General features: G+C 65.6%; 107 protein-coding genes (1 of these 107 only partly in view). 45 read left to right on the forward strand and 62 right to left on the reverse strand.

Translation table 11 applies throughout. The annotated features are described in order from the left end of the window. The first annotated feature begins 38 nt into the window (after positions 1-38). Positions 39-1034 (forward strand): MarR family winged helix-turn-helix transcriptional regulator, encoded by a 996-nt coding sequence (locus M2337_RS09515; protein ID WP_264570031.1) that lies wholly within the window; start codon positions 39-41, stop codon positions 1032-1034. A gap of 8 nt (positions 1035-1042) precedes the next feature. Here M2337_RS09515 and M2337_RS09520 read toward each other — a convergent pair whose 3' ends face one another. From M2337_RS09520 to M2337_RS09585, 14 genes are all read right to left on the reverse strand, one after another. Further along, positions 1043-2398: a VOC family protein gene (locus tag M2337_RS09520; RefSeq protein ID WP_264570032.1), complete on the reverse strand. Its 1356-nt coding sequence runs from the start codon at positions 2396-2398 to the stop codon at positions 1043-1045. Then, on the reverse strand, positions 2395-3687 hold the full coding sequence (locus tag M2337_RS09525) for an N-succinylarginine dihydrolase (protein ID WP_264570033.1): 1293 nt from the start codon (positions 3685-3687) through the stop codon (positions 2395-2397). The genes M2337_RS09520 and M2337_RS09525 overlap by 4 nt, the downstream gene beginning before the upstream one ends. Then, on the reverse strand, positions 3684-5102 hold the full coding sequence (astD, locus tag M2337_RS09530; RefSeq protein ID WP_264570034.1) for a succinylglutamate-semialdehyde dehydrogenase: 1419 nt from the start codon (positions 5100-5102) through the stop codon (positions 3684-3686). Before astD ends, M2337_RS09525 begins: the two co-directional genes overlap by 4 nt. A 35-nt stretch (positions 5103-5137) precedes the next feature. Further along, the gene (locus M2337_RS09535; protein ID WP_264570035.1) at positions 5138-6187 is read right to left on the reverse strand and encodes an arginine N-succinyltransferase; all 1050 of its coding nucleotides are present in this window, start codon (positions 6185-6187) and stop codon (positions 5138-5140) included. Next, complete coding sequence (locus tag M2337_RS09540; RefSeq protein ID WP_264570036.1) at positions 6180-7448, reverse strand: hydrolase; 1269 nt, start codon at positions 7446-7448, stop codon at positions 6180-6182. Before M2337_RS09540 ends, M2337_RS09535 begins: the two co-directional genes overlap by 8 nt. Positions 7449-7503: 55 nt before the next feature. Beyond that, a complete protein-coding gene (locus M2337_RS09545) occupies positions 7504-7635 on the reverse strand; it encodes a hypothetical protein (RefSeq protein WP_264570037.1) in 132 nt (43 codons plus the stop codon). Between the two features lie 17 nt (positions 7636-7652). Continuing rightward, positions 7653-8051, reverse strand: coding sequence for a Na+/H+ antiporter subunit G (locus M2337_RS09550; RefSeq protein WP_264570038.1), 399 nt, complete (start codon positions 8049-8051; stop codon positions 7653-7655). 3 nt (positions 8052-8054) lie between these two features. Beyond that, entirely contained in the window at positions 8055-8324 is a 270-nt protein-coding gene (locus M2337_RS09555) for a K+/H+ antiporter subunit F (RefSeq protein WP_264570039.1), read from the reverse strand. Next, complete coding sequence (locus M2337_RS09560) at positions 8321-8812, reverse strand: Na+/H+ antiporter subunit E (protein WP_264570040.1); 492 nt, start codon at positions 8810-8812, stop codon at positions 8321-8323. Before M2337_RS09560 ends, M2337_RS09555 begins: the two co-directional genes overlap by 4 nt. A 4-nt stretch (positions 8813-8816) precedes the next feature. Beyond that, positions 8817-10352, reverse strand: a complete 1536-nt coding sequence (locus tag M2337_RS09565) for a monovalent cation/H+ antiporter subunit D (protein ID WP_264570041.1) — start codon at positions 10350-10352, stop codon at positions 8817-8819. Continuing rightward, positions 10349-10699, reverse strand: coding sequence for a Na+/H+ antiporter subunit C (locus tag M2337_RS09570; RefSeq protein ID WP_181561385.1), 351 nt, complete (start codon positions 10697-10699; stop codon positions 10349-10351). Before M2337_RS09570 ends, M2337_RS09565 begins: the two co-directional genes overlap by 4 nt. A gap of 5 nt (positions 10700-10704) precedes the next feature. Further along, positions 10705-13557, reverse strand: coding sequence for a monovalent cation/H+ antiporter subunit A (locus M2337_RS09575; protein WP_264570042.1), 2853 nt, complete (start codon positions 13555-13557; stop codon positions 10705-10707). Positions 13558-13828: 271 nt separating this feature from the next. Continuing rightward, positions 13829-15001, reverse strand: coding sequence for an acetyl-CoA C-acetyltransferase (locus tag M2337_RS09580; protein ID WP_264570043.1), 1173 nt, complete (start codon positions 14999-15001; stop codon positions 13829-13831). Positions 15002-15068: 67 nt separating this feature from the next. After that, complete coding sequence (locus tag M2337_RS09585; RefSeq protein WP_264570044.1) at positions 15069-16073, reverse strand: alpha/beta fold hydrolase; 1005 nt, start codon at positions 16071-16073, stop codon at positions 15069-15071. A 124-nt stretch (positions 16074-16197) separates the two neighbouring features. Between M2337_RS09585 and phaR the strand changes: the two genes are divergently transcribed. Further along, on the forward strand, positions 16198-16752 hold the full coding sequence (gene phaR / locus M2337_RS09590; protein ID WP_181559362.1) for a polyhydroxyalkanoate synthesis repressor PhaR: 555 nt from the start codon (positions 16198-16200) through the stop codon (positions 16750-16752). Between the two features lie 30 nt (positions 16753-16782). Here the strand turns inward: phaR and M2337_RS09595 are convergent, their stop codons facing one another. After that, positions 16783-18645 (reverse strand): AsmA family protein, encoded by a 1863-nt coding sequence (locus tag M2337_RS09595; RefSeq protein WP_264570045.1) that lies wholly within the window; start codon positions 18643-18645, stop codon positions 16783-16785. Positions 18646-18831: 186 nt separating this feature from the next. On the opposite strand from M2337_RS09595, the gene M2337_RS09600 reads away from it, so the two are divergent. After that, positions 18832-20355, forward strand: coding sequence for a proline--tRNA ligase (locus M2337_RS09600; protein ID WP_264572226.1), 1524 nt, complete (start codon positions 18832-18834; stop codon positions 20353-20355). A 182-nt stretch (positions 20356-20537) separates the two neighbouring features. On the opposite strand, the gene moaB is transcribed toward M2337_RS09600, so the two are convergent. From moaB to M2337_RS09615, 3 genes are read right to left on the reverse strand one after another with little or no spacing between them, the layout of a single operon-like run. Further along, positions 20538-21065, reverse strand: a complete 528-nt coding sequence (moaB, locus tag M2337_RS09605; protein WP_264570046.1) for a molybdenum cofactor biosynthesis protein B — start codon at positions 21063-21065, stop codon at positions 20538-20540. Next, positions 21055-22830 (reverse strand): lytic transglycosylase domain-containing protein, encoded by a 1776-nt coding sequence (locus tag M2337_RS09610; RefSeq protein WP_264570047.1) that lies wholly within the window; start codon positions 22828-22830, stop codon positions 21055-21057. The genes moaB and M2337_RS09610 overlap by 11 nt, the downstream gene beginning before the upstream one ends. Beyond that, positions 22827-23639, reverse strand: coding sequence for a hypothetical protein (locus tag M2337_RS09615; RefSeq protein ID WP_264570048.1), 813 nt, complete (start codon positions 23637-23639; stop codon positions 22827-22829). Before M2337_RS09615 ends, M2337_RS09610 begins: the two co-directional genes overlap by 4 nt. 139 nt (positions 23640-23778) lie before the next feature. Between M2337_RS09615 and M2337_RS09620 the strand changes: the two genes are divergently transcribed. Continuing rightward, positions 23779-25431 (forward strand): electron transfer flavoprotein-ubiquinone oxidoreductase, encoded by a 1653-nt coding sequence (locus M2337_RS09620; RefSeq protein WP_264570049.1) that lies wholly within the window; start codon positions 23779-23781, stop codon positions 25429-25431. Between the two features lie 77 nt (positions 25432-25508). Here the strand turns inward: M2337_RS09620 and M2337_RS09625 are convergent, their stop codons facing one another. Beyond that, positions 25509-25655, reverse strand: a complete 147-nt coding sequence (locus M2337_RS09625) for a lmo0937 family membrane protein (protein WP_181559368.1) — start codon at positions 25653-25655, stop codon at positions 25509-25511. A gap of 152 nt (positions 25656-25807) precedes the next feature. On the opposite strand from M2337_RS09625, the gene M2337_RS09630 reads away from it, so the two are divergent. From M2337_RS09630 to M2337_RS09650, 5 genes are all read left to right on the forward strand, one after another. Continuing rightward, positions 25808-26632 (forward strand): 4-(cytidine 5'-diphospho)-2-C-methyl-D-erythritol kinase, encoded by an 825-nt coding sequence (locus tag M2337_RS09630; protein WP_264570050.1) that lies wholly within the window; start codon positions 25808-25810, stop codon positions 26630-26632. Between the two features lie 46 nt (positions 26633-26678). Next, entirely contained in the window at positions 26679-27395 is a 717-nt protein-coding gene (locus M2337_RS09635) for an N-formylglutamate amidohydrolase (protein ID WP_264570051.1), read from the forward strand. Between the two features lie 92 nt (positions 27396-27487). Continuing rightward, on the forward strand, positions 27488-29212 hold the full coding sequence (ilvD, locus tag M2337_RS09640) for a dihydroxy-acid dehydratase (RefSeq protein WP_264570052.1): 1725 nt from the start codon (positions 27488-27490) through the stop codon (positions 29210-29212). A 210-nt stretch (positions 29213-29422) separates the two neighbouring features. Then, a complete protein-coding gene (locus tag M2337_RS09645; RefSeq protein ID WP_264570053.1) occupies positions 29423-30793 on the forward strand; it encodes an NAD(P)H-hydrate dehydratase in 1371 nt (456 codons plus the stop codon). Beyond that, entirely contained in the window at positions 30790-32004 is a 1215-nt protein-coding gene (locus tag M2337_RS09650) for a class I SAM-dependent RNA methyltransferase (protein WP_264570054.1), read from the forward strand. The genes M2337_RS09645 and M2337_RS09650 overlap by 4 nt, the downstream gene beginning before the upstream one ends. Here the strand turns inward: M2337_RS09650 and M2337_RS09655 are convergent. The 6 genes from M2337_RS09655 to M2337_RS09680 all read right to left on the reverse strand — a co-directional run bounded on the left by M2337_RS09655 (position 31994) and on the right by M2337_RS09680 (position 38252). Continuing rightward, positions 31994-32431 carry an MAPEG family protein gene (locus M2337_RS09655; RefSeq protein ID WP_264570055.1) on the reverse strand — a complete coding sequence of 146 codons (438 nt, stop codon included), beginning with the start codon at positions 32429-32431 and terminating at the stop codon, positions 31994-31996. The two genes, M2337_RS09650 and M2337_RS09655, sit on opposite strands and share 11 nt — an antisense overlap. A gap of 64 nt (positions 32432-32495) precedes the next feature. Beyond that, a complete protein-coding gene (locus tag M2337_RS09660; protein WP_264570056.1) occupies positions 32496-33689 on the reverse strand; it encodes a type III PLP-dependent enzyme in 1194 nt (397 codons plus the stop codon). 280 nt (positions 33690-33969) lie between these two features. Next, complete coding sequence (locus M2337_RS09665; protein WP_264570057.1) at positions 33970-35310, reverse strand: methyl-accepting chemotaxis protein; 1341 nt, start codon at positions 35308-35310, stop codon at positions 33970-33972. Positions 35311-35411: 101 nt separating this feature from the next. Further along, complete coding sequence (locus M2337_RS09670) at positions 35412-36599, reverse strand: carboxynorspermidine decarboxylase (protein ID WP_264570058.1); 1188 nt, start codon at positions 36597-36599, stop codon at positions 35412-35414. Positions 36600-36666: 67 nt separating this feature from the next. Further along, on the reverse strand, positions 36667-37044 hold the full coding sequence (locus M2337_RS09675; RefSeq protein ID WP_264570059.1) for a hypothetical protein: 378 nt from the start codon (positions 37042-37044) through the stop codon (positions 36667-36669). Beyond that, the gene (locus tag M2337_RS09680) at positions 37044-38252 is read right to left on the reverse strand and encodes a saccharopine dehydrogenase family protein (protein WP_264570060.1); all 1209 of its coding nucleotides are present in this window, start codon (positions 38250-38252) and stop codon (positions 37044-37046) included. Before M2337_RS09680 ends, M2337_RS09675 begins: the two co-directional genes overlap by 1 nt. Before the next feature lie 53 nt (positions 38253-38305). Here M2337_RS09680 and M2337_RS09685 point away from each other — a divergent pair, with 53 nt between their 5' ends. After that, positions 38306-39301 carry a threonine/serine dehydratase gene (locus M2337_RS09685; protein WP_264570061.1) on the forward strand — a complete coding sequence of 332 codons (996 nt, stop codon included), beginning with the start codon at positions 38306-38308 and terminating at the stop codon, positions 39299-39301. A gap of 3 nt (positions 39302-39304) precedes the next feature. Here the strand turns inward: M2337_RS09685 and cls are convergent, their stop codons facing one another. Continuing rightward, positions 39305-40714, reverse strand: a complete 1410-nt coding sequence (gene cls, locus M2337_RS09690) for a cardiolipin synthase (protein WP_264570062.1) — start codon at positions 40712-40714, stop codon at positions 39305-39307. Positions 40715-40853: 139 nt separating this feature from the next. Between cls and M2337_RS09695 the strand changes: the two genes are divergently transcribed. The 3 genes from M2337_RS09695 to M2337_RS09705 are packed head-to-tail and all read left to right on the forward strand — an operon-like array spanning position 40854 to position 43059. After that, positions 40854-42059 carry a DUF3419 family protein gene (locus M2337_RS09695; RefSeq protein ID WP_264570063.1) on the forward strand — a complete coding sequence of 402 codons (1206 nt, stop codon included), beginning with the start codon at positions 40854-40856 and terminating at the stop codon, positions 42057-42059. A gap of 12 nt (positions 42060-42071) precedes the next feature. After that, entirely contained in the window at positions 42072-42734 is a 663-nt protein-coding gene (locus tag M2337_RS09700; protein ID WP_413716232.1) for a class I SAM-dependent methyltransferase, read from the forward strand. A gap of 52 nt (positions 42735-42786) precedes the next feature. Then, positions 42787-43059 carry a hypothetical protein gene (locus M2337_RS09705; protein WP_264572228.1) on the forward strand — a complete coding sequence of 91 codons (273 nt, stop codon included), beginning with the start codon at positions 42787-42789 and terminating at the stop codon, positions 43057-43059. Between the two features lie 4 nt (positions 43060-43063). Here the strand turns inward: M2337_RS09705 and recQ are convergent, their stop codons facing one another. The 15 genes from recQ to M2337_RS09780 all read right to left on the reverse strand — a co-directional run bounded on the left by recQ (position 43064) and on the right by M2337_RS09780 (position 56525). Then, a complete protein-coding gene (recQ, locus tag M2337_RS09710) occupies positions 43064-44827 on the reverse strand; it encodes a DNA helicase RecQ (protein WP_264570064.1) in 1764 nt (587 codons plus the stop codon). Positions 44828-44960: 133 nt separating this feature from the next. After that, positions 44961-45200 carry a sulfurtransferase TusA family protein gene (locus M2337_RS09715; protein ID WP_264570065.1) on the reverse strand — a complete coding sequence of 80 codons (240 nt, stop codon included), beginning with the start codon at positions 45198-45200 and terminating at the stop codon, positions 44961-44963. Continuing rightward, the gene (gene der / locus M2337_RS09720; protein ID WP_264570066.1) at positions 45184-46617 is read right to left on the reverse strand and encodes a ribosome biogenesis GTPase Der; all 1434 of its coding nucleotides are present in this window, start codon (positions 46615-46617) and stop codon (positions 45184-45186) included. Before der ends, M2337_RS09715 begins: the two co-directional genes overlap by 17 nt. Beyond that, positions 46617-47945: a PQQ-binding-like beta-propeller repeat protein gene (locus M2337_RS09725; RefSeq protein ID WP_264570067.1), complete on the reverse strand. Its 1329-nt coding sequence runs from the start codon at positions 47943-47945 to the stop codon at positions 46617-46619. The genes der and M2337_RS09725 overlap by 1 nt, the downstream gene beginning before the upstream one ends. A gap of 26 nt (positions 47946-47971) precedes the next feature. Then, positions 47972-48679: a tetratricopeptide repeat protein gene (locus M2337_RS09730; RefSeq protein WP_264570068.1), complete on the reverse strand. Its 708-nt coding sequence runs from the start codon at positions 48677-48679 to the stop codon at positions 47972-47974. 90 nt (positions 48680-48769) lie between these two features. After that, positions 48770-49642: a 3-methyl-2-oxobutanoate hydroxymethyltransferase gene (gene panB / locus M2337_RS09735; RefSeq protein WP_264570069.1), complete on the reverse strand. Its 873-nt coding sequence runs from the start codon at positions 49640-49642 to the stop codon at positions 48770-48772. A 219-nt stretch (positions 49643-49861) separates the two neighbouring features. Further along, complete coding sequence (locus M2337_RS09740) at positions 49862-50083, reverse strand: hypothetical protein (RefSeq protein WP_264570070.1); 222 nt, start codon at positions 50081-50083, stop codon at positions 49862-49864. A 56-nt stretch (positions 50084-50139) separates the two neighbouring features. Then, a complete protein-coding gene (locus tag M2337_RS09745) occupies positions 50140-50868 on the reverse strand; it encodes a FliA/WhiG family RNA polymerase sigma factor (protein ID WP_264570071.1) in 729 nt (242 codons plus the stop codon). An 81-nt stretch (positions 50869-50949) separates the two neighbouring features. Continuing rightward, entirely contained in the window at positions 50950-53055 is a 2106-nt protein-coding gene (flhA, locus tag M2337_RS09750) for a flagellar biosynthesis protein FlhA (RefSeq protein ID WP_264570072.1), read from the reverse strand. Between the two features lie 9 nt (positions 53056-53064). Continuing rightward, positions 53065-53892 carry a transglycosylase SLT domain-containing protein gene (locus tag M2337_RS09755; protein WP_413714898.1) on the reverse strand — a complete coding sequence of 276 codons (828 nt, stop codon included), beginning with the start codon at positions 53890-53892 and terminating at the stop codon, positions 53065-53067. A 172-nt stretch (positions 53893-54064) separates the two neighbouring features. After that, complete coding sequence (locus M2337_RS09760) at positions 54065-54373, reverse strand: hypothetical protein (protein WP_181559394.1); 309 nt, start codon at positions 54371-54373, stop codon at positions 54065-54067. A gap of 11 nt (positions 54374-54384) precedes the next feature. Next, complete coding sequence (gene flgM / locus M2337_RS09765; RefSeq protein ID WP_264570074.1) at positions 54385-54672, reverse strand: flagellar biosynthesis anti-sigma factor FlgM; 288 nt, start codon at positions 54670-54672, stop codon at positions 54385-54387. Between the two features lie 53 nt (positions 54673-54725). Further along, positions 54726-55283: a flagella basal body P-ring formation protein FlgA gene (locus tag M2337_RS09770; RefSeq protein WP_413716233.1), complete on the reverse strand. Its 558-nt coding sequence runs from the start codon at positions 55281-55283 to the stop codon at positions 54726-54728. Positions 55284-55347: 64 nt separating this feature from the next. Continuing rightward, positions 55348-55842, reverse strand: coding sequence for a flagellar motor protein MotB (locus M2337_RS09775; protein WP_264570075.1), 495 nt, complete (start codon positions 55840-55842; stop codon positions 55348-55350). Beyond that, a complete protein-coding gene (locus M2337_RS09780) occupies positions 55842-56525 on the reverse strand; it encodes a motility protein A (RefSeq protein ID WP_264570076.1) in 684 nt (227 codons plus the stop codon). The genes M2337_RS09775 and M2337_RS09780 overlap by 1 nt, the downstream gene beginning before the upstream one ends. Positions 56526-56789: 264 nt before the next feature. Here M2337_RS09780 and flgB point away from each other — a divergent pair, with 264 nt between their 5' ends. The 13 genes from flgB (at position 56790) to M2337_RS09845 (ending at position 67268) form a co-directional block, all read left to right on the forward strand. Next, entirely contained in the window at positions 56790-57146 is a 357-nt protein-coding gene (gene flgB, locus M2337_RS09785; RefSeq protein WP_264570077.1) for a flagellar basal body rod protein FlgB, read from the forward strand. Between the two features lie 14 nt (positions 57147-57160). Then, positions 57161-57553: a flagellar basal body rod protein FlgC gene (gene flgC / locus M2337_RS09790; RefSeq protein ID WP_264570078.1), complete on the forward strand. Its 393-nt coding sequence runs from the start codon at positions 57161-57163 to the stop codon at positions 57551-57553. Then, positions 57550-58227 (forward strand): flagellar hook assembly protein FlgD, encoded by a 678-nt coding sequence (locus M2337_RS09795; RefSeq protein WP_264570079.1) that lies wholly within the window; start codon positions 57550-57552, stop codon positions 58225-58227. The genes flgC and M2337_RS09795 overlap by 4 nt, the downstream gene beginning before the upstream one ends. A 28-nt stretch (positions 58228-58255) precedes the next feature. Further along, complete coding sequence (locus M2337_RS09800; protein WP_264570080.1) at positions 58256-59080, forward strand: flagellar hook basal-body protein; 825 nt, start codon at positions 58256-58258, stop codon at positions 59078-59080. A 32-nt stretch (positions 59081-59112) separates the two neighbouring features. Next, positions 59113-59853: a flagellar basal-body rod protein FlgF gene (flgF, locus tag M2337_RS09805; protein WP_181559406.1), complete on the forward strand. Its 741-nt coding sequence runs from the start codon at positions 59113-59115 to the stop codon at positions 59851-59853. A 23-nt stretch (positions 59854-59876) separates the two neighbouring features. Continuing rightward, entirely contained in the window at positions 59877-60665 is a 789-nt protein-coding gene (gene flgG, locus M2337_RS09810) for a flagellar basal-body rod protein FlgG (RefSeq protein ID WP_181559407.1), read from the forward strand. A gap of 2 nt (positions 60666-60667) precedes the next feature. After that, complete coding sequence (locus tag M2337_RS09815; protein ID WP_264570081.1) at positions 60668-61375, forward strand: flagellar basal body L-ring protein FlgH; 708 nt, start codon at positions 60668-60670, stop codon at positions 61373-61375. Between the two features lie 89 nt (positions 61376-61464). Beyond that, positions 61465-62523, forward strand: a complete 1059-nt coding sequence (locus tag M2337_RS09820; protein ID WP_264572230.1) for a flagellar basal body P-ring protein FlgI — start codon at positions 61465-61467, stop codon at positions 62521-62523. After that, positions 62520-62843: a rod-binding protein gene (locus tag M2337_RS09825; RefSeq protein ID WP_264570082.1), complete on the forward strand. Its 324-nt coding sequence runs from the start codon at positions 62520-62522 to the stop codon at positions 62841-62843. Before M2337_RS09820 ends, M2337_RS09825 begins: the two co-directional genes overlap by 4 nt. After that, a complete protein-coding gene (gene flgK / locus M2337_RS09830; RefSeq protein WP_264570083.1) occupies positions 62840-64177 on the forward strand; it encodes a flagellar hook-associated protein FlgK in 1338 nt (445 codons plus the stop codon). Before M2337_RS09825 ends, flgK begins: the two co-directional genes overlap by 4 nt. 20 nt (positions 64178-64197) lie before the next feature. Beyond that, positions 64198-65031, forward strand: coding sequence for a flagellin (locus M2337_RS09835; protein ID WP_264570084.1), 834 nt, complete (start codon positions 64198-64200; stop codon positions 65029-65031). 214 nt (positions 65032-65245) lie between these two features. Continuing rightward, on the forward strand, positions 65246-66109 hold the full coding sequence (motA, locus tag M2337_RS09840; protein ID WP_181559413.1) for a flagellar motor stator protein MotA: 864 nt from the start codon (positions 65246-65248) through the stop codon (positions 66107-66109). A gap of 10 nt (positions 66110-66119) precedes the next feature. Continuing rightward, a complete protein-coding gene (locus tag M2337_RS09845; protein ID WP_264570085.1) occupies positions 66120-67268 on the forward strand; it encodes a flagellar motor protein MotB in 1149 nt (382 codons plus the stop codon). A 171-nt stretch (positions 67269-67439) separates the two neighbouring features. Here M2337_RS09845 and M2337_RS09850 read toward each other — a convergent pair whose 3' ends face one another. The 6 genes from M2337_RS09850 to M2337_RS09875 form a co-directional block, all read right to left on the reverse strand. After that, positions 67440-68060 carry a PEPxxWA-CTERM sorting domain-containing protein gene (locus M2337_RS09850; protein ID WP_264570086.1) on the reverse strand — a complete coding sequence of 207 codons (621 nt, stop codon included), beginning with the start codon at positions 68058-68060 and terminating at the stop codon, positions 67440-67442. 264 nt (positions 68061-68324) lie between these two features. Continuing rightward, a complete protein-coding gene (locus tag M2337_RS09855; protein ID WP_264570087.1) occupies positions 68325-69698 on the reverse strand; it encodes an ATP-binding protein in 1374 nt (457 codons plus the stop codon). After that, positions 69695-70414, reverse strand: a complete 720-nt coding sequence (locus tag M2337_RS09860) for a response regulator (protein ID WP_264570088.1) — start codon at positions 70412-70414, stop codon at positions 69695-69697. The genes M2337_RS09855 and M2337_RS09860 overlap by 4 nt, the downstream gene beginning before the upstream one ends. 157 nt (positions 70415-70571) lie before the next feature. Continuing rightward, complete coding sequence (locus tag M2337_RS09865) at positions 70572-71171, reverse strand: EF-hand domain-containing protein (RefSeq protein WP_264570089.1); 600 nt, start codon at positions 71169-71171, stop codon at positions 70572-70574. 134 nt (positions 71172-71305) lie between these two features. Continuing rightward, positions 71306-73087, reverse strand: a complete 1782-nt coding sequence (locus M2337_RS09870; RefSeq protein WP_264570090.1) for a diguanylate cyclase — start codon at positions 73085-73087, stop codon at positions 71306-71308. 77 nt (positions 73088-73164) lie between these two features. Further along, positions 73165-73464, reverse strand: coding sequence for a chorismate mutase (locus M2337_RS09875; RefSeq protein ID WP_264570091.1), 300 nt, complete (start codon positions 73462-73464; stop codon positions 73165-73167). Between the two features lie 177 nt (positions 73465-73641). Here M2337_RS09875 and M2337_RS09880 point away from each other — a divergent pair, with 177 nt between their 5' ends. Continuing rightward, a complete protein-coding gene (locus tag M2337_RS09880; protein WP_264570092.1) occupies positions 73642-74655 on the forward strand; it encodes a polyprenyl synthetase family protein in 1014 nt (337 codons plus the stop codon). Positions 74656-75168: 513 nt separating this feature from the next. Then, positions 75169-75759, forward strand: coding sequence for an FxDxF family PEP-CTERM protein (locus M2337_RS09885; RefSeq protein WP_264570093.1), 591 nt, complete (start codon positions 75169-75171; stop codon positions 75757-75759). Between the two features lie 102 nt (positions 75760-75861). Here M2337_RS09885 and M2337_RS09890 read toward each other — a convergent pair whose 3' ends face one another. Then, on the reverse strand, positions 75862-76659 hold the full coding sequence (locus M2337_RS09890) for an N-acyl amino acid synthase FeeM domain-containing protein (protein WP_264570094.1): 798 nt from the start codon (positions 76657-76659) through the stop codon (positions 75862-75864). Between the two features lie 374 nt (positions 76660-77033). Between M2337_RS09890 and hrpB the strand changes: the two genes are divergently transcribed. Both hrpB and M2337_RS09900 read left to right on the forward strand, forming a co-directional pair. Further along, positions 77034-79505 (forward strand): ATP-dependent helicase HrpB, encoded by a 2472-nt coding sequence (gene hrpB / locus M2337_RS09895; protein WP_264570095.1) that lies wholly within the window; start codon positions 77034-77036, stop codon positions 79503-79505. Between the two features lie 190 nt (positions 79506-79695). Continuing rightward, positions 79696-79974, forward strand: coding sequence for an ETC complex I subunit (locus M2337_RS09900; RefSeq protein WP_181559425.1), 279 nt, complete (start codon positions 79696-79698; stop codon positions 79972-79974). A gap of 31 nt (positions 79975-80005) precedes the next feature. Here M2337_RS09900 and dmeF read toward each other — a convergent pair whose 3' ends face one another. From dmeF to purM, 5 genes are all read right to left on the reverse strand, one after another. Then, positions 80006-80977 carry a CDF family Co(II)/Ni(II) efflux transporter DmeF gene (gene dmeF / locus M2337_RS09905; RefSeq protein WP_264570096.1) on the reverse strand — a complete coding sequence of 324 codons (972 nt, stop codon included), beginning with the start codon at positions 80975-80977 and terminating at the stop codon, positions 80006-80008. 9 nt (positions 80978-80986) lie between these two features. Next, on the reverse strand, positions 80987-81262 hold the full coding sequence (locus tag M2337_RS09910) for a metal/formaldehyde-sensitive transcriptional repressor (protein ID WP_264570097.1): 276 nt from the start codon (positions 81260-81262) through the stop codon (positions 80987-80989). A 126-nt stretch (positions 81263-81388) separates the two neighbouring features. Then, positions 81389-82078, reverse strand: coding sequence for a lamin tail domain-containing protein (locus M2337_RS09915; RefSeq protein ID WP_264570098.1), 690 nt, complete (start codon positions 82076-82078; stop codon positions 81389-81391). A 205-nt stretch (positions 82079-82283) separates the two neighbouring features. Next, complete coding sequence (gene purN, locus M2337_RS09920) at positions 82284-83246, reverse strand: phosphoribosylglycinamide formyltransferase (protein WP_264570099.1); 963 nt, start codon at positions 83244-83246, stop codon at positions 82284-82286. A gap of 28 nt (positions 83247-83274) precedes the next feature. Continuing rightward, positions 83275-84381 (reverse strand): phosphoribosylformylglycinamidine cyclo-ligase, encoded by a 1107-nt coding sequence (purM, locus tag M2337_RS09925; RefSeq protein ID WP_264570100.1) that lies wholly within the window; start codon positions 84379-84381, stop codon positions 83275-83277. Between purM and M2337_RS09930 the strand changes: the two genes are divergently transcribed. From M2337_RS09930 to M2337_RS09945, 4 genes are read left to right on the forward strand one after another with little or no spacing between them, the layout of a single operon-like run. Continuing rightward, entirely contained in the window at positions 84380-85684 is a 1305-nt protein-coding gene (locus M2337_RS09930) for a heavy-metal-associated domain-containing protein (RefSeq protein ID WP_264570101.1), read from the forward strand. The two genes, purM and M2337_RS09930, sit on opposite strands and share 2 nt — an antisense overlap. Beyond that, positions 85681-86328, forward strand: coding sequence for a DnaA/Hda family protein (locus tag M2337_RS09935; RefSeq protein WP_264570102.1), 648 nt, complete (start codon positions 85681-85683; stop codon positions 86326-86328). Before M2337_RS09930 ends, M2337_RS09935 begins: the two co-directional genes overlap by 4 nt. Then, positions 86321-88471: an RNA degradosome polyphosphate kinase gene (locus tag M2337_RS09940; protein ID WP_264572231.1), complete on the forward strand. Its 2151-nt coding sequence runs from the start codon at positions 86321-86323 to the stop codon at positions 88469-88471. The genes M2337_RS09935 and M2337_RS09940 overlap by 8 nt, the downstream gene beginning before the upstream one ends. Before the next feature lie 49 nt (positions 88472-88520). After that, complete coding sequence (locus M2337_RS09945) at positions 88521-89996, forward strand: Ppx/GppA family phosphatase (protein ID WP_264572232.1); 1476 nt, start codon at positions 88521-88523, stop codon at positions 89994-89996. Positions 89997-90294: 298 nt separating this feature from the next. Here the strand turns inward: M2337_RS09945 and M2337_RS09950 are convergent, their stop codons facing one another. After that, complete coding sequence (locus tag M2337_RS09950; protein WP_264570103.1) at positions 90295-90591, reverse strand: I78 family peptidase inhibitor; 297 nt, start codon at positions 90589-90591, stop codon at positions 90295-90297. Positions 90592-90656: 65 nt separating this feature from the next. Then, on the reverse strand, positions 90657-91844 hold the full coding sequence (gene rnd, locus M2337_RS09955) for a ribonuclease D (protein ID WP_264570104.1): 1188 nt from the start codon (positions 91842-91844) through the stop codon (positions 90657-90659). A gap of 146 nt (positions 91845-91990) precedes the next feature. On the opposite strand from rnd, the gene aspS reads away from it, so the two are divergent. Then, positions 91991-93772: an aspartate--tRNA ligase gene (gene aspS, locus M2337_RS09960; protein ID WP_264570105.1), complete on the forward strand. Its 1782-nt coding sequence runs from the start codon at positions 91991-91993 to the stop codon at positions 93770-93772. 38 nt (positions 93773-93810) lie between these two features. After that, the gene (locus M2337_RS09965; protein ID WP_264570106.1) at positions 93811-94596 is read left to right on the forward strand and encodes a polyphosphate kinase 2 family protein; all 786 of its coding nucleotides are present in this window, start codon (positions 93811-93813) and stop codon (positions 94594-94596) included. A gap of 5 nt (positions 94597-94601) precedes the next feature. Here M2337_RS09965 and M2337_RS09970 read toward each other — a convergent pair whose 3' ends face one another. The 5 genes from M2337_RS09970 to M2337_RS09990 are packed head-to-tail and all read right to left on the reverse strand — an operon-like array spanning position 94602 to position 98427. Beyond that, positions 94602-95099 carry an N-acetyltransferase gene (locus M2337_RS09970; protein WP_319799431.1) on the reverse strand — a complete coding sequence of 166 codons (498 nt, stop codon included), beginning with the start codon at positions 95097-95099 and terminating at the stop codon, positions 94602-94604. A 9-nt stretch (positions 95100-95108) separates the two neighbouring features. After that, positions 95109-95756 (reverse strand): hypothetical protein, encoded by a 648-nt coding sequence (locus tag M2337_RS09975; protein WP_264570107.1) that lies wholly within the window; start codon positions 95754-95756, stop codon positions 95109-95111. Then, the gene (gene greB / locus M2337_RS09980) at positions 95753-96241 is read right to left on the reverse strand and encodes a transcription elongation factor GreB (protein WP_181559438.1); all 489 of its coding nucleotides are present in this window, start codon (positions 96239-96241) and stop codon (positions 95753-95755) included. Before greB ends, M2337_RS09975 begins: the two co-directional genes overlap by 4 nt. Beyond that, a complete protein-coding gene (locus M2337_RS09985; RefSeq protein ID WP_264570108.1) occupies positions 96238-96420 on the reverse strand; it encodes a hypothetical protein in 183 nt (60 codons plus the stop codon). The genes greB and M2337_RS09985 overlap by 4 nt, the downstream gene beginning before the upstream one ends. Before the next feature lie 54 nt (positions 96421-96474). After that, the gene (locus M2337_RS09990) at positions 96475-98427 is read right to left on the reverse strand and encodes a lytic transglycosylase domain-containing protein (RefSeq protein ID WP_264570109.1); all 1953 of its coding nucleotides are present in this window, start codon (positions 98425-98427) and stop codon (positions 96475-96477) included. A 147-nt stretch (positions 98428-98574) separates the two neighbouring features. Between M2337_RS09990 and dapA the strand changes: the two genes are divergently transcribed. From dapA to M2337_RS10035, 9 genes are all read left to right on the forward strand, one after another. Then, positions 98575-99453 carry a 4-hydroxy-tetrahydrodipicolinate synthase gene (gene dapA, locus M2337_RS09995; RefSeq protein ID WP_264570110.1) on the forward strand — a complete coding sequence of 293 codons (879 nt, stop codon included), beginning with the start codon at positions 98575-98577 and terminating at the stop codon, positions 99451-99453. A gap of 46 nt (positions 99454-99499) precedes the next feature. Then, a complete protein-coding gene (smpB, locus tag M2337_RS10000) occupies positions 99500-99982 on the forward strand; it encodes an SsrA-binding protein SmpB (RefSeq protein ID WP_264570111.1) in 483 nt (160 codons plus the stop codon). Continuing rightward, positions 99982-100590: a DUF2062 domain-containing protein gene (locus M2337_RS10005; protein WP_181559443.1), complete on the forward strand. Its 609-nt coding sequence runs from the start codon at positions 99982-99984 to the stop codon at positions 100588-100590. The genes smpB and M2337_RS10005 overlap by 1 nt, the downstream gene beginning before the upstream one ends. Then, entirely contained in the window at positions 100587-103028 is a 2442-nt protein-coding gene (locus M2337_RS10010; RefSeq protein ID WP_413716194.1) for a response regulator, read from the forward strand. Before M2337_RS10005 ends, M2337_RS10010 begins: the two co-directional genes overlap by 4 nt. A 108-nt stretch (positions 103029-103136) precedes the next feature. Further along, positions 103137-104318, forward strand: coding sequence for an HlyD family efflux transporter periplasmic adaptor subunit (locus M2337_RS10015; protein ID WP_181559444.1), 1182 nt, complete (start codon positions 103137-103139; stop codon positions 104316-104318). Positions 104319-104323: 5 nt separating this feature from the next. Further along, positions 104324-106498: a glycosyltransferase gene (locus M2337_RS10020; protein WP_264570112.1), complete on the forward strand. Its 2175-nt coding sequence runs from the start codon at positions 104324-104326 to the stop codon at positions 106496-106498. Positions 106499-106606: 108 nt separating this feature from the next. Next, entirely contained in the window at positions 106607-107686 is a 1080-nt protein-coding gene (recA, locus tag M2337_RS10025; protein WP_181559446.1) for a recombinase RecA, read from the forward strand. A gap of 188 nt (positions 107687-107874) precedes the next feature. Further along, positions 107875-110529: an alanine--tRNA ligase gene (gene alaS, locus M2337_RS10030; protein ID WP_264570113.1), complete on the forward strand. Its 2655-nt coding sequence runs from the start codon at positions 107875-107877 to the stop codon at positions 110527-110529. A gap of 64 nt (positions 110530-110593) precedes the next feature. Beyond that, on the forward strand, positions 110594-110992 hold the full coding sequence (locus M2337_RS10035; RefSeq protein ID WP_264570114.1) for a cupin domain-containing protein: 399 nt from the start codon (positions 110594-110596) through the stop codon (positions 110990-110992). 13 nt (positions 110993-111005) lie between these two features. Here the strand turns inward: M2337_RS10035 and M2337_RS10040 are convergent, their stop codons facing one another. Together M2337_RS10040 and M2337_RS10045 are read right to left on the reverse strand one after the other, a co-directional pair. Continuing rightward, on the reverse strand, positions 111006-112790 hold the full coding sequence (locus tag M2337_RS10040; protein ID WP_264570115.1) for a cation:proton antiporter: 1785 nt from the start codon (positions 112788-112790) through the stop codon (positions 111006-111008). A 113-nt stretch (positions 112791-112903) separates the two neighbouring features. After that, a protein-coding gene (locus M2337_RS10045; RefSeq protein WP_264570116.1) for an NADP-dependent isocitrate dehydrogenase crosses the window boundary here: on the reverse strand, positions 112904-113816 show its 3' portion. It continues 308 nt past the right edge of the window; 913 of the gene's 1221 nt are visible here — the last part of the coding sequence; its start codon lies off the right edge, out of view — the gene reads right to left on this strand; it ends in the stop codon at positions 112904-112906.

A 113816-nucleotide genomic window follows, 5' to 3' on the forward strand; every position in this document is an offset into this window, starting at 1 on the left:
CAGATGACAGCATGCCAGGGGCGAGGAGCAAAAATATCGTGACGCAAGAGGCGGATATCGGTCCCGCCCAGCTCGATGCCGGGCTTCTGGGGATGCGCCTCATGCTGCTCATGCGCGCGATCCGCGAGGGCGGCCTGCCGCTGTTCGAGGCGGAGGTGGGCTATAAGGAAATCCATCGCCATTTGCTGCTGCTGCTCGGGCTCTCCGGCGGCATGACCTCTCAGGACATCGTCGGCTTTGCCGGCTACGAGAAGGCGCAGGTCAGCCGCGCGATCAAGCCCTTGGAGCGGGACGGGCTGATCGTGCGCGAGAAGCTGCGCGCCAAGCTCACCCTCTCCCCGGCGGGGCGGGTGCTGTTCGAAAAGATTCGCGCCATCGTCCGCGCCCGTGACGGCCAGTTGGTAAGCGGTCTGGGGCGGGATGAGCTCGAACGCTTCGGCCTGCTCACCGACCAGTTGGCGCAAAAGGCCGCCCGTATCTACAATCAGGAGCGCTGCCTGAGTGTCGAGGCCGGGATCATCGGCGCGTCACCGGGCGGGGCCGGCACGCCCTCATGGCCTGTGGGACCGGAGGGCAAGAAGATCGAGCCGCCGCCGGATCTGATCGCGCCCAAGCTGGTCGGACTGGTCGCTTATCTCAAGCGCAGCGCCATGCTCTCCTGCCAGCGGATGCACGGCCTGTCGAACTTTCAGGGCCAGGTTCTCGCGCTCATCGGCTTGTACGCGCCGCTGCCGATGGCCCAGCTGATCAAGGCGATGGGGCGGGACAAGAGCCAGATCGGGCGGACGGTCTCGGCGCTGGAAGAGAGCGGGCTGATCGAGCGATTCAGGCCCACCCGTCGCCGCGATATCGTCTTGCAACCGACCGAGGCCGGTGCCGTGGTGTACAAGGCGCTCCACCACGAGGCCTCCGTGCGCGATGCCAGCCTCTGGAGCGAGGCGAGCGCCGAGGATCGAGCATTTTATCAGGCCATTGTGAGCCGTCTCATGCTCCGCGCCCGGGCCTTGAGCGGCGAGAGTTCGGCTGCGGCGTGAACGCCCTGCTATCCCAGTATCTCGAGCGAGGCCTGTTCCAGATCGAGATATAATCCGAACGGGTCGAGGCACGGGACGCCGAGCGCGGCCTCAAACTCATCCTGCGATGAGGCGCCTGCGCGGGATCCAGTCTCTGCATCGGCGAGATTGGAACGAAAGATGCCGGCGGCACTGACCGGCAGGAAGTCCTCATAGGTGATCGGGCTCGCTTCCAGCCAACCATCGGCGACCAGCTCGTCTGGTGCGCCGGATGGCAGCTGGCGTCCCGCAGGAAGCATAGCGGCCTTGGGCGTCGGTGCGTAAGTGAAATAGGCCAGCCCCTGTTCGCGGATCGCATCCAGATCGTCGGGAAAGCGCTGGAAGATCTCCGCCAGGCGCGCTTCATAGCCTTTGCCGCCCAGGCTGCGGGCCTGCTCGGCTTCTGCGAGGATTGCATCGTACAGCGCGCGGCCATGTGGCGTCAGCGCGATGCCGCGCTGCTCGATCTCGCCGAAGCGCGCGGTGTGGACGCCGGCCACGCTCTCGTCGCCATCGCGGAACAGGATGGCCTCCTCCAGCGCCTGAAAGCTCGTCTGGCGCAGCAGGATCGGGACATACCGGCGCGGCGGGCCTTCGATCACGGCCTTGGCCTTGATGCCGCGCGCGATCATCTCGGCCTGAACCGCATCGATGTCGAGCGCGCGGGGCGTCAGGTGATTGATGTGGGGGCCGCGGAAGCACACAATGTCGGCGATCAGCCGGTGCGCGCGACTGAAGGCTTCATAGGTTGCGTGGTCCACCAGCGCTTCGCCATGCCAGCGGAAGGTTTCCAACGCCTCCAGCACGAAGGCTTCTGCCTCTTCGGTCCCCAGACCGCCCTCCCGCTCGAAGCGGTCGATCAGCGCCAGCGCGCCGTCGGTGACGATGCTGCGTCGGGCGAGCAGCGCCTGGGCCTGCTTGCGCAACGCAACATCCTCGATCAGCTCAAGCCGCAGCAGCGAGCAGAAGATACGGAAGGCGCAGCGGTTCAGCGATGCCGTGTCGATCGGCCGAAACGCTGTCGAATGCACCGGCAGGCCGGCTACGCCCAGATCATAATGGCCCACCGGCACCATGCCCATCACGGCGAACAATCGCCGCATGAGGTGCAGTTCTTCTGGCGTGCCGACCCGGATGGCGCCGTGGCGCTCGGCACTGAGCCGGTCGAGTTCGCCCTGCGCTGCGAGCCGTTCGTTCAGCGCGGGATTATCCTGCAGCACGCGGGCATTGCTCGTGGCGACGATCTCCAGCAGCGTGCCGTAGAGCGGCACCTCGGCCCGGTACATCGCGGACATCGCCTCCGAAAAGGCAAGGCGAATGTCAGCAGGATCGACGAAGCGGGTCATGGGAAGGCTTGCTCCAATGCATGGCGCAAGGCCGTCCGCGCCGCCTGTGCCTGCGCCCAGAGGTCGGGCAGGCCGAGATCGGACGGGGCGAGGCGCTCGGGCCAGTGATTGCCGACGATCGTCTCCAGGCGGTCCAGTCCGCGCTCGTCGAGCAGATGGGCAGGGTGAACCGCCAGTTCCGCCTCACGCGAGAGCAGCACGCGCAGGCGCAGGCAGGCAGGGCCACCGCCATTGTGCATGGATTCGCGTACATCGACGAAATGAGCGGTGTGGATCGGGCCGTTGGCGCCGACATTGCTGTCCAGCCAGGCTTTGACGGCGGGGGTTTCCCGGCACTCCATCGGGAGAATTAGCGCTCGCTGCCCGTCCGGCAGTGTCACCAATTGGGAATTGAACAAATAGGAGGCGATGGCGGCTTCCAGCGAGACCTGGCTGGCCGGCACCTCCAGGATGATCAGATCCGGGCAGCGCTGCGCCAGCGCGGCATAGAAGGCCGCCTTGTCCGCAAAGGCTTGTTCATGCGCAAGGAGGATGTTCTCGTGCGCGACGGCCACGACATCATTGTGGAACGCGCCGGCCGCGAGGGCCTCGGCGGATTGCTGTACGGTCAGGCCGTCCTCAATGCCGTGCCGACGGAAGATCGCGCGGCAGGCTTCGGCCGATTGGCGGGCAGGAAAGCGCCCGCCCGGTTCGCCATAGACCATGACCTCGACGCCGGGGCCGTTCATAGGGGAGGCCAGCCGCATGAAGTTCGCGGCACCCTCATCGCCGAAGCGGGCGGGGACCGGATCATGGACCGCGAAATAGCGTTCATCCGCGAAGATGTGCCGCAACTGCCGCAGCGTTTCGGGCCATTCATGGCTGCGGTGCGCCATGGTCGCGAGATTGGCGACGGTGAAGTGCGTCCGCCCGTCCGCCGTGTCCGGGGCGGGGGAGACGGTCGCCGCATTGGCCGCCCACATCGCGGATGCGCTGGCGGCTTGGGCGAACAGCAGCGGTTCTTCCGTCCAGGCACGGGCACAAACCTGCGCGCCCGATCCATCGAAGCCGAATTGGCGCAACCAGCCCGCGTTCGGGCGATCATGGGGCAGGAAAAAGCCCTGTCCCAGCCCCAGCCCGTGCAGCGTGCGCATCTTGGCGATGCCTTGCAAGGCCGCTTTGCGGGGCTGGGAGACCTCGCCGGCATGGAGCGTGGCGGCCAGATTGCCGAGGCTGAGGCCTGCATAATTGTGGGTCGGGCCGATCAGCCCATCGAAATTGACCTCGCGAAAGGCGGGCGCGGTGCTCATGCGCGCAGTCCGGTGGAAAGCGCGCCCTCCAGCGCCGGGGCCTCCATGCCCGCGACGGGGAAGGCGCAATAATCCGCCGCATAATAAGCGCTGGGGCGCAGGTTGCCGCTGTCGCCGATGCCGCCAAAGGGCATGGCAGAGCTGGCGCCGTTGGTGGGCCGGTTCCAGTTGACGACGCCGGCGCGAGTGGCGGCGCGAAACTGCTCGAACTGTGCCCGGCTCCCACCCAGCATAGCGGCGGACAGGCCAAAGCGCGTGGCGTTGGCGCGGGCGATGGCCCGGTCGAAATGCGTCTCGCGCCAGAGCTGGACCACCGGGCCGAAAATCTCCCCGTCAGGAGCGGTCTCGATACCGGTCATGTCGATCAGCGCCGGGGAGAGGAAGGGCAAGCCGGGATCTCGTCGGACCAGCGGACGGATCGGGCGTCCGCCGAGCGCAAGCAGATCCGCGACGCGCGCCTCGACCAGATCGGCGGCGCGATTATCTACCACCGGTCCCATGAAGGGCTGCGGATCGTCAAAGGGCGCGCCGACGATCAGCCTGTCCAGTGTCGCCGCGACCCGCTCGATGAGCGCATCCGCGATCTCGTCCTGCACGATCAGTTGGCGCGCGCAGGTGCAGCGTTGCCCGGCGGAAAGCCAGCCGGACTGGACGATGAGCGCAACGGCAGCGTCCATGTCGGCCTCAGCTATCTCCCAGGCGAGCAGCGGATTGTTGCCGCCCATCTCCAGCGCGAGAATGCGCCCCGGCGTATGGGCGAAGGCGCGGGCGAGGAGCTTGCCGGTGGTCGAACTGCCGGTGAACAGCAGGCCATCCGTGCCGGGATGCGCAGCCACTGCCTTGCCGGTTTCGCCACCGCCCTGCACGATCTGCAGCACGCCGTCGGGCAGGCCAGCTTCCCGCCACAGCTGGCCCATCAATTCCGCCGTGGCAGGCGCCAGTTCGCTGGGCTTGAAGACGACGGCATTGCCCGCCAGCAGCGCCGGAACGATGTGCCCGTTGGGCAGATGCGCCGGGAAATTATAAGGCCCGAGCACCGCCAGCACGCCATGGGGCCGGTGACGCAACGCCAGCGCGAACCCGTCCCCATCTCGCAGCGTCTCGCCCGCCCGGTCCGCCTGTGCAGCGATGGAAATCTCCACCTTGGCAGCGACGCTCGACGCCTCGGTCCTGGTTTCCCAGAAAGGCTTTCCCGTCTCGCGCGAGATCACCCGCGCGACGTCATCTGCATGGGCCTTCACCGCGCTGGCATAGGCGCGCAGAATGGCGATGCGCTCTTCCAGCGCCGTGCCTTCCCAGCCGGGCTGGGCGGCGCGGGCCTGCGCGACGGCGGCATCGACGGCCGCGGCATCCGCAGCAACGCCCCGCCAGACGACGTCTCCCGTGCACGGGTCGGTGGAAATCAGGTCGGTCATGGCTCTTCCGCTCGTTTCGTCTCTGGTCTGTTCGGTCAGTCGGTCGTCAGATAACGGGCCGTTGCGCCCTCGCTCAGCCTGCCGAGCGCCATCGCATCCGCTGGCAGGGTCAGGCGCTCTCCTTCGGCGTCGATCTGCCCGGCGGCGCGCCAGGCGCGGAAATCGAGCAAATCTCCGGCGGCCAGCAACATCGGGCGGGCCTGGGTCTGAGATGCAGGTGCATCGCTGAAGGCAGCCGCCTCGCGGCTTTCCTTCACCGCCCGCAAATCATCGACGTCGGCTTGCATGGTTGGCCCGGCGTCGAACAGATCGACATAGCCATCATAGCGGAAGCCCTCTGCCGCGAGCAGCTTCATGGCTGCAGCGCCGCTGGCGTGCGGCTTGCCGATAGCTGCCTGCGCCTCGGGTGGCAGCAGGGTGGTGTAGATCGGGTGCTTGGGCATCAGATCGGCGATGAATTGGTTGCCGTTGAGGGCGTGGAAGCGGTCGGCATCGGCGAACTCCAGGTCGAAGAAGCGCCGGGTCAGCCCTTCCCAAAATGGCGAGACGCCTTCGGGCTCCTGCCAGCCCCGCAATTCGGTGAGCACCTGCTGGCCAAAACGGGCACGGTGCATCGCCATGAACAGATAGCGGCTGCGCGCGAGCAGCACGCCAAGCCCGCTGCGCCGCAGTTCGGGCACCAGAAACAGGCCGCCGACCTCGCTCGCGCCGGCAAAGTCGTTGACCAGATTGAGTACGCTCGTCGTGACGATGCGGTCGAGCTGACGCGAGTGCTGCGAGAGGCGGGTGAGCTTGTAGGAATAAAAGGGCTTCTTGGTGCCGACGCTGGAGAAGATGAGCGCCGTCCCGCCGATCCGCCCGGTGCCGGCTTCTTCCAGCGCGAACATGTAAAGCTCGTCATCGGGCTGGCTCAACTGAGCCTCAAAGCTGCGCTGGGATCGTTCGAGCCGCGCGAACAGGGCCTCGCGATCATGGGGCAGATTGGTGAAGCCCGGCCCGGTCTGGCCGGCCAGCGTGTAGATGGCGTCGATATCCGCCGTTGTCGCAGGGCGGACGAACCAGTCGTTGAAAGAGCCGTCAGTCATGGGCGACCCCTGCCATATCCGGCGCGGAATTGAGGGCGTGGTCGAGCCGTCCTTGTGCGATCCGCAGCATGGTGATGGCAGCCAGCGCGGCGCGTTCGCTCAGTGAACTCAGAATCATGAACTCCTCATCGGTATGGATGGCGCCCCCGCGCGCGCCCATCGTGTCCACCACCGCGACATTCTGGGCGGCGATGTTGTTGCCATCGCAAACGCCGCCGCTTGGCTGCCAGTCGATGGCGAGGCCGAGGTCCGCGCCGGTCTCCCGGACCAAGCCGAACAGCGCCTGATGCTTCGTGTTGAAGGGCTTGGGCGGTCGCGCAAAGCTGCCTGCGAGCGCGATCGTCACGCCATGATCCGCACTGACCTGTGCAATGATCCGGGTGATGGCCTGCTCGGCCGCCTGCTGGCCGGCGAGGTCCACGGGCCGCATGTTCCAGCTCAGCAGCGCCCGATCAGGCACAACATTGTTGGCGCCGCCGCCGGACAGGCGCGCGACATTGACGGAAAGCCCCTCGATGTCGTGCTTGAGCGCATCCAGTCGTACCGCGAGATCGGCTGCGGCCACCACGGCATTGCGGCCATCCAGCGGATTGCGGCCGGCATGGGCGGATCGGCCAGTCACAGCGACGGTGAAATTACCGCTGCCCCGCCGGGCGCTCGCCAGCGTGCCATCCACCGTGACGGAAGGTTCGAAGGTCATGCCCGTCTGGCAGCGCCGCGCCGTCTCGCGCAGCAGCGTTGCCGACCCCAGCGAGGACACTTCCTCATCGGCATTGACCACCACATCCCAGCCGAAATCGGGAATGGCATTCGCCGCCTCCAGCGCAGCCAGCGCCTCGATCATCACGAGGAGCCCGCCTTTCATATCGGCGGTGCCGGGGCCGTTGAGGCGGTCGTCATCGATCAGGCGGCAGGTCTGGAAGGGGTGATCGGGCGGGAAGACCGTATCCATATGCCCGGTGAGGATCATGCGGCGGGCGGAGGCGACACGCTTGCGGGCGAGCAGATTGGCGCCATGGGCGAGCGCAACGGTGCGGCCTGCCTCATCCAGCGTTTCAGCGGGTTCTGGAGGAACGGTCGCGACGGTATCGGCGATCTGCGTCAGCCGGGCCGCGATGCGCTGGCGCATCTGCTCCAACCCGGCGAGATTGCGGCTGCCTGAGTTGACCTGCGCCCAGTCGACGACTTGCGTCGCCATGTCCGCCTGTCGTCTCCTAAGATGCTCCACGATCCCGATTTCGGTCGGTGAGAGTCCTGTCATGGCCTAATGCTAGACCAACTGGCCGCCCGGGGCTAGGGGCGCGCCGGATCGATGGTCAAAGGACGTCGCCGAACATCAACCAAAGCATGACCAGCCAGGCGATCAGGCCGCCCGTGCCGATGACGATATGCAGCCGCTCGCGCAGCCAGTGGAGAAGGCCGCTGGGTGTCTCGTCATCAGGGTTCATGCAGCGAAACCCATAGCTCAGCGCCCCTCCGGCCGATCGACGCCGAACGTCGCCCATTCGGTGTCGCCGCCCGGCTCAGGCAAGGCATCCCGTACACCGTCCATTTGCTCCACGTCGGTATTGGTCCGCTGCCGGTGCATATGCGCCTTGGCAATGAGGTTGGCGGACACCGGCGCCGTGATGAACAGGAACAGAGTGATGAGCAGTTCGTGGGCCGACCAGGTGCCGTCCCGGAACGGAAAGTAGACCATGGATGCGACGAGGCAGCTTCCGACGCCGAGGGTGGTTGCCTTGGTCGGGCCGTGCAGCCGCGTCATCAGGCTGGGCAGCCGGGCAAGGCCCCAACTGCCGATCAGCGCGAAGGCGCCACCGAGGACGATGAGAGCGGCGATCAGGATTTCTGCGATCACTGCCATGGCCTACTCCACAATGTCGCCGCGCAGGAGGAACTTGCAATAAGCCACCGTGCCGACGAAGCCGACCATCGCGAGCAGCAGCGCCGCCTCGAAATAGGTGGTGCTGGTTTCGTAGATGCCGAACAGCACGATCAGCGCGATGGCGTTGATGACCATGGTATCCAGCGCCAATATCCGGTCGCACCGCGTCGGGCCGCGCAGCAGCCGGTAGAGGTTGAGCAGCACGGCCAGCGCGATGCAGGCGAAAGCGAAGGTCAGCGCGAGCGCGATCATCGGAAAATCCTCTGCAGCCGGGTCTCATAGCGCGCCTTGATATGGGCAATCTCGTGCGCGACATCGCCCGTGTCGAGCGTGTGGACGAGAAGATAGCGTCCGTCCGCCGAGACGTCGGCAGAGACGGTGCCGGGCGTGAGGCTGATGGTGCCGGCCAGCACGGTGATGGCTTCGGCCGAATGCAGGTCGAGCGGGATGCTCATCCAGCGGGACTTCAGATCGCGGTTGCGCCGGAACAGGATGAGCTTGGCGACATGGAAGTTCGCCACGACTATATCGTAGAGCACGATCCCGAGATAATCGAGCATCGCCCAGCCAAAGCGCAGGCGTGGGCGATTGGGCCAGAATGGCGCGGTAAAGACCGGAATGACGGTGGCCAGAAGGAGACCGAGAAGGAAGCCGCCGGCCGTCAGGCTGTTCTGGATCAGGATCCAGACGATGAGCAGCATCACCGTTAGGCCGGGATGGGGGAAGAGCTTGGTCAGCATTGCCTCACCCTCCCGTCGCCGGGCCGAGAACAGCCTCGATCGTGTGCGTCGGCGCGAAAAGCTGCTGGGCCGTTGCGTCCATGTAGCGCGTGACCGGCCCCGCCGCGGCGGTGAGCACGACCAGCGTCGCGAGCAAGGCAGTGGCAGGCAACATCTCCATCAGACGGGCATCGGGCTTTGCCGTCGCGGCATCTTCCTGGGGATTGTCGGGGTGCGCTGCGCTCTTCCAGAAGATGGCGCTGCCGGCGCGGGCGAGGCCGAGAATGGCGAGGAGTGTGGTGCCGAGAATGACTGCCCAGATCCACGCAGCCCAAGGGTCCGCCAATGTCGCCTGCAGGATCAGCAATTTGCCGATGAAGCCCGAAAGCGGCGGGAGGCCGGCCAGGGCCATGGCCGCCAGCACATAGAGCGCGGATAGTGGCTCGATGCCGGCAAAGCGTGGGGAGGGGACGATCATGTCGCCGTAGCGACCGCGCCGCCGCCGGATGAGATCGACGACCAGAAACAGCAAGGCGGCGGCCAACGTCGTGTGCGCGAGATAATAGAGTCCCGCCGCCAGCGCCGTGCGGTCGAACGCCGCAATGGCGACCAGCAATGTGGCGGTGGAGCCGAGCAGGCCGAATGCGGCAAGATCGCGTAGGGAGCGCGCTGCCAGCAGGCCCGCAAAACCGATCACCATCGTCGCCAGTGCGGCCGGCATCATCCACACCTCCGGCGCCCATGCCGCCGCGCCGGCCTGATCGCCGAAGATCAGCGAGGATGTGCGGATGATCGCATAGGCGCCGACCTTGGTCATGATTGCGAACAAAGCCGCCACGGGCGCGGAGGTGCCCGCATAGGTGCGCGGCAGCCAGAGTTGCAGCGGCAGCAGGGCGGCCTTGAGCGCAAAGACCAGCGTCAGCAGATGCGCGCCGGCCCGCAGCAGGCCCTGATCGGCCGCCGGCAGGGCCGGAATGCGCGCGGCCATGTCCGCCATGTTGAGCGTGCCGGTAATCCCGTAGAGCAGCCCGATGGCGAAGAGGAACAGGGTCGAGCCGATGAGGTTGACGATCACATATTGCACGCCGGCTTTCAGCCGTTCCGGGCCTTGGCCGTGCAGCATCAGGCCGTAAGAGGCGATCAGCAGCACTTCGAAGAAGACGAAGAGGTTGAACAGGTCGCCGGTGAGAAACGCACCGTTGATGCCGAGCAACTGGAACTGGAACAGCGGGTGGAAATGCCAGCCCTTGCGGTCCAGCCCGGTCAGCACCGCGTGGCACAGCACGGGCAGGGCGAGCAGGGCGGTAATCAGCAGCATCATCGCCGAGAGCCGATCCAGCACCAGCACGATGCCGAAGGGCGCGGCCCAGTCACCCAGCGCGTAGACGGAGATTGTGCCGCTGCTGGCGACGCTCAGCAGATACACAGCGAGGGCCAGAAGGCCGGTCGCGCCGGCAATGGAAATAGCGGCGCCGATCCAGCGGTGGCGGCGCATAAAGATCAGCGTGGCTGCGGCCATGAGCGCGGGCAACAGTAAGGGGGCGGCGATCAGCGCGGTCATGGCACGATGTCCTCCGGCTCGTCATCCGGTTTGCCGTCGACCTGGTCCGTGCCCGTCTCGAGGAAGCTGCGCAGGGAAAGGACCACCACCAGCGCCGTCATGCCAAAGGCGATGACGATGGCGGTGAGGACCAGCGCCTGCGGCAGCGGGTCCGTATAATCCGTAATGCCTTTCTCATAGATCGGCGGGCGGTCCACGACCAGCCGCCCCATCGCGAATAGAAACACGTTGATGGCGTAGGACAGCATGGCGAGGCCGAGCACCACCGGAAAAGTGCGGCCGCGCAGGCACAGGTAGATGCCGGCCGCCGTGAGGATGCCGATGGCGCTGGCGACGAGCATTTCCATGCTGATCATGCCTTCGCCTCCCGGTTGCGCGCGGGGTCGACATCCATGGGCGCGTCGTCGCTATGATCTTCCTTGTCGGCGCGCTGGGCGATGTGGCTGAGTTCGGCCAGCGCGAGCATGACCGCGCCGATCACGGTCATCGCCACGCCGATGTCGAACAGCATGGCGGTCGCCAGCTCGAAGGTGCCGATGACGGGCAGGGTGACATAGCCAAAGGCACTGGTGAACAACGGCGCGCCGAAGACGAGCGAGCCAATGCCCGTGAGCGCGGCGATGATCACGCCAAGGCCGATCATCAGATGCTCGTCGAACTTGCGGCGCTGTTCGGCCCATTCGAAGCCCGACGCCATATATTGCATCAGCACGGCAATGGAGATGATCAGCCCAGCGATGAAACCGCCGCCCGGCAGATTATGCCCGCGCAGGAAGATGTAGATGCCGACCATCATCGCAAGCGGCAGCAGGAGGCGCGTGGCGACGACGAACATCATCGGGTGCCGTTCGGGCGAGCGAATGAGGTCCGGGAGCCAGGCCCGCAACCGCGCGCCGGCCGCGCCGCGCGTCGCGGGCTGCAGCAGGGCGAAGATGGTCAGCGCGGCAATGCCGAGCACGATGATCTCGCCGAAGGTGTCGAAGGCGCGGAAATCCACCAGCGTCACGTTCACGACATTGGTGCCGCCACCGCCCGAATAGCTGTTCTCCCAGTGGAAGGTCGAGATGGGCTGATTGGGCTCGCGGGTGAGCACGGCCCACGCCCCGAGCCCGGCCACGGTGCCCCCCACCAGGCCGAGCAAGCCGTCCCGCAGCCGCAGTCCATTGCTGGAGAGCCGGGCGGGCTTTTTGGGCAGCAGGTTGAGCGCCAGCAGCAGCAGCAGAATCGTGACCGTCTCGACGGAAATCTGCGTCAGGGCCAGGTCGGGCGCGGAGAGATAGACAAAGCCCAGCGAGACGATGAGGCCGATGACGCTGATAAAGACAAGCGTGAGGTAACGCTCGCGCTGGGAGATGACGACCGCCACCGTCGCGCCGACCAGCAGCAGCCAGCCGATGATAGCGAGCGGCGAGGCCGGCAGCGTTGCGCGCGGACCGGTGCCGCTGCCGCCACCGACCAGCACGCCCTCGACCGCCAGCGCAATGGCAAGCACGAAGATCAGCGCGAGCTGCCGCTGCAGTGAGCCGTTATGCACGGCATGGATGAAGCCGCGGGCGACTTCCACCAGCGTCGCGATCCCGCTGTCGAACAGGCGCTTGGCTTCTGGCAGGGGGAGCGCTTGCCAGGTGCGCTCGGCGAGGCCGAACCGCCAGAGCATCAGCGCGCCGCCCGCCACGGCGAACAGGCTCATGAGCAGCGCGGCATTCACACCATGCCAAAGTGCAGGCGCAAATGTCTCCGCGCGGCCTGCGGTGACGGTATCGGCGACCGGCTGCACCAGCCAAGTCGTCAGCGTGGCGGGGAACAGGCCGACAAGGATGACCAGAAGGACAAGCAGCCCAGAGGGCGCCCAAAGGCCGAACGGGGGATCATGCGGTGCGTGGGGATAGTCATCGCGCTGGCGGCCCAGATAGACATGGAAAGCGTAACGCAGCGCATAAGCGACCGAGAGCGTCGCGGCGATCACCGCGATGGCCGGCACCAGCCAGCCCGTCCCCAGCCAGGCGGTATGCGCCGCCTCGTCGAGCATCATTTCCTTGGATAGGAAGCCGTTGAAGGGAGGCAGGCCGGCCATCGATCCCGCAGCGATCATGCCCAGCGTCGCGGTGATCGGCATCAGCGTGGCGAGGCCGCCCAGCCGGCGGATATCCCGCGTGCCAGCCTCATGGTCGACAATGCCGGCATTCATGAACAGCGCCGCCTTGAAGATCGCGTGGTTAAGGATGTGGAAAACGCCGACCATCGCCGCCGTGCCGGTGCCAAAGCCGAAGAGCATGGTCAGCAGCCCGAGATGGCTGACGGTCGAATAAGCGAGGATGGCCTTGAGGTCGGTCTTGAACAGCGCGATGGCGGCGCCGATCAGCATGGTAACAAGGCCGGTCGTCGCGACGAGATAGAACCACAGATCCGTACCCGCCAGCGCCGGCCACAGGCGCGCGATCAGGAAGATGCCGGCCTTCACCATCGTCGCGGAATGGAGATAGGCGCTGACCGGTGTCGGTGCCGCCATGGCGTGCGGCAGCCAGAAGTGGAAAGGGAATTGCGCCGACTTGGTGAAGCAACCGAGCAGGATGAGCACCAGCGCGACCGGATAGAGCGGCGAGGCCTGAATCAGGTCACTGCTGGCCAGTATGGTGCGGATATCGGTGGAGCCGGCAATGCTGCCCAGCAGCAATAGCCCGGCGATGAGCGCGAGCCCGCCGCCGCCCGTCACCACCAGCGCCATGCGGGCGCCCTGCCGGGCCTCGGCTCTATCGCGCCAGAAGCCGATCAGCAGGAAGGAGGAAAGGCTGGTCATCTCCCAAAAGACGAGCAGTAGCAGCACATTGTCCGAGAGCGCGATCCCCAGCATGGCGCCCTGAAACAGCAGCAGAAAGGCCAGAAAGCGCCCCATGGGATCTTCCGCTGCCAGATAGAAACGGGCGTAGACGATGACGAGCAGGCCGATGCCCAGGATCAGCCCCGCGAACATCGCGCCCAACGGATCGAGGAAGAACCCCAAGGACAGGCCGAGGGCCGGCACCCAGTCGATCTGCATCGTCGGCGTCTGCCCGGCGAGAGCGGCCGGCATGAGCGCGATGAGGATCGCGAGCGCCGCGCCGGTCGTGCCGGCGGCGATCCAGGCCTGAAGGTTTCGGCTAGTGCCGCTGAGTATCGCCAACAGCAACGCGCCAACAAATGGCAGCAAGGCGAGTATCAGCAACAAAAATCCGCGGCTCCCGTGATGCGTCGGCAGGTGATTGACGATCCGATGGCGATCAGGATCTGGCGATCCTCAAAAGGTCTGCCCACCTTATCCAGACAATGCGGCATGAGGACAACCCGAAAGCGCCGAATTTTCGGCCTTCGCTGACGATTTATAGCTGTCGGGGCGCGGCGCTGACCGTCGGTTGGAGCATCTTCAGTCAGGCGCCGTGGCCATTAAAAAGGCGCCAGCCCGTGCGAGAGGTGGCGCCTGTAATGAGGATATGTATGGCTTAGCGTTCGACGCACATGGCGATGCCCATGCCGCCACCGATGCAGAGCGTTGCGAGCCCCTTCTTGCCGTCGCGGCGGGCGAGTTCGTAGAGCAGCGTGGTGAGCACGCGCGCGCCCGAGGCGCCGATGGGGTGACCAAGCGCGATCGCGCCGCCGTTCACGTTCACGATGTCCGGGTTCCAGCCCAGTTCCTTGCCGACCGAGAGCGCCTGCGCCGCGAAGGCCTCGTTCGCCTCGATCAGGTCGAGGTCGGCGAGCGACCAGCCGGCCTTGTCCAGTGCGATGCGGCTGGCCGGGGCCGGGCCGATCCCCATGATCGAGGGGTCGACCCCGCAGGTCGCCCAGCTGGCGATGCGCGCCAGCACCGGCGCGCCGCGACGGGCGGCCTCTTCGGCGGTCATCAGCACCAGCGCCGCGGCGCCATCGTTCACGCCGCTGGCATTGCCGGCGGTGACTGTGCCGTCCTTCTTGAACGCAGCGCGCAGTCCCGCCATCGCCTCAACGGTGGCGCCGGCGCGGATATACTCGTCGGCATCGACGATGGTGTCGCCCTTGCGGCCCTTGACCGTGACAGGCGCGATCTCGTCGGCAAAGCGACCCGCGGCGCGGGCGGCTTCCGCCTTGTTCTGGCTGGCCGCTGCGAACGCGTCCTGCTCTTCGCGGGTGATGCCGTACTTTTCGGCAAGATTCTCCGCCGTGATGCCCATGTGGTAGCCATTGAAGGCATCGGTCAGGCCGTCATTCACCATGGTGTCGATCAGCGTAATCGGTCCCATCTTGGTGCCCGCGCGCATCATCTGGGCGTGGGGCGAGAGGGACATATTCTCCTGACCGCCGGCCACCATGATGCTGGCATCGCCGCAGCGGATCGCCTGCGCGGCGAGCGCGACGGCGCGCAGGCCCGAGCCGCAGACCTGATTGATGGTGATCGCCGTGCGGTCGATCGGGATGCCGGCGTTCACGGCCGCCTGCCGCGCGGGGTTCTGGCCCTGGGCGGTAGTGAGCACCTGGCCGAAGATCAGCTCGTTCACCTCATCGGGCGAGACGCCGGCCTGCTCTAGTGCTGCGACGATGGCGACGCGACCGAGTTCATGCGCGGGGGTGTTGGCGAAGCTGCCCAGAAAGCTGCCGACCGGCGTGCGCTTGGCGGCGGTGATGACGATATCGGTCATGGATTGGCAAGTCCCTCGATTGCGGCGCCAGGGGCGCAGGTTGCTCTCTCGTGCCGGGCCTCTAGCATCAGCCGCCACAGCGCGAAAGCCAGTCGCTCAATCCTCTCCAAAGTTGCGCTTCCGCACGGCTGCCGATCATCATGCCGACATGGCCGAGCGCAATGTCGATCCGTTCCGCCGCAGGTGGCACGGCGGCGGCGGGCACGATCCGGTCCGTGGTCGAGGCGATTGCGAGCGTCGGGCAATCCAGCGCTTGTGGGTTCGCGACGGTGCCGTGGATGGACCATTGGCCGCTCGCTGTCATATTGGCGCCATAGCAGCGCTCGGCAAGGTCTTTCCCGCTCGCCAATGTCAGCGGCGCGCCCTCATTGGCCCAATCTTCCAGCGCGATGAAGGCATGGAAGGCTGGGCTGTCGGCCTCCATCCCGGCGAAGGCGGCATATTTACGAATGGTGCGATCGGGATCGAGCGACCAGAAGCCGGTCTGGAACACTTCCATGGGCACCAGCCCCAGCGCCTCGCAGCCGGGCTTGGCCTTGCCCCAGATCTCGGCGAGCTGGGATCGAAAGGGTGCGTCATAGGCGGAAAAGTCCCAGGGCGCGGCAATGGTCGCGACGCCGGCGACCGGCTCGCCCAGTGCCCGCAGGCGTGCCGCTGCGCCGATGGCGAGCGTGCCGCCCAGGCAGTAGCCGACGAGCAGGGGCGGGCGATCCAGCCCTTGCAACAAGGGGAGCAGCAGGCGTTCGACGTGCTGGGCCAGATCGGCGTCGCGCTCGCTTTCATCCGGTGTGCCCCAGTCGAGTAGCAGCGCATCATGGCCCTGCTGCCCGAGATAGCGCAGCAGGGAGCGCTGCTCGGCGAGGTCGAGAACATGGGGCGGGTTGATGAGTGACGGGATGAGGATGACCGGCGCACGGTCTCCGTCCGCCCCGCTTATGCTGCGTTGTGCGTTGCCGTTTCGCGTGAGCAAAGCCGCACGGCCATTTTGCGCAGCAATTTCCGGCAGGTCACCCTGCGCGGGCCGCTGCGCTGTCTGAAAACGGCGCAATCCGGCCAGCGCTTGCCGCCGCAACCCTGCATCCTGCCCCGTAACCTGCCATAATATGGAAAGAAACAGCGGCAGCGGACGCGGCCCATGTTGCGGTGCAGAAAGAAACGATGCTATGTTGCGCCCAACGGAGGGTGGAGCATCATCTATGGCACGATCGAAATCAGGTGGCGAATCAGGGACCATTGTCATCAAGAAGTACGCCAATCGGCGTCTCTATGACACGGAAACCTCCAGCTATATCACACTTGAATTGCTCTCGCAGATGACGCGCGAGGGGCGCGATTTCGTGGTGGTCGATGCCAAGTCCGGCGAAGACATCACGCACAATGTCCTCACCCAGATCATCATGGAAGAAGAGCAGCGCGGCGAGAACATGCTGCCGGTCAGCTTCCTGCGCCAGCTCATTTCGCTCTACGGCGACTCGATGCAGTCCATGGTGCCGCAATATCTCGAGGCGAGCATGGAAGCGTTCCGCAAGAATCAGCAGCAATTCCAGGAAGCCATGCAGGGCGCATTCGCCGGCGGACCCTTTGCCGAGATCGCCAAGCGCAACATGGAAATGCTCAACGCCGCAGCGAACGCCTTCAAGCCCGCTGCACCTGCCGCACCCGCGAAGGCTGGCGACTCTGCCGATGAAGTGTCCGAGCTCAAGGCACAACTCGCCGCGCTCAACGCCAAGATTGACAAGCTGGGCGGCTGACCAATCTGGCGCGGTCGGGATGGCTGCGCCTTAACGGCCCACGGTCCGAGCGATCAGCGCCGCGCAATTGGCATCCGGTGCGGTTTCCGCGCGACCACCGATCGCTCGACCGACTGCCTTCAGGATGTTGCCTACCGAGCGCGTGTTTTCCGGCACGACCAGATCGGGATTGCGCAATGTGCCCCGCAGATGGGCATTGCCGGGCAGCTGCAGCGCATGTTCGTTCTTGGCGAGGCCCTTGAGGGTCAGCTCGAGACGTTCGGCGGGGAAGCTGACTGTGCCGGTGCCACGTGACTGGCTGACCGGCGTGTCGACGACCAAGGTGCGCACCACGCCGCGTCCGCCCCGCATATCGAGCTGGACCACACCGCAGCGCAGCGCTTCCCGCCTGTCCTCATCCGCAAACAGGCCCTTGCCGATGTCAAAGCCGAGCAGGCCGGCCAACCGCGCCGGCATCGATCCGCCGCGGGTGACCGCGCCTACGGTTCCGTTCGATTGCCCGACAGCCTCGCGGATCGTGTCGCCCACGCCGGTCAGGCGCGCGCGGGCGTCGACGCGGCCCTGCACGTCGCCCTCGCTGTTGCCGTCCCCGCCCGCCAGCGCCGCGATGCTGCTGTTGCGCATGTCGAGCGCCAGCGTGACCGTCGGCTTGGGCTGGCCATCCCGCTGATTGACCACGGCCCGCCCGGTCATCACGCCCTGCGTCAAGCCGATGCGCAGCGGATCGACGGTGAGGATGCGGTTGTCGAGATTCAGCACCGCGCTGGCATTGGTGAGGGAGGAGGGGCGCCGCCCGCCCAAAATCCGGTCGACGCGCACCGATATGCGCCCGTCCGTCTTGTCGATCTTGCGGATGTTGATCCGCGTGTTGGGCACCAGCCGCTGGCCCTGCGCTCGCTCTAGCGCGACTGCCTGCGCATTGCCCTTGTCGTCGGCCAGATCTTCGAAATCGAGCTGGCTGAAGCGCGCCTCGCCATCCAGCTTGGTGCGGCCATCCACCTTGCGAACCGTGAGCGCGCCCGTGAACCGGCTACGGCCGACGGTGCCGCCCAGATCGGCCACGCTCCACACGCCATCGCGCCGCTGGACATTGGCAGCGATATCGACCGGCTGCGTGCCGAACAGTCCCGCCTCGATGATCCGGTCCACCAGTTTGAGCGTGCCGGCACGGGCGGAGACCTTGAACGTCATGTCGTCCGTGCGCATCGGTCCGGCCATCGTGCCGCGCGCGTGCATGGTGAGGGCGTCCCCCATGATGCGCGCATCGAAGGGCCAGCTCTGGCCAGCGCGCATCGGCGCGCCGGTGAGGCGCAGCGTGACCGGTTCCCCTTCGACGGTGCCGGTGCCGGTGCCACGCAGGCCTTGCTGCGGATCGACCGACAGATTGACCTTGAACTGACGCTTCTGGAAGGCATCGCGATAATCGATCACAGCGTCATCGACACGGACCAAAGGCGTTTCCGAGCTGCCCTGGTCGTCCTTATTCGATTTGCTGCCGAGCGCGTCCCAGCTCTTGCGGCGATTCTCGTCGCGCACCAGCGTCAGCCGCACGCCACGGGCGGAGAGCAACTGCGGCCCGCCGCGCCCGAGCAGCAGTCCGATCACGGGCAGACGCAACCGCAACGCCTCGATCCGCGCCAGATCGCCTTCGCCGGCCCAGGCCGGCTGGGGCACACGGATATCCCGCACCTGAATCACGGGGCTGAACGAAAATGCGCTTTCCCGCGTCATCGATCCGATGGTGGCTTTGGTGCCGATCTGGTCGGACAGGCGCCGCTCGGCGGCATCCTTGAACCAGGAAGCGGGGAAGGTTGCAGCTAGTACCAACAGGGCCAGAAGCAGAACCAGCAGCGCGGCCGCGATCATCGCGATGATCCGGGTGCGGCGGGGCATAGTGCGAATTATCGACGAGAAGTGGGCCATTGGAGACGGGACGAGTGAGGTCAGGGAAAGTTCCCGTTCGTCGCCGGGCGTTCCTGCGCGAACACCTTGGTATTTTCCCCCGCCGCCACTAAAGACCGCCAAATAAACACCGCCGCAATTCCCAATCCAGATCCCGGAAGCCAGACATTGTCCAACATCAAGCACGCGCTGCCCGTCACCCGAGTCAAGGATTTCGCTGCCTGGTATCAGGCCGTGATCAGCGAGGCCGATCTGGCCGAGGAAAGCGGCGTGCGCGGGTGCATGGTCATCCGTCCGTGGGGCTATGGCATCTGGGAGCGCATCCAGAAGCTGATGGATGCGCGCATCAAGGCAGCTGGGGTGGAGAACTGCTATTTCCCGCTGTTCATCCCGCTGTCCTTCTTCGCCGAGGAAGCCGACCATGTCGAAGGCTTTGCCAAGGAGATGGCGGTGGTCACCCACCATCGCCTCAAGAACATCGACGGCAAGCTACAGACCGATCCGGACAGCAAGCTGGAGGAGCCGCTGGTCGTGCGCCCCACGTCCGAGACGGTGATCGGCAAGGCGATGGCGCGCTGGGTGCAGAGCTGGCGCGATCTGCCGCTGCTCACCAACCAGTGGGCCAATGTCGTGCGCTGGGAGATGCGCACCCGCATGTTCCTGCGCACCAGCGAGTTCCTCTGGCAGGAAGGGCACACTGCCCATGCCGACGAAGCCGATGCGCGGACCGAGACGATGCGCGCGCTCGAAATGTACCGTGACTTTGCGGAAACAGAGCTGGCCATGCCGGTCGTCGCGGGCGAAAAGCCGGAGAATGAGCGCTTCCCCGGCGCGGTCGCGACTTATTCCATCGAGGCGATGATGCAGGATGGCAAGGCGTTGCAGGCCGGCACCTCGCATTATCTGGGCACGGGCTTCGCCAAGGCGGCGGGCATTCAGTACCAGAATCAGGATGGCCAGCAGGCCCTGTGCCACACCACGAGCTGGGGTGTGTCGACCCGCATGATCGGTGGCGTCATCATGGTCCATGGCGATGACGACGGACTGCGCTGCCCGCCGATGATCGCCCCGCATCAGGTGGTGATCGTGCCGATGCTGCGCGACACGGACGAGGATGCGGCGGTCATCGATTATTGCGCCGCGCTCGCCAAGGATCTGGGCGCGGTTGACGTGTTCCGCGAGCCGCTGCGGGTGCTGTTCGACAAGAAGCCGATCAAGGCCGCCCCCAAGCGCTGGGGCTGGGTGAAGAAGGGCGCGCCGATCATCGTCGAGGTAGGCGGGCGCGATGTGGCGGGCGGCAATGTTTCGGTCGTGCGGCGGGACCGGCTCTATAATGAGGCAGGCAAGCTGGCGAGCGAGGTCATGGCGCGGGATGCTTTCGTGGCGGCGGTCGCGGATATGCTGCGCGGGGTTCAGGACACGCTGCACAGTGAGGCGCGCGCGCGTCTGGATGCAAACATCCGCCGCGACGTGAGCGAATTGACGGCGCTGGCGGGTGCATTCGGCGGTGACAAGCCCGGCTGGGTCGAGGTGGAATGGAGCAAGCCCACGGGACCGGCGCTGGACAAGGTGGTCGCTTGGCTCAAGGGCGAGAAGCTGACGCTGCGCAACGTGCCGATGGATGCGCCGGCGGCGAGCGGGACGTGCATCTTTACGGGTGAGAAGGCGTTGGAGCGGGTTCTGGTCGGCCGCGCTTATTGAGGCGTAGGGGCGGAAAAATCAGACCGCCCCTCAACTGCCCGTGCGTGTCGAGCGAAGTCGAGACACGCCCAGCACTGCGCTTTGGTGTCTCGACTTCAGCTAAAGGCTGAAATCTATCCCGAGCGCCCGCCCTCCGGGCAGACGAAGGGCTCGACACGAACGGTTCTGTGGATTTCCTGAGCCTACTTCTCCAGCAACCGAGGCATCAATTCCACGAAGTTGCACGGCCGAAAGCGGCTATCGAGCTGGTGGACCAAAATCTGGTCCCAGCCATCTTTCACCGCGCCGGTCGAGCCGGGCAGGGCGAAGATGTAGGTGCCGCGCGCCACACAGGCACAGGCGCGGGACTGGATGGTCGAGGTGCCGATCGACTGGAAGCTGAGCCAGCGGAATAGCTCGCCAAATCCCGGAATGGCCTTGTCCTTCACCTTTTCCAGTGCTTCGGGGGTCACGTCGCGCCCGGTCACACCGGTGCCGCCGGTGGTGAGGATGACATCGATCTGCGGGTCATCGATCCACCGGTGCAGATGGCCAAGGATCGTCTCGACCGAATCCTTGCTAATCTCGCGGGCCTTCAGCACATGGCCGGCAGCGGTCACCCGCTCGGCGAGCGTATCGCCGGATCGGTCGTCTGCCAGCGTCCGCGTGTCGGAGATGGTGAGCAGGGCGATCTGAACCGGGGTGAAGACGCGGCTCTCGTCAATAGGCACCGGCGGCGGTCCCATGCGGGGTGACGCGGACGGCGACGTCCTTGCTGCCATCCGGGAAGCGGACCCACAGGCCCTGCGCCATGGCCGAGAGTGCGGGGGAGCGGCCGCCTTGCTCGTCCATCTGGTAGATCCAGTAATTGCGCAGCACCGCGTTCAGATAGGCGCGGGTCTCGTAATAGGGCACGGATTCGATGAAGAGCAGCGGATCGCCCTCATCGCGGATCTGCACGTTCCAGCGCTCGATGGGGGTGGGGCCGGCATTATAGGCCGCGACGACCTTGGGCAGCAGTCCGCCCGTGGCCGGCATCTGGCTGAGCTTGCGCAGATAGGCCTGGCCGAGCGCGAGGCTGACGGCGGGGTCATAGAGCTGATCGGGCGTTACTGCCATGCCGCTGGAGCGGGCAAGCTGCGCGCCCGTGCCTGGTAGGACCTGCATCAAGCCGCGTGCATCGGCCGGGCTGCGTGCATCGGTCTGGAAGCGGGATTCCTGCAGGGCATGGGCGAAGACCAGCGCGCGCTCGACCTGCCAGCCATTGCTCGGTGACCATTCCGGGCGGGGATAGCGCGCATAGGCCGCCGACTTGCGCCCGCTTGGCGAGCGTTGCGCCAGCCAGAGCTGGGTGGTGGGCAGCGAGAGGTCGCTGGCGAGATGTACCAGCGCGCTATAGCGCGTGTCGTCGCTCAGCGCAGCCTCATGGCGCAGCACGGCATCGGCCTGCGCACTGCGGCCCAGCGTGGCGAGGATCACGGCGTTGCGGACATTGCCGCTGCCCGCGAGCAGTGACCAATCCTGCGACGACACATTCTCCCGCTTGAGCGCGGTGCTGAAGCCGAGGCCGAGCGTTTCGCGGGCCAGCAGGCCGTAAAAGCTCTCTTCATCGCGCGCCGCGCTGCGCAGCAGGGCATTGACCCGCTCGGGCTTCCGGTCGGCCATCATGGCGCGCGCCGCCCAGAAATAGCTGCGGCTGCGCAGGTCCGCATCGGAGGTGCTCATCGCGGCATGATAGAAAGAGTCGGCGGCGGCGGCCCATTGCTTCTCGCGCCAGGCGGCGAGGCCCATCACCCAGTAAGACGGTGCCACGAACTCGCCGGTGCCGCCATTGACGGCCAGTGCGCCCATGCGGCGGGCATTGGCGGTATCGCCGCAGATGAAATAGGACCAGGCGAGGCGCTGACGCAATTCGGTGCGGCCATCCATGCCGAGCCCGGCCTCGGCAGAGGCGAGCAGGGCCTCGCCCTGATTGGGCTGATCGTCCTTGATGTACTGGAGCAGCGTGCCGCGCAGCTGATCGGCTGCGGCATCGCCCTTCACCGAGCGGAGCATCTGCCGCTGGGGTGAGGTGCCGGTCCACATGAGTTGGCGCGTGGCCGGCCGGTCCGGCAGCGTCTGCGCGCCCCGCTTGCGGGCCAGCGAGGCGATGCGGTCGTTCTGCGGAAGGTTAGGCGTCTTGTGCAGCAGGTCGAGCAGGTCGAACAGCTCGACGCGGGGGCTATCCTTGGCGAGATACAACTCGGCTAGCAGATGCGGGCGCATGCTGTCCGCCTCGGAGAGGCCGAGAATGGCACTGCGCGCCTCGTCCCAGCGCTTGCCCTCCAGCATGGCGAGAATGGCGCCATATCGGCCTTGCTCATCCTGGCTCGGCGTCGGGATCGCCGAAGCCGCCGCCGCCGGCTGGGCTACCGCCAGCGGGCCGGCGAGCGCGCACAGCGACAGGGCAATGAGCAGCGACCGGCGCACACGGGATCGGGAAGGGGACCTGTTCATTGCGTCAACAATCCATGGAGCATACGCACGCTTTGCCAGCTTCTGGCCTTGGCAAGCGGCCGGTTCATCAGCAGATCAGGCCCCGCGAGGGCGACCGTATCCACGCTGCCATGCGGCAGGTCAATCTTTTCAAGCCCCACCAGGCCCGGCCGCCAGCGCTCGCCGAGTATGGCGCGGCCGATCCGGTCACCCAGCAGGATGATCGCGCCCGGCTGGACGAGGTCGAGATAGCGGCTCATCCGCGCGGCGAGCAGGGGAAGCAAGGCGGCGTCGAGATGACCGCCCGGCGGACGGCGCAGAGCCAGCGGCAGGCACGGCGCCTGTGTGGGCTCAAGGCCGAGCGTGCCGAGCATCGAGGCGATGAACCGCTGCTGTTGCGGCTCGAGAAGCTGGGCCAGATCGGTTGCTCCGGCGGCCGGCATCTCGACGAGGAGAACGAGGCGCGGCGCGTGCAGGGCGGGGAGGGCGATCCGCTCGCCATGCCAATCGGCTTCTGCGTGGCCGGCATCCTGCGCAATCCAGTCGAGGAAGCCCGGTAAATCTCCCGGCATCGTCTTGGGCGCCTGATCCGGCGTGCGGGCCTGTACGGGGGCGGGCTGCGGCGCCGGCCCGGGGGCTTCAGCAGGCGCATCAATGGCCGGCCGCGCGGCAACGTCTGCTGCGCCACTGGCTGTGTTGGAAGAGCGTCGCCAGAATGGAACAGGTTCGCCATCCCGCCAGCGCCGGGGCGCCTCGTCGGTGGCGCAGTCCAGCCCCGCTTCCCGCCACCAATGCGCATAGGCATAGGCCGCCTGCTCCGGCGTCATCATGTCCTGCTCACCCATGGGTTTACAGAGACAGAGGTTGACGGCGCGGTCAACTCTGCCGCATCGCTGGCGACTGTAAAGCGTGAAAATATTGCGGCGACCGGACGGAACTCCAGAGCGTCCGCCGCATAGGGAGGTAGACATGTCCGAACGGGAATCCATGCCCTATGACGTGGTGATCGTAGGCGGAGGCCCTGCAGGATTGACCGCGGCGATCCGCCTCAAGCAGCGCGCCCAGGCGGCGGGCAGCGAGATCAGCGTCTGCGTGCTGGAAAAGGGCTCGGAGATCGGCGCGCATATTCTCTCGGGCGCAGTGATCGATCCCCGGGCGCTCGATGAGCTGCTGCCGGAGTGGCGGACCAGCGATTGCCCACTGGCGCAAGTGCCCGTTACCGAGAACCATCACTGGATGCTCAGCCGCTCGGGCAAATTCGCGGTGCCGCATCTGCTGACGCCGGGATTCATGCACAATAAGGGCACGTATACCGGCTCGCTGGGCTCGCTCTGTCGCTGGCTCGCCGAACAGGCGGAGGGGCTGGGCGTAGAAATCTTCCCCGGCTTCCCCGCCGCCGAGATCCTGTACGATGAAAATGGCGCCGTGAAGGGCGTCGCGACCGGCGACATGGGCGTGGCCCGCGATGGCAGCCGCAAGCCGGATTATCAGCCGGGGCTGGAGCTTCATGCCCGCTACACATTGTTTGCCGAGGGCGCGCGCGGCCACCTCACCAAGCAACTCAAGGCCCGCTTCGATCTGGAAGCGGAGAGCGATCCGCAGACCTATGGTTTGGGCTGCAAGGAATTGTGGGACATCGATCCGGCCAAGCATGTGCCCGGCCGGGTGATCCACACGCAGGGCTGGCCGCTGACCGATGCCTATGGGGGCGGCTTCCTGTATCATCAGGCGAATGGTCAGGTGGCGCTCGGCTTCGTGGTCGGGCTGGGCTACAAGAACCCGTATCTGAGCCCGTTCGAGGAATTTCAGCGCTGGAAGCAGCATCCGGACATCCGCGCGGTGCTGGAAGGCGGCAAGCGCGTCTCCTATGGCGCCCGCGTTATCAATGAGGGCGGCTGGCAATCCATCCCAAAGCTGGTGATGCCTGGTGCGGCGCTCATCGGCTGCTCGGCCGGCTTTGTGAACGTCCCGCGCATCAAGGGCACGCATACAGCGATGAAATCCGCGATGCTGGCGGCCGACGCCGTGGCGGATGCGGTCGCGGCGGACCGCTCGGGCGATGTGCTGGAGGCCTACCCAGCCGCGCTGGACGAAAGCTGGATCGCCAAGGAGCTGAAGCTGGTGCGCAATGCCGGCCCGGCGCTGGCCAGGTTCGGTAATGTCGTGGGTACGCTGTTTGCCGGCATCGATATGTGGATGCGCTCGCTCGGCATCGGGCTGCCGTTTACGCTGCGCAACAAGGCCGATCATAACAAGCTCTGGCGCAAGGATGCCGTTCACAAGATCGATTATCCCAAGCCGGATGGAGTGTTTAGTTTCGATCGGCTCTCGTCCGTCTTCCTCTCGGGCACCAATCATGAGGAGGACCAGCCGGTCCATCTGCAGCTCAAGGACCCCGACGTGCCGATCCGCTACAATCTGCCGCTCTATGACGAGCCGGCCCGGCTCTACTGCCCTGCGGGCGTCTATGAGGTGGTGGAGGATGGCGCCGGAAATCCGCGCTTCCAGATCAACGCGCAGAACTGCGTCCACTGCAAGACCTGCGACATCAAGGACCCGACCCAGAACATCAACTGGGTGGCGCCCGAGGGCGGCGGCGGGCCGACTTATCCGAACATGTAGCTGCGCCTATACCCTCGCTGACGCATAGAAAAACGGGGCCGATCAAGGCCCCGTTTGTTCATCGATCATTGGCGCGATCAGAGAGATCGGCGACCGGTGATGAGCTGGAATACGAACACCACGCCCGCGATCAGCAGGAGAATGTGGATCAAGCCGCCGCCGACATGCAGGACGAACCCAAGCAGCCACAGAACGATCAGAATACCGATGATGGTCCAGAGCATGGAGGTCCCTTTCAACACAATGTTTTGACGATAGGGAGACGGTCGGCGACCGGAATGGTTCCCGTCGCCCTCGGAGGGCGCGGCGTGCCCTTATCACGCAGCCAGCATATGCAGGCGAGACAGCGGCGTTCAGAGGAGCTAAGAGCGCGGCCGTGCTTACAGAAACCGCTCACGCCAAGCTCAACCTCGCGCTTCATGTCCGTGCGCGCCGCGCCGACGGCTATCATGAACTGGAAAGCCTGTTCGCCTTTTGCGCGGATGGTGATGGGCTGAGCGGCACGCTCCGCGAGGACGGCGAGATCGCGCTACGCATCGAGGGGCCGTTCGCGGATGGCTTGCCGATCGATGAGCGCAATCTGGTGATGCGCGCGGCGCACGCCCTGCAAGCCGCGATTGGCAGCCATCTGGGCGCCGATTTGCTGCTCGAGAAGCGCCTGCCGGTGGCTTCCGGCATCGGAGGCGGCTCGGCCGATGCCGCCGCTGCGCTTCGGCTGCTGGTGCGGCTGTGGGATGTGCGGCCGATGGAGATCGATTTCCCGTCCATTGCGTCGGCACTGGGTGCCGATGTGCCTGCATGCCTGGGCTCGGCCACCGTTTTTGGATCGGGCGTGGGTGACCGACTGGAGACGATCGATCTCGATCTGGCGGAGACGCCCGTGTTGCTGGTCAATCCGCTGATCGCCTGCCCGACCGGGCCTGTGTTCGGCGGATGGGACGGCATCGACCGGGGCGCGCTGGACCCGCTGGCATGGGCGCGGGGCCGCAACGATCTTACGGCGAGCGCCATGGCTCTGGTGCCGGAAATCGAGGACGTGCTGGCGGTGCTACGCGCGCAGCTTCCCCACGTTGCCCGCATGTCCGGCTCCGGTGCGACCTGCTTTGCCGTCTTCGCGAGCGAGGCCGAGCGGGATGCCGCCGCAGACCGCATCATCGCCGACCATCCCGACTGGTGGGTGATGACCAGCCTGCTGCGCTGAACACGTGGTCTTTTGGCCGGCCGCAAACTGCGCTAGGCCTTTGGACATGACTGCTGCGTTTCAAATCCTGGGCGATCCGTCCGCACCGATTCTGATCATCGCCGATCATGCCTCCAACCATGTACCAGAGGATATCGACCTCGGTCTGCCCGCTGCCGTGCTTGAGGAGCATGTCGCGATCGACATCGGCGTGGCGCAGGTCGCGCGGCTGCTGGTGGAACAGGGCGGGTGCTGCGCCATCCTGGGCGGCGTCTCGCGCCTCGTGATCGATTATAATCGTGAGGCGGATTCGGCCGGGCTGGTCCCGGTGCATAGCGATGGCCACCATATCGAGGGCAACAGCACCGCCGAAGTCGCCGACCGTCTCGCGCGCTTTTACGATCCCTATCATGCCGAGATCGCTGCGCTGGCCGGGCAGGGGCATCGGCCCTTCCTGCTCTCGCTGCACAGTTTTACGCCGCAATTGCGCAGCCGGCCCGAGGAGGCGCGGCCCTGGAACATCGGCGTGCTCTACAATCAGGACGATCGCGGCGCGCGCATTGCCATCCCGCTGCTGGCCGCCGCCGGGCTGGTGGTCGGCGATCAGGAACCCTATTCGGGCAAGCTGCTCAATGCCACGATGAACCGCCACGCCGAGGCGCATGGCCGGCCCTATCTTGGCATTGAGATGCGGCAGGATCTGGTGAGCGACGGCGCCGGTCAGGCACGGCTGGCGGGCATCATCGGCCCGGTGCTGCGCGCTTGCCACGCGGCTTTTTCCTGAGAGCGGCTCGCAACAGCCGACTTTTGCGCCCTCCATGCTTGCAAGCCGCCCCGCAACGGGCCTAGAGCGCTGCCCGCAGGAAGGTGAATGAAATGACCCACAGCTTCGACAAATCCAAACTCCCCAGCCGCTACGTCTCCGTTGGCGTCGAGAGCGCCCCCCACCGCAGCTATTATTATGCGATGGGCTGGAAGGAAGAGGATATTGCCAAGCCGTTCGTAGGTCTCGCCTCCGCCGGCAATGACAGCGCGCCATGCAACACCACGCTCGATACCCAGGCCAATTGGGCGCGCGAGGGCGTGATGGCGGCGGGCGGCACGCCGTTCCGGTTCAACACCATCACGGTGACCGATGGCATCGCCATGGGCCATCAGGGCATGAAGAGCAGCCTCGTCAGCCGCGAGGTCATCGCGGACTCGGTCGAACTCTCGGTGCGCGGCCACTGCTATGACGCGCTGGTGACCTTCGCCGGTTGCGACAAGTCGCTCCCCGGCATGATGATGGCGATGCTGCGGCTCAACGTGCCTAGCATCTTCGTCTATGGCGGGTCCATCCTTCCCGGCCAGTATAAGGATCGCGAGGATCTGACCGTCATCGACGTGTTCGAGGCTGTCGGGCGCTTCGCCGCCGGCAATTGCCCGCTCTCGGAAGTCACCGCCATCGAGAAGGCGGCTTGCCCGGGCCATGGCGCATGCGGCGGCCAATATACCGCCAACACCATGGCCTGCGTCGGCGAGGCCATCGGCCTGTCGCTGCCGAACAGCAACATGGTGCCGGCGCCCTATAAGAGCCGTCAGGAAATCGCTGTCGCGGCGGGCAAGCAGATCATGGAGCTGCTCAAGATCAACCTGCGCCCGCGTGACATCTGCACGCGCGAAGCCTTTGAGAATGCCGCCCGCATCGTCGCGGCGACTGGCGGATCGACCAACGGCGCGCTGCACCTGCCGGCCATGGCGAATGAATGCGGCATCGACTTCTCGCTGTTCGACGTTGCCGAGATTTTCAAGACGACGCCGTATATGGCCGATCTCAAGCCGGGCGGCAAATATGTCGCCAAGGACATGCATGCCGCTGGCGGCATCTACATGCTCATGAAGTCGCTCGCACAGACCGGCCTGCTGCACCTCGATTGCATGACGGTGACCGGCAAGACGCTGGGCGAGAACATCGACGAAGTGACGTGGAACCCTGACCAGAAGGTCATCTACGACGCCAAGACCCCGATCACGCCGACCGGCGGTGTCGTTGGCCTCAAGGGCAGCCTGGCGCCGGAAGGGGCGATCGTGAAGGTGGCGGGCATGAAGCGCCTGCAGTTCACCGGTATCGCCAAGGTGTTCGAGCGCGAGGAAGAGGCCTTCGCCGCTGTCGAGGCGCAGCAGATCGTGGACGGCGATGTCGTCGTGATCCGCTATGAAGGTCCCAAGGGCGGTCCCGGCATGCGCGAGATGCTCTCGACCACCGCTGCGCTTTACGGCCAGGGTCTGGGCGAGAAGGTCGCGCTCATCACGGACGGGCGTTTTTCGGGCGGCACGCGCGGCTTCTGCATCGGCCATGTCGGCCCGGAAGCAGCGGACGGCGGTCCCATCGCGTTGGTCGAAAATGGCGATACGATCAGCATCGATGCCGAGGCCGGCACGATCGACCTGTTGGTCGACGAAGCCGTGCTGGCCGAGCGCCGGGCGAAGTGGCAGCCGCGCCAGAATGACTATCAGGCGGGTGCCCTCTGGCGCTATGCCCAAAATGTCGGCCCAGCTTGGCAGGGCGCGGTGACGCATCCCGGCGCCAAAGCGGAGAAGCATGTCTTCGCTGATATCTGATCCCATGGCCCTTCTCCTCGGGAGAGGGGCCTGGGCTGATGCATCCCCGCGTCAGTTGCGGCGCCACCGAGGCTTATTTGCTCAACGCTGTGCTCCTGCGAAGGCAGGAGCCCAGGGCGCATGCGACGGTTCTGATCGCCCTAGGCTCCTGCCTTCGCAGGAACACAGTGGTGGATCAGGAAACCTACGCTCTCCGCGATGCAGCCGCAAATGATTGCCGCGCCCATCCTCACCGTCGCCCAGATGCGCGCAGCCGAGCAGACGCTGTTCGATGCCGGCATCGATCCCTACGCCCTGATGTGCACGGCCGGCGAGGGCGCGGCGGAGGTGATCTTCCGCGCAGGCGCGATGCGCGACGTGCTGGTGCTCTGCGGCCCCGGCAACAATGGCGGGGACGGCTTCGTCATCGCCCGTACCCTGCGCGATCTGGGCGTGCCCGTCCGCGTGGCGGCATTGGGCGAGAGCGGAACAGACAGCAGCCGCAAGGCGCGCGCCGACTGGGGCGGCCCGGTCGAGGATATCATGCTTGCCGAACCGGCGACGCAGTTGGTGGATGCGCTGTTCGGCATCGGCCTCACGCGCGGCCTGTCGCCGGAGTTGGCGGCGCGGCTCGGCGCCTTGGTCGATGCCGCGCAACTGAGCTACGCCATCGACGTCCCAAGCGGCGTGGAGAGCGATGCCGCGCTCGCGCTCTCCCCAGTGCCGGTCTTCACCCATTGCCTCTCGCTGGGCGCTTGGAAGCCCGCCCATGTGCTGATGCCGGCGCTCGGCTTCGCGCAGCAGCGCTGGCTTGTCGACATCGGCATCGACGCGCCGGCGGATGCCGCGCGGGTTCTTCAACCGCCATCGATCCGGCCTCCGGCCCGTGATGCCCACAAATATCTGCGTGGTCTGGTCTGCGTTGTGGCCGGCGCGATGCCGGGCGCGGCCGCGCTGGCGGCGGAGGCGGCGGCGCACAGCGGTGCTGGCTATGTACGGCTGATCGGGCAGGCCGCGCCGGCCGGCTTTCACAGCCACGCCATTGTGTGCAGCGAGCATTTCGAGGTGGATCGGGCCAAGGCGCTGCTTGTCGGCCCTGGCCTCGGGCGCGATGATGCGGCCTGGCGCACGCTCCTCATAGCCTTGAATGGAGGCGTTCCGACCGTCGCCGATGCAGATGCCTTGTGGCTGATGGGCACGCGCGGTCCCCCGGAAGCGCCACCCCCTGCCATCGTCACCCCGCATGAGGGCGAGTTCCGCCAGCTTTTCGGGGAACGATCGGGCAACAAGATCGACCGCACCCGCGCGGCGGCGGCCGATATTGGCGCTGTCGTCGTCTATAAAGGCGCGGACAGCGTAATCGCCGCGCCTGATGGGCGCTGTGTCGTCGCCCCGCCGGCTTCGTCATGGCTCTCCACCGCCGGCACGGGCGATGTGCTGGCCGGCTTGTGCGCGAGCCGTCTGGCGGTTACGGGCGATGCCTTCACCGCTGCCTGTGAGGCCGTCTGGCTGCATGGCGAGGCTGGCCGCCGTGCCGGCGCGGCCTTCATTGCCGACGATCTTGTCGGTTGCCTTCCTGCTGCCCTTGCGAGTGCCTCATGACCAGCCCCGATCCCGATCTTATCGTCCGCATTGCCGCGCGAGGCGATGGCGTGACGGCGGATGGCCGCCATGTGGCGCTGAGTGCGCCGGGCGACCGTCTGCGCACCGATGGCAGCATCGAGGCCGGGCCGCATCACGTCACGCCGCCATGCCGGCACTTCCCGCAATGCGGGGGCTGCCAGCTCCAGCATTTGTCGGATGGGGCCTTCACCGACTATGTGCGCGATCGCGTGGCCGGCGCGCTGGCCGGGCAGGGGCTGAGCGCGCAGGAGGCCGCCGCGCCTTATGTCTCGCCGCCGCATAGCCGTCGTCGGGCCAGCCTGCGGGCGCTGCGGCTCGGCAAGCGCATCCAGTTCGGCTTCTCGGAGCAGGGCAGTCACAAGCTCATCGATCTTCGCGAATGCCCGGTGCTGGACGCGCGGCTTTTCGCGCTCGTCGCCCCCCTGCGCGGGCTCTTTGCGACCATGCTGCCGGATCGCCAGCCCGGCGAGGCGGATCTGACGCTGGTCGATCAGGGCGTGGATGTGGTCCTCTCAGGCCTGCGGGTCGACGGCCTTGCCCAAACCGAGGCGCTGCTCGACTTTGCCCGTGAGAACCAACTCGCCCGGCTCATCCTGATCGACGACGATGCCCCGATGACCATCTGGGAGCCGGAGCCGGTGACGGTGCGCTTCGGCGATGTCCTCACTGGCTACCCCCCACGCGCTTTCCTGCAGGCGACGCAGGACGGGGAGGCGGCTCTGGTCGCCGAGGTGCGTCAGGCATTGGGGGGCGCAGCCATGGTGGCTGACCTGTTCGCGGGTCTCGGCACCTTCGCCCTGTCCGTCGCCAATGATGTGCCGGGGCGCAAGGTCTATGCTGCGGAGGCCGCCCGCGATCTGGTGATGGCCCTGCGCGGCGGCGGCAATCGCCTGCCCGGCCGCATCTTCCCGGAGCATCGCGACCTGTTCCGCCGCCCGCTCACGCCAGCGGAACTCAACCGCTTCGATGCCGTCGTGCTCGATCCGCCTCGTGCCGGCGCGCGCGAGCAGGTGGCGCAGATCGCGGCCTCACAGGTACCGCTGATCGTCTATGTCTCCTGCAATCCGGCCAGCTTCGCGCGGGATGCGGTGATGCTGGTCGAGGCAGGCTACCGCATCGAGCGCGTCAAGCCCGTCGGCCAGTTCCGCTGGTCGACCCATGTCGAGCTGGTCGCGACCTTCAGGCGCTGAGCCGTAGCGCGGCGAGCAGGCCGTTGACGGCCAGCACCGCCAGCAGGATCGACGAGAGGAAAAACAGGCTGGCGCGCACCGGAATGGTGTTCACCTTCGCTTGCCACACGCTGTGGACGATGCGGATGCCCACATAGGCCCAGGCGAGGGCGATGTTGGCCGTCGTGCCCTGGCCGAGTAGCGCCAGGCCGATCGCCGTCGCGTAGAAGATCGTCGGCTGCTCCATCAGATGCGCATAATTGTGCGCCGGCCAGTTGATCTCGCGCGGCAGCATCCGGTCGAGATCCTGCCCGCGTCCGCCGCGTGCCTGCTCTGGCGAGATTTTGAGCTTGCTCAGCGCCGGTAGCCGCAGCGCGACCATCCAGATGAGCATCACGATGGACCAAAGCACCAGCGCAAACACCGGCAGCAGCAGATTGACCGACATGAAAAAGCCTCCCCGAAACTTGTCCGGGGAGGCTGTCTCATTCTGCCAGGCTTGGCAATCCGCTTTAGCGGCGCAGTTGCACCACGTTGGACTGCTGCGGGGCCAGCTCTTCCTCACGGTAGAGGCTCGCCATCGGCTCGTCGGCAACCTGCGCGACGCTTTCCGCGCCGAAGCCGTTGAACTCGGTGCGCATGGCATTGCCATAAGCGCCGAGCATCCCGATCTCGATATAGTCGCCCACACGCACGTCCGCAGGGAGCATGAACGGGCCGGCCATATGGTCCATGTCGTCGCAGGTCGGGCCGTAGAAGCTGAAGGCTTCCTGATCCGCCTCATTGGCTTCGGCGCGCAGCAACTGCACGGGGAAGCGCCAGCCGAGATGTGCTGCATCGAACAGCGCGCCATAGGCGCCGTCATTGATGAACAGCTCGTTGCCGCGGCGCTTTTCCACGCGCACCAGCAGCGAGCTATATTCCGCGCACAGCGCCCGGCCGGGCTCGCACCACAGCTCGGCCGAATAGGAAATCGGCAGGCTCTCGAAGGCGCGGTGAATGGCCGAGAAATAATGGCCGAGCGGCGGCGGCTCCATGCCGGGATAGGTGGAGGGGAAACCGCCACCCACATCCACAATGTCCACCGTCACCGATGCATCGACAATCGCGGCGCGCACGCGCTCGATCGCCTGCACATAAGCGTGGGGAGACATCGCCTGGCTGCCGACATGGAAGCAGATGCCCAGCGCATCGGCCGCCTGACGGGTCGCCTGCAGCAACTCGCGCGCATCGGCGAGATCGCAACCGAACTTGGAAGCAAGGCTCAGCTTGCTGTGCTCGGAGGAGACGCGCAGGCGCACGCACAGCTCAAGGTCCGGCGCGCCACGGGTGGCCCGCACGATCTTCTCCAGCTCCTCGAGCGAATCCAGCGAGAAGGTCCGCACGCCATGCTTGAAATAGGCCTCGCGAACGGCTTCCTCGGCTTTCACCGGATGCATGAAGCAGAGCTTGGCCTGCGGCAGCGTCCGCGCGACCAGCCGAACCTCGGCAATGGACGCGACATCGAAATGCGTGATTCCAGCCGCCCACAGCGTTTCCAGCAATGCGGGCGAGGGATTGGCCTTGACGGCATAGAGCGAGCGCCCCGGGAACTTCGTCGAGAAGTATCGAGCTGCGCGGGCAGCTGCCTGCGGGCGAATAAGCGTTACCGGTGCTGCCGGTTTGAGGGAGAGAGCTACCCCCAGCGCGCTATGATGCTTGTACAACTCAAGGGACCTCCAGTGGATTACAGTCGAAAAGAGCTGCCTTGCGGTGGAAGTCCCATGGGGCAGCAGGGGTGCGCATATATGACCTGCGGCCCCCCCTGTAAAGATCGGGGGTCAAAATTGAGTCACGCGCTGCGGCGCTGGAAAGTGCCGGAAAGTCTGGCTTTTTCGTAATTGCGCTGCAGCGATGGCGCAATTTCGGTGCAAGATCGGACGTGTCGCAAACCCGCCGGATCGGGTGGCGCGGTTGCGGCGAGTCGAATCTTCTCCCGAATGCGCTTCAATCAGCGGCGCCGTCGCGCATCGCGATGTCGCTCAGGAACCGCTCCACCCGCCGCGAGAGGCTGCTCGATGAGTCGCTCAGATCATGAGCCGTCCGCGCCAGATCCTGCGCACCTTCGGTAGCGGATCGCGCATTGCCGGAGATGCGCACGATATGCGCCTCGATGTCCTTGCTCGCCGAGGCTGCCTGCTCGGTGCCGGCGGCGAGATGGAGGGAGAGGGCCCGCTGCGCGCTGACCGTCGCGGTGACGCCATCGGCGATCTGCTTGACACTGGCTATGACGCGCTCGAGGCCCGCTTGTGCCCCTGTCACCGCCGCGACCGTGCCGCGAACCGTCAGCGCATGGGTGCGAATATCCTGCGCAGCGGCGCCCGTCTTCTGGGCAAGGGCGCGCACTTCATTGGCGACGACGGCAAAGCCGCGCCCGGCTTCTCCAGCCCGCGCCGCTTCGATCGAGGCGTTGAGCGAGAGGAGCTTGACCGAGCGGGCCAGCGTTTCGATGGTGACGGTGATCGCCTCGATGGATTGCGTGGCCTGATCGAGTGCCTGCGCTTGCGCCGCGCTGGCATCGACGCGGGAAACAGCTTCGGCGGCGACAGCCCGCGCCTGCTCCGTTTCTTGGTCGAGCCGCCCGAGCGATTGCACCAATGCGGCGCTGGAACGCGCCACCTCGTCCATCATCGCCCCGGTCTGGCCGGCGGCGGTGAGCACGTGCAGGGCGTGGTCGGTATTGTCCTGGCTGCGGGTCGCGGTGCCGGTGGCTGTGCCCTGGAGCAGCGACGCCATATCGCCAAGCGCCGTTGAGAGGCTCTGAATGTCCTGCTCGAAGGCGGCGCTCACCGCGCGCAGTCGCGCCAGTTCCGCGTCGCGCGCGCGACGCTGCCGCACCTCCTGCGCGTTGATCGCCCCGAGAATGGCGGCATTCGGGACGAAGCCGGCATAGCGGCCCCCGCGCGTCACGATAATCGCTTCCTTGCCACCGTCGCGCGCGTGGACGGCGAGCAGGCCGGCAAGGCCCCGGTCCATCTCGACCACCGGGCAGTGCTGCATCCGCTCGCCAAAGGCGATGGTGATGCCGGGATTGCTCAGCAGGGCATAGCCATAGGGGTTGAAGAGGATATTGCGGACATCCTCCTCATAGATGGCGCCAATGGGGCGATCCGCCTCATCGACCAGCGGGAGAAGCCGCAAGCCCATGTGCTGGCGAAACAGCGCGACAATCTCCATGGACGAGGCGCCCTGCCGCGCCTTGATCTGCGCGCTGCCCGGCACCCGCAGCCGGGCGACAGCGTCCTCGTCATCCTGTCCGTCGATCTGGAAAGAGGCCGCATGCATCATGCCACGCCTCTAGAAGCCGGACGGTAAACTTTTGGTTATCCAGTTCGAATGAGGCGAGGGAATTCAAGGGGTTATTGTGACAGTTTTATGTCATTTCCATGTCAGCTCAGCCGGCCCTTGAAGTCCTCATAGCTGAACTGGCGGATTTCTTGCAGTTCGTCCGTCTCGCTGTCCCACAGCCAGATGGAGGGCAGCGGCACGCCGTTGAAGGTGTTAGTCTTCACCATCGAATAATGCGCCTGATCGAGGAAGGCGATGCGACGGCCCGGCTCGGCGGGGACGGGCAGGCCATAGTCGCCGATGATGTCCCCTGCGAGGCAGGAGGGGCCACCCAGCCGCACCAGATCGCCGCTGGTGTTTTCGCCGAGCATCGCCGGGCGATAGGGCGCCTCGATCACATCGGGCATATGGCAGGTCGCGGAAATATCCACGATGGCCACAGGCATGCCATTGTCGATCACATCGAGAATTTCGCCCACGAGGATGCCCGCGTCCAGCGCCACGGCCTCGCCAGGTTCCAGATACACGTCGAGCCCGGTCTCACGGCGGACCTGCTGCAGGAAGGCGACCAGCTCATCGCGCTGATAGTCGGCGCGGGTGATATGATGGCCGCCGCCGAAGTTCAGCCATTTGAGCTGAGGAAAGAAGCGCTTGAGGCTCGGCTCGACCGAAGCCCATGTCCGGCCGAGCGGGACGAAATCCTGCTCGCACAGCGTGTGGAAATGAATGCCGTCCACGCCCTCAAGATGCTCAGGGAGTAGCTGGTCGATGGGGAAGCCGAGCCGGCTGTTGGGCTGGCAGGGATCATATTTCGCCACCTCGCCTTCGGCATGGAGCGGATTGATCCGCAAGCCGACGTCAAAGCTCATGCCCTGTGCGCGCTGCGCGTCGAGAAGGGGCCGGAAGCGCGCGTGCTGGCCGGGCGAGTTGAAGATGATATGGTCGGAAAGCACACAGATCTCGGGCAGGTCTGCCGCCTTGTAGCCGGCGCAATAGGTCGCAACTTCGCCCTTCTCATCCAGCCCGGTATATTCTTCGCGGCCCAGTCGGGCCTCGTAGAGGCCGGAGGCGCAGACGCCGTCGAGATAGGCCGAGACGGTTGGCCCGAGCGACCACATCGAGAAGGCCTTGAGCGCCGCCAACATCTTGATGCCACCCCGGTCACGTACGTCCTTGAGGATCGTCAGGTTGCGGCGGATAGCGGCCGCATCGACCACGAAAGCGGGCGAGGGCACGCGATTGAGATCGAAGCGCGCAAAGGCGCCGGGGTCGCCGGCTCGGGTTTCCATGGGGTCAGCTCCGCTCAAATCATGTCACGGCGCGGCCCTGGTAGCCACGCCTTCGTCGATACACCGATCAGTCGATGCACATAGACCGAACGACCTTGCCGCCGTCGAGTTCGGCAAAGCATCCGAATAATTTGTTATCGGCCTGACAGCGGCCCGGCGCCTTCTGCTCGTCGAGCGGCAGCGCGCCGTTCTTGCCCGGCTGGGCGAGGCAGCGGCCCTGACAGTCTTTTTTCGCGGTGCAGCTCTTGCCTGCATCGGCATAGGGGACCACGCACATGACTGTCTGTGCGCGTCCTCGCGCCTGCAAGGAGCCACCCTGGCGGGCGCAACTGTTCAGCTCGGAGGAGGGCACGCCATCGACCAGCCCGATCTGCGGCGCGCAGCCGCCCAGAGCGAGCGCCAAGGCAACGCTCGCCAGCCCGATGCGGATGCGCAGAGCGCCCATCAGAAGGGCAGCGGTCCGTCGAGTTCCTTCACCTGCCACGGCAGACCATGCTTGTTCAGCATGTCCATGAACGGATCCGGATCGAGCTGCTCGATGTTGAACACACCCGCGCCGGACCACAGACCTTGCAGCATCAGCGCCGCCCCGATCATCGCCGGCACGCCGGTGGTGTAGCTCACCGCCTGATTGCCGGTCTCGGCATAGGCGTCCTCATGGTCGCAGATGTTATAGACGTAGAGCGTCTTGTCCTTGCCATCCTTGCCAAGGCCGGTGGCAATGTCGCCGATGTTGGTCTTGCCCTTGGTCGTCGGGCCAAGGCTGGCGGGCTCGGGGAGCACGGCCTTGAGGAACTGCAGCGGGATGATCTCCACGCCATTGTAGATCACCGGGTCAATCCGCGTCATGCCGACATTCTGCAGCACTTCGAGATGCTTGAGGTAGGCATCGCCGAAGGTCATCCAGAAGCGGATGCGCTTGATCTCGGGCAGATGCTTGGCGAGGCTTTCTAGCTCCTCATGATACATGAGGTACATGTTCTTGGGCCCGACCTGCTCGAAGTCGAAGCTCTGCTTGTAGGAGAGGGCGGGGGTCGTGACCCATTCGCCATTCTCCCAGTGCCGCGCGGGCGCGGTCACTTCACGAATGTTGATCTCGGGATTGAAGTTGGTGGCGAAGTGCTGGCCATGGTCGCCGCCATTGCAGTCCAGAATGTCGAGCGTGTCGATCCGCTCGAAATGATGCTTCTTGAGCCAGCTTGCGAACACGCTGGTGACGCCCGGATCGAAGCCGGAGCCGAGCAGCGCCATCAGGCCGGCATCCTTGAACCGGTCCTGATAGGCCCACTGCCAGCTATATTCGAAATGCGCCTCGTCGCGCGGCTCGTAATTCGCCGTGTCCATGTAATTGACGCCGGCCGCGAGGCAGGCATCCATGATCGCGAGGTCCTGATAGGGCAGGGCCAGATTCACGACCAGCTTGGGGCCGATCTGCTTGATCAGCGCGGTCGTTGCGGTCACGTCGTCGGCATCCAGCGCATAGGTGCTGATGGCAACGCCCGTGCGCTCTTTCACGGAGGCGGCAATCGCATCGCATTTGGAGACCGTGCGGCTCGCGAGGTGAATGTCGCTGAAGATGTCCACATTCATCGCCATCTTGTGGACCGCGACCGATCCGACGCCACCTGCGCCGATGACCAGCACCTTGCTCATCTGTTAGTCTCCATGAAGTCGAATCGACAAGCGCCTGCATATAGGGGGGCTCTGTGACAGAACAAGAATTGCTCGATCCGCTTCGTGCGCCGAGCCGCGAAGGCGTGTTGCGCGCGGCGGACAAGATTGCCGCGCTGCTGCCGCCCACGCCGCTTTTGCCTCTGGAGGTCGAGGGGCGGACGATCTGGTGCAAGGCGGACATGCTCCAGCCGATCGGTGCCTTCAAGATCCGGGGCGCCTGGCATCGGCTCAGCGATCTGACGGCGGAGCAGCGGGCGCGCGGGGTGGTCGGCGTCTCCAGCGGCAATCACGCGCAGGGCGTGGCTTGGGCCGCCCGGCGGCTCGGCATCGCCGCGACCATCGTGATGCCGAGCAACGCGCCCCGCGCCAAGCTGGCGGCGACCCGGGCGCTGGGCGCCAAGGTCCATCTGTATGATCGCGCGAGCGAGGATCGCGACAGCATCGCTGCCGATCTGGTCGCGAAGACCGGCGCGACGCTCGTCCATGCCTATGGTGATCCCTGGATCATCGAGGGGCAGGGCACGCTCGGGATCGAGGCGACGGCGCAAATGCAGGCGCAGCTCGGGCGCGGACCCGACCGCATCGTTGCCTGTTGCGGGGGCGGGGGTCTCTCTGCCGGTCTCGCGCTGGCCTGCCCGGATGCGGCGCTCTATCTGGCCGAGCCGGAGGGCTATGACGATCTGCTTCGCTCCCTGGCGGTCAGAGAAATTCAGTCGGTGGACGACCTTTCCTTCCCCACCGATTGCGACGCGCTCCAGACGCCGCGCACCTTCCCGATCAATTTCGCGGTATTGCAAGGCCGGGCCAGCGGTGGCGGCGCCGTGACGCCGATGGAGGTCGCGCAGGCCATGCGGCTGGTTTTCGAGAAGCTCCATCTGGTCGTCGAGCCCGGCGGCGCTGCGGCGCTGGCTGCCGTGCTGGCGGGCAAGGTGCCGGTGACCGATGCGACGCTCGTTACCCTCTCGGGCGGCAATGTCGACCGGGAGACGTTCACCCGCCTGCTGGAGCTCGCCGACCGGGCGGGCTGAGGCTCACAGCAGCGAATCCACCAGCCGGGCGATGTTTTCGGCGAGCCGCCGGGTGCGCGAGCGGGCGCGCCATGCGGCCGGTGTCAGCGTCGTGGAGGCAGCCAGATAGCCGTCATGAATTGCCAACACCTGTGCGATCGAGGTGGCGTCATAGATCAGCAGGCTCGCCTCCTGATTGAGCTGGAACGAGCGCAGATCGACATTGCTCGATCCCACCACCGCCAGTCGGTCATCGATGCTGAGCGTCTTGGCGTGGAGCAGTTCGTTTGGAAACAGGTGGATCGAGACGCCGGCGTCCAGCAGCTCCTGATAGAAGGAGCTTTGCGAGAGGCGAACGAGCGGCTGATCCGCCACGCGCGAGAGAATGAGGTCGACCTTGACCCCGCGCGCCACCGCTGCGCCCATGGCACCAAGCACGTCCTCGCCCGGCACGAAATAAGGGCTGACCATGACGACATGCTGGCGCGCCTGATGCAATTGCCAGACCAGCAGCGTCTCGAACCCGGCCAGCGGATAGTCCGCGCCGCTCGGAAGCAATTGCAGGCAGGCGGTCCCGGCAGTGTCCTTCGGGGCAGGGGAGGCGCCGGGCGGATCGCCAGACTCCAGCGACCAGTCGGCCCGCACCAGCGCCGCCATGCTGGCGACCACCGGCCCCGTCACCCGCGCGACCAGTTCGCGATTGACCACGCCGGGCCGGAAATCGCGCGCGACGATGTTCTGGGAGCCGGCATAGCCGATCCTGTCGTCGATCACGAAGAGCTTGCGATGATTGCGCATGTCGCGCCGGGTTCGCGCCCGGATGAGGCGCAACGGCAGCGTTTCGCACACACGCACCCCCTTGGCGCGCAACAGCGCCTGCGTCCCGCGCCGCCATGGGCGCGAGCCGACCGGATCGAATAGCACCCGCACGTCCAGATCGCGCTCAACCGCCCGGCCCAGCGCAGCGGCCACGCGCTGGCCCACGGCATCGTCGGCGAAGATGTAGACGAGCAGGTGGACGGACTGTTCGGCGGCATCGATATCCGCGACGAGCCGGTCCACCACCGCATCATAAGCGTCGATCAGCGTGATGGCATTGCCGTCGGTGGCGGGCATATGCCCCAAAGTGCGTGCGAGCGCCGCGATGGGCTCCGCATCGCCAAGCGCGGGCTGATGCCACTGCTGCGCTTGGGCGGTCGCGGCGAAGAAGGGCTGCAAGGCGTCGAACCGCTCGCGCCGCCACGCCGGGAAGCGCGGGCTGCCGATGGCGAGAAACAAGAGCAGGCCGGGCACCGGCAGGAAGAAGATCAGCAGCAGCCACGCCCGCGCCGCCGCAGGTGTCCGCCGCAAGGGCACGACCGCGAGCGCGCCGAGGCGGATGAGCCATTCCAGCGCGTACCAGATCTGATCGAGATGGGGTGATGACCCTGCCATGCCCGATCCTAGCGTGAGCGCTCCGCCAGAGCCAAGACCATTGCACGCAGCCTCGTCACCAATCTGCCATCGCGCGGTCACGGGCCTGACATGCATGGCGCCTAGCGGGGCGTCAGGTGGACCAACAGGGGAGCCGTTCATGCCGCATGTCATCGATCGCGCCGTCATCAATCATGAGGCGACCACGCGCGAGGGCTTTCTCGAACGCGCCTTCGCCTTCGCGTTTCGGGGCCTAGTCTATGCGCAGATCTGGGAAGACCCAGTGGTGGACATGGAGGCGCTGGCGATCACGCCGGAGAGCCATGTCGTGACCATCGCCAGCGGCGGCTGCAATGTGCTCTCCTACCTGACCGCCGATCCGGCCCGCATCACGGCGGTCGATCTCAACACGGCGCATATAGCGCTCAATCGGCTGAAGCAGGTCGCGGCGCAGCAATTGCCCGATTATGCGAGCTTTCGCCGCTTCTTTGCCGAGGCCGACAGCGCGGAGAATCTTCGGGCCTATAAGGCCTATATCCGCCCGCATCTGGACGAGACGGCGCGCCGCTATTGGGAGGGGCGCGATCTGGTCGGGCGGCGCCGCATCGGCATGTTCCGCTCCGGTGCTTACAAGCGCGGGCTGCTCGGCGGCTTCATCGGCGCGGCGCATCTGGTGGCGCGGCTGTACCGCATTGATCCGCGCGAACTGCTGGCCGCCCGGGACATGGATGAGCAGCGCCGCATCTTCGAGGCGCGACTGGCGCCGATCTTCGAGCGCAAATTCATCCGCTGGCTGACCGATCAGCCCGCCTCGCTCTTCGGCCTCGGCATCCCGCCCGCGCAATATGATGCGCTTGCCGGCGATGAGAAAATGGCGGCGGTGCTGCGCAAGCGCCTCGAACGCCTCGCCTGCGATTATGATCTCAAGGCCAATTATTTCGCCTGGCAGGCCTTCGGGCGCGGCTATGGCCGCCATGCGGATGCGCCGCTGCCGCCCTATCTCCAGCAGGATCATTATGAGGCCGTGAAGGCGCGCGCCGACCGGGTCGATATCCGTCACGCCAATATGACTGATTGGCTCGCCCAGCAGCCGGATGCCAGCGTGGATCGTTATGTGCTGCTGGATGCGCAGGACTGGATGAACGACGCGCAGTTGATTGCGCTCTGGTACGAGATCACCCGCACAGCCCGCCCCGGTGCGCGGGTGCTCTTCCGCACGGCGGCCGAGCCAAGCCTGCTGCCGGGGCGCGTGCCTGATCAGATTCTGGAGCGATGGCATTATCATGGCGAAGACTCGCTGCGCTTCACCCGCGCCGACCGCTCGTCCATTTATGGCGGCGTGCATCTCTACAGTTTGAAGGGCTAGGCTGTGTCGCACATGGACCGCATCGGCGCGGCGAGCGACCGCCATGCGCGCGCGATGGACGCGCAATATGCGCTGCAGCGCCACACCTACGACATCACCCGCAAATATTATCTGCTGGGGCGGGACCGGCTCATCCGCGATCTGGTCGTGCCGGTTGGCGGATCGGTGCTGGAGATCGGGGTCGGCACCGGGCGTAATCTCGCGCTGGTCGCCCGGCATTATCCGCAGGCGCGGCTCTTCGGGCTCGATATTTCTGCGGAGATGCTCAAATCGGCGCAGCGCAATATCGCCCATGCCGGCGCGCACTCGCGCACCCTGCTGGAGCGCGCGGATGCCGCCCGGTTCGATCCGCAGGCCTTGTTCGGCGAGCCGGGCTTTGACCGGGTCTACATCAGCTACAGCCTCTCGATGATCCCGCAATGGGAGGCGGCGCTCGCGCAGGCGCTCTCGGTCGTCGAACCGGGCGGGTCGCTCCATATCGTCGATTTCGGCCAGCAGGAGCGCTTGCCTGGCTGGTTCCGCGCCGCATTGCAGGGCTGGCTCGGGCGCTTTCACGTCACGCCGCGCGAGCCGCTCTTTGCCGTGGCCCACGGCCTTGCCGCGACCTATGGCGCAGACCTGTCCTGCCGTGCGCTGTATCGCGGCTACACCTGGAACGTGACGATCCTGCGGTGAGCGCCGTCGATTTCGGCTGCGCCTTGGCCGTGCCTGCCTTATGCTGGCGGCCATGGATTTTCATGACCTGATGCTGCGCTATTTCGGCAAGACCGAGCTGGAAGAGTTGCCTCCCGACGCGATGGGCGCCGGAATCGAGCGGATGCGCGTCGATTTCGGGCTGGAGAAGGATCCGGGCCGGCGGTTCGGCCTGTGGGCGCTGTTGCACATGCTCGGTGGCGCGCCGGACCTGGACGTCGCGTTCAAGGACCCCGCCGAGCGCGAGGCCGCCCGCAATTTCATGGATATGGCCGCGCGGCTCACTGACGCCGACGAAACGGGCTGATGAATTAGCCGAAGCGGCGAAGGGCGGCGAGGAAGGCCTCGCCATATGCCTCCAGCTTGCGCTGGCCGACGCCGCTGACCAGCGCCATATCGCGCAGGGACTTCGGGCGGATCGCGGCCATGTCGCGCAAGGTGCTGTCATGGAAGATGACATAAGGCGGCACCCCGGCCTCCTGCGCCAGCGTGCGGCGGCACTCGCGTAGCGCATCGAAAACCGGGTCGTTGACGGGGTTCTCCCCCTTGTCGCGGCCACGCCGGCGCTCTTTCTTCGGCTGAATGACTAGCTCGACGCGCTCCTCGCCCTTGAGATAGCCGCGCGCCGCCGGGCCGAGCGCCAGCCCGCCATGGTCGGTGGTGGTCAGCGCATCATGCACCTGCAGAGCGCGGGCGACCGGCTTGATGAGCGCGGCCTCGTCGCCCTCGATAATGCCGAAGACCGACAGGCGATCATGCCCGCGCTGGGAAATCCGGTCATTACCCCGCCCGGTCAGCACGGCTTCGAGGTGACCGAGGCCAAAGCTCTGGCCAGTGCGGTGGACAGCCGAGAGCAGCTTTTGTGCGGTCAGTGTCGCATCGATGCTGGCGGGGGGCGAGAGGCAATTGTCGCAATTGCCGCAGGTGGGTGGCGGGTTCTCGCCGAAATGGCGTAGCAACACCGCGCGGCGGCAACGTGCCGTCTCGACCAGCGCGCCCAACGCAGCGATCCGCGTGCGCTCGCCGGCCTGACGTTCCGGCTCCACCTCGCTGATCCGCTGGCGTGCGCGCATGAAATCCTCTGCGCCCCACAGCAGCGTCGCCGTCGCCGGATCGCCATCGCGGCCGGCACGTCCGCTCTCCTGATAGTAGCTCTCGATGGACTTGGGCAGGCCGGCATGGACGACGAAGCGCACGTCCGGCTTGTCGATGCCCATGCCGAAGGCCACAGTGGCGACCATCACCATCTCTTCGCTGGCGAGGAACGCGGCCTGATTGGCGGCGCGCAACTCGCCGGGCAGTCCCGCATGATAAGCCAGCACCGGGCGCCCCTTGGCACCGAGCGCCTCGGCAAGCTGCTCGGTCGCCGCGCGGGTTGGCGCATAGATGATGCCGGGGCCGGGATTGGCCGCCAGAATATCGGTGAGCTGACGACGCAGGCCATCGCGCGGCTGCACGAGGTAACGGATATTGGGCCGGTCGAAGCCGGAGATGATTAGCCCGTCGGCCGGAATGCCGAGCTGGGTGAGAATATCCTCGCGGGTGTGGGCATCGGCGGTCGCGGTGAGCGCGAGCCGGGGGACATCGGGAAAGGCGTCGAGCAGCGGACGCAGCAGGCGGTAATCGGGACGAAAATCATGGCCCCATTCCGAGACGCAATGCGCCTCATCGATCGCGAAGAGGCTGAGGCGAGACCGCTCCAGCAGCGCGCGGAACCCGTCTCCCGAGGCGCGCTCTGGCGCTACGTAGAGCAGGTCCAACTCGCCGGCGACCAGCCTGTCCTGCGTCTCGCGCCAGTCGGCGTCCACCGACGTGAGGCTCGCCGCGCGGATGCCGAGCGCTCGCGCCGCGCGCAACTGGTCGTGCATCAGCGCGATCAGCGGCGAGACGACAACGCAACAGCCCGGCAGCGCGAGCGCAGGCAATTGATAACAGAGCGATTTGCCGGCCCCGGTCGGCATGATCGCCAGCGTCGGGCGGCCCGCCAGCACCCGGTCCACCACCTGCGCCTGCACGCCCCGAAAAGCCTCGAAGCCAAAGACGCTTCGGAGCAGGGCGGCGGGATCGGCAAGCATCGGGCGGCTATAGGGTGGGGAGGGGTGAGGGGGAAGGGCAGAATGGCCCTGCCGACCGTTCATCATCTGTCAGTGCGGCAGAACAGGTGGTTCCTGCCAACGAAAAGCCGCAAAACGGCCGCATCTCATTCGCTTATGTTTCCTCTGCGCCCTCGCGGCTCAGCGCATACTCCACATGGCTCTCGGCCTCGTGAACGCCAATCGTCCAGCCATTGGATTGCGCCAAGGCCGGTACGTCAATTTTCGCCACCGGATCATCGGCCAGCAGCAATACGGAATCATGGTCGCGCATCGCGCGAGCGGCGCGCAGGACGGGCCACGGGCATTTCAGCCCCCGGGCGTCGATGCGCGCCGGATCACTTCTTTTTGTCAAATGGGTTCCGTGCGCTACGCAGGTTTAGCCGGATTGGCACGCCCGAAAAGTCGAGCGCCTTGCGGATGCCATTCACGAGATAGCGGCTGTAGCTCTCCGGCACCTCATCAAGACGCGACCCGAACACCACGAACGTTGGTGGCCGGCTGCGCGCCTGGGTGATGTAGCGCATCTTGATCCGCTTGCCGCCCGGTGCCGGCGGCGGATTGGCTTCCAGCGCCTCATCGAACCAGCGGTTAAGCAGGCTCGTCGGCACGCGCTGCGACCAGCGGCGGCGGGTATCGAATGCCGCTTGCAGCAGATCGTCAATGCCCTTGCCGGTGGCGCCGGATACAGTGAGCAGCGGCACGCCGCGCACCTGCGCAAGCCCGTCTTCCAGCGCCTTGCGGACGCCCTGATACAGCGACGAGCCATTCTCGGCCACGTCCCACTTGTTGAGCGCGATCACGAGCGCACGGCCCTCGCTCAGCACCTTGTCGGCAATGCGCAGATCCTGCGCCTCAAGCCCAAGCGTGGCATCGAGCATCAGCACCACGACTTCCGCAAAATCGACGGCATGAAGCGCATCGGCGACGGAGAGCTTCTCCAGCTTCTCCTGCACCTTGGCCCGCTTGCGCATGCCGGCGGTGTCGATCAACCGCACCGCGCGCGCCACGCCGTCGGGCGCGTGCCAGGTCCAGTCGACGGCGATGCTATCGCGCGTGATGCCGGCTTCCGGCCCGGTAATCAGCCGCTCTTCGCCCAATATGCGGTTGATGAGCGTTGACTTGCCGGCATTAGGCCGCCCCACGATGGCGAGCTTGAGTGGCGCGCTGTCGTCCAGTTCGTCCTCGTCTCCCACATCATCCTCGTCGCCCTCGACGGGTAGGTCTGGCTCGTCCGCCTCGACATGCGGGCGGATCGCCTGGAACAGGTCGGCAAGACCTTGCCCATGCTCCGCGGAGAAAGCCACAGGCTCATCAAAGCCGAGCGAAAAGGCTTCCATGATCCCGGGGTCGGCAGCGCGGCCCTCGGCCTTGTTGGCGAGCAGCACCACCGGCGTATTCCCGGCGCGCAGCCAGCGGGCGATATGCTCGTCGAGCGGCGTGATGCCCGCGCGCGCATCGATCATGAACAAGGCGACCGAGGCACCCTGAACCGCCATTTCGGTCTGCGCGCGCATTCGGCCCGGCAGGGTCTGCGCGTCGTCTTCCTCGAAACCGGCGGTATCCACGATGCGGAACTTGAGGCCGAGCAGTTCAGCATCGCCCTCGCGCCGGTCGCGCGTGACGCCGGGCTGGTCATCGACAAGCGCGAGCTTCTTGCCCACCAGCCGGTTGAACAGCGTGGACTTGCCCACATTCGGGCGGCCGACGATGGCGACGACCGGAAGGCTTCCGGGCGGTGTGTCGCGGTCTGGGCGTTGTCTTTTTGCCATCAGCGGAACGCGAGGATGCGTCCCTCGTCCGTCAGCACGTAAAGCATGTTGTCCGCGACGATGGGCGGCAGGGTGAGACCCTGCTTGAGGTCGCGCTCCTGCAGCACCTTGCCGCTCGTCGGATCGACGAACGCCATCGCGCCTTCGGTGGAGACGAGGATGAGCTTGCCGCCCGCGAGGATCGGGCCGCGCCAACGGATCGGGCCGGTCTTCTTCTTCGGCTTGCGCCAAGCCGGCAAATCGCTGATCCACCGGATCTTGCCGGTGGCGCGGGTGATGGCGAGCAGCTGGGACTTGTCGGTCACCACGAACACCCAGTCGCTCACCACCAGCGGGGTGGCGATGCCGCCGATGTTCAGCTCCCATAGGCGCTGCCCGCTCACCAGCTCATAGGCTGCCATGCGGCCGCCTTCGCCGATCGCGAACACCTGGCCCCGATCGATCACCGGATCGGCGTCGATGTCCGTCAGCATGGCGACTGAGGTGGAGATGCTGGTGCGGCTGAGCGCATCGCCCCACAAAGCGCGGCCATTCTCGTAGCGATAGGCCGTCAGTTCGCCCGAGCTATAGCCGGCGATGACCGAACCCTGCGCCGCCGCCGGAGCGCCGACGCCGAACACGCCCGTGGCTTCCAGCGTGCCGCTGTCCGTCCACACGACCGCGCCGTCTGCTTGCGAGAGCGCGAAGAGCTGGTTGTCCTGGCTCATCACATAGGCATTGCCGTTGGAGAGCGTGGGCGCACCGCGGAGCGGGCCGCCTGGCTGCACTTTCCAGATCTCGGCGCCGTCGGCAACATTCAGCGCCGCAACGGACCCGGCGCCGGACGTGGCGAACAAACGGTCGCCCTCGACACTGACGCCGCCACCGAACTGCACCTGCGAAGGCTGGTTGGGCGAGCGAATGCTCTTCGACCAGAGCCGCGCGCCTGTCTTGGCGTCGAAGGCGGAGACGGTCGCATCGGTGTCGATCACGAACAGCTTGCCGCCTGCGACGACCGGCGCGGCGGCCAGCCGGCTGCGCGAGCCGCCACCGGTCACCGACGCCGACCAGGCCTGCTGGATATTGTCGCCGAGCGCGACATGGCCGATGGCCTTGGCGGCATTGCCACCCGATTGCGCCCATGCCGGGTTCACGACCGGCGGCGGCAGCGTTACCACCTGCGCTGCCACGGCGTCGTCCACGGCCAGCACATTGTTGCTGCCGAGGATGGAAGTGCGGTCGCCATGCACGGGGGTCTTGGGGCCGCTCTTCCCGCCGCATCCGGTCAGGAGCAGCAGGGCCGCAGGAATGCCGATCCAGGCGGCGCGATATGATGTGGGATTACGCATCCTCGTGGGTTTCTCTTTCAATGGAATCAGGAGGCAGGCGTGTCAGCGGTCGGCCCGGCTTGCTTGGGCGTCGTCGCCGATCCAACCATGCTGGCCATTTGTCCGGCGCGCAGCTTGATGGATTCAGGCACCAGCGGATCGTTGGCCATCTCGTTGAAGATCTTGCCGGCCTGATCGCGCTGGCCGGCCTTGAGGTGGGCGATGGCGGTGAGTTCACCGGCGCTGCCGAACCAGCTATTGCCCGGCACCGCCAGCGGCTTGAGCGCGGCGATCACGTCCTGCGGCTTCATGCTGTCGAAGGCGAGGGCAGTCCGGCGCATCAGCGCGGCGTCCTTTGTCGCGGCCGGCGCCTGCGCGTCGGCCAGAACGGCATCATAGGCGGCAAGCGCGGTCTTGGCGTCATTGCGCCCGCCTGCCAGTGCGGCCCTGAGCATTTCCGCCTGCGCGCGATAGCCCGGGCCACCTTCGGCCATGATCTGCTTGTACACCCCGTCATCCAGCGTGGCCCGCTGGGCTGCGCTCATCAGCCGGGCGAACTGCTCGCCATTGGCCTCGGCCTTCTGGGTCTGGTGGTGCTGCCAGTAGAGCCAGCCGCCAAAAGCAGCGAGGCCGAGCACGACGACAGCGATGACCAGACGGCCGTAATTCTTCCAGAAGGACAGCAAATCGTCCTGCCGCACGGCATCGTCGATCTCGCGGAGCAGGGCCTCGTTCTGATGTGGCGTCAGGGCCAAGTCTCTATCTCCAGTCGGCTGAAAAAGCGCAGGGGCGCATGAAGGGATTTTGTGGCCGCGGACCTTAGCGGCGGATGAACTCTGCGCAAATCACTTTTTGGCGCCATAAAGCTGGGCCTCGCCGGGGAAGCTGCGCGCGCGCACCTCCTGCGCATATTGGGCCGCCGCATCGCTGATCGTCCCGGCAAGATCGGCATAGCGCTTCACGAAACGCGGCGTGCGCTCGAACATGCCGAGGAGGTCTTCGGTCACCAGCACCTGCCCGTCGCAGGCTGCCGAGGCGCCGATGCCGATCGTGGGACAGGGCACGTCGCCCGTGATCTCGATGGCGAGGTCTTCGATGACGCCCTCGATCACCATCGCGAAGCAGCCGGCGGCGGCGACGGCGCGGGCATCATTGCGGATTTTGGCGGCTTCGGCTGCATCGCGGCCGCGCGGTCCATAGCCGCCGAGCGCGTTCACCGCCTGCGGCGTGAGCCCGACATGGGCGCAGACCGGGATGCCGCGCTCGGAAAGGAAGGCGATGGTCGGCGCCATGGCCTCGCCGCCTTCCAGCTTCACCCCTGCAGCGCCGGTCTCCTTCATCAGGCGCGCGGCACTTGCGAAGGCTTGCTCAAGCGAGGCTTCATAGCTCCCAAACGGCATGTCAATGATGACGGCGCTGTGATAGCTGCCGCGCACGACCGCAGCGCCATGGGCGGCCATCATCTCGAGCGTGACGGGCACGGAGGAGGGCAGGCCGTAGATCACCTGCCCGAGCGAGTCGCCCACCAGCAGCAGGTCGCAATGGGGATCGAGCAACTGCGCCTGCCGCGCGGTGTAGGCGGTCAGCATCACGATTGGCGAGTCGGTCACCCCATCGACTTTGCGCGCGCGGATGGCGGGAATGGTCAGCCGACGCATCGGCGCCGGCGTGGGGTTCGCCCGGCTGGTCGCCGTATCGAGGGTGTAGGTGGCGGACATGGGCGCGCTTTAGCGCAAGCGCTTCGATTAGCCTAGGCTGCGCGGGCGCGTGGGATAAATATGCTCCCCTCCTCTTCAGAGGAGGGGCCGGGGGTGGTGGCGATGCGCAGCATCGCAACCTTATTGATTGGCCGCGACGTTGTCGCACCACCCCAACCCCTCCTCTGAAGAGGAGGGGCTTAGGTTACATGATTGCCACCCACGGCGACGGTCGAACCTCTACTCCTTGTCCACAACACCCTGCGCGGCATCGCCCACATCCTGCGCTGCATCGCCGACTTGCTGCGCCGCCGTGGACACCGCGTCGTTCTTGTTATCCTGGCTCTGCAGCAGGAAGTAGCCGCCCACCGCGAGGATCAGCAGTGCCACGATCGCAATGATCGCGGTTGCGCTGCCCCCGCTCGAGCGCTCGACGATTACCGTTTTGGGTTCTTCGGCCATGTCATCCTCCACCTGATTGATGGCGGAGAAACGATCATCGCGCGGCGCGGTTCCGGTCAGAGGAAGGCGCTGAGGCGTCCCCGCAGCTTGTCGAGCGCAGATTTCTTGATTTGGCACACCCGGGCCGCGCCGATATCGAGCGTCAGCCCGATTTCCTCAAGGTTCATCTCTTCGACGAAGTAGAGCTGCAGCACCATTGCCTCGCGCTCGGGCAATTCCTTGATGCAGGCGGAAACCGCGCGCTTGAGGGATTCCCGCTCCAGCACTTCCTCGGCGCCCTCGGTTGCATCGGCGAACCACATCGACTGGTCCGAATAGACCTCGTCCATGCTCTGGTGTTGGGCCATATCCGTCCCGTCGGCAAGCTCGCGCCAGCCAGCGGCATCAAGACCCAGATGCGCGGCCACTTCGCTATCCGCGGGCGGACGGCCGAAGCGTTGCTCCAGCGCGCGACGGGCATCCTGAATGGTCTTGCGGCGCGCCATCGCCGAGCGACATAGGGTTGCATGGCGGCGCAGATGGTCGATCATCGCGCCGCGCACGCGCATCTGCGCATAGGTCGCAAAGCCGAAGCCGCGATCCTCGAAGCTGTTGGCCGCCTCGACCAGCGCGACCATGCCGATCTGCAGCAGATCCTCGATCTCGATGGCGCTGGAGACGCGCCCGTGGACATGCCAGGCGATCTTGCGCACCAGCGGCATATATTGCTGCGCCAGCTGATCCGGTGAGGCACCGGGCCGGCGACCGTAAGTCAGGGCTGCAACCTCAAGCTGTGCGCTGTGCATGGGTCTCATCTACGCTGAAAGGTTTAACCGGGAATTTCCGAGCAGGGCGGAGGCGTGTGCGGATTATGCTGCGCAATATCGTCATGCCGCCTGCAGCCGCTCGACCTGATGGATGCGCGTCTCGTTGCCAACCACCGCGACGACTTCCACCGCCTTGCCGTCCGGGATTTCCAGGAAGGAGAGCACCGGAACGTCGGGCAGATGCGGGCGGAACAGGCGGGAGAGGGCGCGACGCGCCACCGGTGAGGTCACGATCGCAAAGTTGCGGGCCTGTGCCATCAGCGGACGGGCCGCCTCGCTCACCTGTTCGATGAGGCGCTGGGCCAGCGCTGGTTCGATGGGGTGATGGGCATCGGCGCCGACGCGCATGGCCTGCGCGAGCAGGCCTTCCAGCTCGCCATCCAGCGTGAGCACCGGGAGCGGCGCTTTCACTGGCACGATGCTCTGGATGATCAGCGAGCCGATGCGCTGGCGGACCGCCTCGATAAGCGCGTCGGTGGACATGTCCCCGCGCGCAACGATCACCATGGCTTCGGCGATACGACGGAAGTCCTTGAGCGGAATGCCCTCAATGAGCAGCCCGCGGCACAGCGCGGCGATCTGCGCGAGGCTCAACGGATTGGGCGTCAGGCCCTCGACAAGTTGCGGCGTCACTTCACGCAGTGTGTCGAGCAGCTTCTTGGCCTCGTCCATGCCGAACAGCTCAGCGGCGTTCTGCAGGATGAGATGATTGATATGCGTGGCGATCACCGTCGACGGGTCGACGACGGTATAGCCGGAGACGACCGCTTCGCTGCGCCGCTCCATCGGAATCCACACCGCGTCTAGCCCAAAGGTCGGGTCCTGCGCAGCGCGACCCTCGATCCGCTGGGTGATGTCGCCGCTGTCGAGCGCCAGCAGGCTATCGGGGAAAATCTCGTCCTCGCCAACCACCACACCGGCGATGGTGATGCGATACTGGTTCGGGCCAAGCGCGAGATTGTCCTTCACCCGGATCATCGGCACCACAAAGCCCAGTTCGCGCGAGAGCTGGCGGCGAATGCCGGTGATCCGGCCGATCAGCGGCGCCTCCTTGCGCTCGTCGACCAGCGAGATCAGGCCATAGCCGATCTCCAGGCCAAGCGCGGCGCCGTCGGAAACGTCGCTCCACTCGATGTGGGCAGGATTTTCGACCACCGCCGGTTCCGCCGGTGCCTCGCTGCGGGCCTTGGCGGCCTTGCGCAGCTTCCACGCGATGAACCAGGCGAGGCCGGCAGCAGGCAGGATGATGAGGTGCGGCATGCCCGGCACGATGCCGAGCACCGTGAGAATGCCGGCAACCGGCACCCAGGCGCGGCTGTGGCCGAACTGGCTGGAGATCTGGCCGGAGAGGTCATGCTCGGACGTGACCCGGGTCACGATCGCGGCTGCGGCGATGGAGAGCAGCAGTGCAGGCACCTGCGCCACGAGCGCGTCGCCGATGGCCAGTAGGATGTAGGTCTGCGCGGCTTGCCCGATGGAGAGATCATGGCTCACCAGACCCAGGGTGATGCCGCCGAGGATATTGATGACGAGGATCAGCACGCCGGCGACGGCGTCGCCCTTCACGAACTTCGAGGCACCGTCCATCGAGCCGTAAAAGTCAGCTTCGGTCGCGACTTCCTGCCGGCGGACCTTGGCCTGCTCGGCGGTCAGCAGGCCGGCGTTGAGATCGGCATCGATGGCCATCTGCTTGCCCGGCAGGGCATCGAGGGTGAAGCGGGCAGACACTTCCGACACGCGGCCCGCGCCCTTGGTGATCACCACCAGGTTGATGATCATCAGGATCGCGAACACGAAGATGCCGACGACATAGTCGCCGCCGATCATGAAATTGCCGAACGCCTCGATCACATGGCCGGCCGCGTCCGATCCATTATGGCCGTTGACCAGCACAATGCGCGTCGAGGCGACGTTGAGCGCGAGGCGCAGCAGCGTGGCGAGCAGCAGCACGGTCGGAAAGCTGGAGAAATCGAGCGGCTTGGCGGCGTTCAGCGCGATCATCAGCACCGCAAGGCTGATCATGATGTTGCCGACGAAGCCGATATCCAGCAGCAGCACCGGCACCGGCACCACCATGAACATGACGAGCAGCAGGATGGCGAAGGGCAGAGCTGCCCCGCGTGCCGAGTTCTTCCAGATGCTGCCGTTGATGTCGTTGCGCGTCATGGCTGGCAATTACCTTCCGAGGGTGGCGAGCATGAGGTAGGCAAGCCGCGCGGTTTCAGCGCGCGGCGCGAATTCGGGATAGGGCTGCTTTTCGCTCAGTGTCTGGTTCATCGTCAGCCGCTCCTGCGCGATGCGGACATAGTCGGCGGGCATCACGGTCTGCGTGCCGTCCATCGCCATATCGCTTGCCGCACTGCCGGCGGCCTGTCCGCCCGCCGCCAGCTTCTGGGCAAAGCTCGCGCGGATGTCCGTCAGGCTGCGGGCATTGCCCTGCCGGTCGAAGAACACCGAGGCATTGGCCCGCGCGGCGGCGGGAAACAGAGCGGCGCCGGAAGCATCCGGTGCCTGCGCCATGGTCGTGAGGAATTTCGCTGCGCCGCCTGCCCCCAGAAAATGGGCGAGGTAGAGATCGACCGCCTCAGCCGGTCGGCCGATGCGCTCTTCAAGATAGGCGCGATTGTCGGTGGCCAGCTCCGCCGCCATGATCGAGGCCGTCTCGGGATGATTGCGCAGGTCGAGGATTTGCTGGCGCAGGGCCGGGTCCGAAACCACGTACCGCCCGTTCGCCGTGCGCTCAATGGCGTTGGACGCCCAGTCCATGCCATATTTCGCGCCATGGTCGTTGACGATGGAAAGCCAGCTCTGGTCGATAAACTGGTAGAGGCCTGTCGCACTGGAGGTGCGCGCGCGCGCCGTCGGGTTCAGCGCGCTTTCCACATGCGCCTGGCTCATCAGATAATTGAAATCCACACCGGTGCGACTGCTGGCCTTGGCAATGGCCTGCGTCACCCTGGCGGCATTGCTGCCCTGGGCCGAGTTGGTGGTCAGTCCATTCACGGACATGGCGACTAATGATCTCCCGTTGGTACCGAGGATCAAAAAGCAAGATGCGTGCCAGAATTGGTTAACGGCGGATCGGGACTTTTGGGACGATAAGACGCGCGGCGACACGCCCACAGGGCGCAGCGGGCTTAACGTGAAAGTCGGGATATCCGGGTCGAGCCGAAGCTCAGCCGGCGCGCTGGTACAGCGGCTGGGGCACGTCCAGATCGCGATCGGCGATCGCGCCGTGCATCTGCGTGGTCATATCGCCGAGCAGGCAGGCGAGCATGCGCGAAGAATCCAGCTCCTCGATCAGGTCGCTAAACCGCGCCTTGATCGCAGGATCACGCTCCCAGGTCTCGATGGATTTGATCGCATCGAGCGATATGCGGAACAGGTCCATTGCCGTTTCGATGGCCTGCGGGTCGGCGCTTTGCATGGCAACCCGGAGCGAACCGGTCGCGGCCGCGAAATTCTCGATGATGGACAGGTTCATTTGGGGCACGTTCAGGCGCGCAGATGAGGAAGATCGAGGTCGATCATGCGATCGGCGATCTTGTCGGCATCGACCGGATATTGGCCCGAAGCAATGGCCTGCTTGACGCGGTTGATCCGGTCCATGTCCACCGGGGCGCCCTGCGCGGCCATGCGCGCGGCGGGGGTGGCTGCCGATTCCGCCGCCTTCGCAGGCGCAGGCTCGGCGCTGACTGGCGCAGCGGAGCGGGCTTGTGCAGCATCGCGCAGCTTGGCTGCCTCTACTGCGGCGCTCGTCGCCTGGCCAACAGACTTGATCATTCCAACGTCCTTTCTGTCCAATCCGTACTATAAACGGATCAGTTCAGGAAAGTTTAAATGCCGGGAATACGAACAACACCCGTCCGCTCGACACGGGCCATGACAGGCGTGGCGCGCGGTTCTTCCCGCACGCGGATCAGCGCACCGGGCGCGCCGTCTTCATCCGCGATCATCATGCGGGAAATGCTGAAGCTCTCATTGCCCGCGACCAGCTGAACTGGATCGCCCTTCTTGACGACCGGCGCGCCGCTCGCGGCCTCGGAAAAACGGCCGTTTTGCTGAGGATTGCCGGCCTGCCGGTTAACCAGCAGCGGCACGCGGATGCGCCAGCCGAGGCTGGGGCAGGCAACCGTCGCGGCGTTCATCTGCGGGGTTTCGACCGTCGGTGTCTGCGGGCAGGGTGCCAGTTTCAGGCGGCGATCGATGGGCGCCAGTGGGCCGCCCGGCTGGCCGAGATTGGCGCCGAGGCTGGCCGCAACCAAGCTGTCCAGCCGGTCCAGATTCTCGAAACTCTGCGCCTTCGCCGGCGCGTGGATGCTGGTAAGCGCGATCGCGCCGAGCAGCAGGGCTGCGATGAGGGCAGCGCGCTTGGGGAAGGTCAGGCGTTCAATCGTCACGTCACTTGCTCCGATGCATGGTCGGAACAAACACAGCAAGGTCCGTGCCAGACGCATGTTACCGGTCGGTTTCGGCCAGTTCGGTGATCCTGATAGTCTGCTTGCCGGGGGCGCTGTCATCGGCGCGTTCGGCGAGGCCCGCGATCCGCAGGCGCTTCTCCGGCACGCCGGCGGCGACGAGGGTGCGGGCGACGGCGCCGAGGCGCGCTGCCGCCAGATCCCAGGCGTCGAAGCGATGATCGCCGGAGTCGAGACCAATCGACTGAATTCGCACAATCTTGTTCTCGTGCATGATGGGTTCTGCCGCTTTCAGCAGAGCGGCGCGACCGGCGGGGTTGAGCAGAGCCTCGCCCGGCTCGAACAGCTCTTGCGCGACGAGATCGGCCTGGCGCGGCGCCTCGAACGCGCCGAAATAGCTGCCAATCCCGGCCAGGGCCGTCTCACGCGTGGTCTGGTTGGACTGCAGCAGCGCGAAGAAGGCGAGCAGCAGCAGGCACAGGTCCGCGAAGCTCAGCGCCCAGCGCGCGCGGTTTTGGCGCGGCTGCGCCGACATCAGGCGACCTCGCGAATGCTGGCACGCTGGAACGGATTGGCTTCCCGACGGGCGATAGCGATCATCCGGTCCGCCATGGCCTGCTGCCAGCCAATCTCCCGCTCGGAGAGTGCGGACAGGCGGTTGGCGATGGGCCCGGCAATGGCGTTAGCGAGGATCAGGCCGTGCAGCGTCGTCATCAGCGCTAGCGCCATGAACGGGCCGATAGCCGCCGGGTCGCTCATCTGCGCAAACATGCCGATCAGGCCGACGATCGTGCCTGCCATGCCGACGGCCGGCGCGGCATCGGCCAACGCGTTCCAGAAGGCGATGACCCGCTCGTGACGGGCACGGCGATCATGGATCGCCTGATGGACCCAGAGCGCGAAATGCTCGGCATCTGCGGCATTGGCGAGGGTGGTGAGGGTCTGGTTGACGAAGGAGTGGGTGCTTTCCAGCCGGTCGGCGCGGGCCAGGCCCTTGAGCTGCGCGACGGCCTCGACCTTGAACAGCAGGGCGCGGGCATTGTCGCGTTCATCATCCGGGCGCGCGGTCAGCAGCGGGCGCAGGGAAGCCAGGGCGCGAAAACCCGTGCCGAACCCGACCTGCGCCAGTGCGATCATGATCGCGCCGCCCAGCACCATCAGCAGGGGCAGCGGCGCGAAGACGTGGCCGAGAATATCCAACCCCACAACATCCGACATGGTCCCGCTCATCCCCCATGCTGCCGGGCGCACGTGCGCACCGGCAAAACTCTGCCGCCAACCGGCAAAACATTGCCACCCTTGCCGCCCGTCTGCGCAAAAGGCGTGGAAATCCTCATGTCCGCGCGGCCTCAGCCGGCGGCAATTTGGTTTGGCACGGCATTTGCAATCCATACCCGTGGGCATGGGTCGTGCCGGAACCGGACCAGTTTCAACCGGTCAGAACGGATGCGGCCCACGGACTTTTAGGGAAGGCACGAAAAAATGTCGTTCGACGACGCATTGTTCGGCATCCATGGCAAGGCACTGGCGCTGCGCTCGCAGCGGCTGGAGCTGCTTGCCTCCAATATCGCGAACGCCTCGACCCCCGGGTACAAGGCGCGCGACATCGATTTCGAGAAGGCGCTCGCCAGCGCCACCAGCCAGCAGGGCTCGGTGACCGGCGCGTTGGAAACGGCGATGGGCTATCGCGTGCCGCTGCAGGCGAGCGGCGATGGCAACACCGTCGAGATGTCGACGGAGCAGACGCTCTTCGCGGAAAACGCGGTGAAGTACCGCACGACGCTCTCCTTCCTCGAGGGCCGTCTCAACACCATCACGCGCGCGCTGCGGGGAGAATGAGCATGGACAAGCCCATGAACGTTTTCGACATCGCCGGGCGCGCCATGTCCGCCCAGCTCGTGCGCCTCAACGCCACCGCCTCCAACCTCGCCAATGCCGGGTCGGTCACGGGCAGCGAGGACAAGGCCTATCGCGCGATCCGTCCGGTCTTTTCCACCGTGGTTGAGAAGCCGGGCGTCGCCACCGTCAAGGTCGATAACGTCGTGACCTCCGACACGCCCGCCACCAAGCGGCACGAGCCCGGCCATCCGCTAGCCGATGCCAATGGCGATGTGTGGGAAGCCGGCGTCGATACCAGCGCCGAACTCGTCGAAATGGTTGAGAGCGCGCGCATGTATCAGAACAATGTGCAGGTCCTCCAGACCGCCAAATCCCTCATCCTCGAAACAATCAGGCTCGGCAAATGACAGCAGTGACGACCAACACCAGCCCCTGGGCGGTGGACACCAACACGGCGTTCACCAACCGGAACCTTGCCGAGACGAGCGCGAAGTCCAACGCCTCCATCGACATGAACGGCTTCCTGCGCCTGCTCACCACGCAGATGCAGCATCAGGACCCGTTCCAGCCGATGGACAACAATCAGATGGTCACGCAGATGGCGCAAATGTCGTCGCTGGCCTCGCAGTCGCAATCGACATCCCTGCTCAGCCAGATCGCGGACTCCGTGTCCGGCGCGCGCCTCTCCGACGCGGCGGGCTGGATCGGCAAGTCGATGCTGGTCGAGAGCAACATCGCCACGCCCGACCGCACCGGCGCTTATGCCGGCGAGATCGCGCTGGGCGCCGACGCCTCGAACGTTTCGATCGATCTGGTCGATGCCAGCGGCAAGGTCGTCCAGAGCTTCGATCTTGGCGCACAATCCAAGGGCAATGTGCCCTTCTTCTGGGACGGCCGGGATGACGCCGGCAATGTGATTGGCGGGCAGGCTCTGCAGGTCAAGGTGCGCGGCGCGACGCCGGCCGGCATCGCGACCTGGGCCAGCATCGCCGCCGTCCAGTCCCCCGCGAGCGGCGGCAACGCCCAGCTCATGACCGCCCTCGGCAATTTCTCGCCCGAAGACGCGCTGCGTCTCGGCTGATCCCTGAACTTCACAAGGAGCATCGACCATGTCCTTCTACATTTCGCTTTCCGGCCTCAAGGGCGCCCAGACCGACCTCGGTGTCGTCGCCAACAACGTCGCCAACGTGTCCTCGCTCGCCTTCAAGAAGAGCAAGGCAACCTTCGGCGATATCTATGCGAGCGGCGGCGTCGGCGCGGGCGGCAATGGCGTCCGTCTCGTCGATGTGAAGCAGCAGTTCACGCAGGGCACGCTGGAGACGACCGACAAGACGCTGGATCTGGCCGTCACCGGCGAAGGCTTTTTCACCGTCAAGAGCGCCTCGCCTGACCAGACGATCAGCTACACCCGCGCCGGTGCCTTCACGATGGACAAGAACCGCTTCATTGTGGATTCCACTGGCGCCCGTCTGCAGGTCCTGCCGACTTCTGCGACCGGCGATGGCACGCCGACCAGCACGGCGGCCGGCGATCTCTCCGATTTGGAGATCCCCAGCGCCCATCCGGACGATGCCAGCATTCCGCTCACCGCCATCGCGATTTCGGCCACCGGCGTCGTCAGCGCGACCTTCGGCGACGGCTCGGTGCGTAACCTCGGCGTCGTGGCCATGGCCTCATTTCCCGCGCAGGAAGAGCTGCGGCAGATGGGGGATTCGCACTGGATTTCCTCGGGCGACAGCGGCGAGGCGAGCTACAGCGCCGGCAATAGCGGCATGGTCGGCGCTGTCCGCTCGGGCACGCTGGAGCGCTCGAACGTGGACATCACCGAGGAGCTGGTGGCGCTGATCTCCGCGCAGCGCAACTTCCAGGCGAACTCCAAGGCGATCGAGACCGCCACCGCCATGACCCAGACCATCATCAACATGCGGACCTGATCGCGAAGATCGACCGGACCCGGAGCTGAACCATGGATCGTCTCACCACCATTGCCCGCACCGCGATGCGCGGCACGATGGCTCGCCAGGCGGCGGTCGCGAACAATCTCGCGAACGTCAACACCAGCGGCTTTCGCGCCGAGATCGCCAACGCCTCGACCCGCTGGGTCGGCGGCGGCGCGTTCCAGAGCCGCGCGGAGCAGGTGGGGCAGGTCATCGCGGCGGACATGAAGGCCGGCACGGCGGTGCAGACCGGCAATACGCTCGACATCGCGGTGGATGGCGAGGCCCTCATCGCGGTGCAGGCCAATGACGGGTCGGAAGCCTATACAAGGCGCGGCGACCTGCGCCTGAACGAGAGCGGCCTGCTGACCACGGGCGATGGCTATCCGGTGCTTGGGGAGGGCGGCCCGATCACCCTGCCGCCCGCCGATAGCGTCAACATTGCCAAGGATGGCAGCATCTGGATCGTCCCGCAGGGCGGCCAGATCGATCAGCCGCAGCAGGTCGATGTCATCAAGCTGGTGAACGCCAAGGGATCGACGATCGCCAAGTCCACCGACACGCTGTTCCGCGAAGTGAATGGCGGCGCCTTGCCGCAAGACCCGATGGCGACCGTGACCAGCGGCGCTCTCGAAGGCTCGAACGTGAATGCCACCACGGCGCTTGTCCAGATGATCGAGGCGAGCCGCGCGTGGGAAAACCAGATCAAGATGATCGACACCGCCAAGGAGATCGACTCCGGCGGCGCGAGCCTCATGCGGCTCGACTGACGGACAGATAGGGGACCAGACCAATGACCAGCAGCGCACTTCATGTCGCCCGCACCGGCCTTGACGCACAGGACGTCAAGATGCGCGTCATCGCCAACAACCTGGCGAACGTGAACACGGTCGGCTTCAAGCGCGACCGCGCCAATTTCGAGACGCTGGCCTATCAGCAGGTGATTGCGGCGGGCACGCAGGCGGACAGTCAGAACCGGCTCGCCATCGGCCTCAACCTCGGCACCGGCGTGCAACTCACCGGCACCGAGCGTATCGATACGCAGGGCACGATGAACACCACCGGCAACACCTATGATCTCGCGATCGAGGGGGCCGGCTTCTTCCAACTCCAGCAGCCCGACGGCACGATCGCCTATACCCGGGCTGGCAATTTCAAGACCAATGCGGAAGGCCTGCTGGTCTCGCCGGATGGTCTGCCGCTGGTGCCGCAGATCCAGCTTCCCGAGGGCGTGAGTGCCGTCACCATCGGCAATGACGGGACCGTCTCGGCGACCGTCGCCGGTCAAAAGGAGCCGGTCGAGCTTGGCGCGATCGAAACCGCGCGGTTCGTCAATCCCGCTGGCCTGCAGGCTGTCGGTGGCAACCTGCTGCTGGAGACGGCGGCATCCGGCGCGCCGCAGGTAGGCGCTGCAGGCCTCGAAGGCCGCGGCACCATCCGCCAAGGCGCGCTCGAACAATCGAACGTCAACACCGTCGAGGAGTTGGTCACGATGATTGAGACCCAGCGCGCCTATGAGATCGCCTCCAAGATGATCAAGGCGACCGACGAGATGCTCCAGTACGTCAACCAGCAGCTTTGAGCATGATCATGCAGTATCGCCGCGTCTCCATCCTGATCCTTGCCCTCACGGCGACCAGCCTCGCTGCACCGGCCTCTGCCGGTCTGTTCGGCAAGAAGCAGGAGCCGCTCGAAAACCCGGCCTATCAGGTCACCTATCCGGGCGATGCGGGCAGCGCCGCGCCGGTGCGGCCCAATGGCGGCATCTTTCAGGCCTCGGCCGGCTATTCCGCGCTGACCAACGGCGCGCGGGCAGCAAGCGTGGGCGATGTCATCACCATCCTCCTCGTCGAGCGGACGCAGGCGAGCAAGAGCACCAGCGCCAACACCAACCGCGCCGGGAGCATCGGCCTCACGCCACCCAGCACGGGGCCGTTCAGCAAGCTGTTCAGCGGTAGCGACATTGCCTCGGGCGGCACGCAAGGCTTCACCGGCAAGGGCGACGCCGCGCAGTCGAACGCGCTCTCCGGCGAAATCACCGTCACCATCGCGCGGGTCTATCCCAATGGCACGATGCTGGTGCGCGGGCAGAAGGCGCTGACACTCAATCGCGGCGACGAATATGTCCAGATCTCCGGCCTCGTCCGGCAGGCGGACATCGGGCCCGACAACCGCATTCTCTCGACGCGCGTCGCCGATGCGCGGATCACCTACACCGGCAAGGGAGAAATCGCCCGCGCCAGCCGTCAGGGCTGGCTGCAGCGCTTCTTCTCCATGATCAGCCCGTTCTGATGGAGCTTTCAGCCATGATCAGGCCTTATCCCTCCTTGCTTCGTCGGCTGGTCGTCTCCCTCGCCCTGCTGGCGTTCGGGCTCTGCCTCATGATCGCCACCTCGGCCCATGCCCAGCGCATCAAGGACATCGGCACCTTCGAGGGGCTGCGGTCCAACCAGCTTGTCGGCTATGGCATTGTGGTCGGCCTCGCCGGCACGGGCGATGACAGCCTCGATTATGCGACACAGGGCGTGAAGGGCGTGATCTCGCGCTTCGGCCTCACTTTGCCGCCGGGCGTCAACCCCTCGCTCAAGAATGCCGCAGCCGTGCTGGTGACGGCGGAATTGCCGGCCTTCGCCAAGCCCGGCCAGCGGCTGGACGTGACCGTCTCCGCGCTCGGCAAGGCCAAGTCGCTGCGCGGCGGCACGCTGGTGCTGACCCCAATGCGCGGCGCCGATGGCGAGATCTATGCGATGGCGCAGGGCAATATGGCCGTCGGCGGCTTCGGCGTCTCCGGTGCCGATGGCTCGCAGCTTTCCGTCAACGTGCCTTCAGCCGGCCGCATCCCCTCGGGGGCCTCTGTCGAGCGCGCCGTGGCCACCGGGTTCGAGACTAGCCCGACGATCAATTTCAACCTCGCGGAGGCGGACGTGACGACCGCGCTGCGGGTGGCCGACGCGATCAACCTCGCGTTCGGCGACCAGCGCGCCCGTGCCGTGGATGGCGTCTCCATCGCCATCGATGCCCCGCCGGGTGCCGAGAGCCGCGTCATGATGATGGGCCTCATCGAGAATATCCAGGTCAAGCCCGCCGATCCGCCGGCCAAGGTGATCGTCAACGCGCGCAGCGGCACGGTGGTCATCAACGGCAATGTGCAGATCACCCCGGCCGCGGTGAGCCATGGCAAGCTGACCGTGACCGTGACGGAAGCGCCGCGCATCGTGCAGCCTGCGCCGCTCTCGCGCGGGGTGACGGCGGTGGAGGAATCCAGCCAGCTTTCCGCCCATGAGGAAAAGAATCCGATGTTCCTGTTTAAAGGTGTCGCGTCTCTGGCCGATATAGTCAAGGCGGTGAATGCCGTGGGTGCCTCCCCCTCGGACCTTCTCGAGATCCTGAGCGCGCTCAAGCAGGCCGGCGCCATGCGGGCGGAGCTGGAGGTGATATGACACAGGTCTCAGGGATCGGCTCCGGTCAGGCGGCCTTCGCCGCCGCCACGCAGGGCGCGCAGGCGCAAGCCCCGACGTCGCCAAAGGCCAACGACGATCACGCCGCATTGCAGAAGGCCGCCAAGGCATTCGAGGCCGTGTTCACCCGCCAGCTCCTCTCCTCCATGCGCCAAGCGAGTCTGGGCGAAGAGATTGGCGGCGGCAGCGGGCTCGACCAGTTCCGCGAGATGCAGGACGCGCATATGGCTGAGGGGCTCGCCACCAAGGGCGGCCTTGGCATTGCCGAACTGATCCTCCAGCAGCTTGACCATAAACCGTGAGCAGCGATCTTCTCCAGATCGGCGCTTCCGGCACGCGCGCCTATCAGGCTGCGATGGGAGCGATTGCCGACAATATCGCCAACGCGGAGACGCCCGGCTACAGCCGCCGGACGATTGCGCTCAGCGAGTCCGCCGCCGGCAATTCGCCGATGCTGCTCTACAAATCGAGCGCCTCCTTCTACGGCGTGCAGATCGGCGGCGTGGTGCGCGCATCCGACCAATATCTGGAAGCGGCAGCGCGTCAGACGACCAATGCGCTGGGCAGCGTCAATCAGCGCGCCCGCTGGATGTCGGACATCCAGACCGCCCTCAACGATGGCGAACTGGGCGTTGGCCAGCGCTTCACCGGCATGTTCGCGGCGGTGGAGCGGCTCGCCTCCAACCCCACAGACACGACGCTACAGGCGGATGTGCTGTTCTCGTTCGAGCAGATCAATGCTGCATTTCAGCAGAGCCACAATGATCTGGTCTCGATCCGCAGTTCGATCGGCAACACGGCCACCAACGAGGTGGATTCGCTCAATGACGCGTTGCGCCAGCTCGGCAATGCCAATGAAGGCCTGCGCCGCGTGCCCGAGGGGACGGCCAGCCATGCGAGCCTGCTGGATTCGCGCGATCAGGCCCTGAGCGAGATTGCCGAGAGGCTGAACGTGACGGTGACCTTCGGCGCCAATGGCGTCGCGAACATCAGTTACGGCAGCGAGACGCTCGTCGAGAACAATCAGGTGAAGACCCTGACGGTCAGTCAGGCCGCCGATGGCATTTTGAGCTTCGGGCTGGCGGACGGCACGGCGATTGCTACCCCGACAGGCGGCGCGCTAGGCGGCATCGCCACCAGTGCCGGCGTCGTGCGGGACAGGATCGACGCGTTGGACGATCTCGCGAGCCGCTATGTGAGCGAAATGAATGATTGGCACACCAGCGGCTATTCATCCCCCGGTGTCGCGGGCCAGACACTGCTGAGCATGGGGGCGGATGCCAGCTCGCTCTCGGTGCTGATCAGCTCGCCGGCTCTCGTCGCGCGCTTCTCCGCCGATGGCACCGCGAACGGCAATCTGTTGGCCATGACCGCCCTGCGCGGCAGCGGGTCCATCGAGGATGAATGGACCGGCATCATTGCGACCCATGGCAGCATCGCCAACAGCACGACCAAAGAGCAGACCGCGGCCGAGAGCCGCAACACCATGGCGCAGCAGGCACGCGCCGATGTGGCCGGCATCAATCTCGACCGGGAAGCGGCCGAATTGATCCGGCTGCAGCAGGCCTACCAGGCATCGTCCCGCGTGATCCAGGTCGCGCGGGAAATGTTCCAGACACTCATTTCCGCATTCTGACGCAATAAGGGCAATCCATCATGGTTTTCATCACCACGCAGTCCATCACGGCTGAGATTACCCGCCAGCAGCGGCTCGCTGCGGATATTGCGGGCGAGCAGACCAAGATTTCGACGACCAAGAAGATCAACCAGCCCTCGGACAATCCGCATGACTGGGTGCAGATCTCGCAGGTCGGGCGGCGCCAGTCGATCAACGCGGCGTGGAAGGGCAATCTGACCTTCGCCGAATCCCGCGCGACGCAGGCCAGCACCAATCTCAATGAGGTCAACAATCTTATGACGCGCGTGACCGAGTTGATCGTCACGTCCACCTCGACCGCCGACGGATCGACCGGGCGCGAGGCGGTGGCCAAGGAACTGGAAGGCATTCGCGCGACGATCAACGATCTCCTCAATCAGACCGATTATCAGGGCACGCCGGTCTTCGATCATCCCAGCGCCGTGCTGATTCCGCTCGGCGCGGGGCTGAACGTGGAAGCGGTGCCGACCCGCGCGAGCATCATGGAGAATGCGGTGGGCAGCCGGTCGATCGATCAGGTGATCTCCGACATCATCAGTGTGGTGCGCACCGGCACAGAGGCAGACCGCTCCGCTGCCCTGCAGGATGCCCGCACCGCGCTCGATCATGTCATTGTCGCCCAGTCCGTCCAGGGCGTTCGCTCGCAGCGGCTGGAAGACATTGGTGGCCGGCTCACCAATTCCGATCTGGCGCTGACTGAGCGTCGCTCGGCGCTGGAAGATACGGACATCACCGAGACCAGCGTGAAGCTGCAAAGCAAATTGCTGACGCTGGAAGCCGCTCAACTGGCCTTCGCGCGGATCAATCAAAAGTCGCTGTTCGATCTTTTCTGATCCTGTTCGAAGAGAGGCAAATCTGGCGGTCCGCAGGCTTTTGGCTGCGGGCCGTTTTTCTTGTTCGCGCCGGCAGAAATTTCGAAAAATCGTAATCGTCATCTTTCGCTAACCCTGTCGCTAAACCCTGTTTCAGCAGAGCCGTTCTAGGAAGGGATGAAGGGGCCAAAAGCAGCTGTGCGCGGTCCCGTTTTATGAACATGCGGGGATCAGAATGTTCGCTGGTATCGGTCTTGTCGTTCTGCTGGTCATGGTCTTCGGGGGGTTCATGCTCACCGGTGGCGCCATTGGTCCGGTGCTTCATGCGCTTCCGCACGAAATGCTTATCATCGGCGGCGCGGCGGCAGGCGCGCTGATCATCGGCAATAGCGGCGCGGACTTGAAAGCGCTGGCCGGCGGCGTGATGACCGTCTTCAAAGGCCCCAAGTTCAAGAAGCAGGATTATCTCGACTGCATCTTCCTCGTCAGCAAGCTGATGAAGACGCTGCGGGTCGAAGGCCCGGTCGCGCTCGAACCGCATATCGAAGACCCCAAATCCTCTGCGATCTTCGCCGAATATCCCCGGCTGATGGCGGACAGCGCGCTCATCCACCTCATCTGCGATACGTTGCGGCTGGTGGTCGTCTCATCCGGCACGCTCGATCCGCACGCGGTCGAGGATGTGATGGATAATGCGCTCAAGACCCACCATCATGAGGCGGTTCGTCCTGCCGACAATCTCCAGGGCCTGGCGGACGCGCTGCCGGCGCTCGGCATCGTCGCCGCCGTGCTCGGCGTGGTCAAGACCATGGGCTCGATCGACAAGCCGCCGGAAATTCTGGGCGGCATGATCGGCTCGGCGCTCGTCGGTACCTTCCTCGGCGTGTTGCTGGCTTATGGTATGGTCGGGCCGTTCGCCAGTCGCGCCAAGCAGGTGATCGAGGCGGATGGCGCCATGTATCATGTCGTCAAGCAGATCATCATCGCCTCGCTCCACGGCCACCCGCAGCCGCTGGTCATCGAAGCCGCGCGCTCCAACCTCATCCATGCGAACCAGCCGGCCTTTGCCGAAGTGTTCGACGGCATGCGCGGGCGCTGAGGGCTAAGCCATGGCATCGGCCGCAAAGAAACCGGTGAACGAGCCTGAACCCAGGCCAATCATCGTCAAGAAGATCATCGATGGCGGCCATGGCGGCCATCATGGCGGCGCCTGGAAGGTTGCCTATGCCGACTTCGTGACGGCGATGATGGCCTTCTTCCTGCTCATGTGGCTGCTCGGCGCGACAACGGAGAAGCAGCGCAAGGGGCTGGCCGACTATTTCACGCCCACACTGGTGCAGATGAAGATGGACAGCGCCGGCTCCAGTGGCCTGTTCGGTGGCGACAGTCTCGTCAGCAAGGAGAATTATCCGACGACGGGCGGGCAGGGCAATCTGGCCATCACCATCCCGCGCGACGCCACGGGCACCAAAGATGTCGGCGGCGAGGATCTCAAGAACCAGGATCGCCAGAAGTTCGAGAAGCTCAAGCAGGAGCTGGAGCAGAAGCTCGAGCGCACCGAAGCGCTCCGCAAGCTCCGCAAGCATGTGCGCTTTACCGAGACGCTGGAGGGCCTGCGCATCGATCTGGTGGATGAAGCCGATTTCGCGATGTTCGCCATCGGCACGGACAGGCTTGTGCCGGAAGCCCGCGCGTTGCTCTCGCAGGTCGCGGAGGCGGTGTCCGAAGTGCCGAACGATGTGATCGTGCGCGGTCACACCGACGCGCTGCCCTATGCCGCCGGGCGCAACATGAACAACTGGCTGCTCTCGTCATCCCGCGCCGAAGCCACTCGCGCCGTGCTCGCACAGGGCGGCATCGGAGCGGATCGCTTCGCGCGCATCGAAGGCGTGGCGGATCGCGAGCCGTTCGTCGCGGACAACCGCTACGATCCGCGCAATCGGCGCATGTCGGTGATTCTGGCGTGGAGCAAGGACTCTCCCGCCGGGGGGGCGGTCGCCAATGCCGCAGGCGCGCAGCCCGCGGCGCCGGCTCCCAAAAGCCCCGAGCAGGCCAGGATCGACCGTCGCATCCTCGTGCGCGATCAGCGCGTCGCTATGGCTGAATCCGAAGTGCGCAAGCTGGACCTCGGCCGAACCGCGCTGCCCCAAGGCGCGACGGTGATCAATGCGGACTCGATTCCCAAGCGCAGTTCCAACACCCCGCCGGGCAAGACCGATCTTACAGCCCGCACGACGGGGCTGATGGACCAGCATTGATGCGGTGAGGGTGCGCTTCACGCCACACGGTTCCGCCCGGTTTGCGATCATGGGTAGAGTGGGACGCGACCGATCGGCAGATCGGTCAAACAAAAAGGGCGCCGGGGACGGCGCCCTTTCAAACAGCTATCCGAAGCGCGGGGAAACCGCTGTGCAGCTTCCCCGGCGGGATCAGGCGAACTGCACTTTGGCACTCTTACGGCGCATCGCTGCCCCTGCCAAACCAAGGCCTGCAATCATCATCGCCCAGGTCGCGGGTTCAGGCACGGGTGCCTGGCTGACGCCTTCCACGCGGAACTGACGCGTGCTCGTGACGCCGGGATTGAACGTGAAAGCAAGGCTGGTGATGCTCGTGCCGCTCAGCGTGAACTGGTTGTTGCCATTGCCAATCGTGCAGATGTTGCACGCGGGGCTCGAGAACAGCGCCGAGCCATTGACCAGCAGGTTGAACGTCCCGGTGTCGCCGGCGAAATTGAACGTCACATTGTCCCAGCCCTTGGCGAAGAGGACGCTCAGATCTTCAAGCAGCGGATCGCCATTGATGGTGGCTTCTCCGTTGCCGGTGATGCTCATCGAGCCCGTGCTCGTGCTGAACGTGACACCCGATCCGTCCTGATTGACATAACCGTTCAAGGTCGAGCCAGACTGCGAACCGGACGAATGAACGCCGGTCTGCGCGCCAAACGTACCAGTGTTGAGCGTGAACCCGCTGACCACGACGGCTGCATTGGCGGGCAGGGCCGCAAATGAGGTTCCGCATGCCAGCAGCGCCACTGTCAAAAACTTACCCATGGAAGTGCCCTCTGCATCTTGCAAACCGACAATGCCCCAAGCCGATCTGCCTCCCACGACTCAAATGTCGCTGATGCAAACATACCGCCCCCCAGAGGCCGTTTCCATTTTGTTAACTTTGGCTTCCCTGTTGCATCCTGTTCTGGGACATGTTCCCAGCAGGTAGGAATCGGCGCCGATAGCAGGGGCGTCAGGACATAGCCGACCACGATTTATCGGTCATTAGTGCGTCTGTGGCGGACGGATAACCATACGAGCCAGTCTTCACGCCAGCGGGAAACTCAGCTCCGCCACCAGCCCCCCCTCAGGCCCATTGCGCAGTTTCAATCGGCCCGATTCCGCCGACGCGACCGCGCGAACGATGGCCAGGCCAAGGCCGGTGCCGCCGGTGTCGCGACTGCGGGAGGCTTCCATGCGGGTGAAGGGCTGCAGCATGTCCTCGATGCGGTCTTCCGGGATGCCGGGGCCTTCGTCGGCCACGCAGAGCGTGGCGCGTTGGCCTTCGATCCGAAGCGAAACATGCGCGCGTGCGCCATATTTGACGGCGTTCTCGATCAGGTTGGTTAGCGCTCGCCGCACGGCGCGGGGATGGACGTTGACGATCGCGCGCGGCATGTCGCTTCGCTCTACCGGCACGCCCATATCCTCGAAATCGTCGATGGTCGCGTCGGCCAGCGCGGCCAGGTCCATGCGCTGCGGTGGTTCGCGGTCCCGGCCGACGCGCGCCAGCGAGAGGATGTCGTCGAGCATCTTCTGCATGTCTTCGATGGTCGCGACCATGCGCTCGCGATCCGCCCCCTCGGCGACCGATTCCACGCGCACCCGCAGCGCCGTGAGGGGTGTGCGCAGATCATGGCCGATGGCGCCGAGCATATGGTCCTTCTCCTCCAGCATGGAGCGGATACGGTCCTGCATGGCGTTGAAGGACGCTGCGAGGCGCCGCAAATCCTCAGGGCCGGACTCGATGACCGGCGCGGCGCCCTCCGGTGTGCCGACCCGTGCAGTGGCCTGGGTGAGCGCGTGGAGCGGCCGGGCGAGGCGGCGGGTGAACCAGACGAGGGGCATCAGCACGATGCCGTAGAGGAACAGCGACTGCATCACGATCTGACGCAGCATCGGCTGGGCCACCGGTGCGGCGCGCGTGTAGACGGTGATCCAGCGGTCCGGCTGGAGCTGGACGCTCAATTGCACCTGCAGCCGTGGTGCGCGCCGGTTGGGCGGCTGGAGAAGATCGCGCGCCCGCTCGCGCCCATCCGCGCCGGGCCGGGCTTCCGCAATGGCGACCCGGACCGCGAGCGGCACCAGCCCGGCCGAGCGAAACAGCTCGTTGGCACGCACGGCCACGCGCGGCGAGTCGGCGCCTTCGCGGCGGGGCGGCGCGTCGGTGACGACGATGCCGCGGGCCGCTCGCGCGCGATGCCAGGGGGATGGCGCGTCCCGTTGATCCAGCGCTTCGAGGATGCGGATGACGCCCGGGGCGGCGGCAATCGTCACCCACTGATTGCGCTGCATCATATAGTAGAAGCTGAACCCGATGAGCTGCACGGCAAACAAGGAGGCGGCCACGACGAGGATTGTCTGCCCCGCCAGCGTTCTCGGCCGCAGCCAGCCGGTGAAAGTGCGCAGGCTGAGGGTCATTCGCGCGCCACATCGGCGGCGAACATGTAACCGCCGCCCCACACGGTCTTGATGAGCGTTGGCGAGCGGGCGTCATCTTCCAGCTTGCGGCGCAGGCGGCTGATCTGGTTGTCGATGGAACGGTCGAAGGCGTGGGCTTCCCGGCCTTGCGTGAGATCGAGCAACTGATCGCGGCTGAGCACCTGGCGCGGATGCGTGACGAAGGCATGGAGCAGCCGGTAATCGGCCGTGCTGAGCGGGATCGCGACTTCGTCTGGGCCGGTCAGCGTCCAGTCGTCAGCGCTGAGCGTCCAGCCCTCGAAGCGGTAGAGGGATGCGCTTGCCTGCGGTTCGCGGGCGGTGCCGTTGCCGGTGCGGCGCAGGATCGTCTTGATCCGCGCCACAAGCTCGCGTGGAGAGAAGGGCTTGAGCACATAATCGTCCGCGCCCATTTCCAGCCCGACGATGCGGTCGGTCTCTTCAGTGCGGGCGGTGAGCAGGATCACCGGCAGCTCGCCCTGTTCGCGGATCGAGCGGCAAAGGCTGAGGCCATCCTCACCCGGCATCATGATATCCAGCACCACCAGTTCGATGGCGCTGCCGGCGAGGATCTTGCGCGCGTCGGCCGCATTCCCGGCATCGGAGACGCGAAAGCCGGCGCGCTGGAGATATTGCCCCAGCGGCTCGCGAATGGCCGCTTCATCGTCGACGAGGAGGAGATGGGGCCGTGCGGACATCAAAGCGCTTTCGCAAAATCGGAGGGATGCAATTCTCTGCCCTGCTTGGGTCTTGAGGTCCATCCCTCAGCCGCCTGAAAGGGGCAGGCGACCGAGGGCAGTAGGGATGGCCGACCCGGCGGCATGGGAGTTGTCTCCGCCGGATCGGCCAAGGGGCTCAGCGCACCGGGGGCGTTTGCGCGGGCCGTTGATCGGTATTGCGGCGCTCCATCATGGCTTTCCGGCCGGCCTGCCGTTCCTCGGGGGAAATCTTGCCGTCACGGTTGGTGTCCATTCGGTCGAAGCCAGCAAGGCCTGCCTGGATGAAGGTGGCGCGGGGGATCGGCTTGTCACGATAGGCAGCAAGCTCGCCTCCCATCATCATCATGCCGCCGCCCATGCCGGGGCCGCCATGGCCACGCCGTTTGCCTTCATGGCCGCGTCGCTGATGGCCGCCGGCCATCGCGCCGGCTTCCGTAAATTCGGCTTTCGAGATTGAGCCGTCCTTATTGGCGTCGAGGCGGGCGAACATCGCATCGCGCATTTTGTCGCGATTCTGCGCCTGATGGGCCTTGCGCTCCTCAACCGAGAGCACGCCGTCCCGATTGGTGTCGGCGGCATCGAACATGGTCGCGAGGCGCTTTTCAAGAGACGCGCGATCCATCGGGGGACGGGCTTCGCCGCGCTGGGGCGGCTGCGGTGCCGATTGAGCGATTGCCATGGTCCCGATGGACAGCAGGCCGACGCTGGAGAGCGCGATTGCGGTGAGACGTTTCATAGACTTGAATTCCTAGTCTGCCGGCGCCGGGGGGTAGCGCCATGGCCATGATATAGCGGGGACTTGTCGCGAGACTTTGTCGCGGGCAGACGCAAATGTCACAAAATGTCGCCATTTCGCGGCCGACCTGCGGATCAGGCGGCGACCACCCGATTGCGACCGCCGCGCTTCGCCTGGTAGAGCGCGATGTCCGCCTCATGGATGAAATCCTCGGCACTTTGTCCCTGCCGGTAGCGCACGACGCCGCAGCTGATCGCAGCCCGCAGGCTGTTGCCCGAGGGCAGGGCAATGGGCTCGCTGCTGACCGCGGAGACGATCCGGCCGCAGATTTCCTGCACACGATCCCAATTCGAGGTGGCGAGGAGCACCACAAACTCGTCCCCACCCATGCGCCCGACCGCGTCGCTCGCCCGGACTTGGCTCGAGATGCGACATGCGATTTCCCGCAGCACGGTATCGCCCATCTGGTGGCCGCTATTGTCGTTGATCAGCTTGAACCGGTCGATGTCGATCACGGCTAGGCTGAGCGTGCCCGGTGTCGCCTTCACCAGCGCCTGCTCCAGCCGCTGATGGAAGCCGGCGCGGTTGAGCAGACCGGTCAGGCTGTCCGTCGTGGCGGTGCGGGAGAGCCACAGTTCCTGCTTCTTGCGCTGCGTGATGTCCTGCACAGTGGCGATCGTTCCGATGCACCGGCCGCACTCATCGAAATGGGCGCGGAATGTCGCCTCCATCCAGGCGTCACGCAGCTTGAGGGTGCGAAACTCGGCAATCTGGCTGGTGCTCACATCCTCAAGCGCCGCGCTATGCGCGCGGGTCAGGTCATATTGGCCTTCCTCCGAAATGTCGGAGAGCCCTGCGCCGACGAGCGCGTCGAACGGGCGGTCGAGCAGCAGCTCGCGCGTGCCCACGACCCGTGTGCAGACGCCTTCGAGGTTGAAGGCGAGCAGCAGCACCGGAGAGGCTGAGGCGAGCAGGTTCAGCGACTGTTCGTTCTGGCGCATTCGCTCGATCGTCGCCTGGCGGCTGGCGAGCATGGCCGAGATCGGCACCTGCACGACGATGAGCAGGGCGATGAACATCTGGATGCCGTAGAGGTGATGAACCGCATGATGGCTGTGCATCACCGGCGGGCCATAGCCGCCCATCATCGCTGCGCCGCCGATGACGGTGACGATGGCGAGGGCGATCTTCGTCGCCATCCACCCGCTGCGCAGTAGAACGAGCAGCATGGGCGGAACGACGAGCAGCAGATGCGATGATTCCGTCGAGAAGAAGGCGACGCCGGCCGCGCCGGCGGTGAGAGCGAGCAGCGCCGCGACTTCCAGCCTGCGTCGCCGGGTCTGGCTGGCGAGGCTGCGCCTCATCTCGCCGTTGAACATGGCGAGGAAGACCGGCGTGAAGATCAACAGGCCCAGAGCATCCGCCAGGAACCAGCGCGCATAGGCTTCGCTGAGCGGATGGGCATTGTTGGCCCAGGCGCCGATTCCGCCCAGAAATGCGCCGCAAGCCGGACCGACCAGCCCGGCCCAGATCAGGACATGAGGGAGAGCCTCCGGGTCCGAAAAGGCGTGGGCGCCATTCCTGTGCAGCTTGAGCCCGGCCACCGCGACGGCGATTTCCAGCCCATTGGCGAACCCGTAGACCAACGCCGTCTGGAGATTATTGCCAGCCGGCAGGCCAGACAGCACATTGGCGACCATGCCCGCCATGATGAGGGCAGGGGCCTGCCGCGCGGGCCGTGCGAGCACAATGGCCAGCAGGAAGGCATTGGCGATCCAGACGGGCGCGACCATGCCATTCGTGGTCTTGAGCGAGATTGTCGCGTAGGAAATCACGAAATAGCCCAGGCCCGCCAGCACCGGCAGGCCGGCATGGCGGATGAAGGCGTAAAGGATTTGGCGCTGGCTTTGCCCCATGGCCCATCATGGCCCGGCGCAGGTTGTTACCTGGTTAACGCAGCGGGAACAATCTGGCGGCGTTACCCTCGGGCGCTTCAGGCGCCAGCGGCATCCGCCTCGTCGGCGCGCATCTGCTCGTGATGCCGGATCACTTCATCGATGATGAAGCGCAGGAATTTCTCGGTGAAATCCGGGTCGAGATTGGCGTCGACAGCCAATGTGCGCAGGCGGGCGATCTGCCGGGCCTCGCGATCCGGGTCGGCCGGGGGCAGCGCGGACTGGGCCTTGTGCTCACCCACCGCCTTGGTGATCTTGAAGCGCTCTGCCAGCATGAAGACCAGCGCCGCGTCGATATTGTCGATGCTTTCGCGGTAGCGCCTGAGCGTTTCGTCCATTCCGGGTCGTCTCCCTGAGCTTCTGGGGCATTGTTCCTGTGGCCTGATCTCGCTGGGGCGAACCAGGCTGATGAGGGGCCGGGCAGCGCCCGCAACGGCGCATCACTTGCCGCTCCGGGCGCACAAGGCAAGCCAATTTGCTTGCCAAAGCGTGGTCATCTGGTCAGAGCACCGCGCATGAGCGCCACCATTCACCACCTGCCCCGCCAGGGCGCGCCATCCCTCCAGCCGATGCTGAGCCTCGTTGCGGAGGATATGAACCGCGTCAACGAAGTCATCCTCGCGCGAATGCAATCGCGCATTCCGCTGATCCCGGAGCTGGCCGGGCACCTCATCGCCGGCGGTGGCAAGCGGCTTCGGCCCATGCTCACGCTCGCCTGCGCGCGGCTGCTCGATTATGCCGGCACCCGGCACCACAAGCTGGCTGCGACGGTGGAGTTCATTCATACCGCCACGCTGCTGCACGATGATGTGGTGGACGGCAGCGCCATGCGCCGCGGCAAGCAGACCGCGAACATGATCTGGGGCAACAATGCCTCGGTTCTGGTCGGTGATTTCCTGTTCAGCCGGTCCTTCGAGTTGATGGTTGAGGATGGCAGCCTCAAGGTTCTCAAGATCCTTTCTAACGCATCTGCGGTGATCGCCGAGGGGGAGGTCAATCAGCTGACCGCACAGCGTCGTGTGGAGACCGACGAGGACCAGTATCTCGACATCATCGGTGCCAAGACCGCAGCCCTGTTCGCAGCGGCCTGCCGGATCGCCGCCGTGGTTGCGGAGCGCCCGGAGGCGGAGGAACTGGCCCTGGACGCCTATGGCCGCAATCTCGGCATTGCCTTCCAGCTCGTCGACGATGCCATCGACTATGTCTCGGACGGCGCGACGATGGGTAAAGATACTGGCGATGACTTCCGCGACGGCAAGATCACGCTACCGGTGATCCTGGCTTATGCGCGCGGCGGCGAGGCGGATCGCAAATTCTGGAAAGAAGCGATGTCCGGCCTCCATGGCGACAATGCCGATCTCGCCCATGCCCAGCATTTGCTGCGCGAAACCGGCGCGATCGACGACACCATGGCGCGGGCGCGCCATTATGGCCAGCGCGCCATCGACGCCATCGGCATGTACGGCAAGGGTGCCGCCAAGTCTGCGCTGGTCGAAGCCGTCGAATTCGCCATCGCGCGGGCTTACTGATCCCGCTTTCCGGCAGGCGCCCGCGCCTCCCACGTTGTACCGACACCCATAGCGAGATGACGCGCCGCGCTGCCCGATTGGGTCGGGCGGCCGCCTCGCCTAGCCGGTCTCGAATCGGGGCTTGTCGGTGCGGCAGGCCGCCACATCCCCTCTTCTCGCCAGTCCCTTCCCGTCCATTTTCGGGACACGGGGTATATCGGCCACGACCCAAATAATTTTGCACTGCGCGGGAACGGTGGTGCGTTGCGATGAAGCGACCGCACCGTCCGCCATAGCGGGGTAAATCTGCGGTTAACGGTTGGGAACTTTGGGAACCCGGCAAATTGGTTGGCCGGATTAAGTATCTGAAATACAGCAATAAAATATGAGGAATTCGTTGATAATCCGTTAACCGATCAGTATTTCTCTGCTCGAGCGGTCGCCTCATTATCTACTCGGAATGTTCGCCTTTCAGGCGGTGTGGGAGAAGCATGATGAGCCAGCTCAAAAACCGAACAAACAAAGGAGCTATCCATGAGGAAACTGGTATCTTTGGCCGCGCTGGCCACTGCAGCAGCATTTGCGCCGAGTGCGGCCAACGCCGCCACCTGCGTTGCCATGAACTGCACGTTCACGCCTGGCGATGACGAGTTCACCACGTCTGGCGACACCATCCCCCCCATCACCGAAGCCGTTTCGGCCACCATCGGCCGCACCGACATTGGTTCGGGCATCTTCACCGACATTTACCGCTTCATCGTTGACGTTGATGGCGTCGGCAGCGGCGGCATCATCACGACGCTGTCGGGCCTGTCGACCAACATCGACCTGCTGACTGTCACGATCAACGGCAAGGACGTCCCGATCTTCGGTCAGGGCACCGACGTTGAATCCGCTGGCATTTCGGGCTTCCCGATCATGGCCGGCATGCTGAACGAGCTGGTGATCAGCGGCACGTCCGCGGGTCTTGGCTCCTATGGCGGCAACCTGACCTTCACGCCGTCGCCGGTGAGCGCGCCGGTTCCGGAGCCGGCCACCTGGGCACTGATGCTGCTCGGCTTCGGCAGCCTTGGCTACACGATGCGCCGCGCACGTCGCACGAGCGCACGGGTCCAGTTCGCCTGATCATCCTGGCCATCTCCCACGGGACGGCCTCGATAAAGAATGGGGATCAACGGGTGCAGCCGTTGATCTCCATTTTCATGCGGTGAAAGCGAATGATCCCATTCAGGCGGCGCTGCGCCAGAATGTGCCGCTCATGCCATTGCGGCTGCGCGGCTCTGCGCAACCCGCATCCCTGTCCCACAAGCGCGCGACGCGCCGTGCGACGTCCTGCTCCTCATCGCGCGAGAAGAAATAGGGGTAGAGCGAGCGGCCGATCTTGTCGGCGCGGCCGGCAAAGCGATTGATCTGGTCGGCGACATCGCAGACCTTAAGGCGCATGAGCTGTACCGGCGTATCCTTGGGCCACCAGGAGACGGACTCATCCATCTTCGGCGGGCCAAGCCGGTCAAAACCGAGCATAGCCTCATAATAGCGCACATGGCGTGGATGCACCTCGATCACCAGATCCGTGCAATCGAACCGCTGCATCCCGTAAATGAAGATGACATGAAAAAGCCCCGCGAGGACGGAGGGGGACTTGGTTATCGGGTCGACCGCGAACTTGGTGAGTTCGCAAAGGCGGCCACCGGGCGCCTCGCGCAAGGCATCCAGTTCCATGCGGAATGTCTGGTCGGTCGAAAGGCCGGCTGGTGAGTCCACCGTCAGGGTGAGCGTGGCGATTACGGCATCTTCCAGCGCTGCCGTGAAGACGGCCTGGTGATCGCCATTGTCGGGGAGGAGATGCGCCATTCCATAACCGCGCGATCCATACATGCGGTTCAGGAGATCATGCGCCTGCTGGCGCAGGTCCGGCCGATCGGCCAGCCGGACATCGATGGTGCGCAGCCGCTGGCCACAGGCAGACGGGATACGGCGCACGGACAGCAGCCCGCCGTGCGGTTCCGCCAAAGAGGCGGACACAACATGATCATGCACTTGGACGACCCCCAAAAGGCCCAACCGGGCCAGACGAGCTTTCTATTTTTACGAAGCCTTGCGCCTCAGCGAGACCATGGATGGGTTCGAACGGTTAACAGAGCAATACCTCTTCGCGGCAAAGAGGCGGAGCGTTCGGGCGTTGCGGCAAAAGGTAGATAGTTCCGTGACTTAAGTGAACAAGTGCACGGAACTCGAGCCGTGCGGGTGCAATCGCAGGAGCAGATTGCATCCATGGCGGGGGTTAAGCATTAACCATGTTCTCCATCCTCGGATGACGCTGCGGCGGTCAGGCTTTGCTCCTATCCCTTTACGCCGCCAACCTTGGCATTGGCGGCGACGACGCATAAGCGGATGACGTGACCGCTGCGCTCCCCATCCATGAGGTCCTGCCCGACCTGCTCGCCGCCTTGCGCGCAGGACCGAACGCCGTGCTCGTGGCGCCGCCGGGGGCGGGCAAGACGACGAGCGTTGCGCCCGCTCTGCTGGGCGAGCCGTGGGTGGCGGGCGGGCAGATCTGGCTGCTCTCGCCGCGCCGGCTTGCCGCGCGCGCCGCTGCCGAGCGCATGGCCGATCTGGCCGGTGAAAAGCCCGGCGATACCATCGGCTATGCCACTCGGCTGGAGAGCCGCCAATCCGCCCGCACCCGCATCCTCGTCGTGACCGAAGGGATTTTCCGGCGCCGCATTCAGGCCGATCCGGAATTGACCGGCGTCGCCGCCGTGCTGTTCGATGAGGTTCATGAGCGCAGCCTGGAAGGCGATTTCGGGCTGGCCCTCGCGCTCGATGCGCAATCCGGCCTGCGCGACGATTTGCGCCTGCTCGCCATGTCCGCCACGCTTGATGGTGCGCGCTTCGCCACGCTCATGGCGGTGGAGGGCAAGCCGGCCCCCGTGATCGAGAGCGCGGGCCGATCTTTCCCCATCGATCTGCGGCATATTGGCCGCGCGGCAGAGCAGCGCATCGAGGATGGCATGGCGGCGGCGATCCGTCGCGCGCTGGCCGAAGAGCCGCAGGGCGATGTTCTGGCCTTCCTCCCGGGCGTCGGCGAGATCGAGCGCACGGCCGAGCGGCTGATGGGGCTGTCCGAGAGCATCGCCCTCCATCGCCTTCATGGCTCGCTCGACCCGGCAGCGCAGCGCGCGGCCCTGCGGCCGGCGGCGGCAGGGACGCGCAAGCTGATATTGGCGACCAGCATCGCCGAGACCAGCCTCACCATCGACGGCGTACGCATCGTGGTCGATTCAGGGCTCGCCCGTCGGCCCCGGCACGATCTTGCCGCCGGCGTCACGCGCCTGGTGACGGAGCGCGCCAGTCAAGCCGCCGTAACCCAGCGAGCCGGCCGCGCGGGTCGTCAGGCGCCGGGCGTGGCCTACCGCTTGTGGGAAGCAGCGGCGACCGCCGGTCTGCCGCCGTTCGATCCGCCCGAAATTCTGGAAAGCGACCTGACCGGCCTGCTCCTCGATTGCGCGGTGTGGGGCGTGACCGACCCGACCACGCTGCGCTGGCTCGATCCGCCACCGGCGGCTGCTTTGGCCGAAGCCGGACGCCGGCTCGAGGCGCTCGGAGCGCTGGATGGGGAGGGGCGGGCGACGCCGCATGGCCGCGCGGTCGCCGATCTGCCGCTGGAGCCGCGCCTCGCGCATATGCTCATTGCCTCGGCTGAGGCGGGGGAGTGCGGTGCGGCGGCTGACGTGGCGGTGCTGCTCACCGAGCGCGGGCTGGGCGGCCCATCGGCGGACCTCGCCCGGCGTCATGCGTTCTGGCAGCGCGAGCGAGGGCAGCGGGCCGAAGCGGCGCGCGGCCTCGGGCGGCGTTGGCTGGGGTTGGTCGCGTCCGGCTCGTCGCGAGGCTTCATCGACGATGCGGCGCTTGCCCGCTGTCTGATGCGGGCCTTCCCGGACCGCATCGCCCGGCGCCGGGATGCCAGCGGCGAACATTGGATCAGCGCGGGCGGGCGCGGCTTCCGGCTCGATCCCGCCGATCCGCTGGCGCGCGCAGACTGGCTGGCAGTGGGCGATATTCAGGGCAGCGCCGCCAGCGCGCGCATCCTCTCCGCATTAGCCGTGCAGGAGGAGGATGTGATGGTCGCTGCCGGGCATCGCGTCGTGGATCGTCGCACGGTGCGCTGGCGGAAGGATCTGGCCGGCGTGGAGGCATTGCGCGAGCGGCATCTGGGCGCAATCCGTCTCAGTAGCGGGCCGGATGACGCGCCCGAACGGTCCGCCATCATTGCCGCACTGGCGCAGGCGCTGCGCAGTGAGGGACTGGGGCTGCTGCCCTGGGGCAAGGCGGCGCAGGCGTTGCGGACGCGGGCTGCCTTTGCGGGCGTGGGCGATGAGATCGGCGATGCGGCGCTGCTCGCCGATGCCGAGGATTGGCTGGAGATGCTGCTCCCCGCCAATGCCCGGCGCTTTTCAGCGATCGACGGTGGCGCACTGCATGGCCTGCTGACGCAGCGCCTGGGATGGGATGCCACGCAGCGTATCGAGGCGCTGGCGCCCGCCGAGTTCCGTAGCCCGGCCGGCAGCACCCACGCCATCGACTATGAGGCGCCGGCCGGCCCGACCGTCGAATTGCGGGTGCAGGCGCTCTTTGGCCGGTCGGAACATCCGGTCATCGGGCGCGAGCGCATCCCGCTCGTCTTGTCCCTGACATCGCCGGCGGGTCGCCCCATCCAGACGACGCGGGATCTGCCGGCCTTCTGGAAAGGCAGCTGGGCGGACGTCGCCAAAGAGATGCGCGGGCGCTATCCGCGGCATCCGTGGCCGGATGATCCCGCCGCGGCCAGCGCGACGCTGCGGACCAAGAAGGCTGATGCCCGTCGGTGATCCTGTTCCGGATGAACTTCCGTTATTGTCGAGCGAAGTCGAGACACCCAAGCACGATCATGCCGTGTCTCGACTTCGCTCGACACGAACAGGTCGCCTCAGTCCTCCAATCATCTTGACAGGGCCACCCGCTTTGCGCGACGGCGAAAGCGCTCACATGTTGGGCATATGCACGATGGGGAAAGCACCGATGTCCGCCCGGATCTACCAGATACCCAAGAACGCCATGCAGTCCGGTCGGGCGCGCACCGGCACCTGGATGCTGGAGTTCGCCCCGGCAGAAGCCAAGAAGCCCGATCCGCTGATGGGCTGGGCCGGCTCTGGCGACACGCAGGAGCAGGTCAAGCTGAGTTTCCCCGACGAGGACGCCGCCCGTGCTTATGCCGAGCGCTATGGCATCGCCTATCACGTCGTGAGAACGCCACCCAAGACGTTGAAGATTCAGGCTTACGCCGACAATTTCCGCTAAGGTCTCGGGCCGTCCCGACCGAGGGGGACGGCTAGCGCACTTCAATCGTGAGATGCGCGAGCGTGCAGCGTCCGGCCATGCGGCCGCGAATCGTGTCGCTGCTGACCTCCGGTTGCGCGATGACGCTGACGATCGCGGCATGTGCCTGCGGACCAACGCGCCAGACGTGGAGATCGACCACACGCACATCTCCTTGCTCCTCGACCACCGCGCGGACCTTGCCGGCCAGCACCTCGTCGCTGCGGTCGAGCAGCATGGCCGAGGTGTCCCGCATCAGCCCCCAAGCCCAGCGGGCGATGACCAGCGCGCCGACGATGCCCATCAGCGGGTCCATCCACACCCAGCCCAGATAGCACCCGGCCAGCAGGGCGCCGATGGCGAGGACAGAGGTCAGCGCGTCCGCCAGCACGTGGAAATAGGCTGAGCGCAGATTATTGTCATGGCCGTGGCTATGCCCATGCCCATGCTCATGGCCATCATGGTCATGCGCGCCGTGGTCATGGGCGGCGTGATGATGATGCGCGTGATCATGTCCATGCCCATGCGCACCGCCCATCAGCACCAGCGCGCTGGCGATGTTCACCAGCAGGCCGATCACCGCCACGAAGGTCGCCTCGCCGAAAGCGACTCTCGTCGGTTCAAACAGGCGCACCGCCGACTCGCTGGCAATCGCCAGCGCGACGAGACCCAGCGCCATGGCGGAGGCGAAGCCTGCCAGATCGCCGACCTTGCCGGTCCCGAAGCTATAGGCCGGGTTCTGCGCATGTTTGCGCGCGTAGCCATAAGCGAATGCTGCGATGGACAGCGCGCCGGCATGGGTCGCCATGTGGAAGCCATCCGCCAGCAGCGCCATCGACCCGGTCCAATAGCCAGCGATGATCTCGCCGACCATGGTCACGACGGTCAGCAGGATGACCCAATAAGTGCGTCGGGCATTCTGGTCGTGCGAGGCGCCGAGGAAGTCGTGGCTCGGCGTCAGGCCGTCAATATCCAGTGTCCGCATCACGCGGTCCTACTTCGCGTAGCGGCGGATGACCGCCAGCAGTTCGTCCGCCCCTTGCTGGCGCTCGGCATCGCTCAGGCCAGGCCGCGCGACATGCGCCTCCAGATGCTCGGCAATGATTTCATCGAGCAGCCCGTTCACCGCGCCACGCACGGCTGCCACAAGATGCAGGATGTCCGTGCAGCTTTTGTCAGATTCCAGTGCTCGCTCGATGGCATTGACTTGCCCGCCGATGCGCCGAACGCGGGCAAGAAGCTGCGGATTGATTTCCAACATGTGCGACATAGGCATACCCCCTATGCCTATGTGTCGATACGGTCAAGATGTTCGGGAGCGTGCGCCGGGTCTCTTGCGACAAAAACAAACCCCGGCCTCCAAGGAAGCCGGGGTTCGTAGTTTCATAGCGATGGATCAGGCGAAAGCCACCCTGCGGCTGCGCCGTGCGCGCAGGCCGATGAGGCCGAAGCCCGCGATCGTCATCGCCCAGGTGGCCGGCTCGGGCACTGCGGCCGTCTGGGTTGCGAAGCGGCCGGGATTGGCGAGGTCGGACTGCGCGCCCGAGGCGTAGGCCGAGTCAAAAGCATCGCCGGTAGCCGAATAGACGAACTGGCTGTTGGTCGCGGTGCCGGTCAGGCTCGCGGGGCGATTGCGCGAGACGCCGGCCGTCGTGCCGGCGGGATAGGTCACGCTGTCAACCAGCGTGGCGAGCGACTGGCTCGCGGAATTATAGATGTTGATCGTGTCGCCATTGCCGAGGTTGGAATTGCCGCCAATCGAGAAGATGCGCACGCTGCTGTCCAGGTTCCAGTAGCTGCGGAAGGCGTCGGCCGTCATCTCGGTGAGGATGATCGATTCGTTGGCGCCCAGCAGGCCGAAGGCATTGCCGAACGTGACTGGATTGTTCGTGTTATCGTCATTGTAGGACCAGCCGGTGATGTCGATGCCGGCACTGCCAATGTTGGTCAGTTCGATGAACTCGCGATTGCCGTCGCTGGCGCCTTTGTACATGAATTCCGTGATCCGAACCTCGGCGTGCGCCGTCACGGGAGCGATGACCGCAGCGGCGGCCAGCAGGATGGTCGAAATCGAAAAACGCGTCATAAAAATCTCCCCACATGGTTAACGCAGCAGCGCCTATGGGAAGAATTTGACGCCGTGATTGCCGGATCATGAAGGTTTTGCGTCGGTGGTTGGTTAACGCCGCCGATAGTCCCGTTATGACCCACAAGGCCTGAGCTGCCGGTGAGACGAAGGTCGGCGACATCGGATTGGATGGCGAACGGGACAGCGCCCTAACTCTTGGGGCCTAGAAGCTGTCCGCGACGGTCATCAGCGAGACGAGGCGCCGTGGAGCCACGGCCCGCCAGCTCTTTTCGAGCCAGCCGCGCACATGCTCCCAGTCCACGCCGGGCCGGTCGAGGCGGATCGCGATCCAGCCGCTCGCGCCATAATAAGCCGGGCGGTAGTAGATGTCGGGGTCGGCCTCGATCAGCGCGGCCATCTCGTCGGCGCCGGAGGTCTTGACCAGCAGCGCCACGGCATCCTCGCCATGGTGGCGCACCGAGACATACGCGAAGAACTTGCCCGAAGCTTCGCTGCCCACGCGCCAGCCCGCCGCGCCGTGCGAGTCGCGGGCATGCGTCTCAGGCAAGGCGAGCGCCAGTTGGCCGACGCGGTCGATAAGCCAGTCCGGGTCCATCTCGCGCCCCACATAGCTGGCCAGCATTCGGGGATAGAGTTGATATTCGGCATAGAGCACGCGCTGGGCGAGCGTGTCGGCAGTATCTTCGGGCAGGATCGCGACCGGGATCTGCCCCAATACCGGGCCGTCATCCAGCGCCGGCGTGACGAGGTGGACGGTACAGCCGCCATGGCTGTCGCCAGCATCGATGGCCCGCTGATGCGTATCGAGCCCCTTGAACTTGGGTAGCAGAGACGGATGGGTGTTGAGCATCCGCCCGGCCCATTGGCCCACGAAATCGGCGGTGAGGATGCGCATATAGCCGCACAGCGCCACATAGTCGGCGCCGGATGCCCGCAGCGCGTCGAGCATGATCGCCTCATGGGCCTCGCGGCTCATGCCCTTGTGGCTGTGGGCAAAGGTGGCCACGCCCTCGGCCGCCGCGACGGTCAGCCCGCGCGCTCCCGGCTTGTTGGAGGCGACGAGCACGATCTCATAGGGGCAGTCCGGCAGGCGCGAGGCATAGAGGAGCGACGTCATCGTCGTCCCCGTGCCGGAGAGCATTACCGCGACTTTGGCCTTGGACACGTCAGTTCCCCCAATCCGTTCAGGCTTATTACCCCAGATGGACCGCGTTCCAGTCTGCCATGGCGCACCACGTCTCTTGCGATCCGCGCACGGTGCAGCCCTTCTCGCCAGCGCGAATCTCGCCGATGCGGTGGACGGTCTCGCCCGCCTCACGCAACGCCGCACTCACCGCGTCCACATCGGCGGGCGCCACGACGACGGCCATGCCGATCCCGCAATTGAATGTGCGCGCCATCTCGCCCGGCTCGATATTGCCCTGTGCTTGCAGAAACGCCATCAGCCGCGGCTGCGCCCAAAGGTCCGCATCGATATGCGCGTGCAGGCCGGCCGGCAGAATCCGGGGGATATTCTCCAACAGGCCGCCGCCGGTGATGTGCGCCATCGCATGGACGAGGCCCTTGCGGACCAGCGGCAGCAGCGGCTTCACATAGATCCGGGTCGGCGCCATCAGCGCATCGATGAGCAGCACTTCCTGATCGAACAGCGCAGGGCGATCCAGCTTCCAGCCCTTGTCCGCCGCCAAGCGCCGCACCAGAGAATAGCCGTTGGAGTGGACGCCCGAGGAGGCGAGGCCCAGAATCACGTCGCCCTCGGCCACCTTGTCGGCGGTCAGCACTTCGTTGCGCTCGACCGCGCCGACGCAGAAACCGGCGAGGTCATAATCGCCATCGGCATACATGCCAGGCATTTCCGCCGTCTCGCCGCCGATCAGCGCGCAGCCGGCCTGCTTGCAGCCCTCGGCGATGCCCGCGATCACCCGCTCGGCCACGCCGTTGTCGAGGCGGCCGGTCGCGAAATAATCGAGGAAGAAGAGCGGCTCGGCGCCCTGGACGATGAGGTCGTTGGCGCACATGGCCACCAGATCGATGCCCACCGTATCGTGCTTGCCGCTGTCGATGGCGAGCTTCAACTTGGTGCCGACGCCGTCATTCGCCGCAACGAGCAGCGGATCGGTAAAGCCCGCCGCCTTCAGGTCGAAGAAGCCGCCGAATCCGCCCAGATCGGCATCGGCCCCCGGTCGCCGCGTCGCGCGGGCGAGCGGAGCAATGGCGCGAACGAGCGCATTTCCGGCAGCGATATCCACGCCGGCCTGCGCATAGGTGTAGCCCTCGGGCTGGTTGTGCTTGGAGTCCATGGCCCGCCCTTACCAAATCGGGCTTGGTTTTCCAGAACAATGCCGCCAAAAGGGCGCCGTGACGCTCTCTCTGCCATCCTTGCGCCCCATTCACGTCGTGTTCGCGCTGGTTCTGGCGGCCTTTGCGGCTGTGCTGGTCGCGCAGATCGAGGGTGAGCGGGGCATTGCGCCGCTGGCCTCGCAGGGCGATTTCGAGGTGAAGGATATTCGCGTCGATGTCGCCGGGCCCAATGCCGATGCGGCGCGGGCGACCGGTTGGCGGTTGGCCCAGCGCCTCGCCTGGCGATCGCTGTGGAAGCGCACGCATGGCGGCAACGGCCCTGCGCTTGGCGACGGTGTGCTGGACGGGCTGGTGTCCGGCATCGAGGTGCAGCAGGAGCAGATCGGCCCCAATCGTTATATCGCCACGCTCTCGGTGATGTTCGATCGAGCTAGGGCCGGGCAGGCGCTTGGCGTTTCCGGGCAGATTCGCCGCTCGCCGCCGCTGCTGGTGATCCCGGTTCTCTGGGATTCGGGCACGCCGATGACGTTCGAGCGGGTGACGCCCTGGCAGAAGGCGTGGGCGGAATTCCGCATTTCCGACAGCCCGATCGATTATGTGCGCACCGCTGGCGATGGCCCGGATTCGCTGCTGCTCAATCCCGGTCAGACTGGCCGGCGCGGGCGCAACTGGTGGCGTATCCTCCTCGATCTTTATGGTGCGGCGGATGTGATCATGCCTATCGCGCGGATCGAGCGCAGCTTTCCCGGCGGGCCGATTACCGGCCATTTCAGCGCGCGCTATGGGCCGGACAATAATTTCATCGGGGATTTCACCCTGCGCGCCGCCACGCCCGCCGACCTGCCCAAGATGATGAGCGATGCCGTCGCGCGCATCGACCAGCTTTACGCCGGCGCGCTGGCGGACGGCACCTTGCGGCTCGACCCCTCGCTGGTGATCGAGGAGCCGGTCAACGCGGTCGAGATCGAGAATGCGGTTGGGCTGGAGGCGATCCTCGGTGTCCTGCCGGCCGATACGCCCGGTGCCGCCTCGTTCAGCGTTCAGATCGAGACGCCCACCACGGCCTCGGTCGGGGAAGCGCAGGCGATGCTGCGGGGTATTCCGGGGGTCAGCGCGGCCTCGACCTCAAGCCTGGCACTCGGCGGGACGTCGGTCATGCAGGTCGGCTTCAGCGGCACGATCGAGCAATTGCGCGCGCAGCTTGAAGGACGGGGATATTCGGTCGCCGTATCTGGCAACACGCTGCGGATCGCCCGTCGGAGCGCAAGTCCACCAGCCGGCGGAGGCGGGGGCGGGCAATGACCCAGTTGCCGCTGCCCATCGGCTGGTCGCGGCATGGCGGAGCGGAAAGTCTGCTGGTCCACGATGCCAATGCCGACGCGCTCGCGCTGATACGCGACTGGCAGCGCTGGCCCTCGCCCTGCACACTGCTCGTCGGCCCATCCCGGTCCGGCCGTTCGCTCATTGCCGAGGTGTTTCTGCGCGAAAGCGGTGGCGTGCTGGTCGATGATGCCGACCGCGCCGATGAGACCCACCTGTTCCACCTCTGGAACGAGGCGCGCGATTCGGACCGGCCGCTGCTCATGGTCGCCAGCGAAGCGCCGCCGACATGGACGATTGCGCTGCCCGATCTGCGCACGCGCCTCGCGACCGCCGCCGTCGCGCGCATTCTGCCGCCGGATGAAGCCGTTACCGCGGCGCTGATCGCCCATGGGCTCGAGCGGGCCGGCTCGGCCTTCGCCCCGGACCTCCCGGATTTTCTCGCCCGCCGCACCGCGCGCTGTTATGCCGCGATCGATAGCGTGGTCGCGGAGCTGAACGCGCTGTCTCTAGCGCGGGGGCAGAAACTCTCGGTTGCGCTGGCGCGGCAAGCGCTCCGTAACAATGCGCTGCTAGACGGAGCGGATGAGACCGCACCGCATGAGGGAACCACTGACCGTGTCTGAAGCCGATCCCACTTCTTCGATCACGGGCGCGGGCGCCGCAGACGGAGCGCGCTACTTCAATCGAGAGTTGTCTTGGCTCAATTTCAACCAGCGCGTGCTGGAGGAAGCCTGCAATCCTGCGCATCCGCTGCTGGAGCGGCTGCGCTTTCTCTCCATCTCCGGCAGCAACCTCGATGAGTTTTTCATGGTCCGGGTGGCCGGTCTCAAGGGCCAGCAGCTCCAAGGCGTCGAAATGCGCTCGGTCGATGGGCTGACCCCGGCCCAGCAGTTGGAGGCGATCGGCGACCGGGCCGAGGCGCTCATGTCCGCCCAGCAGGTCGTCTGGCATGATCTTCATGCGGCGCTTCGCAGCGCGCATATCAGCGTGATCGGTCCCGAGCCGGTGGATGCCCGCGCGGACAGCTGGATGCGCCAGCATTTCCTCGAGCAGATCTTCCCCATCCTCACGCCCCAGGCGCTCGATCCCGCCCACCCGTTCCCGTTCATCCCCAATAAGGGCCTCAGCCTGTTCTTCGACCTGCTGCGCGAATCGGACAAGGAAGTGGTGCAGGAGCTGGTGATTTTGCCGGCCACGCTGCCGCGCTTCATTCGCGTGCCGGGCAAGAACGCGCGCTACATCGCCATTGAGGCGCTGGTGCGGCGCTATTCGGCCTTGCTGTTCCCCGGCTTCATCGTGCGGGACAGCGGCCTGTTCCGCATCCTGCGCGATAGCGACATCGAGATCGAGGAAGAGGCCGAGGATCTCGTCCGTTATTATCGCAGCGCCATCAAGCAGCGCCGGCGCGGCCGGATCATCCGCGTGGAAATCGAAAGCGGCGTGGCCGAGCCGGTCGAAACCAAGCTGCAGACGATGATGCAGGGCCATGAGGCCATGGTCGTGGATATCGATGGCTTCATGGGCATCGCCGACCTGGCCGAGGTGGTCGAGGAAGATCGGCCGGATCTCAAATTCCCGGCCTACGCCCCGCGCTTCCCCGAGCGCATCCGCGAATATGGCGGCGATTGCTTCGCCGCGATTCGCGCCAAGGACATCGTCGTCCACCACCCTTATGAGAGCTTCGATGTCGTCATCGCCTTCCTCAAGCAGGCGGCGGACGATCCCGATGTCGTGGCGATAAAGCAGACGCTCTACCGCGCCGGCAAGCAGAGCGCGATCATCCGCGCGCTGATCGACGCGGCCGAGGCAGGCAAGTCCGTCACCGCCGTCGTTGAGCTCAAGGCGCGGTTCGATGAGGAGCAGAACCTGCTCTGGGCCGCGCAACTGGAGCGCGCCGGCGTGCAGGTCGTCTACGGCTTTATCGACTGGAAGACCCACGCCAAGATTTCCATGGTCGTGCGGCGCGAGGGGAACGGTTTTCGCACCTACTGCCATTTCGGTACCGGCAATTACCACCCGATCACCGCGCGGATTTATACGGACCTATCCTTTTTCACCGCCGATCCCCGGGCCGGGCGCGATGCCGCCGCCGTGTTCAATTACATCACCGGCTATGTCGAGCCGCAGCATATGGAGATGATCACGCTCTCGCCGCTGCACATGCGCGACAAGCTCGCGGCGCTGATCGAAGCGGAAATCGAGCATGCCCGCGCTGGCCGCCCCGCGACCATCTGGGCGAAGATGAACAGCCTGGTGGACCCCGCGATCATCGAGCAGCTTTATGCCGCCAGCAATGCGGGCGTGAAGGTGGAACTGATCGTGCGCGGCATCTGCTGCCTGCGGCCCGGGGTACCGGGCATGTCAGAGAATATCTCGGTCAAGTCGGTGATTGGGCGGTTCCTGGAACACAGCCGCATTTGGGCCTTTGGCAATGGCAAGTCCCTGCCCAACAATAGCGCCAGGCTGTTCATCAGCTCGGCGGACTGGATGCCACGCAATTTCGACCGGCGGGTTGAGTATATGCTGCCGATCGAGAACCCGACCGTCCATGATCAGGTGCTCGATCAGGTGCTGGTGGCCAATCTGCTCGATGACGAGCAGAGCTGGGCGCTGGGCAGCGATGGCAGCTACACACGCCTCAAGCCGGGGAAGAAGCCGTTCAACCTGCACCATTATTTCATGACCAATCCGTCCCTTTCCGGTCGCGGTGCCTCGCGGCGCTCCGCCCGCGCGGTGCCAAAGCTCTCGCTCTCCGAGCGTGGCTGAGGGGAGGGGTTCAGCCGTGACCCTGCTGGATCGCACGACGCGCCGCTCGATGAAGGCGACGCTCAACGGGCCGCATTTCCGCCGGACGGCGATCATTGACATTGGCTCCAACAGCGTTCGCCTCGTTGTCTATGATGGGCCTCGGCGCATTCCTTTCGTGCTGTTCAACGAGAAGGTGCTGGCGGGCCTGGGCGCGGAGATCGGCACATCCGGGCGGATCGGCGCGGCGGCGATGGAGCGCGGGCTGGTGGCGCTGGAGCGCTTCGCGCGGCTGTGCGTGGAGATGGAGGTGGACCAGATCACCTGCGTCGCCACCGCTGCCGTGCGCGATGCGTCCAACCGGGATACCTTCATCGAACGCGCGGCGGAGATCGGCCTGGAGGTCCGCGTGCTGAGCGGTCAGGAGGAGGGGCTGGCCTCTGCCCACGGGCTGCTCTCCGGCATGCCGCGTGCGGACGGGATCATGGGCGATCTGGGCGGCGGCAGCCTCGAACTGGTGCGCGTGCGGCCCGAGGGCGTGGAGATGCCCGTTTCCCTGCCGCTCGGCATTTTTCGGATCGGTGACGTCCGCGCGCGGGGACGCAAGGGGCTGGTCCAGCATCTCGATGGGCTGTTGAAGGCGCAGGGCCTTGGAGACATCGAGCAGGGCCTGCCCTTCTATCTGATCGGCGGCAGCTGGCGCGCGCTGGCGCGGCTGGACATGCACCTCACCAATTATTCGCTGCCGATCCTGCATCATTACGAAATGACGCCGGATCGCCCGGCCGAGCTGCTCAAATGGCTGGAAAGCGCGCAGAAGGCGGACCTCAAGGCAGTCGGCGTCTCCAGCGCGCGCTTCCCGACCCTGCCGGATGCAGCGCATCTGTTGTGCGCGGTGGTGGAGCGGCTGCGCTCCGCCCATCTCACCGTTTCGGCCTTCGGGCTGCGGGAAGGGCTGCTCTACGAGACCTTGCCGCGCGATATGGCGAATCAGGACCCGCTCCTGGTCGCCGCCCGCATCGAGGGTGAGGCGCAGGGGCGCTTTGTCGGCCATGGAGATACGATCAGTGGCTGGATCGCGCCGTTGTTCCACGATGATCCGCCGGAATGGGCGCGCATCCGCTTTGCGGCCTGTCTGCTGGCGGATGTCGGCTGGCGCGCCAATCCCGAGTTTCGCGCCGAGCGCGGCATGGAATTCGCCTTGCAGGGCAATTGGGTCGGCGTGGATGCCGCCGAGCGCGCCGCGCTGGGGCAGGCGCTGCACGCGAATTTTGGCGGCGGCACCAGCATACCCGCGCTGCTCGCAGGCCTTGCTCCCGAGCCGCTGCTGCGCCGCGCGATCCAGTGGGGCCTTGCCATCCGCCTGTGCCAGCGCCTCTCCGGCGGCGCGGAAGGCCCGCTGGACGGCTCCTCGCTCGACGTGCGCGACGGCACGGTCATCCTGCGCCTCGACCCGGAACATGCGGCACTCGCCGGCGAATCCATCGACCGCCGCCTCCGCCAGCTCGGCCAGGCCATGGGCATGGGCTATCTGCTCGATGCCTGACGTGGGCGGTTTGGGGTGTCTTCCAAACCCTCTCCCCTTGAGGGAGAGGGATGCGCAGACTTGGCAGCTTGCTGCCTAGCCGAAGCTGGGAGAGGGGTGTCGATCCGGAGGATCGAGCGGATCTGAGATCCGCACCCCTCATCCAACTGCGCCTAGCCGCCTCACGGCGACAAGGCTCCGTATCCTTCTCCCTCAAGGGGAGAAGGAGGGCTCGCACGACGTCGCGTCCGGACAGTCCGCCATCAGCACGGCTCTACAATGTCGCGCCCGCGAATTTCCCACTCGGCCCAACCGCCCGTCACCCGCAGTTCACCCGCTCGATCATCATCGCGTCATCGTAACTGATGTTCAGCCGGTCCTCGCGATAGTCCATCGTCATGGCGGAGCGCGGCGGGCCCCAGCGTAGGGTGCGGGCGCCGGATTTGGCGAGGAGGTCGGCGCCCAGAGTCGCGGTTGCGCGCTGGCCGATGGCGCTTTGCAGCCCGTCCGCCGAACAGGCGCCATTGCCGGCAAGCGGCGGTTCGCCGATGCTGGTCGTGGCGGTGGCGCAGGCTGTCAGCGGGGCAAGAGCGAGAAGGGGAGCGATCATGCGCATGGGCCGGGCCTTTCCTCAAAAGGCCAAGCTAGCATGCGCGCTTGCGCCGGTCATCCGGCAGGCGATCAGTCGTTGGGCTCGGCCAGCTTTTCCGTGCGGGTCATCAGCAGCTTGCCGTCGCGCACCGCGAAGGCCATGCGGCCTTCCACCAGATCCAGCGCGTCGCGGCCGAATTGCTCGAACCGCCAGCCTTCCAGAATCGGCAGGTTGGTCCGCACGCCGGCTGCCAGCATCTCCAGATCGTCGGCGCGGGCGAGCAGGCGCGAGGCAACGTTGATCTCGCGCGAGCGGATCTTGAGCAGCAGCTTGAGCAGATCGGCGACCAGCGCGCCCTCCTTGCCAAGGCCAGGCCGACCCGGATCGCGCTCAGGCATTTCGTCGCGGGGCAGGGGGCCGGCATTCTCCACCGCCGCCATCAGCCGCGCGCCGATGTCATTGCCCTTCCAGCTTGCCGAAAGCCCACGCACCTTGCCCAGATCCTCCTGCTTGCGCGGCGGATGGGAGGCGATGTCGGCCAGCGTCTCGTCCTTGACGATGCGCCCGCGCGGCAGGTTCTTGTCCTTGGCCTCGGTCTCGCGCCATGCGGCGAGCGCCTTCAGGCGCCCGAGAACATCGGCCTTGCGGCTGGAAATGCGCACGCGCTTCCACGCCTCGGCCGGATTGACCTCATAATTACCGGGATCGGCGAGCCGCTCCATTTCCTGATTGAGCCACACGCCGCGCCCCGTCTTGCGCAGTTCCTCCAGCATCATGGGGAAGATTGCGGCGAGATGGGTAACGTCGCCGATCGCATAATCGATCTGCCGTTTGTCCAGCGGACGGCGCGCCCAGTCGGTAAACCGCGCGCCCTTGTCGAGATGGATGCCCAGCCAGCTGTCGACCAGATTGCTGTAGCCGATCTGCTCGCCCTGGCTCAGCGCCATGCTGGCGATCTGCGTGTCGAACAGCGGGTGCGGCGTCTTGCCGGTCAGGTTGAAGACGATCTCGATATCCTGCCCGCCGGCGTGGAAGACCTTGAGCACATCCTCATTGTTCACCAGCAGGTCGAGCAAAGGCCCCATGTCCAGACCGGGTGCCTTGGGGTCGATCGCCGCGGCTTCCTTCCCGTCGGAGATCTGGAAGAGGCACAGCTCCGGCCAATAGGTGTTCTCGCGCATGAACTCGGTATCCACGGCGACAAAGTCGGCCTTGGACAACCGCTCGCACAGCGCGGCGAGGGAAGAGCTGTCAGTGATCAATGGATGGATTTGCATATGGCAGGTGATCTTATTATTGGCCGGTCCTCGGATTGGGGGCCGGCGGCACGCTTGAGCGTATCACCATATCCCCCACAAGTCGTCTTTGTCATCCAATTGGCGCCCTCGCAATGAGGCGCGTGAAAATAAAAGGCCGTTAGACCATGCACGCCTATCGCACGCACACCTGCGGGGAGCTCCGCGCCGCCAATGCCGGCGAGACTGTTCGGCTGTCCGGCTGGGTCCACCGCAAGCGCGATCATGGCGATCTGGTGTTCATCGACCTGCGCGACCATTATGGCATGGTGCAGATCGTCACCGAGGTCAGCGGCCCGGTGTTCGATGTGATCGAGAGCCTGAAGGCTGAGAGCGTTGTCACCATCACCGGCACGGTCGTGGCGCGCGCCAAGGAAGCCGTGAACCCGAACTTGCCGACCGGCGAGGTCGAGGTGCGTGCGGCTGAGGCCGTCGTGCTCTCCGCCGCGCAGGAGCTGCCGCTCCCGGTCGCCGGCGAGCAGGAATATCCCGAGGATATCCGCCTGCGCTATCGCTTCCTCGACCTGCGCCGCGAGACGTTGCACGCCAACATCGTCAAGCGCACAAAGATCATCTCGGATATGCGCCGCCGCATGGAAGGCGCGGGCTTCACCGAATATTCGACGCCCATCCTGACGGCCTCCTCGCCGGAGGGCGCGCGCGACTTCCTCGTGCCCAGCCGCATCCATGCCGGCAAGTTCTACGCGCTGCCGCAGGCGCCGCAGCAGTATAAGCAGTTGCTGATGGTCGCGGGCTTCGATCGCTATTTCCAGATCGCGCCCTGCTTCCGCGATGAAGACCCGCGCGCCGACCGCCTGCCGGGCGAGTTCTACCAGCTCGATCTGGAAATGAGCTTCGTCACGCAGGAAGATGTGTGGAACACCATGGAGCCGGTGATCGCGCAGGTCTTCGAGACCTTTGCCGATGGCAAGCCGGTGACGCCGGCCGGCAGCTTCCCGCGCATTCCCTATGCCGAGGCAATGCTGAAATATGGCAGCGACAAGCCGGACCTGCGCAACCCGATCATCATCACCGATGTGACCGATCACTTCGTCGGCTCGGGCTTTGGCATCTTCGCGAGCATCGTCGAGAGCGGCGGCGTCATCCGCGCCATTCCGGCGCCGGGCGCTGGCGCGGGCAGCCGCAAGTTCTTCGATGAGATGAACAACTGGTCGCGCTCGGAAGGTTTCTCGGGCCTTGGCTATATCAACATCAAGGATGGCGAGCCGGGCGGCCCCATCGCCAAGAATCACGGGCCTGAGGCGACCGCCAAGCTGATCGAAGCGCTCGGCCTTGGTCCCAATGACGGCGTGTTCTTCGCTGCCGGCAAGGAGGCGCAAGCCGCCAAGCTCGCCGGTCTTGCCCGCATCCGCGTCGGCGAGCAGCTTGACCTGATCGACAAGGACCGCTTCGACCTGTGCTGGATCGTGGACTTTCCGTTCTACGAATATGACGAGGACTCCAAGAGCCTGGACTTCGCGCACAACCCCTTCTCCATGCCGCAGGGCGGGATGGAGGCGCTGGACGGGCCCGATCCGCTTTCGATCAAGGCCTTCCAGTACGACATGGTCTGCAACGGCTTCGAGATCGCGTCCGGCTCGATCCGCAACCAGTCGCCCGAGCTGATGGTTAAGGCCTTCGAGAAGGTTGGCCTGAGCAAGCAGGATGTGGAAGATCGCTTCGGCGGCCTCTACCGCGCTTTCCAATATGGCGCGCCGCCGCACGGTGGCATGGCCGCGGGCGTGGACCGCATCGTGATGCTGCTCTGCGGCGCGGTGAACCTGCGCGAGATCACGCTGTTCCCGATGAACCAGCGCGCCGAGGATCTGCTCATGGGCGCACCCTCCAACGCGGAGCTCAAGCAGCTGCGCGAACTGCACATCCGCGTCGTCGAGCCGCACAAGAGCTGAACTCTCGACAATGGCTGGCCGCACGATAGGGTGCGGCCATGACCATCAAGCTCTCCGATTATGAGAAGGGCGCCGATTTCGACGGCGACTTCGACAAGGCGCTGCTCAAGCTCCAGAAGCGGCTGGAGAAGATCCAGGTCGCCCACATCATCCACAAGCGCCGCAGCGTGGTGATGCTGGAAGGATGGGATGCCGCCGGGAAGGGCGGCATCATCAAGCGAATGACGTCGCTGCTCGATCCGCGCTATTTCCACGTCTGGCCCATCGGGGCGCCGACGCCGGACGAACTTGGGCGCCATTTCCTATGGCGCTTCTGGACCAAGCTGCCCGCGGACAAGCACATCGCGATCTTCGACCGGAGCTGGTACGGGCGCGTGCTGGTCGAGCGGGTGGAGGGCTTCTGCACAAAAGCCGAGTGGAAGCGCGGCTATGACGAGATCAATGCGTTCGAGGCCCAGCAGATCGACAGCGGCACCGCAATCGTGAAGCTGTTCGTCCACATCACGCAGAAGGAGCAGGACAAGCAGCTTGCCCAGCGGCTGGACGATCCCTTCAAGCGCTGGAAGACGGGTACGGAGGATTATCGCAATCGCGACAAGCGGGCCGATTATCTCGATGCCATCAAGGACATGTTCGCCAAGACCGACACCAAGCAGGCGCCCTGGCAGGTGATCGACGGCAATGATCGCAAAGCTGCGCGGATCGCGGCGCTTACCTGCATCGCCGACCGGCTGGAAAAGCATGTCTCGATGGAGATGCCCGACGCCGACCCCGCCGTCGTGAAACTGGCGCATGAGGCGTTCGGCTATCAGCCGGAGGAGTGAGCGGCTCAGGCCTGATCCATGAGGCTGCGGTACATGACGAGCGCATCGACATAACCGTGAACCGGATGGTGGAACGCGCCGGGAAGCGCCCCGACCACGCTAAATCCCATATGCTGCCATAGGCGCACGGCGCGGACGTTCGTGGAAATCACCAGATTAAACTGCATTGCGCGAAAGCCCAGCGCGCGAGCCGTTTGCAGCGAGTGGCGGCACAGCGCCTGCGCAATGCCTTGCCCGCGCTGATCGGGCCGGACGATATATCCGGCATTGGCGACATGGGCGGCCGGGCCGGTCGAATTTGCGCGCAAGGTGTAGCTGCCGACGATGCCGGTGTCGGATGTCGCGACGAACACCTGCTTGTCCGGCGCGGTCCAGTAGGCGTGGGCACCCGCTTCATCCAGATCACGGGCGAGGGGAAAGGTCGCGCCCTCGCGGATGACCGGCTCGAAAACGGTCCAGATGCCCGGCCAGTCGGCGGCCGAGGCGGGGCGGATGTTCATCATGCGGGGCGCTCAATCCCGTGCGGCAGGGGCGTAGCGCATCGTGCCGTCGCGCCAGTGGAGAACCAGCCCGTCGTCCTCGCGAGTCACCAGCGCATCGCGGAAAGCGGCAACGCCCATGTCATTGGGGGTGAGGATGATGTGGACGCGAAGATGCTCCTGCGCGGGCAGCGGGATCACCTCGGATTTGGTGCCGAAAAACACTTCGGAGACCTGAATCGAGCGCGGACGGCGTTTGCCTAAATCGCCGGTCCAGCCGTCGCTTTGGGTGTAGTCGGCGATGGTGTCGCCATCATCGAGGGTGAGCTCAAAATCGACGGCGGGTACGCCCGCTCCGTTGGGCCAGGTGACCAGCAGGGTGAACGGCTCGTTTCCGTTGCTAGCTACATCGGCGAGCGCAAAGGCTGCCGGCTTGGGGGTCGGCTCGGTGGTGAGGCGCAGGGTGCCGTCGTCCGCGCATTCCCAGCGACCGGCGGCCGATTCATCGACAGCGCCTGCGGTGAACATGTAGCGGAAGCGACCATCCGGGGCGATCTCCAGTGCTGAGGCTGCATCCGGCCCGGCATCGGCCATGAACAGCCCGGTCGGGCAGTCTTCGGCCATCGCCGGCGCAGTGCCGGCCAGCAGCGCAATCCCCAGCAAGGCCGTCCGCGCGATCATTGCGGATAGCTGATGGCGAGGATTTCCCATTCCTTGCTGCCGCCCGGCAGGTCGACGCGGCGCAGGTCGCCCACGGCAGCTCCTCTCAGGGCGCGCGCCAGCGGCGTATCCCAGCCGATCCGAGCGGCGCCGGCATCCGCCTCGTCATTGCCGACGATGGTAACACTGCGCTGATTGTCCTCCTCATCGGCGAGCGTGACCGTCGCGCCGAAGAAGATGCGGCTCTTGTCCGGCTGCTGCGCGGGTTCGACGATCTTGGCGAGCTTCATCCGCTGCGCCAGCCATTTCAGGCGTCGGTCGATCTCCCGCATCCGCTTGCGGCCATAGAGATAGTCGCCATTCTCGCTGCGATCGCCATTGCCGGCGGCCCAGCTGACGATCTCCACGATCTTGGGCCGTTCTTCCCCGAGAAGCTGGTCATATTCGGCGCGCAGCGCGGCAAAACCGCCCGGCGTGATGTAGTTCGGCCGAGGCAGCGCGCTCATTTGCCCCGGCGTTTCGGCCGCTTGCTGGCATACATCAGGGCTGCAGCGAGCGCCGCCGATCCGATGCCGACGCCGGCCCAGAAGGCCTTGGTCCCGCGCTTCTCGTCGGTCTCGGCGGCGTCGGCAGGTCCGGAAATGGACGTCGATGCGGGCGCGGAACTCGTCTCTCTTTCAGTCATGGTCTCTATTCTGTTCTGGGTCGAAAGGTCGGATTAGCTGGATGCGGACGGTCCTCAGCCGGGCAAGGACTTGCCCAGGAACCGGCTGAGCGGCGCCAAGTCGGCGGTGCTCTGCACGGGGCTCAGCATGTCATAGATCACTGCATTCTCCAGCACACGCTGCACATAATTGCGCGTTTCGAAAATGGGAATGTCCTCGATCCACTGGACCATGTCCACCCCGGGCAGCCGTGGGTCGCCATTGGATTGCAGCCAGCGGTTCACCCGGCCCATGCCGCCATTATAGGCGGCGATGGCGAGCGGGTAGCTGCCGTTGTAGTAGCGCAGCAGCTGCTGGAAGTAGGCACTGCCAAGCTGCACGTTATAGTTCGGGTCGTAGAGCGAGCTCTGGTTGAAGCTCATGCCGATCTTGCCCGCGACTTCGCGCGCGGTAGAGGGCAGCAGCTGCATCAGTCCATGCGCATTGGCGTGGGACACGATGGCCCGGTCGAACTGGCTTTCCTGCCGGGTGATCGCGTGGATCATCGTCCAATTGGAGCGGTCGCTCAGCGGCACATTCATGCGGGGGAAGCTGTAGTCCGGCGCGGCACTCAGACCATTGCGGCCGGCGCTGCGTGCGGCCATGACGCCCAGATCCGGGCGGCCGAGGACTTGCGCCAGTTCGCCGGCGAGGGCCAACTCCGTGTCCGTCTGCGCATTGTCGGCGATTGCGCGGATGAACAGTGACTGGTCGCGCGTCTGGCCGTTGCGCCCGAGCAGGCTGGCAGCGCGCACGACCGGTCGCGCCATGAATGCGGCGCGCTCACTGGCGCTGGGGCGCACGGCACTGGCGAGCGCATCGGGATTGACGCGGCGTTTGAGACGCTCGAGGGCGAGCTGGCCATAATATTGATCGGGATAGCTCCCGGCCTTTTCGAAATGCGCGGTCGCCTGCGCCTGCCGGCCCGCGGCCAGCGCAGCGCGCCCGGCCCAATAATGGCCCTTGGAGCTGGTCTGGCCCGATTTGGCGCCATTGGCATAGCGATCGAACATCGCTTCGGCGTCGACGGGGCGGTTCAGCTTGTTGAGCGCGATCATGCCCGCCAGCCATGTGAGGCTGGTATAATCATCGCGCACGCCCAGCGACTGCGCACTGATGTCCGTCCCGCGGGGGAAGGCATCGTCGACCTTGGAAGCGATAGCGAAGGCGGTGCTGAACTGATTGTCCGTGTTCGCGGCGCGGGCCTGCGCCAGCAGCACCTCATACCATTTTTCCGGGTCGGTCGGGCGTTGCATCAGCGCCGTGCGGTTGCCGAGCAGGCTGCGAGCGGCGGCGCTGTTGCCGCTATCGGTCAGCCAGCGTGCCTTGTCGGCGAGATAGCCGGCGTCCAGCATCCCGACCGGATCGGCCGGACCCATGAGGGCAGCGGCATCGGGCAATTTGCGCTGGAAGGCGATCCGCGCGGCAACAACGGCCTGACGGGTCACCGGCACGGAGGCGAGCAGGCGTTCGGCGATCTCCGGGCGGCGTTGCCACAAAGCTGAATCCGCGCGCCACAAATGATCTTCCGGTGTGAGGGCGGATGCGAACTGCATCCGCAGCCGGTCCTCCCATTTGGCGTCCATGGCGCCAGACGCCCAAGCGTCCCGCGCCATTTTCTGCGCCTCGCTTTGCTTGCCCATCCGCGCCAGCGTCAGCGCATGAATGGCCTTGGCCTGGGCGGAGCGTGCGGGATATTTGGCGAAGAAGGCGAGAATGACCGACGGCTCGTTGACGTCCGCATCCACACGCCGCTCGGCATAGGAGCGCAGTTTGGATTCCTCGGGCCAGCCGGGATTCGCGAGCAGGAAGTTGGCGTAGACCGAGAAATCGTGGCTGTCGCTCGACGCAATGCGGCGCCAGTTTTCAATCGCGTCGCGGGTGCGCGCTTCGTCATTGGCACCAGCGGCGAGGCGCTCCTGAACGGCCTGCCAGGTGACGGTCGGCGTGCTTTGCGAGGACGAAGCGGTCGTCGCTGCCGAGGCCATGGCCGCAACAAGAACGATAGCAGATAAGCGAAGGTCTTTTCCCATGGGAAGCATTATGGCAGAGCCTCGATGATCGAACGGTGAACGGGCGCGTGCATTTGCCCCACTATGCCTGTCCGAGCGCGCGCTTTGAAGGAGTTTTTTCATATGTTTTCCGGCTCGATTCCGGCACTGATCACCCCGTTCCGTAATGACAAGCTGGATGAGGACGCATTCCGCAGCTTCGTGGACTGGCAAATCGAGGAGGGATCGAGCGCCCTCGTGCCGTGCGGAACGACCGGTGAAAGCGCCACGATGACCATCGAGGAGCATAATCGCGTCGTGCGGATCTGCGTCGAGCAGGCCGCCGGGCGCGTGCCGGTTATTGCCGGGGCCGGGTCCAACGACACCCGGATCGCGCTGGAACATATGTTCGCCGCGCAGGCCGCCGGCGCCGATGCCGCGCTGGTCGTCGCGCCCTATTACAACAAGCCGAGCCAGGAGGGGCTGTACCAGCATTTCGCCTATCTGGCGTCGCGCTGCGATCTGCCCATCGTACTCTACAATATTCCGGGCCGCTCCATCGTGGATATCGGCGTGCCGGTGTTGCACCGGCTGGTCGAGGAATTTCCGAGCATCGTGGGCCTTAAGGATGCGACCGGGAATATCGGCCGGGTGACCGCCCAGCGCCTCGCCTGCGGGGCGGACTGGTGCCAGCTGTCCGGCAATGACGAAACGGCGCTGGCGTTCAACGCCATGGGTGGCCGGGGCTGCATCTCGGTCACGGCCAATGTCGCGCCGCGTCTGTGCGCCGATTTCCAGAATGCCTGCCTTGAGGATCGCTGGAAGGACGCGCTGGCGCTGCAGGACCGGCTCTATCCGCTTCACGATGCGCTCTTCACCGATTCTTCACCGGGGCCCATCAAATATGCGCTGTCGCGGGTGCGACCGGAGATGCCGTGCGAGCTGCGGCTGCCGATAACATGGCCATCAGGTGCCTCGCGTGCGACGGTAGACCGCGCTCTTGAGATCGCGGGGCTGGTTTAGGCCGGTCACATCGCCTAAATCTGGCGCTCATTACAGAAAGATTCCGATGGCTCGCCCGCGCCCTGCGACATTCAACAAGGTCAAGACCGTGGCCGAGAACCGGCGCGCCCGTTTCGATTACGCGATTGAGGACGTTTACGAAGCGGGCATCATGCTGCGCGGGACCGAGGTCAAATCGCTGCGCTTTGGCGATGGCTCGATCACCGAGAGCTATGCCGAGGTGAAGGACGACGAGATCTGGCTGATCAACAGCAACATCCCCGAGTTCAGCCACGGCAACCGCTTCAATCATGAGCCCAAGCGCCCCCGCAAGCTGCTGCTGCGCGAGCGGGAGATTGCCAAGCTGCACGGCGCCGTCGCCCGGCAGGGCATGACGCTGGTGCCGTTGAGCGTCTATTTCAACGAGCGCGGCAAGGCCAAGGTCGAGCTGGCGCTGGCCAAGGGCAAGAACGTCCGCGACAAGCGGGAAACCGCCAAGGAGCGCGACTGGAAGCGCGAACAGGGCCGCATCATGCGGGAGCGGGGCTGATGCCCAAGCGCCGGCTGATCAAGGCTTTCCGCGCGTCCATGCCCAGCCGGGAGAGTCTGGCGGAAAACCGGTTCGTCAAGCCGGTGGCGCATCGCGTGCTGGCCCCCGAGCTGTGGCGCTTCACCCGCAGGTCCGTGCCGCGCGGCGTGGCGTTGGGCTTGCTCGTCGGCATCTTCCTGCTGATCCCCGGGCTGCAGATTGCCGGCGCGGCGCTGCTGGCGCTGCCGTTCCGCGCGAATGTGCCGCTGGCCGCTGCGATGACCTTCCTGTCCAATCCCGCGACGACGCCTTTCATCCTCGCTGCATCCTATTATGTCGGCGCGACCATGTTGGGGCGCTCCGGCGATGTCAGTCAGGTGATGGCGCTCATTCATCACGAGGCTGGGCTGGCGGAATGGACGGCCTGGCTGCTGTCATCGACAGCACCGGTGCTGCTGTTCGGCCTGTTCGTCGTGTCGGTCGTCTCGGCCGCAATCGGCTATTTCGTCTCCTCCTGGCTGTGGAAGAGCCGCATCGGGCGGAAGTGGCGCGGGCGTCAGGCGGGCCGCTCCGAAAGCACTGAGACCGGAGGCGACGGGATTTTGCCGCTGGGAGGGCAGATTTCGTGAGCGATGGGGGAGCGAATGCGCGCAATGGCGATTTGCTCAATCTGACGGCAAATCAACCGCGCTTCCCCCTGCTGCTGCTCGTCGCTCTGGTCGCGCTGCTGGCGGGCGCGCCGCTGTTATGGCTGTTCGGCGATCCAGCCGTGGGCGCCGTGTTCGGGGCGTCCGTGCTCGCGGTGTCCGCGCTACTCTGGGTGACGCAGCGCAGCCTCGCGCCGGTCGTGCCGGCTCTCCCTGCGGACCCGGACTGGACGCTGATCCGCGCGGCGGCAAATGCAGCCGGCTGCGCCATCGCCCTGACCGACCGGACGGGCCGCATGGTGTGCGCCAATGATCATTATGGCGACTGGTTCGGTGGCTATCCCGCGCCCGCCGAGATCGACATTTCCCCGAGCGATCTGAACCGCGTGGCGCAAGCCGGGCAGGCGGCCTGGCGCGAGGGCGAAATCACCGTGCGCGGCATATTGCGCGGCAGCCTCCATCTCGATCTGCAGGTGACGCGCACCGGGCGGGCGGATGACTATCTGCTCTGGCGGTTCGAGAGCGTTCAGCAGGCCAGCATCGTCGATGATTTCGGCCGCATCATGGCGGGCGAGGCGGGCGAGCGCCTGTCCGATTCCGGCGTGATGTGCGTGATGATCGGTGGGGAAGGGCGCATCCGCGCGGCCAATCCCGCCTTCATCCTGCGCGCGACTGGGCGTGCGGACAGCATCATCGAAGGTCGCGACTTCGCCGGCTATATGCGCGTTGACGCCGAGGGCCGCATCTACTTCGCGCAGGAAGAAAAGCAGGCGGTGCCGATCCGCATGATCCAGGTGCCGCTGCGCCCGGACGACCCCTCCGGCCAGATCGTGCTGGTCATGGTGGATGAGAGCGTCTCGGCGGTGGAGGGCATTTCCAGCCTCGCTTATGTCGAAGCCCTGCTCTCGCTGCTGCCCTTCGGCCTCGGCATGGCCGACCGGGAAGGGCGGCTGCTGTTCTTCAACAAGGCTTTCGGTCGCGCTGCCGGCATCCCTCCCGGCGAAAAGCCGAGCTATCCGGGCGATATCGTGGTGGTGGAGGATCGCGCCGCCGTGGCCGACACCATCCGCCGCTTTGCCAATGGCCCGCAAATGTCCGGCGATATGCAGGTCGGCCTGCTCGGTGCGCCGGACGAGCCGGTGTCCCTGAGCCTTGCCGGGGTGAGGGGGCTGGGCGAGGCCGCCGTGCTGCTGAGCCTCAAGGACAATAGCGAGGAATCGCGCCTCAAGCGTCAGGTCGCCCAGCAGACCAAGATGCAGGCGGTCGGCCAGCTTGCCGGCGGCGTGGCGCATGATTTCAACAATATCCTGACCGCGATCATCGGCCATTGTGATCTGATGTTGATGCGCCACACGCCCGGCGATAGCGACTATGACGACATCCAGCAGGTCAAGGCCAATTCCAACCGCGCAGCCTCGCTGACGCGCCAGCTTCTCGCCTTCTCGCGCCAGCAGACTTTGCGTCCGCAAGTGCTGCAATTGCCCGATGTCGTGTCCGAGGTCTCCAGCCTGCTCAAGCGGCTGCTCGGCGAGAATATCCGGCTGGAGGTCTTCCACGGCCGCAATCTCGGCCATGTTCGTGCCGACCCCGGCCAGCTCGAGCAGGTCATCGTTAATCTGGTGGTGAACGCGCGCGATGCGATGCCGGAGGGCGGCACGGTGACCGTCCGCACCTTCCCCGTCTCTGCCGCCGATGTGCGCGAGATGAAGAACGAGATCATGCCCATCGGCGACTATACGGGCCTCAGCATCTCGGACACCGGCACCGGCATCCCGCCCGAGGTGCTGGGCAAGATTTTCGAGCCCTTCTTCACCACGAAGTCGGTCGGCAAGGGCACCGGGCTCGGGCTCTCGACCGTCTACGGCATCGTCAAGCAGTCCAACGGGTTCATCTTCTCCGATTCGACCGTGGGGCACGGCACCACGTTCAACATCTATCTGCCGGTGCACGCGGTCGCCTCGGAAGGCATGTCGTCCCCCGTGGCCCCGCGCAAGGCGGCGGTCAGCGAGACATGGGGCACCGGCACCATCCTGCTGGTCGAGGATGAGGACATGGTGCGCAACGTGGCCGAGCGTGCGCTGGCCCGGCAGGGTTACACCGTCGTCACCGCCTCCGATGGCGAGCAGGGTCTGGCGCGGCTTGCCGAAGCAGAGCGAATCGATCTGCTGATTTCCGACGTGGTGATGCCGGGGATGGATGGCCCGACCATGGTCCGCCATGTCCGGGAGAGCCATCCTGACATCCCGGTGCTGTTCATGTCCGGCTATGCCGAGGAGCAGCTTCGCAAGTCCATCGACATCGAGAATGTGGCTTTCCTGCCCAAGCCCTTCTCGGTCTCCCAACTCGCCGAGGCCGCGCGCGATGTGCTGGCGAGCGCCCGCCAGGGCGATCCGCAGGATGATGCGACCGCCCGCGCATAACACGGCCTTAGCCGTCCTTCGGCTAACGATATCGTAACCACGCCACTGCTAGTCCCGCTCCGTGGGCGCCGGGCAGACGCCCGGTATCTTTCAGGGGTGATGGTATTCATGAGTCGCGTTGAAACGATCCTGCGGGCGCGCAGCACGCGCATTGCGCTGGCGGTGGCCTTGCTGAGCACGGGTGCTATCGGCTTTGCGCCTTATGTGTTCAACGATGTGTCGACGCAGGCGGCGGTGAACGCGCCGATCATCCGCCTGACCGCGGCGGCGGACGGAACAGTGGCGGCGCTGCCCGCCGATGGCCAGTATTTCATGAAGCCGACGCCCGTGCATCTGCTCGATCTCTCGCAGGACACCGGCGAGGTCGCGGAACTCAAGGCCCGGGCCGAAATTGCCCTCGCGCAGATCGATCTCGCCAAGCGCCAGCTCGGGGAGCTGACCGCGCAGGAGGTCCGGCTGGGGCGCCGGGCCACGGTGTTCTCCAACGCCACGACGGCGCGCCTCTCCGAGGATCAATCTGCCGCTGGCGCTGCTTTGTCCGGTTGCCAGGCCGAGCGGACGGAGCTTCGCGCCAGTCTCGCCCGCGCGCGCCAGCTCTCCGAGCAGGGCTTCATGTCTGCCTCCGGCGTGGAAAAGGCCAGCGCCTTGCTCGCCGCGAAGGACAGCGAGTGCAGCGGCCTTGGGGCCAAGATCCAGTCCATCGGCATTGCCCGCAACGCCGCGCGCGCCGGGGTGTTCCTGGGCGACAGCTATAATGACGCGCCCTATGCCGTGCAGCAGGCCGACCGGGTGGTGCTCCAGCGCCAGACCATCGAAAAGATGCTCACCGACGCCAATGCCGAATATACCCAGACGCAGCTTCGGCTGAAGGATGCGCAGGCTCGCGCCAATTATGTGGCCCCGGCTGGCACGCTGGTCTGGGCGACCACCGCCAGTTCCGGCACCTCCATTCGAGCCGGTGAGCCGGTTGTCGATCTGGTCGATTGCCGCCGACGCTTCGTGCAGGTGGCCTTGCCCGAGCGCAAGGCGGAGGTGATCCACGCCGGCTCGCCCGCGAACATCCGCATGATTGGCGCGAGCGAGTGGATGAAGGGCCGGGTCATCGCGATCACCGGCGCCGCCGGTCGCCGGCAGGAAGGCCTGCTCGCCGCATCGACCTATTCCCTGCCGGAAGCGCGCGAGATCATCGTCGATGTTGCGCTGCCCGAGCAGGTGCCGGCCAAGGCCGATGCCGCGCGCAAATGCGATGTGGGGCGTCTGGCCGAGGTGCGGTTCAGCCGCAGCCTCTAAGCCCTATGACCGACGTCGCTTTCACGGCGCCCTGGGCCTCGCTGGCGCTGGTGCTGGGCGCCTTCGTCATATTTGGCGGGCTATGGCCGTCGCGCGTTGGCATCGTGGCGACGATTGCCGCGGCTATCGTCAATTATCTGCACTGGCGGATTTTCTATACGATCCCCTGGGGCGGCAGCTTCAGCGAGCTTTGGTGGCCGGTCTCCTGCCTGATCGTGGAGGTGCTGGCGCTGTTCGACGCCGGCATTCTTCTGGCGATTCTCTCGCGCCCGACGGACCGCTCGGCTGAAGCCGATGCGGGGGAAGCCCGCCTGCGGGCTTTATGGGCGGAGAACGCCGATCTTCTGCCCCCCGTGGACGTCTTCATCGCGACCTATAATGAACCGCGCGAGGTGCTAGAGAAGACGATTCTCGGCTGCCTCGCGATGGATTGGCCGGAGGCGCGCGTCTGGGTGCTGGATGACGGGCGGCGTCCCTGGGTGCAGGATATGTGCCTCGCCAAGGGCGCCGGGTACATCACCCGGCCTGACAACAAGGGCGCCAAGGCTGGCAATATCAACCATGGCCTCACCCAGACGAATGCGCCGTTCGTCGCCGTGTTCGATGCCGACTTCGTGCCTCAGCGCGATTTCCTCATCCGTACCATGGGCTTTTTCGAGAATGAGAAGATCGGAATCGTCCAGATTCCGCACAGCTTCTACAATCACGATCCCATGCAGACCAATCTTGGCCTGCAGCAGGCTATGCCGGATGATCAACGCTTCTTCTTCGAGGCGATCATGCCGGGCCGCGATGGCTGGGATGCCTCCTTCTGCTGCGGCTCCAACTCGGTGACGCGCCGGGCGATCTTCGACGAGATCGGCGGCGGCCTGCCCGAGGGCTCGATCACCGAGGATATGCTGCTGACCCTCGCCAGCCTGCGCAAGGGGTACATCACGCGCTATCTCAACGAGCCGCTGGCTTATGGCCTCGCGCCGGAGAGCACCGCTGCCTTCTTCGTCCAGCGCCAGCGCTGGGCGCAGGGCGCGATCCAGATTCTCTATCTCAACCATGGCCCGCTGGGGGGCACGCTGAAGCTCCGCTATCGGCTGCTGTTCCTTCCCTCCGCGTGGGTGACGCAGGGCCTGCAATCGGTCTTCACAATCCTCGCGCCGATTCTGTTCGCGCTGTTCAATCTGGCGCCGATGGTCGGAGTCGATTTGCCGGGCATTATCTTCTTCCTTCTGCCGATGATCGTCGCGCTGCTCGGTGGCATCAGCATGCTGGCCCCGGGCCGCTATTATCCGCTCGCGGCGCAGATCCTGTCCGTTTTCCAGACCTTCCGCATCCTGCCTGCCGCGCTCAAGACGCTGATCGCGCCGAAGGGGCTGACCTTCAAGGTGACGCCCAAGGGCTCCGGCTCCAAGGGCGGCAAGCGCGGGCCGGGCGATTATGTGCTGTTCGCGTCGCTCACCCTCATGGCGGCGAGTCTGGCCAGCCTCGCCATCAACATGCTGCCCGATTATCGCATTGTCACGCAGGATGGCCTGCTGCCGGTCGTGGCCTTCTGGCTGGCGTTCAACATGGTGATGCTGCTGCTGGTGGCGATGATGTGCCTGGAGAAGCCGCGTGTGCGCGGCGAGGAGCGCTTCGACCTGCGCCAGACGGTGACGCTGATCGGCGACAACGGGCAGATGCTCAGCGCCTCAAGGGGGGATATCTCCATCTCGGGCATCGGCCTGCATCTCGATGCGCCGAGCGGTTTCGCGGTGGGTGAAAGGGTGCAGATCGTGCTGCCGGATGTCGGAATATTGCGCGGCGAGGTGCGCTATTCGGCGCGCCGGATCGGCATCCTGTTCGATTTTCATTCCGAGGAAATCCGCGACCGGCTGATCGTCTCGCTGTTCACCAACGGTATGAACGTGAATGCGCAACGTCCCTCGGCGCTGGCCGTGGCCGGCGCGATCGTTCGGCGGCTCTGGTCGGCAGACCTCAGCATCCGCGCCCAGGTCGCATCCGCGCCGGAAGCTCCGGAGGTGCCGGTCGAGAAACTCAGCGCCGCCACGCGCTGCATCGTGCCCGGCAAGCGGCCGGATTTGCGCGGTCCGGTACTGCTGACGGCGGAGGAGGGGGCTTCCCTCGCCGCTGCCAAGGTTGCGGTCGTGCCGGTCCCGGCGGAAGGTCCGCGCCGGTTCGCCTGACCTGCGTTCTTAAATTTCGTTCCCCTCTTGTTCCATAAGAACAAATAGGATACATGGCTCTTGTGACTTTCGGTTCACGAGGATTTGACTTCCATGGGGAGCAGGCACATGACGGCGAGCTTGAAGCTTATCGACGGCGAGAAGAACGTGGGAACCATGGAACGGCAGAAAGCACTCGAAGCAGCACTGGCGCAGATCGATCGCGCCTTCGGCAAGGGCTCGGCGATGAAGCTGGGCTCCAAGGAGGCGATGCAGGTCGAGGCGATTTCCACCGGCAGCCTGGGCCTTGATATCGCGCTTGGCGTCGGCGGCCTGCCGCGCGGTCGCGTGATCGAGGTCTATGGCCCGGAAAGCTCGGGCAAGACCACGCTGGCGCTCCATGTGATCGCCGAGGCGCAGAAGACGGGCGGCACGGCGGCCTTTATCGACGCCGAACATGCGCTCGATCCGGTCTATGCTCGCAAGCTGGGCGTGAACATCGATGAGTTGATCGTCTCGCAGCCGGATACCGGCGAGCAGGCCCTGGAGATCACCGATACGCTGGTGCGCTCCAACGCCATCGACGTGCTGGTCGTCGATTCGGTCGCGGCGCTGGTGCCTCGCGCCGAGATCGAGGGTGAGATGGGCGATAGCCATGTCGGCCTGCAGGCGCGCCTCATGTCGCAATCGCTGCGCAAACTGACCGGCTCGATCAGCCGCTCGCGCTGCATGGTGATCTTCATCAACCAGCTGCGCATGAAGATCGGCGTGATGTACGGCAATCCGGAGACGACCACGGGCGGTAATGCCTTGAAGTTCTACGCCTCTGTCCGCCTCGACATTCGCCGGACCGGTCAGATCAAGGATCGTGACGATATCGTCGGCAACGCCACGCGCGTGAAGGTGGTCAAGAACAAGGTCGCGCCGCCGTTCAAGCAGGTCGAGTTCGACATCATGTATGGCGAAGGCATTTCCAAGGTCGGCGAGATTTTGGACCTTGGCGTCAAGGCCGGCGTGGTCGAGAAGTCGGGCGCGTGGTTCTCCTATGATTCCGTCCGGATCGGGCAGGGACGTGAGAACGCCAAGAACTTCCTGCGTGAAAATCCCGAGATGATGGACAAGCTGGAGCGCACCATCCGCGCGCGCACTGAGGCTGTGGCCGAGGGCATGATGACCGGGCCGGACAGTGACGAGGCAAGCGAGGATTGATCTTTTTGGGAACCTGATCGTGCACAAACGCGGTCAGGTCGTCGTCTGCGGTGGCGTCGCATGAGGGACGCGCTGTGCAGTTCGAGCGATCGTGAAGCTGCGCTTGCGACTGGCGATCGGATTTTGGTCGCGATTTTCCGTTCACTCACCGCTTGTCGGCGGCTGCGGCTTCCCCTAATCGCTCGTCCATGACGTCGACCAACGATATCCGCCGCGCGTTCCTCGATTATTTCGGGGCCAATGGTCATGAGATCGTGCCTTCCGCGCCGCTCGTGCCCAATAACGATCCCACGCTCATGTTCGTGAACGCCGGCATGGTGCCGTTCAAGAATGTGTTCACGGGACTTGAGAGCCGCCCCTACAAGACGGCGACCTCGTCTCAGAAATGCGTGCGGGCGGGCGGCAAGCACAACGATCTCGATAATGTCGGCTACACCGCGCGGCACCTCACCTTCTTCGAGATGCTCGGCAATTTCTCGTTCGGCGATTATTTCAAGGAACGCGCCATCGAGTTGGCGTGGACGTTCGTCACGCGCGAACTCGGCCTGCCCAAGGATCGGCTGCTGGTCACGGTCTATCACACCGATGACGAGGCTTTTGGTTACTGGAAGAAGATCGGCCTTCCGGACGAGCGCATCATCCGCATCGCGACCAAAGACAATTTCTGGTCGATGGGCGATGATGGCCCATGCGGCCCCTGTTCCGAGATCTTCTACGATCATGGTCCGGATGTGCCCGGTGGGCCTCCGGGTTCGCCCGATGAAGATGGCGATCGGTTCGTCGAGATCTGGAATCTCGTCTTCATGCAGTTCGAGCAGCTGGGCGGCGAAATCGTCGGCGATTTGCCGCGTCCCTCCATCGACACCGGCATGGGCCTCGAACGCGCGGCTACGGTCATTCAGGGCGTGCATAGCGTCTTCGATACCGACCAGTTCCGGGCTCTGATCGATCTGTCCGCCACGCTGACCAAGACGTCGGCAAAAGGCGAGCAGGCCGCCAGCCACCGCGTCATTGCCGACCATTTGCGTTCGGCGGGCTTCCTGATTGCCGATGGCGTGCTGCCGGCCAATGAGGGGCGCGGTTATGTGCTGCGGCGGATCATGCGCCGCGCCATGCGTCATGCGCATCTGCTGGGCGCCGCCGAGCCGCTGATGCACCGCCTGGTTGGCGGTCTCAGCGCGGAAATGGGCGCGGCCTTCCCGGAATTGATCCGCGCCCAACCGCTGATTGAGGAAACACTGCTGCGCGAGGAAACTCGGTTCCGGCAGACGCTCGACAAGGGGCTCAAGCTGCTGGACGAAGCCGTGGCCGGCTTGCCGACAGGTGCGACGCTGCCCGGTGACACAGCGTTCAAGCTCTATGACACCTACGGCTTCCCTTACGATCTGACCGAAGACGCGCTGCGCGCCCAGGGCCTCACCGTCGACCGCTCCGGCTTCGACGCGGCCATGGCTGCCCAAAAGGCCGCCGCGCGCGCTGCGTGGAAGGGTTCGGGGCAGAAGGCATCAGAAGACGTCTGGTTCGATATCGCCGAGAGCGAAGGATCGACCGAGTTTACAGGCTATCTGAGCGAAGCCGGTGAGGGTCGCGTCGTCGCGCTGGTCAGGGATGGCGCCCGTGTCGAGCAGGCGCAGGCTGGCGAGAGCGTGACCATCGTCACCAATCAGACGCCCTTTTATGGTGAGAGCGGCGGCCAGGCAGGCGATACCGGTCGGATCAGCAAGTCAGATGGGCTGTCCGCGACTGTCTCGGACACCGCCAAGCCCCTGGGCCGTCTTCACGCCCATCAGGCGAGCATCGATGCCGGGCGAATCGCCATTGGCGATATCGTCCACATGGAGGTCGATGCCGCCCGCCGCGCGCGCGTGCGCGCCAATCACAGCGCCACCCACCTGTTGCACGCCGCGCTCCGCAAGACGCTCGGCCCGCATGTGACCCAGAAGGGCAGCCTCGTCGCGGAAGACCGGCTGCGCTTCGACTTCTCGCATCCCGAGGCGCTCACGCCGGCGCAGATCGCGCGGGTCGAGGCCGATGTGAACGCGCAAATTCGCGGCAATGCCGAGGTCAGCACGCGCCTCATGTCGCCGGACGATGCGATTGCCGCCGGCGCCATGGCGCTGTTCGGCGAGAAATATGGCGACGAAGTGCGCGTGCTCTCCATGGGCACGGGCGACGAGGGCACCTATTCGGTCGAGCTGTGCGGCGGCACTCACGTGCGCGCGCTGGGCGACATCGCGCTCTTCAAGATCGTGGGCGAAAGCGCGGTTGCCAGTGGTGTCCGCCGGATCGAGGCGCTGACCGGGGAGGCCGCGCGCCTGTGGCTCACGCAACGCGACGAGCAATTGCGCGCCATCGCCACGACCTTGCGGACGACGCCCGAGGATGCGACGGCCCGCGTGGCCGCGCTGGCCGAGCAGAGCCGCAAGCTGGAGCGCGAGCTGGCCGAAGCCAAGAAGGCGCTCGCACTGGCCGGCGCATCGGGCGGCGGCGCTTCGGCTGAGGCTGCGCCCGAGATCGTCAATGGCTACAAGGTTCTCGCCCAGCAATTCGATGGGCTCGACCCCAAGGGGCTGCGCGGCCTGGTGGATGACGCCAAGGGCCGGCTTGCCAGCGGCATCGCCGTCGTCATCGCGGTGAATGACGGGCGCGCGAGCATCGCGGCCGGCGTGACAGACGATCTGACCGGCACGTTCAGCGCTGTCGATCTGGTTCGTCTCGGCGTGGCTGCGCTGGGCGGGCAGGGCGGCGGCGGTCGCCCGGATATGGCGCAGGGTGGCGGCTCGGACGGTTCGGCTGCCCCGGCGGCGATCGAGGCGATCAAGGCGCGCATCGCGCAGGGCTAACGGGGCGCTGAACGGGGGAGGGCAGACCTCTCGGTCCGGCCGGCTCCTGTGTGGGAAACGATCCATGACGCCGAAGTCGCTCATTACATATCCCATCCACCTCGCGCGGGGCGGCAAGGCCGTGGCACAGCCGGCCATGACCTCCGATCCGGCATGGTATGCCGCCTATGACGCACGCCATGGCGGCGATGGCGCAGATGGCTGCCTGGTCAGCGCCTATCGTTTCAGCAGCAATTGGTCGATGTGGGAGCGGCATCCGCTCGGCGACGAAATCGTGTATTGCATCGCCGGTGCCGTGACGCTGCGGCAGCGCGGCGAGGATGGGACGGAAACCCATGTTGCGCTCTCCGCCGGCGACTATGCGATCAACCCCGCCAATGTCTGGCACACTGCGGATGCTGCCGGAGAGGTGGAACTGCTGTTCATCACCCCGGGCAGCGGAACCGAGCACGAGCCGCGCTAGCGGCGGCCTGCGTTCAGGCGGGACCGTTCGCTTCCCCCAGCCGTCGACTCCGCAGCCGCGGCGCGACGTCGAGTTCCGCCGCCGCCTTGATCTCATTCTGCAGGTCTTCGCGCTTTTGGTGCACGGACGCGATCACGGGCCCCATGGGCAGGCCGAGGTCCACCAGCGCGGTCTCGGCGAGATGCAGTGAGCTTTCCAGCGTCTCCGGCACAGCGTCGCTTGCGCCGGCCCGATAGAGTTGCGCGGCGTGGGTGGTGTCCCGTGCCCGCACGATGATCGGCAGATCGTCCAGCCAGCCCCGCACGCGATTGGTGACGCGCATCGCCAGCACCGGGTCGTCCATGGTGATGATGAGCGCCTGCGCGCGCCCGAGTCTCAGGCGATCGAGCGTGTCCGGGCGCGACACATCGCCGAACTGGACGGTGTAGCCCTCCGCCCGGGCCTGCGCGACAATATCGATATCATTCTCCACTGCCACATAGGGCACCTCATGCACGCGCAGGAGATCGGCAACAGTGCGGCCGACGCGGCCGAAGCCGAGGATGATGGCGGCGCGCGCATTGTCGTCAGTGTCGGTGCTATCCGGCTCCAGCGCATCCCGCTCGACCCGCCGGGCCATGCGATGCCCGAATTTGGCGAGGATGGGCGTGAGCGTAAGGCCGATGGCGGTGGCCATTTGCCAGAACGCCGCCGTTCCGGGGCTGATGAGATTGGCCGTCACGGCGCTCGCCAGCACGATGAGCGTCGTTTCCGACGGGCTGCCCATCAGGATACCGGTTTCCAGCGCCACCCCGCGCCGCGCGCCCGCAAGCCGCAGCAGCAGGCTGGTCACCGCCACCTTGGCCAGCACGACGCCGGTGATCGCGAGCAGCAACCCATCCCATTGCGCGACCAGAGCCACGGGATCGATCGCCATGCCCACGGTGATCAGGAAGACGCCCAGCGCCAAGCCCTTGAACGGCTCGGTCATGCCCTCGACTTGGCCGTGATAGTCGGTTTCCGCGATCAGGATGCCCGCGACCAGCGCGCCGACGATGGGCGAGAGGCCTGCCGCTGTGGTGAGCAGGCTGGAGACCATCACCACGAGCAGGCTTGCCGCTAGAAAGACCTCGGGCCGCTTGGCGCGCGCCGCCTGTGCGAACAGCCGCGGCAGCATGAACCGCCCCCCGATCAGCAAGGCGAGCACGGCGAGACCCCCGGTCAACAGGACGGTGGCAAGATTTTCCCAACCATCGTCCGCAACATTGGGCGCCATGGCACCAAGCGCGAAGACGATGGGCACGAGTGCCAGATCCTCAAAGAGCAACATGCCGAACGCGGATTTGCCAACCGCCGAATGGGTGCCGGCGATCGGCATGACGAGCGCCGTCGAGGAGAGGGAGAGGGCAAGGCCCAGGCCGATGGCGGCATACAGGCTGCTACCGAGCAGCAGCATCCCGCCACCGATCAGCGTGGCGCTGCCGAGCAGTTCCGCCGCACCGATGCCGAAGACGAATTTGCGCATCGACCACAGGCGTTTGAACGACAGTTCCAGGCCGATAGAGAAAAGCAGCATGACGATGCCGAGTTCGGCAAAGGCGGTGATCGCCGATTCCCGCGAAATCGTAACATGGGCGAGCGCCGGATAGGCGCTGACGAACCGGCCGAGACCGAAGGGGCCGACCAGCAGCCCGACGAGGATGAAGCCGATGATCGGGCTGATGCGGAAGCGCGCGAAGGCGGGGATCACGAGGCCTGCCGCGCCGAGAATGACCAGCGCCTCGTTGAAGGTCTGGCTGCCGAACGTGCCGTGGATCATCGGATCAGTCCGCTCGGGCGAGTGGGCGGGAGGCCAGGGTGCGGGCGTGCCGCAGGGAGGGAGGAGGGCGCTTCGAGCGTGGTTGACCCCATCGAAGCGCCCCCTTCAGGTCTTTAGGACCAGTTGCTCATTTCAGCTTCGAGGTTCCGGCGGATCGCCTCGAAGAACTGCTCGGTGGTCATCCAGGCCTGATTCGGCCCGATAAGGATCGCGAGGTCCTTGGTCATTTCACCATTTTCCACCGTCTGCACGCAGACGCGCTCCAGCGTCTCGGCAAAGCGGACGACGTCCGGCGTCTCGTCGAACTTGCCGCGGAACTTGAGGCCGCCGGTCCACGCGAAGATCGAGGCGATCGGGTTGGTCGAGGTCGCCTTGCCCTGCTGGTGCTGGCGATAGTGACGGGTCACGGTGCCGTGCGCGGCTTCGGCCTCGACCGTCTTGCCGTCGGGCGACATCAGGACGGAGGTCATCAGGCCGAGCGAGCCGAAGCCCTGCGCCACGGTGTCCGACTGAACGTCGCCGTCATAGTTCTTGCACGCCCACACGAACTTGCCGCTCCACTTGAGTGCGGCCGCGACCATGTCGTCGATCAGGCGGTGCTGATATTCGATGCCAGCAGCCGCGTACTTGTCCTTGAATTCACGGTCGAAAACGTCCTGGAACAGATCCTTGAAGCGACCGTCATACGCCTTGATGATCGTGTTCTTGGTGGAGAGGTATAACGGCCACTTGCGGTCGAGCGCATAGTTCATGGATGCGCGGGCGAAATCGATGATCGACTGGTCGAGATTGTACATCGACATGGCTACGCCCGAGCCGGGGAACTGGAAGACTTCGCGGTCAATCACCTTGCCATCGTCGCCTTCGAACACCAGACGCAGCTTGCCGGGGCCGGGCACGAGGAAGTCGGTGGCGCGATACTGATCGCCAAAGGCATGACGGCCGATCACGATCGGGTCGGTCCAGCCCGGCACCAGGCGGGGCACGTTCTTGATGACGATTGGCTCGCGGAACACGACGCCGCCC

The sequence above is a fragment of the Sphingobium sp. B2D3A genome, from assembly GCF_025961795.1.
Taxonomy (GTDB): Bacteria; Pseudomonadota; Alphaproteobacteria; order Sphingomonadales; family Sphingomonadaceae; genus Sphingobium.

Bases quoted from the DNA above. Each gene is read 5' to 3' on its own strand.
- M2337_RS09520 (WP_264570032.1), bottom strand. From the start codon at position 2,398: ATGACCCGCTTCGTCGATCCTGCTGACATTCGCCTTGCCTTTTCGGAG.
- M2337_RS09525 (WP_264570033.1), bottom strand. From the start codon at position 3,687: ATGAGCACCGCGCCCGCCTTTCGCGAGGTCAATTTCGATGGGCTGATC.
- astD (WP_264570034.1), bottom strand. From the start codon at position 5,102: ATGACCGACCTGATTTCCACCGACCCGTGCACGGGAGACGTCGTCTGG.
- M2337_RS09535 (WP_264570035.1), bottom strand. From the start codon at position 6,187: ATGACTGACGGCTCTTTCAACGACTGGTTCGTCCGCCCTGCGACAACG.
- M2337_RS09540 (WP_264570036.1), bottom strand. From the start codon at position 7,448: ATGACAGGACTCTCACCGACCGAAATCGGGATCGTGGAGCATCTTAGG.
- M2337_RS09545 (WP_264570037.1), bottom strand. From the start codon at position 7,635: ATGAACCCTGATGACGAGACACCCAGCGGCCTTCTCCACTGGCTGCGC.
- M2337_RS09550 (WP_264570038.1), bottom strand. From the start codon at position 8,051: ATGGCAGTGATCGCAGAAATCCTGATCGCCGCTCTCATCGTCCTCGGT.
- M2337_RS09555 (WP_264570039.1), bottom strand. From the start codon at position 8,324: ATGATCGCGCTCGCGCTGACCTTCGCTTTCGCCTGCATCGCGCTGGCC.
- M2337_RS09560 (WP_264570040.1), bottom strand. From the start codon at position 8,812: ATGCTGACCAAGCTCTTCCCCCATCCCGGCCTAACGGTGATGCTGCTC.
- M2337_RS09565 (WP_264570041.1), bottom strand. From the start codon at position 10,352: ATGACCGCGCTGATCGCCGCCCCCTTACTGTTGCCCGCGCTCATGGCC.
- M2337_RS09570 (WP_181561385.1), bottom strand. From the start codon at position 10,699: ATGGAAATGCTCGTCGCCAGCGCCATCGGCATCCTCACGGCGGCCGGC.
- M2337_RS09580 (WP_264570043.1), bottom strand. From the start codon at position 15,001: ATGACCGATATCGTCATCACCGCCGCCAAGCGCACGCCGGTCGGCAGC.
- phaR (WP_181559362.1), top strand. From the start codon at position 16,198: ATGGCACGATCGAAATCAGGTGGCGAATCAGGGACCATTGTCATCAAG.
- M2337_RS09595 (WP_264570045.1), bottom strand. From the start codon at position 18,645: ATGCCCCGCCGCACCCGGATCATCGCGATGATCGCGGCCGCGCTGCTG.
- M2337_RS09610 (WP_264570047.1), bottom strand. From the start codon at position 22,830: ATGAACAGGTCCCCTTCCCGATCCCGTGTGCGCCGGTCGCTGCTCATT.
- M2337_RS09615 (WP_264570048.1), bottom strand. From the start codon at position 23,639: ATGATGACGCCGGAGCAGGCGGCCTATGCCTATGCGCATTGGTGGCGG.
- M2337_RS09620 (WP_264570049.1), top strand. From the start codon at position 23,779: ATGTCCGAACGGGAATCCATGCCCTATGACGTGGTGATCGTAGGCGGA.
- M2337_RS09625 (WP_181559368.1), bottom strand. From the start codon at position 25,655: ATGCTCTGGACCATCATCGGTATTCTGATCGTTCTGTGGCTGCTTGGG.
- M2337_RS09635 (WP_264570051.1), top strand. From the start codon at position 26,679: ATGACTGCTGCGTTTCAAATCCTGGGCGATCCGTCCGCACCGATTCTG.
- ilvD (WP_264570052.1), top strand. From the start codon at position 27,488: ATGACCCACAGCTTCGACAAATCCAAACTCCCCAGCCGCTACGTCTCC.
- M2337_RS09645 (WP_264570053.1), top strand. From the start codon at position 29,423: ATGATTGCCGCGCCCATCCTCACCGTCGCCCAGATGCGCGCAGCCGAG.
- M2337_RS09650 (WP_264570054.1), top strand. From the start codon at position 30,790: ATGACCAGCCCCGATCCCGATCTTATCGTCCGCATTGCCGCGCGAGGC.
- M2337_RS09655 (WP_264570055.1), bottom strand. From the start codon at position 32,431: ATGTCGGTCAATCTGCTGCTGCCGGTGTTTGCGCTGGTGCTTTGGTCC.
- M2337_RS09665 (WP_264570057.1), bottom strand. From the start codon at position 35,310: ATGATGCATGCGGCCTCTTTCCAGATCGACGGACAGGATGACGAGGAC.
- M2337_RS09670 (WP_264570058.1), bottom strand. From the start codon at position 36,599: ATGGAAACCCGAGCCGGCGACCCCGGCGCCTTTGCGCGCTTCGATCTC.
- M2337_RS09675 (WP_264570059.1), bottom strand. From the start codon at position 37,044: ATGGGCGCTCTGCGCATCCGCATCGGGCTGGCGAGCGTTGCCTTGGCG.
- M2337_RS09680 (WP_264570060.1), bottom strand. From the start codon at position 38,252: ATGAGCAAGGTGCTGGTCATCGGCGCAGGTGGCGTCGGATCGGTCGCG.
- cls (WP_264570062.1), bottom strand. From the start codon at position 40,714: ATGGCAGGGTCATCACCCCATCTCGATCAGATCTGGTACGCGCTGGAA.
- M2337_RS09695 (WP_264570063.1), top strand. From the start codon at position 40,854: ATGCCGCATGTCATCGATCGCGCCGTCATCAATCATGAGGCGACCACG.
- M2337_RS09700 (WP_413716232.1), top strand. From the start codon at position 42,072: ATGGACCGCATCGGCGCGGCGAGCGACCGCCATGCGCGCGCGATGGAC.
- M2337_RS09705 (WP_264572228.1), top strand. From the start codon at position 42,787: ATGGATTTTCATGACCTGATGCTGCGCTATTTCGGCAAGACCGAGCTG.
- recQ (WP_264570064.1), bottom strand. From the start codon at position 44,827: ATGCTTGCCGATCCCGCCGCCCTGCTCCGAAGCGTCTTTGGCTTCGAG.
- der (WP_264570066.1), bottom strand. From the start codon at position 46,617: ATGGCAAAAAGACAACGCCCAGACCGCGACACACCGCCCGGAAGCCTT.
- M2337_RS09725 (WP_264570067.1), bottom strand. From the start codon at position 47,945: ATGCGTAATCCCACATCATATCGCGCCGCCTGGATCGGCATTCCTGCG.
- panB (WP_264570069.1), bottom strand. From the start codon at position 49,642: ATGTCCGCCACCTACACCCTCGATACGGCGACCAGCCGGGCGAACCCC.
- M2337_RS09740 (WP_264570070.1), bottom strand. From the start codon at position 50,083: ATGGCCGAAGAACCCAAAACGGTAATCGTCGAGCGCTCGAGCGGGGGC.
- M2337_RS09745 (WP_264570071.1), bottom strand. From the start codon at position 50,868: ATGCACAGCGCACAGCTTGAGGTTGCAGCCCTGACTTACGGTCGCCGG.
- flhA (WP_264570072.1), bottom strand. From the start codon at position 53,055: ATGACGCGCAACGACATCAACGGCAGCATCTGGAAGAACTCGGCACGC.
- M2337_RS09760 (WP_181559394.1), bottom strand. From the start codon at position 54,373: ATGAACCTGTCCATCATCGAGAATTTCGCGGCCGCGACCGGTTCGCTC.
- flgM (WP_264570074.1), bottom strand. From the start codon at position 54,672: ATGATCAAGTCTGTTGGCCAGGCGACGAGCGCCGCAGTAGAGGCAGCC.
- M2337_RS09775 (WP_264570075.1), bottom strand. From the start codon at position 55,842: ATGTCGGCGCAGCCGCGCCAAAACCGCGCGCGCTGGGCGCTGAGCTTC.
- M2337_RS09780 (WP_264570076.1), bottom strand. From the start codon at position 56,525: ATGTCGGATGTTGTGGGGTTGGATATTCTCGGCCACGTCTTCGCGCCG.
- flgB (WP_264570077.1), top strand. From the start codon at position 56,790: ATGTCGTTCGACGACGCATTGTTCGGCATCCATGGCAAGGCACTGGCG.
- flgC (WP_264570078.1), top strand. From the start codon at position 57,161: ATGAACGTTTTCGACATCGCCGGGCGCGCCATGTCCGCCCAGCTCGTG.
- M2337_RS09795 (WP_264570079.1), top strand. From the start codon at position 57,550: ATGACAGCAGTGACGACCAACACCAGCCCCTGGGCGGTGGACACCAAC.
- M2337_RS09800 (WP_264570080.1), top strand. From the start codon at position 58,256: ATGTCCTTCTACATTTCGCTTTCCGGCCTCAAGGGCGCCCAGACCGAC.
- flgF (WP_181559406.1), top strand. From the start codon at position 59,113: ATGGATCGTCTCACCACCATTGCCCGCACCGCGATGCGCGGCACGATG.
- flgG (WP_181559407.1), top strand. From the start codon at position 59,877: ATGACCAGCAGCGCACTTCATGTCGCCCGCACCGGCCTTGACGCACAG.
- M2337_RS09815 (WP_264570081.1), top strand. From the start codon at position 60,668: ATGATCATGCAGTATCGCCGCGTCTCCATCCTGATCCTTGCCCTCACG.
- M2337_RS09820 (WP_264572230.1), top strand. From the start codon at position 61,465: ATGATCGCCACCTCGGCCCATGCCCAGCGCATCAAGGACATCGGCACC.
- M2337_RS09825 (WP_264570082.1), top strand. From the start codon at position 62,520: ATGACACAGGTCTCAGGGATCGGCTCCGGTCAGGCGGCCTTCGCCGCC.
- M2337_RS09835 (WP_264570084.1), top strand. From the start codon at position 64,198: ATGGTTTTCATCACCACGCAGTCCATCACGGCTGAGATTACCCGCCAG.
- motA (WP_181559413.1), top strand. From the start codon at position 65,246: ATGTTCGCTGGTATCGGTCTTGTCGTTCTGCTGGTCATGGTCTTCGGG.
- M2337_RS09845 (WP_264570085.1), top strand. From the start codon at position 66,120: ATGGCATCGGCCGCAAAGAAACCGGTGAACGAGCCTGAACCCAGGCCA.
- M2337_RS09850 (WP_264570086.1), bottom strand. From the start codon at position 68,060: ATGGGTAAGTTTTTGACAGTGGCGCTGCTGGCATGCGGAACCTCATTT.
- M2337_RS09855 (WP_264570087.1), bottom strand. From the start codon at position 69,698: ATGACCCTCAGCCTGCGCACTTTCACCGGCTGGCTGCGGCCGAGAACG.
- M2337_RS09860 (WP_264570088.1), bottom strand. From the start codon at position 70,414: ATGTCCGCACGGCCCCATCTCCTCCTCGTCGACGATGAAGCGGCCATT.
- M2337_RS09865 (WP_264570089.1), bottom strand. From the start codon at position 71,171: ATGAAACGTCTCACCGCAATCGCGCTCTCCAGCGTCGGCCTGCTGTCC.
- M2337_RS09870 (WP_264570090.1), bottom strand. From the start codon at position 73,087: ATGGGGCAAAGCCAGCGCCAAATCCTTTACGCCTTCATCCGCCATGCC.
- M2337_RS09875 (WP_264570091.1), bottom strand. From the start codon at position 73,464: ATGGACGAAACGCTCAGGCGCTACCGCGAAAGCATCGACAATATCGAC.
- M2337_RS09880 (WP_264570092.1), top strand. From the start codon at position 73,642: ATGAGCGCCACCATTCACCACCTGCCCCGCCAGGGCGCGCCATCCCTC.
- M2337_RS09885 (WP_264570093.1), top strand. From the start codon at position 75,169: ATGAGGAAACTGGTATCTTTGGCCGCGCTGGCCACTGCAGCAGCATTT.
- M2337_RS09900 (WP_181559425.1), top strand. From the start codon at position 79,696: ATGTCCGCCCGGATCTACCAGATACCCAAGAACGCCATGCAGTCCGGT.
- dmeF (WP_264570096.1), bottom strand. From the start codon at position 80,977: ATGCGGACACTGGATATTGACGGCCTGACGCCGAGCCACGACTTCCTC.
- M2337_RS09910 (WP_264570097.1), bottom strand. From the start codon at position 81,262: ATGTCGCACATGTTGGAAATCAATCCGCAGCTTCTTGCCCGCGTTCGG.
- M2337_RS09915 (WP_264570098.1), bottom strand. From the start codon at position 82,078: ATGACGCGTTTTTCGATTTCGACCATCCTGCTGGCCGCCGCTGCGGTC.
- M2337_RS09930 (WP_264570101.1), top strand. From the start codon at position 84,380: ATGGCCCGCCCTTACCAAATCGGGCTTGGTTTTCCAGAACAATGCCGC.
- purM (WP_264570100.1), bottom strand. From the start codon at position 84,381: ATGGACTCCAAGCACAACCAGCCCGAGGGCTACACCTATGCGCAGGCC.
- M2337_RS09935 (WP_264570102.1), top strand. From the start codon at position 85,681: ATGACCCAGTTGCCGCTGCCCATCGGCTGGTCGCGGCATGGCGGAGCG.
- M2337_RS09945 (WP_264572232.1), top strand. From the start codon at position 88,521: ATGAAGGCGACGCTCAACGGGCCGCATTTCCGCCGGACGGCGATCATT.
- M2337_RS09950 (WP_264570103.1), bottom strand. From the start codon at position 90,591: ATGCGCATGATCGCTCCCCTTCTCGCTCTTGCCCCGCTGACAGCCTGC.
- rnd (WP_264570104.1), bottom strand. From the start codon at position 91,844: ATGCAAATCCATCCATTGATCACTGACAGCTCTTCCCTCGCCGCGCTG.
- aspS (WP_264570105.1), top strand. From the start codon at position 91,991: ATGCACGCCTATCGCACGCACACCTGCGGGGAGCTCCGCGCCGCCAAT.
- M2337_RS09965 (WP_264570106.1), top strand. From the start codon at position 93,811: ATGACCATCAAGCTCTCCGATTATGAGAAGGGCGCCGATTTCGACGGC.
- M2337_RS09970 (WP_319799431.1), bottom strand. From the start codon at position 95,099: ATGATGAACATCCGCCCCGCCTCGGCCGCCGACTGGCCGGGCATCTGG.
- M2337_RS09975 (WP_264570107.1), bottom strand. From the start codon at position 95,756: ATGATCGCGCGGACGGCCTTGCTGGGGATTGCGCTGCTGGCCGGCACT.
- greB (WP_181559438.1), bottom strand. From the start codon at position 96,241: ATGAGCGCGCTGCCTCGGCCGAACTACATCACGCCGGGCGGTTTTGCC.
- M2337_RS09985 (WP_264570108.1), bottom strand. From the start codon at position 96,420: ATGACTGAAAGAGAGACGAGTTCCGCGCCCGCATCGACGTCCATTTCC.
- M2337_RS09990 (WP_264570109.1), bottom strand. From the start codon at position 98,427: ATGGCCTCGGCAGCGACGACCGCTTCGTCCTCGCAAAGCACGCCGACC.
- dapA (WP_264570110.1), top strand. From the start codon at position 98,575: ATGTTTTCCGGCTCGATTCCGGCACTGATCACCCCGTTCCGTAATGAC.
- smpB (WP_264570111.1), top strand. From the start codon at position 99,500: ATGGCTCGCCCGCGCCCTGCGACATTCAACAAGGTCAAGACCGTGGCC.
- M2337_RS10005 (WP_181559443.1), top strand. From the start codon at position 99,982: ATGCCCAAGCGCCGGCTGATCAAGGCTTTCCGCGCGTCCATGCCCAGC.
- M2337_RS10015 (WP_181559444.1), top strand. From the start codon at position 103,137: ATGAGTCGCGTTGAAACGATCCTGCGGGCGCGCAGCACGCGCATTGCG.
- M2337_RS10020 (WP_264570112.1), top strand. From the start codon at position 104,324: ATGACCGACGTCGCTTTCACGGCGCCCTGGGCCTCGCTGGCGCTGGTG.
- recA (WP_181559446.1), top strand. From the start codon at position 106,607: ATGACGGCGAGCTTGAAGCTTATCGACGGCGAGAAGAACGTGGGAACC.
- alaS (WP_264570113.1), top strand. From the start codon at position 107,875: ATGACGTCGACCAACGATATCCGCCGCGCGTTCCTCGATTATTTCGGG.
- M2337_RS10035 (WP_264570114.1), top strand. From the start codon at position 110,594: ATGACGCCGAAGTCGCTCATTACATATCCCATCCACCTCGCGCGGGGC.
- M2337_RS10040 (WP_264570115.1), bottom strand. From the start codon at position 112,790: ATGATCCACGGCACGTTCGGCAGCCAGACCTTCAACGAGGCGCTGGTC.